Source organism: Plantibacter sp. MMLR14_011 (assembly GCF_001865025.1).
Classification (GTDB): Bacteria; Actinomycetota; Actinomycetes; order Actinomycetales; family Microbacteriaceae; genus Plantibacter; species Plantibacter flavus_A.
Genome location: NZ_MJGW01000028.1, coordinates 57672 through 165481, shown reverse-complemented (window position 1 = coordinate 165481; position 107810 = coordinate 57672). Strand labels below are relative to the sequence as shown.

The 107810-nt window shown below is 69.9% G+C and carries 120 protein-coding genes (2 of these 120 cut by a window edge); 56 read left to right on the top strand and 64 right to left on the bottom strand.

From position 1 onward, the window contains the following. Positions 1–658 carry the 5' portion of a LysR family transcriptional regulator gene (locus tag BIU99_RS12030; RefSeq protein ID WP_071261405.1) on the bottom strand. 266 nt of this gene lie to the left of the window's left edge, so 658 of the gene's 924 nt are visible here — the first part of the coding sequence; its start codon is at positions 656–658; its stop codon lies off the left edge, out of view. A 72-nt stretch (positions 659–730) separates the two neighbouring features. Between BIU99_RS12030 and BIU99_RS12025 the strand changes: the two genes are divergently transcribed. Beyond that, the gene (locus tag BIU99_RS12025) at positions 731–1669 is read left to right on the top strand and encodes a DMT family transporter (RefSeq protein WP_064295804.1); all 939 of its coding nucleotides are present in this window, start codon (positions 731–733) and stop codon (positions 1667–1669) included. Positions 1670–1675: 6 nt separating this feature from the next. Here BIU99_RS12025 and BIU99_RS12020 read toward each other — a convergent pair whose 3' ends face one another. The 4 genes from BIU99_RS12020 to BIU99_RS12005 are packed head-to-tail and all read right to left on the bottom strand — an operon-like array spanning position 1676 to position 3531. After that, positions 1676–2059, bottom strand: a complete 384-nt coding sequence (locus tag BIU99_RS12020) for a hypothetical protein (protein WP_064295805.1) — start codon at positions 2057–2059, stop codon at positions 1676–1678. Further along, entirely contained in the window at positions 2059–2673 is a 615-nt protein-coding gene (locus BIU99_RS12015; protein ID WP_071261525.1) for a hypothetical protein, read from the bottom strand. Before BIU99_RS12015 ends, BIU99_RS12020 begins: the two co-directional genes overlap by 1 nt. Beyond that, positions 2670–3221, bottom strand: coding sequence for an RNA polymerase sigma factor (locus BIU99_RS12010; RefSeq protein ID WP_064295806.1), 552 nt, complete (start codon positions 3219–3221; stop codon positions 2670–2672). Before BIU99_RS12010 ends, BIU99_RS12015 begins: the two co-directional genes overlap by 4 nt. 7 nt (positions 3222–3228) lie before the next feature. After that, entirely contained in the window at positions 3229–3531 is a 303-nt protein-coding gene (locus tag BIU99_RS12005) for a hypothetical protein (RefSeq protein ID WP_071261404.1), read from the bottom strand. Positions 3532–3662: 131 nt separating this feature from the next. On the opposite strand from BIU99_RS12005, the gene BIU99_RS12000 reads away from it, so the two are divergent. Next, positions 3663–4184, top strand: a complete 522-nt coding sequence (locus tag BIU99_RS12000) for a MarR family winged helix-turn-helix transcriptional regulator (RefSeq protein WP_064295985.1) — start codon at positions 3663–3665, stop codon at positions 4182–4184. A 284-nt stretch (positions 4185–4468) separates the two neighbouring features. Here the strand turns inward: BIU99_RS12000 and BIU99_RS11995 are convergent, their stop codons facing one another. Together BIU99_RS11995 and BIU99_RS11990 are read right to left on the bottom strand one after the other, a co-directional pair. After that, the gene (locus BIU99_RS11995) at positions 4469–4786 is read right to left on the bottom strand and encodes a hypothetical protein (protein ID WP_064295808.1); all 318 of its coding nucleotides are present in this window, start codon (positions 4784–4786) and stop codon (positions 4469–4471) included. A gap of 99 nt (positions 4787–4885) precedes the next feature. After that, a complete protein-coding gene (locus BIU99_RS11990; protein WP_064295809.1) occupies positions 4886–5200 on the bottom strand; it encodes a helix-turn-helix transcriptional regulator in 315 nt (104 codons plus the stop codon). Between the two features lie 82 nt (positions 5201–5282). Here BIU99_RS11990 and BIU99_RS11985 point away from each other — a divergent pair, with 82 nt between their 5' ends. Further along, positions 5283–6518 (top strand): MFS transporter, encoded by a 1236-nt coding sequence (locus BIU99_RS11985; protein WP_217634994.1) that lies wholly within the window; start codon positions 5283–5285, stop codon positions 6516–6518. Here BIU99_RS11985 and BIU99_RS11980 read toward each other — a convergent pair. Beyond that, on the bottom strand, positions 6507–6998 hold the full coding sequence (locus tag BIU99_RS11980; RefSeq protein ID WP_071261403.1) for an Lrp/AsnC family transcriptional regulator: 492 nt from the start codon (positions 6996–6998) through the stop codon (positions 6507–6509). The genes BIU99_RS11985 and BIU99_RS11980 overlap by 12 nt on opposite strands. Positions 6999–7089: 91 nt before the next feature. Here BIU99_RS11980 and BIU99_RS11975 point away from each other — a divergent pair, with 91 nt between their 5' ends. Continuing rightward, positions 7090–7758, top strand: a complete 669-nt coding sequence (locus BIU99_RS11975; RefSeq protein WP_071261402.1) for a YitT family protein — start codon at positions 7090–7092, stop codon at positions 7756–7758. A gap of 32 nt (positions 7759–7790) precedes the next feature. On the opposite strand, the gene BIU99_RS11970 is transcribed toward BIU99_RS11975, so the two are convergent. Then, the gene (locus tag BIU99_RS11970) at positions 7791–9017 is read right to left on the bottom strand and encodes a pyridoxal phosphate-dependent aminotransferase (protein WP_064295812.1); all 1227 of its coding nucleotides are present in this window, start codon (positions 9015–9017) and stop codon (positions 7791–7793) included. 252 nt (positions 9018–9269) lie between these two features. Between BIU99_RS11970 and BIU99_RS11965 the strand changes: the two genes are divergently transcribed. From BIU99_RS11965 to BIU99_RS11950, 4 genes are all read left to right on the top strand, one after another. Further along, positions 9270–10256, top strand: coding sequence for a 3-oxoacyl-ACP synthase III (locus BIU99_RS11965; protein WP_064295813.1), 987 nt, complete (start codon positions 9270–9272; stop codon positions 10254–10256). Further along, positions 10250–12928 carry an alpha/beta fold hydrolase gene (locus BIU99_RS11960; RefSeq protein ID WP_371263799.1) on the top strand — a complete coding sequence of 893 codons (2679 nt, stop codon included), beginning with the start codon at positions 10250–10252 and terminating at the stop codon, positions 12926–12928. Before BIU99_RS11965 ends, BIU99_RS11960 begins: the two co-directional genes overlap by 7 nt. After that, complete coding sequence (locus tag BIU99_RS11955) at positions 12925–13893, top strand: NAD(P)-dependent oxidoreductase (RefSeq protein ID WP_071261401.1); 969 nt, start codon at positions 12925–12927, stop codon at positions 13891–13893. Before BIU99_RS11960 ends, BIU99_RS11955 begins: the two co-directional genes overlap by 4 nt. Before the next feature lie 394 nt (positions 13894–14287). Then, the gene (locus BIU99_RS11950) at positions 14288–14824 is read left to right on the top strand and encodes a GNAT family N-acetyltransferase (protein ID WP_071261400.1); all 537 of its coding nucleotides are present in this window, start codon (positions 14288–14290) and stop codon (positions 14822–14824) included. Here the strand turns inward: BIU99_RS11950 and BIU99_RS11945 are convergent. Continuing rightward, complete coding sequence (locus BIU99_RS11945; protein WP_064295815.1) at positions 14821–15240, bottom strand: hypothetical protein; 420 nt, start codon at positions 15238–15240, stop codon at positions 14821–14823. The two genes, BIU99_RS11950 and BIU99_RS11945, sit on opposite strands and share 4 nt — an antisense overlap. Further along, positions 15237–15818, bottom strand: coding sequence for a helix-turn-helix transcriptional regulator (locus tag BIU99_RS11940; RefSeq protein WP_139205423.1), 582 nt, complete (start codon positions 15816–15818; stop codon positions 15237–15239). Before BIU99_RS11940 ends, BIU99_RS11945 begins: the two co-directional genes overlap by 4 nt. 109 nt (positions 15819–15927) lie before the next feature. Here BIU99_RS11940 and BIU99_RS11935 point away from each other — a divergent pair, with 109 nt between their 5' ends. Then, entirely contained in the window at positions 15928–17058 is a 1131-nt protein-coding gene (locus BIU99_RS11935) for an epoxide hydrolase family protein (protein WP_064295817.1), read from the top strand. Between the two features lie 8 nt (positions 17059–17066). Here BIU99_RS11935 and BIU99_RS11930 read toward each other — a convergent pair whose 3' ends face one another. Continuing rightward, on the bottom strand, positions 17067–17513 hold the full coding sequence (locus tag BIU99_RS11930; RefSeq protein WP_071261399.1) for a MarR family winged helix-turn-helix transcriptional regulator: 447 nt from the start codon (positions 17511–17513) through the stop codon (positions 17067–17069). Positions 17514–17577: 64 nt separating this feature from the next. On the opposite strand from BIU99_RS11930, the gene BIU99_RS11925 reads away from it, so the two are divergent. After that, positions 17578–17946 (top strand): VOC family protein, encoded by a 369-nt coding sequence (locus tag BIU99_RS11925; protein ID WP_071261520.1) that lies wholly within the window; start codon positions 17578–17580, stop codon positions 17944–17946. A 161-nt stretch (positions 17947–18107) separates the two neighbouring features. Further along, the gene (locus BIU99_RS11920) at positions 18108–19154 is read left to right on the top strand and encodes an NAD(P)-dependent alcohol dehydrogenase (protein ID WP_071261398.1); all 1047 of its coding nucleotides are present in this window, start codon (positions 18108–18110) and stop codon (positions 19152–19154) included. A gap of 72 nt (positions 19155–19226) precedes the next feature. Here BIU99_RS11920 and BIU99_RS11915 read toward each other — a convergent pair whose 3' ends face one another. Beyond that, positions 19227–20075, bottom strand: coding sequence for a CPBP family intramembrane glutamic endopeptidase (locus tag BIU99_RS11915; RefSeq protein ID WP_071261397.1), 849 nt, complete (start codon positions 20073–20075; stop codon positions 19227–19229). Then, a complete protein-coding gene (locus BIU99_RS11910) occupies positions 20072–20824 on the bottom strand; it encodes a CPBP family intramembrane glutamic endopeptidase (protein ID WP_254773615.1) in 753 nt (250 codons plus the stop codon). The genes BIU99_RS11915 and BIU99_RS11910 overlap by 4 nt, the downstream gene beginning before the upstream one ends. A 361-nt stretch (positions 20825–21185) precedes the next feature. On the opposite strand from BIU99_RS11910, the gene glnT reads away from it, so the two are divergent. The 3 genes from glnT to BIU99_RS11895 are packed head-to-tail and all read left to right on the top strand — an operon-like array spanning position 21186 to position 24347. After that, the gene (glnT, locus tag BIU99_RS11905) at positions 21186–22547 is read left to right on the top strand and encodes a type III glutamate--ammonia ligase (RefSeq protein WP_064295821.1); all 1362 of its coding nucleotides are present in this window, start codon (positions 21186–21188) and stop codon (positions 22545–22547) included. 5 nt (positions 22548–22552) lie between these two features. Further along, positions 22553–23551 (top strand): alpha/beta fold hydrolase, encoded by a 999-nt coding sequence (locus tag BIU99_RS11900; RefSeq protein WP_071261396.1) that lies wholly within the window; start codon positions 22553–22555, stop codon positions 23549–23551. A 58-nt stretch (positions 23552–23609) separates the two neighbouring features. Beyond that, positions 23610–24347, top strand: coding sequence for a TetR/AcrR family transcriptional regulator (locus tag BIU99_RS11895; RefSeq protein ID WP_071261395.1), 738 nt, complete (start codon positions 23610–23612; stop codon positions 24345–24347). Between the two features lie 4 nt (positions 24348–24351). Here the strand turns inward: BIU99_RS11895 and BIU99_RS11890 are convergent, their stop codons facing one another. Then, positions 24352–24702: a hypothetical protein gene (locus BIU99_RS11890; protein WP_064295824.1), complete on the bottom strand. Its 351-nt coding sequence runs from the start codon at positions 24700–24702 to the stop codon at positions 24352–24354. Positions 24703–24704: 2 nt separating this feature from the next. Further along, on the bottom strand, positions 24705–25169 hold the full coding sequence (locus tag BIU99_RS11885; protein WP_064295825.1) for a type II toxin-antitoxin system Phd/YefM family antitoxin: 465 nt from the start codon (positions 25167–25169) through the stop codon (positions 24705–24707). Positions 25170–25332: 163 nt separating this feature from the next. On the opposite strand from BIU99_RS11885, the gene BIU99_RS11880 reads away from it, so the two are divergent. From BIU99_RS11880 to BIU99_RS11855, 6 genes are all read left to right on the top strand, one after another. Further along, positions 25333–26652, top strand: a complete 1320-nt coding sequence (locus tag BIU99_RS11880) for an ammonium transporter (protein WP_071261394.1) — start codon at positions 25333–25335, stop codon at positions 26650–26652. A gap of 113 nt (positions 26653–26765) precedes the next feature. Next, positions 26766–27446, top strand: a complete 681-nt coding sequence (locus tag BIU99_RS11875; protein ID WP_071261393.1) for a DedA family protein — start codon at positions 26766–26768, stop codon at positions 27444–27446. Positions 27447–27451: 5 nt separating this feature from the next. Beyond that, the gene (locus BIU99_RS11870) at positions 27452–28690 is read left to right on the top strand and encodes a sensor histidine kinase (RefSeq protein WP_254773614.1); all 1239 of its coding nucleotides are present in this window, start codon (positions 27452–27454) and stop codon (positions 28688–28690) included. After that, complete coding sequence (locus BIU99_RS11865) at positions 28687–29355, top strand: response regulator transcription factor (protein ID WP_064295829.1); 669 nt, start codon at positions 28687–28689, stop codon at positions 29353–29355. Before BIU99_RS11870 ends, BIU99_RS11865 begins: the two co-directional genes overlap by 4 nt. Before the next feature lie 118 nt (positions 29356–29473). After that, positions 29474–30835: an acyltransferase gene (locus BIU99_RS11860; RefSeq protein WP_083397319.1), complete on the top strand. Its 1362-nt coding sequence runs from the start codon at positions 29474–29476 to the stop codon at positions 30833–30835. Positions 30836–30844: 9 nt separating this feature from the next. After that, positions 30845–31066: a hypothetical protein gene (locus tag BIU99_RS11855; RefSeq protein ID WP_071261391.1), complete on the top strand. Its 222-nt coding sequence runs from the start codon at positions 30845–30847 to the stop codon at positions 31064–31066. A 16-nt stretch (positions 31067–31082) separates the two neighbouring features. On the opposite strand, the gene BIU99_RS11850 is transcribed toward BIU99_RS11855, so the two are convergent. Continuing rightward, complete coding sequence (locus tag BIU99_RS11850; RefSeq protein ID WP_071261390.1) at positions 31083–31655, bottom strand: TetR family transcriptional regulator; 573 nt, start codon at positions 31653–31655, stop codon at positions 31083–31085. A gap of 46 nt (positions 31656–31701) precedes the next feature. On the opposite strand from BIU99_RS11850, the gene BIU99_RS11845 reads away from it, so the two are divergent. Then, positions 31702–32748 (top strand): NAD(P)-dependent alcohol dehydrogenase, encoded by a 1047-nt coding sequence (locus BIU99_RS11845; protein WP_071261389.1) that lies wholly within the window; start codon positions 31702–31704, stop codon positions 32746–32748. Between the two features lie 3 nt (positions 32749–32751). Here the strand turns inward: BIU99_RS11845 and BIU99_RS11840 are convergent, their stop codons facing one another. The 4 genes from BIU99_RS11840 to BIU99_RS11825 form a co-directional block, all read right to left on the bottom strand. After that, positions 32752–34647 (bottom strand): FAD-binding monooxygenase, encoded by a 1896-nt coding sequence (locus BIU99_RS11840; protein ID WP_071261387.1) that lies wholly within the window; start codon positions 34645–34647, stop codon positions 32752–32754. Positions 34648–34780: 133 nt separating this feature from the next. After that, positions 34781–35314: a hypothetical protein gene (locus BIU99_RS11835; RefSeq protein ID WP_071261385.1), complete on the bottom strand. Its 534-nt coding sequence runs from the start codon at positions 35312–35314 to the stop codon at positions 34781–34783. 1 nt (position 35315) lies between these two features. Then, entirely contained in the window at positions 35316–36239 is a 924-nt protein-coding gene (locus BIU99_RS11830) for a pentapeptide repeat-containing protein (RefSeq protein ID WP_071261384.1), read from the bottom strand. A gap of 172 nt (positions 36240–36411) precedes the next feature. Further along, a complete protein-coding gene (locus tag BIU99_RS11825) occupies positions 36412–37296 on the bottom strand; it encodes a hypothetical protein (RefSeq protein WP_071261383.1) in 885 nt (294 codons plus the stop codon). A gap of 108 nt (positions 37297–37404) precedes the next feature. On the opposite strand from BIU99_RS11825, the gene BIU99_RS11820 reads away from it, so the two are divergent. The 4 genes from BIU99_RS11820 to BIU99_RS11805 all read left to right on the top strand — a co-directional run bounded on the left by BIU99_RS11820 (position 37405) and on the right by BIU99_RS11805 (position 39245). After that, positions 37405–38037 (top strand): Type 1 glutamine amidotransferase-like domain-containing protein, encoded by a 633-nt coding sequence (locus BIU99_RS11820; protein WP_217634993.1) that lies wholly within the window; start codon positions 37405–37407, stop codon positions 38035–38037. 73 nt (positions 38038–38110) lie between these two features. Continuing rightward, entirely contained in the window at positions 38111–38368 is a 258-nt protein-coding gene (locus BIU99_RS11815) for a type II toxin-antitoxin system RelE/ParE family toxin (RefSeq protein ID WP_071261382.1), read from the top strand. Positions 38369–38388: 20 nt separating this feature from the next. Then, on the top strand, positions 38389–38706 hold the full coding sequence (locus BIU99_RS11810) for a helix-turn-helix domain-containing protein (RefSeq protein WP_071261515.1): 318 nt from the start codon (positions 38389–38391) through the stop codon (positions 38704–38706). A 32-nt stretch (positions 38707–38738) separates the two neighbouring features. After that, the gene (locus BIU99_RS11805; protein WP_139205422.1) at positions 38739–39245 is read left to right on the top strand and encodes a hypothetical protein; all 507 of its coding nucleotides are present in this window, start codon (positions 38739–38741) and stop codon (positions 39243–39245) included. 13 nt (positions 39246–39258) lie between these two features. Here BIU99_RS11805 and BIU99_RS11800 read toward each other — a convergent pair whose 3' ends face one another. Both BIU99_RS11800 and BIU99_RS11795 read right to left on the bottom strand, forming a co-directional pair. Further along, positions 39259–40071 (bottom strand): isocitrate lyase/phosphoenolpyruvate mutase family protein, encoded by an 813-nt coding sequence (locus BIU99_RS11800; protein WP_071261378.1) that lies wholly within the window; start codon positions 40069–40071, stop codon positions 39259–39261. 62 nt (positions 40072–40133) lie between these two features. After that, on the bottom strand, positions 40134–40703 hold the full coding sequence (locus tag BIU99_RS11795) for a hypothetical protein (RefSeq protein ID WP_071261377.1): 570 nt from the start codon (positions 40701–40703) through the stop codon (positions 40134–40136). A 105-nt stretch (positions 40704–40808) separates the two neighbouring features. Between BIU99_RS11795 and BIU99_RS11790 the strand changes: the two genes are divergently transcribed. Further along, on the top strand, positions 40809–41225 hold the full coding sequence (locus tag BIU99_RS11790) for a hypothetical protein (RefSeq protein WP_071261375.1): 417 nt from the start codon (positions 40809–40811) through the stop codon (positions 41223–41225). 21 nt (positions 41226–41246) lie between these two features. On the opposite strand, the gene BIU99_RS11785 is transcribed toward BIU99_RS11790, so the two are convergent. Continuing rightward, a complete protein-coding gene (locus BIU99_RS11785; RefSeq protein ID WP_071261374.1) occupies positions 41247–42092 on the bottom strand; it encodes a helix-turn-helix transcriptional regulator in 846 nt (281 codons plus the stop codon). A gap of 100 nt (positions 42093–42192) precedes the next feature. Here BIU99_RS11785 and BIU99_RS11780 point away from each other — a divergent pair, with 100 nt between their 5' ends. The 3 genes from BIU99_RS11780 (at position 42193) to BIU99_RS11770 (ending at position 45157) form a co-directional block, all read left to right on the top strand. Continuing rightward, positions 42193–42948 (top strand): SDR family oxidoreductase, encoded by a 756-nt coding sequence (locus tag BIU99_RS11780; protein ID WP_071261373.1) that lies wholly within the window; start codon positions 42193–42195, stop codon positions 42946–42948. Positions 42949–43137: 189 nt separating this feature from the next. Further along, entirely contained in the window at positions 43138–44106 is a 969-nt protein-coding gene (locus BIU99_RS11775; RefSeq protein WP_064295841.1) for an alpha/beta hydrolase, read from the top strand. 64 nt (positions 44107–44170) lie between these two features. Further along, the gene (locus tag BIU99_RS11770) at positions 44171–45157 is read left to right on the top strand and encodes a helix-turn-helix domain-containing protein (protein WP_071261372.1); all 987 of its coding nucleotides are present in this window, start codon (positions 44171–44173) and stop codon (positions 45155–45157) included. A 51-nt stretch (positions 45158–45208) separates the two neighbouring features. Here the strand turns inward: BIU99_RS11770 and BIU99_RS11765 are convergent, their stop codons facing one another. After that, positions 45209–47647, bottom strand: a complete 2439-nt coding sequence (locus BIU99_RS11765; protein WP_071261371.1) for a glycoside hydrolase family 2 TIM barrel-domain containing protein — start codon at positions 47645–47647, stop codon at positions 45209–45211. A 167-nt stretch (positions 47648–47814) separates the two neighbouring features. Here BIU99_RS11765 and BIU99_RS11760 point away from each other — a divergent pair, with 167 nt between their 5' ends. Then, a complete protein-coding gene (locus BIU99_RS11760; RefSeq protein WP_217634992.1) occupies positions 47815–48873 on the top strand; it encodes a LacI family DNA-binding transcriptional regulator in 1059 nt (352 codons plus the stop codon). A 60-nt stretch (positions 48874–48933) separates the two neighbouring features. Here BIU99_RS11760 and BIU99_RS11755 read toward each other — a convergent pair whose 3' ends face one another. Further along, the gene (locus BIU99_RS11755) at positions 48934–49824 is read right to left on the bottom strand and encodes an NAD-dependent epimerase/dehydratase family protein (RefSeq protein WP_071261368.1); all 891 of its coding nucleotides are present in this window, start codon (positions 49822–49824) and stop codon (positions 48934–48936) included. Between the two features lie 65 nt (positions 49825–49889). Here BIU99_RS11755 and BIU99_RS11750 point away from each other — a divergent pair, with 65 nt between their 5' ends. Continuing rightward, positions 49890–50201 (top strand): metalloregulator ArsR/SmtB family transcription factor, encoded by a 312-nt coding sequence (locus tag BIU99_RS11750; protein ID WP_064295846.1) that lies wholly within the window; start codon positions 49890–49892, stop codon positions 50199–50201. 73 nt (positions 50202–50274) lie between these two features. Here BIU99_RS11750 and BIU99_RS11745 read toward each other — a convergent pair whose 3' ends face one another. Next, the gene (locus tag BIU99_RS11745) at positions 50275–51171 is read right to left on the bottom strand and encodes an alpha/beta hydrolase fold domain-containing protein (protein WP_071261367.1); all 897 of its coding nucleotides are present in this window, start codon (positions 51169–51171) and stop codon (positions 50275–50277) included. A 199-nt stretch (positions 51172–51370) separates the two neighbouring features. On the opposite strand from BIU99_RS11745, the gene BIU99_RS11740 reads away from it, so the two are divergent. Next, a complete protein-coding gene (locus BIU99_RS11740; RefSeq protein ID WP_064295848.1) occupies positions 51371–51865 on the top strand; it encodes a GNAT family N-acetyltransferase in 495 nt (164 codons plus the stop codon). Between the two features lie 24 nt (positions 51866–51889). Here the strand turns inward: BIU99_RS11740 and BIU99_RS11735 are convergent, their stop codons facing one another. Continuing rightward, entirely contained in the window at positions 51890–52783 is an 894-nt protein-coding gene (locus BIU99_RS11735) for a DUF808 domain-containing protein (protein ID WP_064295849.1), read from the bottom strand. Positions 52784–53002: 219 nt separating this feature from the next. On the opposite strand from BIU99_RS11735, the gene BIU99_RS11730 reads away from it, so the two are divergent. The 3 genes from BIU99_RS11730 (at position 53003) to BIU99_RS11720 (ending at position 55695) form a co-directional block, all read left to right on the top strand. Then, complete coding sequence (locus tag BIU99_RS11730; protein ID WP_071261365.1) at positions 53003–54190, top strand: hypothetical protein; 1188 nt, start codon at positions 53003–53005, stop codon at positions 54188–54190. Between the two features lie 209 nt (positions 54191–54399). Continuing rightward, on the top strand, positions 54400–55344 hold the full coding sequence (locus BIU99_RS11725) for an alpha/beta fold hydrolase (RefSeq protein ID WP_071261364.1): 945 nt from the start codon (positions 54400–54402) through the stop codon (positions 55342–55344). A gap of 90 nt (positions 55345–55434) precedes the next feature. Next, complete coding sequence (locus BIU99_RS11720; protein WP_064295852.1) at positions 55435–55695, top strand: hypothetical protein; 261 nt, start codon at positions 55435–55437, stop codon at positions 55693–55695. A 40-nt stretch (positions 55696–55735) separates the two neighbouring features. On the opposite strand, the gene BIU99_RS11715 is transcribed toward BIU99_RS11720, so the two are convergent. Further along, a complete protein-coding gene (locus tag BIU99_RS11715) occupies positions 55736–58027 on the bottom strand; it encodes an FdhF/YdeP family oxidoreductase (protein ID WP_071261363.1) in 2292 nt (763 codons plus the stop codon). Further along, positions 58024–58902, bottom strand: coding sequence for a formate dehydrogenase accessory sulfurtransferase FdhD (gene fdhD / locus BIU99_RS11710; RefSeq protein WP_071261361.1), 879 nt, complete (start codon positions 58900–58902; stop codon positions 58024–58026). Before fdhD ends, BIU99_RS11715 begins: the two co-directional genes overlap by 4 nt. A gap of 93 nt (positions 58903–58995) precedes the next feature. On the opposite strand from fdhD, the gene BIU99_RS11705 reads away from it, so the two are divergent. Genes BIU99_RS11705 through BIU99_RS11695 form a run of 3 tightly spaced genes read left to right on the top strand, consistent with a single transcriptional unit; the run spans position 58996 to position 61180 of the window. Further along, complete coding sequence (locus BIU99_RS11705) at positions 58996–59676, top strand: molybdenum cofactor guanylyltransferase (protein WP_071261360.1); 681 nt, start codon at positions 58996–58998, stop codon at positions 59674–59676. Further along, positions 59673–59945 (top strand): DUF6457 domain-containing protein, encoded by a 273-nt coding sequence (locus BIU99_RS11700; protein ID WP_071261359.1) that lies wholly within the window; start codon positions 59673–59675, stop codon positions 59943–59945. Before BIU99_RS11705 ends, BIU99_RS11700 begins: the two co-directional genes overlap by 4 nt. Further along, positions 59942–61180 (top strand): molybdopterin molybdotransferase MoeA, encoded by a 1239-nt coding sequence (locus BIU99_RS11695; protein ID WP_071261357.1) that lies wholly within the window; start codon positions 59942–59944, stop codon positions 61178–61180. The genes BIU99_RS11700 and BIU99_RS11695 overlap by 4 nt, the downstream gene beginning before the upstream one ends. A 12-nt stretch (positions 61181–61192) precedes the next feature. On the opposite strand, the gene BIU99_RS11690 is transcribed toward BIU99_RS11695, so the two are convergent. From BIU99_RS11690 to BIU99_RS11640, 11 genes are all read right to left on the bottom strand, one after another. After that, positions 61193–62005 carry an HAD family hydrolase gene (locus tag BIU99_RS11690; protein ID WP_071261356.1) on the bottom strand — a complete coding sequence of 271 codons (813 nt, stop codon included), beginning with the start codon at positions 62003–62005 and terminating at the stop codon, positions 61193–61195. Beyond that, entirely contained in the window at positions 62002–63156 is a 1155-nt protein-coding gene (locus BIU99_RS19755) for a cysteine protease StiP family protein (protein ID WP_175484386.1), read from the bottom strand. Before BIU99_RS19755 ends, BIU99_RS11690 begins: the two co-directional genes overlap by 4 nt. Next, positions 63153–64523, bottom strand: a complete 1371-nt coding sequence (locus tag BIU99_RS19750) for a phosphoribosyltransferase domain-containing protein (protein ID WP_071261352.1) — start codon at positions 64521–64523, stop codon at positions 63153–63155. The genes BIU99_RS19755 and BIU99_RS19750 overlap by 4 nt, the downstream gene beginning before the upstream one ends. Before the next feature lie 109 nt (positions 64524–64632). After that, on the bottom strand, positions 64633–65826 hold the full coding sequence (locus BIU99_RS11675) for an HpcH/HpaI aldolase/citrate lyase family protein (RefSeq protein WP_071261351.1): 1194 nt from the start codon (positions 65824–65826) through the stop codon (positions 64633–64635). 2 nt (positions 65827–65828) lie between these two features. After that, entirely contained in the window at positions 65829–66665 is an 837-nt protein-coding gene (locus BIU99_RS11670; RefSeq protein WP_071261349.1) for a hypothetical protein, read from the bottom strand. Positions 66666–66668: 3 nt separating this feature from the next. Further along, positions 66669–67220, bottom strand: a complete 552-nt coding sequence (locus BIU99_RS11665; RefSeq protein WP_071261348.1) for a TerD family protein — start codon at positions 67218–67220, stop codon at positions 66669–66671. Further along, positions 67220–67735: a hypothetical protein gene (locus BIU99_RS11660; protein WP_064295864.1), complete on the bottom strand. Its 516-nt coding sequence runs from the start codon at positions 67733–67735 to the stop codon at positions 67220–67222. The genes BIU99_RS11665 and BIU99_RS11660 overlap by 1 nt, the downstream gene beginning before the upstream one ends. 54 nt (positions 67736–67789) lie before the next feature. Next, entirely contained in the window at positions 67790–69001 is a 1212-nt protein-coding gene (locus BIU99_RS11655; protein ID WP_064295865.1) for a toxic anion resistance protein, read from the bottom strand. 52 nt (positions 69002–69053) lie between these two features. Continuing rightward, positions 69054–69632 (bottom strand): TerD family protein, encoded by a 579-nt coding sequence (locus BIU99_RS11650; protein ID WP_064295866.1) that lies wholly within the window; start codon positions 69630–69632, stop codon positions 69054–69056. 58 nt (positions 69633–69690) lie between these two features. Next, the gene (locus BIU99_RS11645) at positions 69691–70284 is read right to left on the bottom strand and encodes a TerD family protein (RefSeq protein ID WP_064295867.1); all 594 of its coding nucleotides are present in this window, start codon (positions 70282–70284) and stop codon (positions 69691–69693) included. 129 nt (positions 70285–70413) lie between these two features. Continuing rightward, complete coding sequence (locus BIU99_RS11640; RefSeq protein ID WP_064295868.1) at positions 70414–71640, bottom strand: TerC family protein; 1227 nt, start codon at positions 71638–71640, stop codon at positions 70414–70416. A gap of 122 nt (positions 71641–71762) precedes the next feature. Here BIU99_RS11640 and BIU99_RS20340 point away from each other — a divergent pair, with 122 nt between their 5' ends. Next, positions 71763–72254, top strand: a complete 492-nt coding sequence (locus BIU99_RS20340; RefSeq protein ID WP_064295869.1) for a MarR family winged helix-turn-helix transcriptional regulator — start codon at positions 71763–71765, stop codon at positions 72252–72254. Between the two features lie 10 nt (positions 72255–72264). Here the strand turns inward: BIU99_RS20340 and BIU99_RS11630 are convergent, their stop codons facing one another. Together BIU99_RS11630 and BIU99_RS11625 are read right to left on the bottom strand one after the other, a co-directional pair. Next, positions 72265–72756 carry a GtrA family protein gene (locus BIU99_RS11630; protein ID WP_064295870.1) on the bottom strand — a complete coding sequence of 164 codons (492 nt, stop codon included), beginning with the start codon at positions 72754–72756 and terminating at the stop codon, positions 72265–72267. Between the two features lie 10 nt (positions 72757–72766). Next, positions 72767–74287 (bottom strand): glycosyltransferase family 39 protein, encoded by a 1521-nt coding sequence (locus BIU99_RS11625; protein WP_071261347.1) that lies wholly within the window; start codon positions 74285–74287, stop codon positions 72767–72769. Between the two features lie 207 nt (positions 74288–74494). On the opposite strand from BIU99_RS11625, the gene BIU99_RS11620 reads away from it, so the two are divergent. Next, a complete protein-coding gene (locus BIU99_RS11620) occupies positions 74495–75148 on the top strand; it encodes a hypothetical protein (protein ID WP_071261345.1) in 654 nt (217 codons plus the stop codon). 115 nt (positions 75149–75263) lie between these two features. On the opposite strand, the gene BIU99_RS11615 is transcribed toward BIU99_RS11620, so the two are convergent. The 3 genes from BIU99_RS11615 to BIU99_RS11605 form a co-directional block, all read right to left on the bottom strand. Then, complete coding sequence (locus tag BIU99_RS11615) at positions 75264–76535, bottom strand: HNH endonuclease signature motif containing protein (protein WP_071261343.1); 1272 nt, start codon at positions 76533–76535, stop codon at positions 75264–75266. A gap of 175 nt (positions 76536–76710) precedes the next feature. After that, the gene (locus BIU99_RS11610) at positions 76711–76884 is read right to left on the bottom strand and encodes a CsbD family protein (protein WP_064295874.1); all 174 of its coding nucleotides are present in this window, start codon (positions 76882–76884) and stop codon (positions 76711–76713) included. 201 nt (positions 76885–77085) lie between these two features. Continuing rightward, the gene (locus BIU99_RS11605; RefSeq protein ID WP_071261342.1) at positions 77086–77814 is read right to left on the bottom strand and encodes a VIT family protein; all 729 of its coding nucleotides are present in this window, start codon (positions 77812–77814) and stop codon (positions 77086–77088) included. 160 nt (positions 77815–77974) lie between these two features. Between BIU99_RS11605 and nhaA the strand changes: the two genes are divergently transcribed. Beyond that, positions 77975–79291 carry a Na+/H+ antiporter NhaA gene (gene nhaA, locus BIU99_RS11600; RefSeq protein ID WP_071261340.1) on the top strand — a complete coding sequence of 439 codons (1317 nt, stop codon included), beginning with the start codon at positions 77975–77977 and terminating at the stop codon, positions 79289–79291. Here nhaA and BIU99_RS11595 read toward each other — a convergent pair. The 6 genes from BIU99_RS11595 to BIU99_RS11570 are packed head-to-tail and all read right to left on the bottom strand — an operon-like array spanning position 79245 to position 83791. Then, positions 79245–79577, bottom strand: a complete 333-nt coding sequence (locus BIU99_RS11595) for a CHY zinc finger protein (protein ID WP_064295877.1) — start codon at positions 79575–79577, stop codon at positions 79245–79247. The two genes, nhaA and BIU99_RS11595, sit on opposite strands and share 47 nt — an antisense overlap. Beyond that, positions 79574–80170 carry an energy-coupling factor transporter transmembrane protein EcfT gene (locus tag BIU99_RS11590; RefSeq protein WP_071261338.1) on the bottom strand — a complete coding sequence of 199 codons (597 nt, stop codon included), beginning with the start codon at positions 80168–80170 and terminating at the stop codon, positions 79574–79576. Before BIU99_RS11590 ends, BIU99_RS11595 begins: the two co-directional genes overlap by 4 nt. Positions 80171–80174: 4 nt before the next feature. Next, entirely contained in the window at positions 80175–80885 is a 711-nt protein-coding gene (locus BIU99_RS11585; RefSeq protein ID WP_071261337.1) for an energy-coupling factor ABC transporter ATP-binding protein, read from the bottom strand. Beyond that, a complete protein-coding gene (locus tag BIU99_RS11580) occupies positions 80882–82039 on the bottom strand; it encodes a thiolase family protein (protein ID WP_071261335.1) in 1158 nt (385 codons plus the stop codon). The genes BIU99_RS11585 and BIU99_RS11580 overlap by 4 nt, the downstream gene beginning before the upstream one ends. Next, positions 82032–83189, bottom strand: a complete 1158-nt coding sequence (locus BIU99_RS11575; RefSeq protein ID WP_071261333.1) for a class I adenylate-forming enzyme family protein — start codon at positions 83187–83189, stop codon at positions 82032–82034. The genes BIU99_RS11580 and BIU99_RS11575 overlap by 8 nt, the downstream gene beginning before the upstream one ends. Next, positions 83186–83791 carry a biotin transporter BioY gene (locus BIU99_RS11570; RefSeq protein WP_071261332.1) on the bottom strand — a complete coding sequence of 202 codons (606 nt, stop codon included), beginning with the start codon at positions 83789–83791 and terminating at the stop codon, positions 83186–83188. Before BIU99_RS11570 ends, BIU99_RS11575 begins: the two co-directional genes overlap by 4 nt. A 94-nt stretch (positions 83792–83885) precedes the next feature. On the opposite strand from BIU99_RS11570, the gene BIU99_RS11565 reads away from it, so the two are divergent. After that, entirely contained in the window at positions 83886–84497 is a 612-nt protein-coding gene (locus tag BIU99_RS11565) for a TetR/AcrR family transcriptional regulator C-terminal domain-containing protein (protein WP_071261331.1), read from the top strand. Positions 84498–84604: 107 nt separating this feature from the next. Next, on the top strand, positions 84605–85105 hold the full coding sequence (locus BIU99_RS11560; RefSeq protein WP_071261330.1) for a MarR family winged helix-turn-helix transcriptional regulator: 501 nt from the start codon (positions 84605–84607) through the stop codon (positions 85103–85105). A 45-nt stretch (positions 85106–85150) separates the two neighbouring features. Here the strand turns inward: BIU99_RS11560 and BIU99_RS11555 are convergent, their stop codons facing one another. Further along, positions 85151–85999: a DNA/RNA non-specific endonuclease gene (locus BIU99_RS11555; RefSeq protein ID WP_071261514.1), complete on the bottom strand. Its 849-nt coding sequence runs from the start codon at positions 85997–85999 to the stop codon at positions 85151–85153. Between the two features lie 123 nt (positions 86000–86122). Here BIU99_RS11555 and BIU99_RS11550 point away from each other — a divergent pair, with 123 nt between their 5' ends. Beyond that, a complete protein-coding gene (locus BIU99_RS11550) occupies positions 86123–86365 on the top strand; it encodes a hypothetical protein (RefSeq protein ID WP_064295884.1) in 243 nt (80 codons plus the stop codon). A 6-nt stretch (positions 86366–86371) separates the two neighbouring features. Here BIU99_RS11550 and BIU99_RS11545 read toward each other — a convergent pair whose 3' ends face one another. The 3 genes from BIU99_RS11545 to BIU99_RS11535 form a co-directional block, all read right to left on the bottom strand. Beyond that, positions 86372–87376 (bottom strand): zinc-binding dehydrogenase, encoded by a 1005-nt coding sequence (locus tag BIU99_RS11545; protein WP_071261329.1) that lies wholly within the window; start codon positions 87374–87376, stop codon positions 86372–86374. Between the two features lie 61 nt (positions 87377–87437). Beyond that, positions 87438–88910, bottom strand: a complete 1473-nt coding sequence (locus BIU99_RS11540) for a serine hydrolase (RefSeq protein WP_071261328.1) — start codon at positions 88908–88910, stop codon at positions 87438–87440. A gap of 43 nt (positions 88911–88953) precedes the next feature. After that, a complete protein-coding gene (locus BIU99_RS11535; protein ID WP_064295887.1) occupies positions 88954–89238 on the bottom strand; it encodes a MerR family transcriptional regulator in 285 nt (94 codons plus the stop codon). Between the two features lie 160 nt (positions 89239–89398). Between BIU99_RS11535 and BIU99_RS11530 the strand changes: the two genes are divergently transcribed. After that, entirely contained in the window at positions 89399–89824 is a 426-nt protein-coding gene (locus BIU99_RS11530) for an Hsp20/alpha crystallin family protein (protein WP_071261327.1), read from the top strand. A gap of 97 nt (positions 89825–89921) precedes the next feature. Next, positions 89922–90248: a hypothetical protein gene (locus BIU99_RS11525; protein WP_071261326.1), complete on the top strand. Its 327-nt coding sequence runs from the start codon at positions 89922–89924 to the stop codon at positions 90246–90248. 12 nt (positions 90249–90260) lie between these two features. Here the strand turns inward: BIU99_RS11525 and BIU99_RS11520 are convergent, their stop codons facing one another. After that, complete coding sequence (locus tag BIU99_RS11520; protein ID WP_071261324.1) at positions 90261–91136, bottom strand: hypothetical protein; 876 nt, start codon at positions 91134–91136, stop codon at positions 90261–90263. A gap of 107 nt (positions 91137–91243) precedes the next feature. Further along, complete coding sequence (locus BIU99_RS11515; RefSeq protein WP_071261322.1) at positions 91244–91999, bottom strand: enhanced serine sensitivity protein SseB C-terminal domain-containing protein; 756 nt, start codon at positions 91997–91999, stop codon at positions 91244–91246. Between the two features lie 241 nt (positions 92000–92240). On the opposite strand from BIU99_RS11515, the gene BIU99_RS11510 reads away from it, so the two are divergent. Continuing rightward, a complete protein-coding gene (locus BIU99_RS11510; protein ID WP_071261320.1) occupies positions 92241–92804 on the top strand; it encodes a manganese efflux pump MntP family protein in 564 nt (187 codons plus the stop codon). Positions 92805–92811: 7 nt separating this feature from the next. On the opposite strand, the gene BIU99_RS11505 is transcribed toward BIU99_RS11510, so the two are convergent. The 3 genes from BIU99_RS11505 to BIU99_RS11495 form a co-directional block, all read right to left on the bottom strand. Further along, entirely contained in the window at positions 92812–94254 is a 1443-nt protein-coding gene (locus BIU99_RS11505; RefSeq protein WP_071261318.1) for a sugar porter family MFS transporter, read from the bottom strand. 64 nt (positions 94255–94318) lie between these two features. After that, positions 94319–94996, bottom strand: a complete 678-nt coding sequence (locus BIU99_RS11500; protein WP_071261317.1) for a response regulator transcription factor — start codon at positions 94994–94996, stop codon at positions 94319–94321. Beyond that, complete coding sequence (locus tag BIU99_RS11495; RefSeq protein ID WP_064295895.1) at positions 94993–96228, bottom strand: sensor histidine kinase; 1236 nt, start codon at positions 96226–96228, stop codon at positions 94993–94995. Before BIU99_RS11495 ends, BIU99_RS11500 begins: the two co-directional genes overlap by 4 nt. Before the next feature lie 166 nt (positions 96229–96394). Here BIU99_RS11495 and BIU99_RS11490 point away from each other — a divergent pair, with 166 nt between their 5' ends. Next, positions 96395–97102: an ABC transporter ATP-binding protein gene (locus BIU99_RS11490; protein ID WP_056779793.1), complete on the top strand. Its 708-nt coding sequence runs from the start codon at positions 96395–96397 to the stop codon at positions 97100–97102. Then, positions 97099–98406, top strand: coding sequence for an ABC transporter permease (locus BIU99_RS11485; protein WP_071261316.1), 1308 nt, complete (start codon positions 97099–97101; stop codon positions 98404–98406). Before BIU99_RS11490 ends, BIU99_RS11485 begins: the two co-directional genes overlap by 4 nt. Positions 98407–98585: 179 nt before the next feature. Here BIU99_RS11485 and BIU99_RS11480 read toward each other — a convergent pair whose 3' ends face one another. Beyond that, on the bottom strand, positions 98586–99905 hold the full coding sequence (locus BIU99_RS11480; protein WP_071261315.1) for an FAD-dependent oxidoreductase: 1320 nt from the start codon (positions 99903–99905) through the stop codon (positions 98586–98588). Positions 99906–99963: 58 nt separating this feature from the next. Here BIU99_RS11480 and BIU99_RS11475 point away from each other — a divergent pair, with 58 nt between their 5' ends. The 3 genes from BIU99_RS11475 to BIU99_RS11465 all read left to right on the top strand — a co-directional run bounded on the left by BIU99_RS11475 (position 99964) and on the right by BIU99_RS11465 (position 102580). Then, positions 99964–100560 (top strand): hypothetical protein, encoded by a 597-nt coding sequence (locus BIU99_RS11475; protein ID WP_139205419.1) that lies wholly within the window; start codon positions 99964–99966, stop codon positions 100558–100560. 196 nt (positions 100561–100756) lie between these two features. Then, positions 100757–102028 carry an HNH endonuclease signature motif containing protein gene (locus BIU99_RS11470; RefSeq protein WP_071261314.1) on the top strand — a complete coding sequence of 424 codons (1272 nt, stop codon included), beginning with the start codon at positions 100757–100759 and terminating at the stop codon, positions 102026–102028. Positions 102029–102136: 108 nt separating this feature from the next. Next, on the top strand, positions 102137–102580 hold the full coding sequence (locus BIU99_RS11465; RefSeq protein ID WP_254773613.1) for a BLUF domain-containing protein: 444 nt from the start codon (positions 102137–102139) through the stop codon (positions 102578–102580). A 31-nt stretch (positions 102581–102611) separates the two neighbouring features. On the opposite strand, the gene BIU99_RS11460 is transcribed toward BIU99_RS11465, so the two are convergent. Next, positions 102612–103325 (bottom strand): HAD family hydrolase, encoded by a 714-nt coding sequence (locus BIU99_RS11460; RefSeq protein ID WP_071261311.1) that lies wholly within the window; start codon positions 103323–103325, stop codon positions 102612–102614. 81 nt (positions 103326–103406) lie between these two features. Further along, positions 103407–103958 carry a hypothetical protein gene (locus BIU99_RS11455; protein WP_139205418.1) on the bottom strand — a complete coding sequence of 184 codons (552 nt, stop codon included), beginning with the start codon at positions 103956–103958 and terminating at the stop codon, positions 103407–103409. Positions 103959–104057: 99 nt separating this feature from the next. On the opposite strand from BIU99_RS11455, the gene BIU99_RS11450 reads away from it, so the two are divergent. The 4 genes from BIU99_RS11450 to BIU99_RS11435 form a co-directional block, all read left to right on the top strand. Next, complete coding sequence (locus BIU99_RS11450) at positions 104058–104804, top strand: ABC transporter ATP-binding protein (protein ID WP_071261307.1); 747 nt, start codon at positions 104058–104060, stop codon at positions 104802–104804. After that, on the top strand, positions 104804–105628 hold the full coding sequence (locus BIU99_RS11445; RefSeq protein ID WP_071261305.1) for a hypothetical protein: 825 nt from the start codon (positions 104804–104806) through the stop codon (positions 105626–105628). The genes BIU99_RS11450 and BIU99_RS11445 overlap by 1 nt, the downstream gene beginning before the upstream one ends. A 14-nt stretch (positions 105629–105642) precedes the next feature. After that, positions 105643–106875: a serine hydrolase gene (locus BIU99_RS11440; RefSeq protein ID WP_083397315.1), complete on the top strand. Its 1233-nt coding sequence runs from the start codon at positions 105643–105645 to the stop codon at positions 106873–106875. Positions 106876–106943: 68 nt separating this feature from the next. Further along, positions 106944–107810, top strand: partial view of a sensor histidine kinase gene (locus tag BIU99_RS11435; protein ID WP_071261304.1) — the 5' portion only. It continues 405 nt past the right edge of the window; only the first 867 of its 1272 coding nucleotides appear in the window; it begins with the start codon at positions 106944–106946; its stop codon lies beyond the right edge, outside the window.

The following is a 107810-nucleotide window of genomic DNA, read 5'->3' as shown; positions in this document are numbered from 1 at the left end:
GAGCGCCCAAATGGTGGAGGACGCCGGCGAGCGGGAACCCTTCGTGCGTCGAGATCCAGCGTTCGTCCCGCAGATCTTCCGGCCGTACCTCCGATTGTGCGGCCAGCGGATGCGTCTCGTGCATCGCGATGTCCAGGGGCTCGACGAGCAGCGGCGTCACGACGAGGCGGTCGAGCGGCCACGCCGGCTCGTGCGGGAGGCGGTGGGCGATGACGAGGTCGTAGTCGGCGGTGAGACCGGCGAAGCGGTCCTGCGCGACGTCGGCGTCGGCGAGGAGGAGCCGCGGAACCGGACCGGTCGCATCGACTCCGGGGACGGGACCGCCCGCGAGCAGCGGTCCCAAGAACGCCAGCCCAGCGCTGTGGAACGCGGAGACGCTCACGGGGCGCTGCTCGTGCTGGAGGAAGGAGTCCACGGCGTCCCTGGCCTCGGCGAGTGCCTCCTCCACGCGCGCGGCGGCGATGGCGAGGGCTTCGCCGGCCTCGGTGAGGACGAGTCGACGCCCGTGCTTCTCGGTGAGGGGCACCGGCATGGTGGCCTGCAGCGCGGCGAGCTGTTGCGACACGGCCGAGGCGCTGACGTGCATGGCCGCGGCGACCGCAGCGACGCTCCCGCGGTCGCCGAGTTCGCGGAGGAGCCGGAGGCGGGCAGGATCCATAAGTGATTCCTTCATCGTCGATCCAGACACTGGCCGTTGTTCTGTCGTGTCCGTCTCCTGGAGAGTAGCGGCATGGCTCGCCGCGCACCCTCCGAACTCATCGTCGACGTGTTGCTCGTCGGGGTCGCAGCGGTCTGGGGCGCCAGCTTCCTCGCGGCGAAGGACCTCGCGGCCGTCACCGGTGTGCCGGCCGCGGTCGCCCTGCGCTTCCTGGCGGCGGTGATCGCCATCGGGCTCATCTGCCTCGTGCGGCGGGAGCGCCTGCCGCGCGGACGGGGCCTGCTGATCGCGGCGGCACTCGGCTGCTCGCAGGCCGCGATCATCGGCCTCGAGACGTGGGGCGTACACCTGACCTCGGCGACGAACGCCGGGCTGCTCATCAGCCTCGCGCTCGTCATGACGCCGGTGCTCGACGGTGTCGCCTCGCGGTCCTGGCTCCCGAGGTCCTACTTCGTCGCCGCGGTCGCAGCCGTGGTCGGTGTCGCGCTGCTCGTGTCGGACGGCGGCCTCCGCGCACCCACCGCGGGTGACGCGCTCGTGATCGCCGCCGCCGTCGTCCGCGCGGTGCACGTGACGTCGAGCGCGCACCTGACCCGAGGCCGCACCGACAGCACGCTCGGCGTGGTCTTCGTCCAGATGCTCGTGTGCGCCGGCGCGTTCAGCCTCATCGCCGGTGACGGGCTCGCCGCGGCCGTCACCCGGCTCGACGTGCGCGGATGGCTGGACGTGCTGTTCCTCGGCCTCCTGTGCTCCGTGTTCGCCTTCGTCGTCCAGCTGTGGGCGGTGCGGCGGACCTCGGCCTCGCGCGCGAGCATCCTCATGGGGACGGAACCCGTCTGGGCGCTCCTCGTCGGCGTGCTCATCGCGGGGGAGGTGATCGGCCCGCTCGGTGTGCTCGGTGCGGCGCTGATCATCGTGGCGAGCTATGTCGGCCAGGCGATCGAACGTCGCCACCGTGCGCGGACGACCGGCACGGCACCCACGGCGCAGCAGGAGCCGGCGCCCGTCTGACGGGGTCTACAGCGTGGTCGCCGAGCCGGTGAACGGCGTTCCCAGCGGTGCTGTGTCCTCGATCCGGCAGGCGCGGACGTCGATCTCATGGATCGGTGTCCCCTCCCTCGACGTCGCGAGCACCCCGCGGATCGCATCGCCGACGAGGCGGAGGGTCGCCGGCACCGGAGCGCCGTCGGTCACGCCGATGGTCACGCCGATCGTCAGCGCACCGTCTGCTTCGCGACCGACGGCCACCTTCGCGGGTTCCTCGTCGTCAGGACCGACCGCATCGGCGACGGTCCGCAGGACCACACGGATCGGCGACCCGGTCGCGTAGACCGTGGTGACCCCCGGTGTCGCTGCGACGACGGCGGTGAGCTGCTGCGAGAGTGCGGCATCGGTGTCCATCAGGAGTCCTCCGGCCGGGCGACGCGCTGCGTGTGGATGTCGATGATCGTGACGTCGACGGCGACCACGTTGAGTTCGGTGTGCGTGGAGAGTTCCGCGACGACGCAATCCCGGATGAGCTGCGACAGTCGTTCGAGGTTGTTGCCGAACGCGGCCGAGGCGGTGATCGCCACCGTGATGGGCGCGTCCAGGGTCGTCACATCGCCGTCGAGGCGGACGCGACCGACGATGACCCCGCCGACGCTGTCACCCACCCCGCGGATCAGGGTGCGGACCGAACCTTCCGTGATGCGCAGGTGCACCTCGGGGTCCGGATGCCTGAGCGGGATGTCCCGACCGGCGTGCGCCTCGAGCGAGATGTTCTGGAGCACCGCGTGCATCCAGGAGCGGTCCTGCTCGGAGTGCGTCGCGGCCTCCGACTTGAGCAGCGCCCAGGTCTGGGTGCGCAGCCGGAGGAGGGCGTCGAGGGCGAGTTGGCAGCCGGGGGAGGCTTCGATGTCGGGGTCGAGGGGCTCGCGGCCGCTGTCGAGGTAGTCGGAGAGCTCGTCGATGGTGTGCCCGTCGAGGTCGGCGCCGGCCAGGCCGTCGAGCATGGACTCGTCGTCGTCGTTCATCGCCACACCTCCATCTCCCGCAGGACGGTCTGTCTGGCCCGCGCGAGCTGACCGCGCACCGTCGACGCCGGGACCCCGAGCGACTCGGCGATCTCGACGTACGACAGCCCGCCCGTCTCCTTGAGCATCCAGCACTCACGCTGCATGGCGGGGAGTCGGTCCAGGACCGAAGCGAGGGCGCTCATCTGCATGCGCACCTCGACGACCCGTTCCGGGGATTGATGGGACGGGGCGGGTGCATTCCAATCCTCGATCTCGCTGTGCTCGCGGCGGCGCCTGATGCGGTCGATCGCCCGGTTCGAGACCATGCGCATCAGCCAGGACTTCACCGCGTTCGGGTCGTTCAGCCGGTCCAGCTGACCCCAAGCCTGGATGAGGACGTCCTGTACGACGTCCTCCGCCTCCGACTGGTTGCCCAGCACGCGGACGGCGTAGGCGCGCATGAGGGAACCGTGCCGGAAGACGAGGACTTCGAAGGCGGTGACGTCTCCGTCGGCCGCGCGCTCGGCGAGGATGCCGTCCGAGAGGACCTCGAGCGAGCGCTTCACGGTGTGGCTAGAGGACGGCGAACGCGGTGAAGGCGACGGCGGTCGCGGACACGATCGCGGACGCGGCGACCGTGGCGACGTACGGAAACTGGAGCGTCTTCGCCGGGCCGTTCTCCACCGCCTCCTTGGCACGGAGCAGGGAGACGAAGACCCCGAGGTCCTTACCGGTGCTCGAGGCGGCGACGAAGCGGCCGTCCCGGAACTCGACCATGCCGGCGTACTCGCCGTCGATCGAGGCGACCCAGAGGGTCGCGTCCGGCTCAGCCCAGGCGACCGTGGTCGTCGTGCCTCGCTCCAACACCGTGCTCATGACTTCTCCTTGCTCAACTGTCGTGTTGTTAGAGAATCTAGCGATTCATGCGTCTGCATGTACCCCACTTGACATTGCGATTCGGACTCCGCTAGACAAACTCGTTACGAGAACCACTACTGTTGAACTTCATGACCGCCCAAGCCGTTGAAGCGCAGCATTACTGGTACGAGCAGGACGAGCACGAGCGCGGCCGCCACATCCTCGAAGCCATGCGGCTGTACCGCGCGGCGGAGGCCGCCATGCGTCGTCGCACGCGCGACGAGATGCACATGGGCGAGAACGATCTGCTGGCCCTGCGCTTCATGTTGCGGGCCAAGCAGGAGCACCGGTTGGTCAGTCCGACCGATCTGGGTGCCTACCTCGGCATCAAGACCTCGTCGGTCACGGTCATGCTCGACCGCCTGGAAGCGGCGGGTCACGTCGTCCGGCAGCCGAGTGAGACCGACCGCCGTCGCGTCACGGTCTCGACCACCGACTTCGCCGACGCCGAGGTCCGCAAGACGCTCAGTCACATGCACCACCGCATGATGGAGGCCACCACCGGGATCGACCCCGAGATGGCGGCCGGCATCGTCGACTTCCTCGACCGCATGCGCGAGGCCGTCGACTCGATCGATCGCACCGAGCCCGAGGGGCAGCCGCAGCACTGAACGGTGGCGCCGAGCCGTCGATGAGCCGGCAGGCCACTCGGCCGGCTCCACCTGGCCTCATGTGAAACAGCGAGGCGGGCCGCACGGTCTGATCCGTGTGACCCGCCTCCGAATGTCTTCGACGATTTCGACCGCGCGCTGCGGGCCCTCCAGGCACCGCTCGAGCCGACTCTCAGAAGTCCCCGACCTTCGATGATCCGATGGTAATCGAGCACGTGTCGGACGGCCGATGCTTGAACGGTCGGATCGCTTGTGCTACTCGCGGTCGTTCCGGTTGCCGCGCCTCAGTTGTCGGCGGCCAGCTCCGGGTAGTCGGTCTCCGGCATGAGTTCGAGCCCCGCCGGCGTGTAGGTGCGGTCGAGCATGGCCTGCAACCAGGCGCGGTTGAGCGAGACCGGGCGGGAACCGGTGAACCGGAAGACGATGGGGACGCCGGTCTCGATCCAGATCGCGTAGCGGCCCGAGCCGTGTGCGGGGTCGATGGTCCACGAGAGGAGGAACGCCTCACCCTTGCGGAGCTTGGAGACGACGACCATCTGCACGTGGGCGAGGGTCCGGTCCTCGAGTTCGAGTGCTTCGTTCCCGTATCGCAGCGTTCCCATGTTCCCCAGCCCCCTGTCCCTGTGTGCGGTGGATCACCGCGCCGACAATTCTGGCAGTTCCCGTCCACGGGCTGCGAACCCGAGGGGTGGGAGTGCCGGTCAGTCGGCGTCGAGGACGGCGTCGAGGAGGCCCGGGAACCGGGTGTCGAGGTCGTCGCGCCGCAGGGTGAGTGTGCGGTGGCGACCGTTCGGCTCGTTCCTGATGACGCCGGCCTCGCGGAGCACCTTCATGAGGTGGGACTTCGTCGACTTCGGGATCGTGGGGTCGAGGGCGGTGCAGTTCGCAGCGTCCATCGGGCCGTCCCGCAGCTGCCGCACCATCTCGAGCCGGTCGGGATCGCTGAGCGCGAAGAGCACGGCCGGCAGCTCGATCGCCTCGCGGTCGGGGTGCGTGAGATCGGCGGGTGCAGGCATGGTTCGATAATAGTTGAACAATCCGCGGAAAGCGCGTATCGTCCAATCGTTCGACATTTTTGGAACCAAAGGATGCCCACCCGTGCAGACGACGACCCCGTCACCCCCGACCCGACCCGTGCCCTCCGCGGCCGCCGGCGCGGCGGTGCTGCCTCGCCGTCGCTTCGGCTTCGTCCTCGCGGGGCTCGGCAGCACGCTCATGCTCGCCGGCGCCAGCGCTCCGTCACCGTTCTACCCGGAGCTCCAGGAGCGGCTCGGCATCGGCCCGATCGGCGTCACCATCGCCTTCTCGGCCTACGCGCTCGCCCTGCTGGTCGCACTCCTCACGATCGGTTCGGTCTCGGACCATCTCGGACGCCGCCCGGTGATCACCGCAGGGTTCGTCGTGCTCGCCGCGAGCATGCTGCTGCTGTGGCACGTCGACTCCGGCGCGCTGCTGTACCTCGCGCGCGTGCTCCAAGGTCTTGCCAGCGGGGCGCTGCTCTCGACTCTGTCGGCGACCATCATCGATCTGGCCCCGCCCGAGCGACCACGGGCGGCGACCCTCCTGAACGCCATCGCGCCGATGATCGGTCTCGCCTCCGGCACGATCCTCGCGGGCGTCCTCCTGCAGACGGTCGCCGATCCGTCGAGCTGGACGTTCCTGCCGCTGGCGGTCGCCTACCTGCTCATCGCGGTGTCCATCTGGATCGTGCCGGAGACCTCCGCCCGCGCTCCCGGATGGGCCCGTGCCATCCGACCACGCGCAGCCGTCCCCGTCGACGCCCGACGGTTGTTCGTCGTGAGCATCCCGATCGTCCTCGGCGGGTGGGCGACCGGCGGCCTGTTCCTCTCCCTCGGGCCGAGCATCATGCACACGGAGCTCGGCGTGGACGGCCAGCTCGGCGGGGCACTGCTCATCGGGCTGCTGCCGGCCGCGGGGGCCGTCGCCGCCGCGGTGCTGCACCGTCGCCGACCCGTCGTCGCGGCCGTCTACGGCGCCTCCGCACTGTCCGCCGGGACCGTGCTCCTGCTCGTCGCCCTGATCCTCGGGTCGCTCCCGATCGCGGTGGTCGCCGTCGTGATCGCCGGAACCGGGTTCGGCACGGCGTTCATGGGCACGATCGCCTCACTCGTCCCGCTCGCGCCCGCCGACGAACGCGCGGAGCTGTTCGCCGCGCTGTACATCGTCGCCTACCTGTCCTTCGGGGTCCCGGCCGTCATCGCGGGTCTCCTCGCCTCGGCCATCGGGCTCCACGCCACGGTCCTCGGCTACGGCACGGTCGTCGCGATCGCCGCGGGCACGGCCGCCGTGGTGCGTGCTCGTTCAGCCCGCTGACGGCCCCTCGGCGAGGCGATCGAGGAGGGTCGACGCTCGGTAGGGGATGACCTCGATGAGCGAGACCTTCGTGTTCGTCCGGACCACGCCCGGAGCCGCGAGTAGCACGCCGGCGATGCGGTGCAGGTCCTCCGTGTCGTGCGCGACGACCTTCGCGAAGAGGTCGGCGTCTCCGGTGGTCGCGTGCACCTCGACGATCTCCGGGATCGACTCGAGGGCCGCGTAGGCCTCGTTCGCGAGGTCCTGCCGGATGGAGATCTCGATGAACGCGGTGAGCGGGTAGCCCAGCGCCGACAGTCGCACCCGGCGACTCGGAGCGCCAAGTGCGCCGCTCGTCTCGAGTCGGCGCAGGCGAGCGTGGACGGTGTTCCTCGCGATGCCGAGGGAGCGTGCAAGGGCGAGCGCTGTCATGGACGGGTCGTCGTCGAGCGCGGTCAGGATGCGCGCGTCGAGGTGGTCGATGGTCGCGGGATGAGGCATATTGCTCACTCTCAGGCTGGGAATCGAGCACGATGACCACTGCACTCTACTCGTGTTGCGCAACACGATGAGCTGACGCATCGTTGGCGGAATGAGCACCCAGCAGCCGAGCACCGCGACGTCGAGCGCGCAGCCGGCTCCTTCCACACCTGCCCCGGCGCCGTCTCCGCTCCGACACGGGGTGGTCGAGGACATCCTCGGGCTGCTCGTCGGCGTCACCGTGGTGTCGTTCGGGCTGTTCATCCTGAAGGCGGGATCGGCCGTGACCGGCGGGACGGCCGGCCTGTCGCTCCTCGTCAGCTACCTCGCACCCGTGCCGTTCCCGGTGCTGTTCATCGCGATCAACCTGCCGTTCTTCCTGCTCGCGATCCGCGGCAAGGGCTGGGTGTTCACGCTGCGGAGCGGCGGCGCGATCGTGCTCGTGTCCGTCCTGTCCGGGGTGCACCCGCTGTTCCTGCCGGTCGGGCACATCGACCCGTTCTACGCGGCCGTGGTCGGCAACGTGCTCTGCGGCGTCGGCATCCTCATCCTGTTCCGACACCGAGCCAGTCTCGGTGGGTTTAACATCGTCGCGCTGATCCTCCAGGACCGGTTCGGTGTCCGCGCGGGCTACGTGCTCATGGCCGTCGACACCGTGGTGGTGCTCGTGTCACTCGTGGCCGTGCCGCCGCTCAACGTGCTCGTCTCGGCGCTCGGCGCGGTCCTGCTGAACCTCATCCTCGCGCTGAACCACCGGCCGGGCCGGTACCTCGGGGTGTAGCAGGCCGGACGCCGAGTGCGTGCCCGCTGCGCCTACTGCTTGTAGGACGACAGGAAGTTGCCGAGCCGCTCGATCGCGTCGGTGAGGACGCGCTCCTCCGGCAGTGTGACGACCCGCAGGTGGTCGGGATCCGGCCAGTTGAAGCCCGTGCCCTGGACGAGCAGGATGTGCTCCGCCACGAGCAGATCGTGGACGAGCAGCTCGTCGTCGTGGATCTCGTGGACCTCCGGGTCGAGGCGCGGGAAGGCGTAGAGCGCACCCATCGGCTTGGTGCAGGAGACGCCCGGGATCGAGTTGAGACCGGCCCAGGTGGCGTCGCGCTGCTCGAGCAGGCGACCGCTCGGCGCGATGAGGGCGTCGATCGACTGCACGCCGGAGAGCGCCGCCTGCACGGCGTGCTGTGCCGGCACGTTGGGGCACAGACGCGTGGACGCCAGGAGGGTGATGCCCTCGAGGAAGCCGCGCGCGTGGTCACGCGGCCCCGTGATGACGAGCCAGCCGGACCGGTAGCCAGCGACCCGGTAGGTCTTCGACAGGCCGTTGAACGTGAGGCAGAGGAGGTCGGGGGCGACGGTCGCCATCGGGATGTGGACGGCGTCGTCGTACAGGATGCGGTCGTAGATCTCGTCGGCGAGCAGCAGCAGCCCGTGCTCGCGTGCGACCCCGGCGATCTGCTCCAGCACCTCGCGGGAGTACACCGCACCCGTGGGGTTGTTCGGGTTGATGACGACGATCGCCTTGGTGTTCGGCGTGATCTTGGAGCGGATGTCCTCGATGTCGGGCGCCCAGTCCGCCTCCTCGTCGCAGCGGTAGTGCACCGGCGTGCCACCCGCGAGGCTCGTCATCGCGGTCCACAGCGGGTAGTCGGGCGCGGGGATGAGGACCTCGTCGCCGTCGTCGAGGAGGGCCTGCATCGTCATCGTGATGAGCTCGGAGACGCCGTTGCCGAGGAACACCCACTCCGGGTCGACGCGGGGGAACCCCTCCATCTCCTCGTAGCGGTAGGAGACGGCCTGGCGCGCGGAGAGGATGCCGCGGCTGTCGCTGTACCCGTGCGAGTGGGGGAGCGCGGCGATCATGTCGCGCACGATCTGGTGCGGTGCCTCGAAGTCGAAGATGGCGGGGTTGCCGGTGTTGAGCTTCAGGATGCGGTGCCCGTCGGCCTCGAGACGCACGGCCTCGACGAGGGCCTTCCCCCGGATCTCATAGAGGACGCTTTTCAGCTTGGAGGACTGGTCGAGGGTGCGGCGGGTGGTCATCCCCACAGGCTACTGCGGCGACCTGCGCGCGTGGCAGTGCCGATTGCAGGATCGCGGCTCCTGGCTGCGCCGGCGCTTCGGCGAGCCCGAGTCACGCTGTCGGGCTGGGTACCCGCTGTCAACAACGGGGACACGATTCGTCCACGTTCAGGGTAAAGGAGTACCGTCAGACGCTGGCGGTCAAGACTGCCTGGTCAGAGGCACGGAGGAATCGTGACCGGAAACGCAACTACCCGATTCGACAATGTGGCCATGTTGTCGGTGGCGAGCACGCTGCCGTCCGCAGTGGTGACCTCGGTCGAGATCGAAGAAGGTCTCGCGGGTGCGATGAAACGCGCCCGCCTCCCGAAGGGCATCCTGCGACGCGTCGCCGGTGTCGTCGAGCGACGCCACTGGGGACCCGGCGAGAACTCGGACGACGCCACGGTGTCGGCCGGTCGCCGCGCGCTCGCCGAGGCCGGCATCTCGCCCTCGCAGATCGGGCTCATGATCAACACCTCGGTGACGCGGCAGCACCTCGAGCCCTCCGTCGCCGTCCGCATCCACGACGGCCTCGGCCTGCCGAGCTCGGCCATCAACTTCGACATCGCCAACGCCTGTCTCGGCTTCGTCACCGGCATGACCATGGCGGCCGCGATGATCGAGTCCGGCCAGATCGAGTACGCGCTCATCGTCAACGGCGAGGACGCGAGCGAGGTGCACGCCAACACGATCGAGCGGCTCAGTGGCAGCACCATCGACCGCGACGACTTCATGAGCGAGTTCGCCTCCCTCACCCTCGGCTCCGGGGCCGCCGCCGCCGTCATCGGGCCGGCCGACCGCCACCCCGAGGGGCACCGCATCCTCGGCGGCGTCACCCGCGCGGCGACGGAGTTCAACCACCTCTGCGTCGGCAGCGTCGACGGCATGTTCACCGATGCCCGAGCACTCCTCAAGGGCGGGCTCGACCTCGTCGTCTCCGCGTGGAAGGAAGCCGCCGGCGACTCGTGGCGGTGGTCGAAGATGGACCGCTACATCACCCACCAGGTGTCGTCCATCCACACGGACTCCATGGTGAAGGCCGCCTCGCTCGACCGCAGTCGCGTACCGGTCACCTATCCCTACCTCGGCAACGTCGGACCGGCCTCCATCCCGATCACCCTCGCCGACCAGCAGTCGACACTGAACAAGGGCGACCGCGTCCTCCTCATGGGCGTCGGCTCGGGGTTGAACACCGGTCTCATGGAACTCGCGTGGTAGCGGGTACGGTCGCCGCGAACGTCGGCCTGCGGACCATGGGTGTGCGCGCCGCCGGTCTGCCCGGCCTCCCCGCGCGGTACTCGCGCCGCATCGACGTCCCCGGTCGGCTGGCGGACGACGGCGTGACGAGGAACTGGCACTACCTCGACACCGCCGAGGCGCTCAGCGAAGCCGGTGTCGAGCCGGCCGGCACCGTCCTCGCCGTCCACGGCAACCCGACCTGGTCGTACCTCTGGCGCTCGCTCATCACCCGGTCCGTCGAGCAGGCCGACGCCGGCGGTACCGCCTGGCGCGTCGTCGCCGTCGACCAGCTCGAGATGGGCTGGTCCGAGCGGACCGAGATCACCCGCACCCTCGAACAGCGGATCGCCGACCTCGCAGCCTTCTCCGACGCGCTCGGCCTCACCGGTCCCGTCGTCACCCTCGGCCACGACTGGGGCGGCGTCATCTCCCTCGGCTGGGCCACCGAGCATCCTGAGCTCCTCGTCGGGTCGATGCTGCTCAACACGGCCGTGCACCACCCGGAGGGCACCCCGATCCCCGCGCCACTGCGGCTCGCCGGCGCTCGCGGCATGCTCGGCGCAGGTTCGGTGCAGACGACCGCCTTCCTCGACACGACGCTGTCGCTCGCGTCCCCGCCGCTCGATCGCGACGTCCGCGACGCGTACCGCAGCCCCTACTCCGCTCCTGCGCGACGCCGCGGCATCGGTGCGTTCGTCGCCGACATCCCGGCGACCCCGGAGCATGTCAGCTTCCCGCGCCTCGAGCGCCTCGCCGACGACGTCGCCCAGCTCCGCGTCCCTGCGCTCATGCTGTGGGGTCCGCGAGACCCGATCTTCAGCGACCGCTACCTCGACGACCTCGCCGACCGCCTCCCGCACGCCGAGGTCCACCGTTTCGCCGGCGCGGGTCACCTCGTCATCGAGGACGCCCCGGTCGCCGAGTCGTTGCTCGCCTGGCTCGACGACCGGCTGCCGCAGGGCGCGCCGGTCGAAGCGACGCCTGTGGAGTCCGCTGCCGCTGCGACCGAGCAGCCCGACTTCGAACCGCTCTGGCGGCGGTTGGACGAGCGACGCACCGACGACAGCGATGCGATCGTCGAACAGCGCGGTTCGGGTGCGGCCCGTCGCGTCAGCTGGAAGCAGCTCGACGACCGCGTGACGCGATTGGCCGCCGGCTTGCACCGCATCGGCGTCCGGCGCGGCGACCGCGTGTCCCTGCTCGTCACGCCCGGCGCAACGCTCACCGCCGTGATCTACGCCTGCCTGCGCATCGGCGCGGTCGTGGTCGTCGCCGACGCCGGTCTCGGCGTCAAGGGCCTCCACCGTGCGGTCCGAGGCGCGTGGCCCGCCTACGTCATCGGCGAGACCAAGGGCCTCGCCGCCGCTCGTGCGCTCGGCTGGCCGGGTGTGAAGATCTCCGCGGCCCGCCTTCCTGGCGCGACCGCGACGGCCCTCGGCGTCTCGCACAGTCTCAAGGACCTGCTCGACGCCCGTGCAACGCCTGAGCTGCCCGGCGAACCCGGCCCGACCGACCTCGCGGCGATCCTCTACACCTCGGGATCGACCGGCCCGGCGAAGGGCGTGAAGTACACCCATGCTCAGCTGTCGTCGTTGCGCGACGTCCTCTCGGAGCACTTCTCGATCACCGCCGACTCGGGGCTCGTCACCGGGTTCGCGCCGTTCGCGCTGCTCGGCCCGGCGCTCGGAGCCCGTTCCTCGACGCCGGAGATGGACATCTCGGCGCCCCGGACACTCACCGCTCGAGCGGTCGCTGCCGCCGTGGCCGAGACGGACGCCGACATCGTCTTCCTCTCGCCGGCCGCCATCCTGAACGTGGTCGCGACCGCCGATGCGCTCGACGCAGGGGACCGACAGGCGCTCCAGGGTGTCAGGACCGTGCTCTCGACGGGCGCACCCGTCAGCCGCCAGCTCCTCACGGCACTCGTGGGTGTCCTGCCCAACGCGTCCGCACACGCGGTGTACGGCATGACCGAGTGTCTGCTCGTCTCTGACATCACCCTCGACACGCTGCCCGACGAGGACACCGAGCACACGGGGGTGTGCGTCGGGACGCCCATCGGCGGGGTCGACGTGCGCATCAGCCCGCTCGACGAGGCCGGACGCGCCACCGGTGCGCCGACGCAGGACGCGGACCGCCTCGGCGAGGTCATCATCTCGGCCGAGCACCTCAAGTCGCAGTACGACCGGCTCTGGCTGACCGACCGGGCCGCCGTCCGCGACGTCGCCGACGGCGGGCGCTGGCACCGCACCGGCGACGTCGGGCATCTCGACGCCGATGGCCGCCTCTGGATCGAGGGCCGTCTGCCGCACGTGATCGCGACCCAGGACGGACCGATCGCCCCGGTCGGACCTGAGCAGGCGATCGAGACGGTGACGCTCGTCCGCCGCGCCGCCGTCGTGGGCGTCGGTCCCGAGGGTCTCCGCCAGTGCGTCGCGATCGTCGAGACCACCACGGGTACGAAGCGGGTCCAGCTCGCCGAGGCCCAGCTCGCAGGGCAGGTGCGCGACGCCTCACCGCAGCCGCTCGTCGCCGTCTTCGTGGTCCCCGAGCTGCCGACCGACATCCGACACAACTCCAAGATCGACCGCACCCGCCTGTCGGTGTGGGCGGAAGGCATCCTGGCCGGTGAACGGCTGAGCACCCCGTGACCGTCCTCGTCACCGGTGCGAGCGGCATGCTCGGCCGCGAGGTCGCCCTCGAGCTGCTCCGTGGCGGACATCGCGTCCGGGTGTTGCAGCGTGGACCGTCGGCACTCACCGACGTCGAGGAGGTGCGCGGATCCATCACCGACGCAGCCGTCGTCGAGTCGGCGATGGACGGTGTCGACGCGGTCGTGCATCTGGCCGCGAAGGTCTCGTTGGCGGGTGACCCGGCGGAGTTCGAACGCGTCAACGTCGCCGGGGCCGAGGTCGTCCTCGACGCGGCCGAGACCGCAGGCGTCTCGCGGTTCGTCCACATCTCCTCGCCGTCCGTCGCGCACGGTGGCTCGGCGCTCGTTGGTGTCGGTGCGGAACCGGCCGATCCGGGCGCGGCTCGCGGTGAGTACGCGCGCACGAAGGCGCAGGGCGAGCTGCTCGCCCTCGCGCGGGACCGCCGCGGCTTCGCGGTCGTCGTCGTGCGGCCGCACCTCGTCTGGGGTCCGGGTGACCCGCAGCTCGTCGAGCGCATCGTGGATCGCGCGCGCCGCGGCCGCCTGCCCCTGCTCGACGACGGCACCGCGCTCATCGACAGCACGTACGTCGCGAACGCGGCCTCGGCCATCGCGGCGGCGCTCGAACACGCGGAGACGGCACACGGTCGTGCGTTCGTGGTGACGAACGGTGAGCCGCGTCCGGTCGGCGAGCTGCTCGCGGGTATCTGCCGTGCTGCCGGCGTGAAGCCGCCCGCCTTCAGTGTCCCCGCCGGCGTCGCCCGAGCTGCCGGTGGGCTCGTCGAGCGCCTGTGGAGCATCCGCCCCGGCGCCGATGAGCCGCCGATGACGCGCTTCCTCGCGGAGCAGCTGTCGACCGCGCACTGGTTCGACCAGCGACAGACCCGCGCGGCCTTGCACTGGAAGCCGACGGTCTCGATCGACGAGGGCCTCGAACGCCTGGCCACGCACTACCGCGCCTGACTCCGGCCGGCCGGTGCGGCCTGGGGGCGGTCACCGATGCGCAGTCCCAGCCCCGCCGCCGCGGTCCAGGCACCCGAGTGCCGGCTCAAGCGGCGGCGGGGTCTGGGCCACACCCGGGCGAGGGAGCCCGGTACGCATCATGGTACGTGCTGGGCCTGGTCTGTGTCGTCGGAAGGGCCCATCCGTTCGCAAGATGGCCATCCCGCTCCCGGTGCGTCGACCCAGCCCCGCCGCGGCGATCCAGACATTCGGGTGCCGGCTCGAGCGGCGGCGGGGTCTGGGCCACGACCGGGAAGGGAATCCCGGTGTGGACGATGGTACGCGCCAGGCCGGGCGGTGTCATCAGTGGATCCGCGTCGACTCCCGGCGGTGTGGCTGCTGCCAGACTGGACGCATGGTCGACACGTTCTTGCGCCCGTGGGACGCCGACGACGCGCAGTCCCTCCAAGCCGCCTACGTCGAGAACGCCGACCTGGCTCCGCAATTCGGCGACACGGACTTGTCGACCGTCGAAGACGCCGTCCACTTCATCGAGCGTGCGCTGATCCCCTCCGAGTCCCGGCTCAACTGGGCGATCGTCCGCGACGGTTCGGTGGTCGGCAACGTCGGTGTCTCCGCGATCGACCGGCGACACGGCACCGCGTGGCTGTCCTACTGGCTGATCACGGGTGCGCGGGGCGGCGGTCTCGCGACGCGAGCGGTCAGGACGGTCGCCGATCACGCATTCCGCGAGGGGCTGTTCCGCTTGGAACTGGGCCATCGGGTCAACAACCCTGCGTCCTGCGGGGTCGCGACACGGGCCGGCTTCCTCCCTGAGGGCATCGAACGGCAGAAGCTCGCGTACGGCGCCGATCGTTTCGATGTCGAGCTGCACGCCCGCTTGGCGACGGACCCGGCGCCTGACGGCGATCTGCTTCTTCCGATTCGTTAGGAGGTCCGGTCTGGCGGCGTCGATCTGCCTGCCGCACGCGTTGCCGCGGTCATGAGCTTCATCGCGACGAGCACCTTCGGATCTGCAAGAGCGACGACGAAGCCTTCAGCGTGTGCTCTGACGTCTCCTCGGCCGTCGGGGATGAACGGCCTCGCATTCGAGTTCAACCATGTCGGCGAAAGCGAATGACGCTCCGCCAGCCTCGCTGCTTCTTCCCGTACTTCAGTGTCCGGCCAGAAGACCGCGTCGACATCGGTCGTCACACGTATGTCGTGATCGTCCGGGTACTGCAAAGCCAGTGCCGCCCCTCCGACCACGTACATACGTCCGTTCACCTCCCGCTCGGTCAAAGCGCCCTCGAGCTCCCCCATCAGCTGGCGGATGAAACCTGGATCCAACTGCTGTTCATGGCTCACGCGCGGCTCAGGCTCTGTTCGTCGATGAAGATGTTGAGGCGCCGCAAGTGCTCCGGCGAGCGGGTGCGCGCACGCTCCCGCAGGCTGTCGAACTGGGAGACGAACCATGGCTCGGGCAGCGGCGTCGGCTCGGGCCATCGTGATGTGAGCGCATCAGGCAGTGCTCGACCGTAATGGGCTCTGAACAGGGTGTCCCACCCGGTGTCCGGGAGTTCCTGTGGAGGCCTGCCGAACAGCGGGTCAGCCGCAAGGCCGGGCTCGACCGTGACCTTCTGCACCGCTTGCGTCAGCAGACGGAGGGCGAACGTGCGATCTCCCTCGATGAGTGCGTCGCTCATGGCCTTCGAGACGCCGGCGGGCGAGAACCGAGCGGCGGGTGATGACGAGTCGACCGCATCGATGACGATGTCCTTGCCCAGTGCGCGCAGTGCCCGCTCGAGCGATGCGAGCTTGATCGTCGCGTCCTCCTCGGACTTCAGGAGCTGTGAGATCGCCCCAGGGGTGACGTGCAGGCGCCGAGCCAGTTCGGCCCCGCTCGTCCCCGCAGCGCTCATCGTGTCCCGAATCAGCGTACTCACCGACTCCCCCTATCGTTAGCTACAGCTAAATTCTATCAAGGCATGCTGATCAATCGCCTGCGCTGCGCATGGTCCCTTCCTGTCGGACGTCTGCTCTAGCGTCGAGCGCATGCGTTCGTTCCGGATCCAGGTGCCCGATGCCGACCTCGAAGACCTGCGGCGGCGACTCGACGCGGTTCGCCTCCCCGCCGCGATCGGTGACGCCGGCGAGGAGAGCGCCCTCTCGCTCGACCGGTTGCGGGCACTCGTCGCCCGCTGGCAGGACGGCTTCGACTGGCGGCGCATCGAGCGCGAGCTTCAGGATGTGCCGCAGTTCGAGGTGGAGGTCGACGGGCAGCGGCTGCATGTCGCGCGGCTACCGGCACCGGGCGGTGTCACGGTGACGGTCCCGGTGATCGCGTTCCACGGTTGGCCGTACTCCTTCGTCGAGATGCTGCCGCTGGCGAGGGAACTCGCAGGACGCACGGTCGACCTCGGAGGCGGCCGGACACTCGGCTTCGAGGTCGTCGTCCCCTCCCTGCCCGGGTACGGGTTCTCGGAGCCGCTCTCGGACCGGCCGTTCACCGGTCCGGTGGTCGCCGAACTGATGCACGCGCTCATGACCGAGGTGTTGGGGCACGTGAGCTACCTCACCTACGGCGAGGACGTCGGTTCGACGACGAGCGACTGGCTCGCGGCGCTGTATCCCGAATCGGTCATCGGCCAGTTCGCGACGCACGCCGCCTTCCCGTCTGCGTCCCGAGCCCGCGACCTCACCGCCGAGGAGCAGGACTGGCTCGATCGACACGACCAGGAGTGGGCTCGTGGTCTCGCCTACGCCCGGGTGCAGGCCACCAGGCCCGAGATCCTCGCGACGGCCCTGAACGACTCACCGGTGGGCCTCGCCGCATGGATCGCGGAGAAGCTCCTCGCGTGGGCGGGTGACGGCACCTGGTGGACCGACGACGAGCTGCTGACCACGGTCTCGCTGTACTGGTTCACGCAGAGCATCGGATCATCGTTCCGGCCGTATCGCGACCACCCGAAGCAGCCCGAACTCCCGCTGATCGAGGTGCCCGTGACCGTCGCCGTGCAGACGGGCGAACGCGGACTCCCGCGCTCCTACGCGGCGCGGGCGTACAGCGACATCCGGAGCTGGACGGAACTGGATCGCGGGGCGCACTTCACGGCCTGGCAGGTGCCGGTCGCTGTGGCGGACCGGATCCAGGCCTTCGTCGAGACGCTTCCCGTCACCGACTGATCGGCTCCTCAGTCCTCGTCGTCGCGAAGTGATCGGATCATGCTGCGCAGGACGACGAGCGCCTCCCGCTGCTGATCGGGGGTCATGCCACTCAGCATCCGGACTTCGACCGATCGCACGGCGGCGGACGCCTGCGCGAGCTGCTCGCGGCCGAGCGGGGTGAGTCGCGTCGGTAGCGCCTTGCCGACGGGGGCCTGTTCGGGGCGGCTGACGAAGCCGTCGCGCTCGAGGGCCTGCAAGAGGACGTTCATCGACTGGCGGGTCACGAAGGCCCCGCGGGCGAGCTCGGAGTTCGACAGCCCAGGTCGCTGGGCGAGGAGTTCGAGGCAGGAGTAGTGCGTGATCGTCATGCCGAGTGGCCGCAAGACCGCCTCCATCGCTGAGCGGAGCGCGCTCGCCGCCTCCTTCAGGAGGTAGCCGAGCGACGTGTCCAGTTCGATCCGATCTTGACCCATGTCAGTATTCTGACATAGAGTGATGCGTGTCAGATAACTGACACAATACGATTGGATGCACATCATGCCCGTCACCGGACCGGACTTCATCTCCCTTCAGGTCACCGACCTCGACGCCTCGCAGGCCTTCTACGAGCAGTACCTCGGGCTCGTCCGCTCGCAGGCCGGCCCACCGCACGCGGTCGTCTTCGAGACGACGCCGACCGCCTTCGCGCTGCGCGACATCGTCCCCGGAACCGACCTCGCTTCGGTGTCCCAGCCCGGGATCGGCGCGGCGATCTGGCTGCACGCCACCGACGTCCAGGAGATCCACGACGCCCTCGTCGCCGACGGGCACACGATCGTCTCGGCGCCGATCGACGGCCCGTTCGGTCGCACCTTCACCTTCGCCGACCCGGACGGCTACCAGCTGACCCTCCACGACCGCGCCTGAGCTCGCTCGGGGGCCTGCCGTCGGCTCGTCATTCGGCGCTGTCAACGGGGTGCCGGCCGACGGATCGAGGCGCATACTGGAACGGTCAGACTTATCTGACACACGTCGCTTAGTGAGCGACTGCGGCGTGCGGTTCCGACGCTCGAGGAGGATGTCTCACCATGAAGGCACTGCGGTACACGAAGATCGGCTCGGCCCCCGAGGTCGTCGAGATCGAGAAGCCGACACCGGGGCCGGGTGAGATCCTGCTGAAGGTCACCGCCGCCGGTGTCTGCCACTCCGACGACTACGTCATGAGCCTCCCCGAGGAGGATTACCTCGCGCAGCAGTACCCGCTGCCGCTCACGCTCGGACACGAGGGTGCCGGTGTCATCGAGTCGTTCGGTGAGGGTGTCGAGACGGGCCTGCAGATCGGTGACGCGGTCGCCGTCTACGGGCCGTGGGGCTGCGGCCACTGCCTGAACTGTTCGCAGGGCAAGGAGAACTACTGCACGAACGCCGTCGCCGAGGGGATCCGTCCTCCCGGGCTCGGCAGCCAGGGCTCGATGGCCGAGTACATGATCGTCGACGACGTGCGTCACCTGGTGCCGATCGGCGACCTCGACCCCGTGAGGAACGTGTCGCTCACCGACGCGGGCCTCACGCCGTATCACGCGATCAAGCGCAGCCTGCCGAAGCTCGGTGCAGGCACCTTCGCCGTCGTCATCGGATCCGGTGGCCTCGGTCACGTCGGCATCCAGATGCTCAAGGCGCTCTCCGGCGCGACGGTCATCGTCCTCGACGTGAGCGACGAGAAGCTCGAGCTGGCCAAGCACGTCGGTGCCGACGTCACGCTCATCAGTGACGAATCGGCCGCGGACAAGATCCGCGAGCTGACCGGTGGCATCGGGGTCGACGCGGTGTTCGACTTCGTCGGCGCAGGCCCGACCATCGCCACGGCCACCGCGGTCGCCGCCATGGAGGCCGACGTAACGATCGTGGGCATCGGCGGCGGTTCGGCGACCGTCGGCTTCGGGTCGATCGCCTACGACGCCGCCGTGCGCGTGCCGTACTGGGGTTCGCGGAGCGAGCTCATCGAGGTCTTCGAGCTCGCGAAGGCGGGCAAGGTCGACGTCGAGGTGCAGCCGTACTCGCTCGACGACGCCCCGAAGGCCTACGAGGACCTGCACGCGGGCACGATCCGCGGGCGTGCGGTCATCGTTCCGTAACCACGATTCCCAGAACCGGCGTCCGTCGCACTCGCGGTGGGCGCCGGTTGCTCGTTCCCGGAGGCCGATCCCTCAGCGAGCCACCGTGGGAGGTGTCGATCGTCCCTCGCGACGGGCGTGCAGGTCGTGGCGGATGCAGCTGATCAGCAGCACCAGGGTGAGCACCCACAGCACGACTTGGATCACGCCTGTGATTGCGGGAGGGTCGAGATCGCTGGCTGACGCCGAAGTGAGGTCGCCGCTGGAGATGCGGAGCGCGAAGTCGTTCATGGCGTGGAAGGCGATCACGATCCACAACCGGCCCGTCGCCAGGAACACCCCGTAGAAGGCCGCGCCCATGAGTACGGTTCCGCCGACCTGGATGGCGATGAAGGCGACCGGCAGGCCCGCCAACACGCTGCCGAGTGCGTGTCCGGCACCGAAGAGGAGCGAGGTCGCCACGAGGGTCACCGTCTCACCGTGGTGTGCGCGAAGACTGGCTCTCAGGATGCCCCGGAAGTACAGCTCCTCGCCGACGCCGACGAGGATGTTCACGCCCAAGACGAGGAACACCAGCTCCGGCTTCCTGTCTCCCCAGGGCGTGATCGACAGGAGGGCGACGACCTGGACGAGCATCAGCACCGGAAACGCGAGCATCCACCACCGACGAGGTCTGGTCTCGAAGGCGGCCGGTGTTCGCCAGACATCCCTCGTCCATCCGGCCTTCCTGACGAACAGCACCCCGAGGATGATCAGTGGGATCAGGACGGGGAGGTGGCCGAGAACGAAGTCCTCCACCTCGTTCTGCGGAGGGAACCATTCGGTGAGGAGCCTGGCGAGCCCCGCCGCGACCAGCACGTACAGCACCGCCGCGGCGAGCCCGATCCAGAATCGTTGCGTCACCCGCGTCGCAGTGCCGGGATCACCTGGCGCGCTGGTCATCGGACACGCTCGTTCCGGGGGTGCGCGTCGGCCGCGTGCGTCCGTTCGTCGGTTCTTTTGATGACCCAGTGGACGACGGCAAGGGAGAGGAGTCCGATGAGCGGGGCGAGGATGGCCCCGAAGGCGGTGGAGATGGGGGCGTGCCCGACGGAGAACACCGACACGTCCCAGAGGCCGTGCAGCAGCATCGCCCAGATCAGCGAGCCGGTGACGCGACGCACGATGTAGAACGCCGTTCCCGACGCGAACGCCAGTGCCGCCTGCAGCAGCGAGTTCGCCAGCGGTGCGCCGAGGGCCGCGTTGACGAGGTGCATCACCCCGAATAGCGCGCTGGAGAGGAACCAGACCCAGCCCTCGCCGAGCCGTGATCGGAGCGCGGTCAACAGCAGGCCGCGCGCCATCAGTTCCTCGTTGAACCCGACGAGGACGCCGAGTGCCACCAGTGCGAGCACGAACGACAGGTCGAATTGCGACCAATCCGTGTTGATCAGGTTGAGCACGGAGGCGACCAGCATGATGATCGGCACGAACATCGGCCATTTGTGCCGTGACCGGCGGCGCTCGAACAGGGCAGGGCGCCACCACCCGAGCAGCGTCGTGACGACGACGAGTCCGACGGCGCCGACGGCGAGATCGAGTACGGCCCCTCGCCAGGTCGATTCGGCGGACGTGCCGATCTCGGGGAAGGGCACCCCGCTCAGGATCGACACGATGAAGATGACCAGCACGTAGCCGGCCCAGATTGCCAAGCCGATCCGAATACGAGGAATGACACGCATGGTGGGCCTTCCGTTCACGAGGACATCATCGGGGCGGAGAGCAGTTCCCGGCTCGCGCTCGTTCTTGTCGGGCACCGACCGGTCATTCAGGTGTGGCTCGCTCGGAGCCGCAGCCATCGTCCCCCAACGAAAGTCAACACGATCGCGGGCCGGAGGACCGGACCATTTTGGCGAGTCGTGGTGCGTCGGGTGGTGAGCGAAAGTCCATCGAACAGGGTTCACATCCCGGAAACACTTTCGACACTCTATTGAAATTGCGAGCACGCATACTTTCAATACAGTATCGAAATGAGTCGCTGCGAGGGTGGCGACGCAACCGGAGGAGCATCCCATGACCGTCGTCGAGACCGTTACCACCGTGGAGTCCGTCCGCGCCCGCCTGCAGGAGGCCGGCGTCAAGTACGCGATGGCGAGCTTCGTGGACATGCACGGCAGCATCAAGACCAAGTTCGTCCCGCTGTCGCACCTCGAGCGCATGGCCGGGGGATCGGAGCTCTTCACGGGGGCCGCGCTCGACGGCCTCCCGCAGGCGATCAGTGACGAGGAGCTCTCCGCCCGTCCCGACCTCGACAGCGCCGTGCAGTTGCCGTGGCGGAAGGACGTCGCCTTCTTCGCGAGCGACCTCTACACGAAGGGCGAGCCGTTCGAGGCGGCGTCGCGCAACATCCTCAAGCGCCAGCTCGATGCGGCTGCCGAGATGGGCTTCACCTTCAACCTCGGGATCGAGACCGAGTTCTTCGTCCTCAAGGACACCCCGGAGGGTGTGACCGAGGTCAGCGACCGCGACGACCTCGCGAAGCCCTGCTACACGGCGACCGCGGCGCTCGACAACCTCGATTGGCTCACCGAGCTGGTCGAGGCGATGACCGAGATGGGCTGGGGCGTGTACTCGTTCGACCACGAGGACGCCCCGGGGCAGTTCGAGATCGACTTCAACTACTCCGACGCCCTCACCATGGCCGACCGCGCCGTCTTCTTCCGGCTCATGGCCAACGAGATCGTCCGCAAGCACGGTTACTTCGCGACCTTCATGCCGAAGCCGTTCGCCGACCGCAGCGGGTCGGGTGCGCACTTCAACATGTCGCTCGCCGACATCGAGACCGGAGAGAACCTGTTCGAGACCGACGACGACCCACGTGGTTGCGGCATCTCGGAGCTCGGCTACAAGTTCATCGCCGGTGTCCTCAAGCACGCGCCCGCGCTCTCGGCGGTCATCGCGCCGACGGTCAACAGCTACAAGCGGCTCGTGCGTCAGGGGAGCATGTCGGGCTCCACCTGGGCTCCGGTCTTCGTGAGCTACGGCAACAACAACCGGACGAACATGCTCCGCGTGCCGCTCCAGGGCGGGCGCGTGGAGTGCCGGGCGGCGGACATCAGCTGCAACCCGTACCTCGGGGCGGCGCTCATCCTCGCCGCGGGCCTCGAGGGCATCCGCGAGGACCTCGACCCGGGAGCTCCGCACACCGAGAACATGTACGACTACACCGAGGCGCAGGTCGCGCAGCTCGGCATCGGCATGCTGCCGCGCAGCCTCGGTGAGGCGGTCGACGAGTTCGCCACCGACTCGTTGTCGCGTGCCGTGTTCGGCGAGGCGATGTACGACGCGTTCATCGACTACAAGCGTCAGGAGTGGAACGAGTACCAGGCGCACGTGTCGGACTGGGAGACCGCCCGCTACCTGAAGTTCTTCTGATCCCGATGCACCAGGTCCTCGACCTCGGGAGGTTCGCGCTGGAGTCCGGCGCGGACCTCCCGGAGGCGCGGCTCGCGTACACGACGCAGGGCGCGCTGAACGCCGACGGTGACAACGCCGTCCTGCTCCCGAGCTACTACACCGGGACGCACGCGAGCTACGAGCCGTGGATCGGGCCGGGCCTGGCGCTCGACCCCGACCGCTGGTTCATCGTCTCGGTGAACCTGTTCGGCAACGGCGTCTCGACGTCGCCGTCGAACGCGGCTGAGGAGGTGCGCGGTCCGGCGTTCCCCGAGGTCTCGATCGGCGATGACGTCCGTGCGCAACGGCAGCTCGCCGAACACCTCGGTGTCCGCCGCTGGCGGCTGATCGCCGGCTGGTCGATGGGTGCGCTGCAGGCGTACGAGTGGGCGGTGCGGTACCCGGAGCTCGTCGAGGCATTCCTCCCCGTCGCCGGTGCCGCGCGGTGTTCGCCCCACAACGCCGTCTTCCTGGCGGGTGTCGAGGCGGCGCTCCGGGCGGATCCGGTCTTCGACGGCGGCCGCTACACGACGCCGCCGCGGGCCGGACTCCGCGCATTCGGAACGGTGTACGCGGGGTGGGCCTACTCGCAGGCGTTCTTCCGCGACGGCAGCTACCGGGAGCTCGGGTACACCGACGTCGCAGACCTCCTCGAGGACTGGGCGGCCGACCACGAGCGGTGGGACGCGAACGACCTGCTTGCGATGCTGCGCACCTGGCAGCGGGCGGATCCCGGGCGAGGGGTCGAGGGCGGGTTGGCCGCGGCTCTCGGGGGAGTGCGTGCGCGGAGCATCGTCATGCCGTCGTCGACCGACCTCTACTTCACCGTCGAGGACAACGCCCTGGAGTCGGCGATGATGCGTCGGAGCGAGGTGCGAATCATCGAGTCCGATCTCGGCCATGTCGCGGGGCGGCCTGGCGTGCGTGCCGCCGAGACGGCCGTGATCGAGGCGGCCATGCGGGAGCTGCTGGCCGAGGGCTGAGGCGCTGTGCCCGCCCGTAGGATTGGCGGAGGTGTCCGCGAGCAGGGAGTGGTGATCGATGGCCGGCCGCACAGGAGCATCGCCCGGTCGTCCCCGCGCCAGCGGGGTCGCCGCCGAGGATCCTCGTGAGGAGATCATCCAGGTCGCGACCAGACTGTTCGCGGAGCGCGGGTACGAGCGCACGAGCATGACGATGCTGGCCGAGGCGTGCGGGATGAAGCAGTCCTCGCTCTACTACTGGTTCGCGAACAAGCGCGAGGTGCTGCGGGCGACCGCCGCCTCGAACCGCCAGTCGGTCGGCGCCGCGGAGGCCCTCGGTCCGATCGAGGCCGACGTCCCCGCGAAGCTCTACCGCGTCCTCTACGAGGACGGTGTCGCGATCTGCGAGGCGCCCTTCGACTACAACGAGATCGAGCGGCTCGCGGCGGAGCATCCCGACGACCTCGCGTCGTTCTGGGACGACTACCGCACGCTGTTCACGTTCATCGCCGGACTCATCCGAGACGGCGTCGAGCAGGGTACCCTCGTGCTCGGAGGAAGCGAGACGCCGGAGTGGGCTGCGGCCGCCGCGCTCCACGCCAACGAGGGCATGCAGAAGGCCTTCCGCTACGGCTCCGGCGACATCGCCGCCCAGTACCCGCCGGTCGAGGCCGCCGAGGGTGCGAGCGAGGCGGACCGCATCAGGGCCTTCGCGCGGCGCACCGCCTCCGCCACCCTCCACAGCCTGTTGGTCGACCGCGCAGCGCTCGCCGACGTCGAGCGGGCTGCGCTCCACCTCGACCTCGCCGGGGAGTGAGCCGCTACTTCGTCTCGTTCGGGTGGCTCGTGTGCACCTGCTCCAGATAGACGGTGCGTCCGTCGACGTAGTACCAGATACGCGCCGTCCCCTTCGCGGTCGGCTTGTGTTGCCAGCGTTCGTGCGTCTGCCCAGCTCGGGTGATGACGCCGAGATCGCCCATGAGTCGGTAATTCGTGAGCGTGGTGTCCAACGGTGTCGAGGTGAGGAAGTCCCAGGTGTCGGCCATGGAGTTCCGAATGGTGGCGACGAGGTCTTGCCACCCGCGGCTGGCCTCGGCGGTCGCGAAGCGTATCTCGTACTGGATCTTCTTCGGCGGGCGCGGAACCAGCGCTCCTCTCTTGGATGCCGCCACGGTCAGGGGCGCTCCACCGGCCCGACCTCGTCGGTCTCGAGCCACACGAGATCGACCGCGCCGAGGCCCGCAGCCAAGGCCGTGGCCGTCTCCTTCCAGGAGGTCAGCCGGGTGATCGCCAGGTGCGGCTGATCGGTCGCGATCGACGCGCGGGCTGCGTCGACCAGGTCTTGCGCGCACGTAGCCCGGTCCGCGTTCGAGAGCGCGAGCATCCAGGGGAACGCCCGGGACATCCGCTCAGCGAGTGTGCCGGTGTCGTCGAGGGTCACGGTGATGAGCTGTGCAGCGAAGTCCAGGAGGTGCGCGCGGGCTTCGGCCTCACGCTGTGACATGAGGACCAGTGGCTCGCCGTCACGTCGGGTCACCGTGACTGGGTGATCGTCGGCCTCGGCGAAGACCTCGGCCGAGTGCTTGCTCAGATCGGAAGAACGGCGGCTGAGTGTCGGGAGGTAGGTCGAAGCGCTCATCCACTCATGGTATTCGGAATGTGTTCGGAAGTCTATGGGGAAGCGACGTAACGAACACGAAACGGATTCGATACTGCATTGAAACCGACCGTCACGACAATTAGATGACCTATTGAAAATGCGGTCGTCCGTTTCGGATCCCGCGCGAACCCTGGAGGTCCGGATGGACACGGCTGCAATCGCGGGCAACACGGCATGGCTCCTGACGGCGGTGGTGGCCGTGGCGCTCATGCTGCCCGGCCTGGCGATGTTCTATGGCGGCATGGTCAGTCGTCGCATCACCATGAACATGATGATGATGATCTTCGCGTCGTTCTGTCTCGTCGGGATCCTCTGGGTCGCGTTCGGCTACTCGATGGTCTTCGGCGACAGCCTCGGCGGCCTCGGGCTCGTCGGCGACCCCACCGAGTACCCGGGCCTCGGTCAGTTGCTCGCCGCCCCTGAGGGGAGCGCGCTGCCGCCGCTGGCGCTCGCCGCGCTCCACCTGATGTTCGCCGGTCTCACGATCGGGATCGTCGCCGGAGCGGCCGCCGGTCGGATGAAGTTCAGCGCGTGGATGGTCTTCGCCGGTGTCTGGTCGACGCTCGTCTACTTCCCGGTCGCGCACTGGGTCTTCGCCTTCGACTCCGCCGACGGCAGCGTGCAGGGCGGGTGGCTCGCCAACACGATCGGCTCGATCGACTACGCCGGCAGCACCGCGATCCACGTCAACTCCGGGGTCGCCGCCCTCGCCCTCGCCATCGTCCTGGGCAAGCGGAACGGCTTCCCGTCGCAGCCCAAAGCGCACAGCCTCCCGCTCACGCTCCTCGGCGCCGGCCTGCTCTTCGTCGGCTGGATCGGCTTCGACGGCAGCGCCCTCGGTGCCGCCGACAACAACGCCGCCGTCGCCGTGTTCAACACCGTCGCCGCGACCTGCGCGGGCGTCATCGTCTGGCTCGTCGTCGAGAAGCTGCGCGACGGTCACCCCACCACCCTCGGTGCCTGCTCGGGCGCGATCGCCGCACTCGTCGCCATCACGCCCTCCTGCGGTGCGGTCACCCCGCTCGGCTCCCTCGCGATCGGTGCCGCCGCGGCGGTCGTCTGCTACTTCGCGGTGAGCCTCAAGGTCCGTCTCGGCTTCGACGACGCCCTCGACGTCACCGCACTGCACTTCGTCGGCGGTGTCGTCGGTGGCCTCCTCATCGGTGTCCTCGCCGTCCCGCTCGCGCCGAGCGGTGGAGAGGGGCTCCTCGCTGGTGGCGGCTTCCTGCTCCTGGGCAAGCAGGCGCTCGCGATCGTAGCCGTCTTCGTCTACACGTTCTCCATCACCTGGGTGCTCGCGAAGGTGCTCGACAAGACGATGGGCATCCGTGTCCCGGCCGAGACGGAGGCGCAGGGCCTCGACGTCGTCCTCCACGCCGAGAACGCCTACGAGATCAGCACGCACGAAGCGCTCGCCCCGCGTGGGCACGCCGAACCGACGGTCCCGGCCGTCGTCGACTAGGACCGGCACCGAGGGGGAACGGCGCTGACGGCGCCGCAGAACACCACCGGGGTAGGGGGTCCGCGATACCCCAGGGTGATGCTGCGGCGCCGTCCGCTTCGTAGCGTCGGAGCATGGACGTCATCAACGAGCTCATCCTCAACGCAGTGACCTCACCGTGGCTGTACGTGGTGATGTTCGCGACCGCCGTCATCGACGGGTTCTTCCCGCCGATCCCGAGCGAGACGGTGCTCGTCGCCGCGGCGGCCGTCGCGGTCTCGACCGGCGGATCGAACCTCCTGCTCCTCTGCGCCGTCGCGGCCGTGGGCGCGGCGATCGGCGACAACATCGCCTACTTCATCGGCCGCGGGGTCGGCACGACGCGCTTCGCGTGGATGCGGCGTCCCCGGATCGCGGCGGCTTTCGATCGGGTAGGGCGGACGCTCGGGCGTCGAGGCGCCCCGCTGATCCTCGGGGCGCGGTACATCCCGGTCGGCCGCGTCGTCGTCAACATGTCCGCCGGTGCCCTCCGATACCCGTGGCGACGGTTCCTGCCGCTCAGTGTCATCGGGGGAGTGACCTGGGCCGCCTACAGCGCGATCATCGGCGTCGTCGCCGGCAAGCTCTTCGAGGACCAGCCGTTCCTCAGCTCCGTGCTCGGTGTGGGCGTCGCGCTCGTCCTCGGTCTGGTCGTCGACCGGGTCGCAGCCGTCCGTCGTCGTCGCCGTGAGCGGTCCGATGCGGCCAGCGACGGGACGCCGGCCGGGTCAGACACCGAGGAACACCCGCCGGCCCTGGCGCTGATGGGACAATGACCCTCATGGATCGGACGGCGCGCGGCACCTCCCGCCGCACCGTCGGACGCTTCGTCCTCGCGGGCGTCGGCGTCGTCCTGCTGAGCGTCCTCGTTCCGATCCAGAGCCTCCTCTACGGCACCGTGCTCCCGGCGTCGTTCCTCCTCGGAGCCGCGGTCTGCGGCGCGCCGCTCCTGGCCGTCGTGCTCCCGCGCGTCGCGATCGTGCTGTTCTCCGCTGCTGCCTTCGTGCTCCCGCTGGTCGCCTCGCCCGACCACGGCCCGGTCTGGCCCTGGCCGTGGTCGGTGCCCGCGCTCATCGCCTTCGCCGTGTTCGTCGGCGTCGTCACCTTCCTCCACGGCTGGCTGCTGGGACTCATCCCGCTGCTCGTCGGCATCGCGGGCTCGCTCGTCGCGGCACTCATCCTCCCGTCCGCCGCCGACGCGACCGCCATGGCCGCGGACCTCATCGTCGCGTCCTCCGTTGCGGGGGTGGCGTACCTCGTGGCTCTGCTCATCTCCGGGCGGGTGCGGTTGGGAGAGGAGCTGACTCGTGAGCGCGAGACCTCGGCCGCTGAGCAGTCCCGGCGCGTGCTCGTCGAGGAGCGCACCCGGATCGCCCGCGAGCTCCACGACGTGGTCGCGCACAGCATGTCCGTGATCCAGGTGCAGGCCTCGACGGCGAAGTACCGCGTGCCCGGCCTCGCCGAGGATGCCGCAGCGGAGTTCGACGACATCGCCGCCACCGCTCGGGGCTCGCTCGTCGAGATGCGGCGTCTGCTCGGGGTGCTGCGCACCGAGGACCAGATCGCGGAACTCGCGCCGCAACAGGGCCTGGACGACCTTCCGGCACTCGCCGACGGCCTGCGCCGCGTGGGTGCCGACATCACCCTCTCGATGGACCGCGGCGACGAGGGCGCGCTGCCCGTCCCTCCGACCGTGCAGATCGCCGCGTTCCGCATCGTGCAGGAGGCGATGAGCAACGCCGTCCGACACGCGCCGGGCGCGCCCATCGTCGTCGATGTCCGAGTCGATACGACCGCGGTACAGCTGCGCGTCCACAACGGTCCTGCGCAGAGTACGGGGGAGCACGGCGCCGGACACGGCCTCCGCGGCATGCTCGAACGCGCCGCCCTCCTCGACGGCACCCTCGACGCCGGCCCCGACGGCGCAGGCGGTTGGCTCGTGACGGCCGTGCTGCCCACCGGGGAACCGACCTCGACGCCATCCCGCCCCCGATCCAGCTCGACGAAGGACCGCCAGTGACCATCGACGTCCTCATCGCCGACGACCAGGCCATGGTCCGAGCCGGGTTCGCCGCGCTCCTCGACGCCCACGACGGGATCCGGGTGACAGGGCAGGCCGCGAACGGTGCCGAAGCGGTCACGCTGTCGGCGCGACTCGACCCTGACGTCATCCTCATGGACGTCCGCATGCCCGAGCTCGACGGCATCGAGGCGGCGAAGCGCATCCTCGGCCCGGGCTACCCGGCGGCGAAGGTGCCTCGCATCATCATGCTCACCACCTTCGACATCGACGACTACGTCTACGACGCCCTACAGGCCGGGGCGAGCGGCTTCCTCCTCAAGGACGCGCTGCCCGAGGACCTCGTGCACGCCGTCCGGGTGGTGGCGGCCGGTGATGCACTGCTGGCACCCAGCGTCACCCGGCGGATGATCGCCCAGTTCGCCGCGCAGAAGCCCCGTGCCTCGCATGGTGCCGCGCGGCTGGCGGAGCTCACCGAGCGCGAGCGCGAGGTGCTCGTCCTCATCGGCCAGGGGCGGTCGAACAGCGAGATCGCCGCGACCCTGTTCATCGCGGAGCAGACCGTGAAGACCCACGTCGGCAAAGTGCTCGCCAAGGTCGGCGCGCGCGACCGCGTGCAGGCCGTGATCTTCGCCTACGACACCGGACTCGTCGCCCCGTCCTGACCCGGACTCCGCGCGTCGACACCTCACCCCTGGGTACGGGGCGCGACGACACCGCCGGGTGATGTGCCCTCGGGTACCGCGTTCGTAACCTCCTCGGACACCACCGAGGAGGACCGACATGGCCATCACCCACGCAGTACGGATCGACGCCGGAACGGATCGCAACACGACCGATCGCACCCGGGGCGAACGCGACCGCGGCATCGACCTCGTGCGTGCCTGCTGCATCGTCGGGGTCGTCGTCCTGCACGCGATGATGGTCGGCGTGACGGTGACCGCCACCGGTCCCGTGTTCGAGAACGCGAGTGACGGCACCGCCTGGATCGCCCCGCTCAGTTGGGCTCTGCAGGTCATGCCGCTCTTCTTCGTCATCGGCGGGTTCGCCGGCCTGCTTGCGTACCGACGCCACCGGTCACACGGTGCACCGGCCTCGGCGTTCGTCGCCGCGCGACTCCATCGCCTGTTGCTCCCCGCGGTCGTCACCATCGGCTGTGTGGGAGTAGCCCTCGCGATGCTGACCCTGGCCGGTGTCCCCGCCGACCTCGTCGCCATGGCCGGCTTCCGGTTCGGCCAGCCACTCTGGTTCCTCGGCGTCTTCCTGCTTTGCCAGGCACTGCTGCCTGCGCTCGCCGCCGCCCGCGAGCGCGCACCGCTCCGGTCGATCGCGTCGCTCGCCTCTGCGGCCGTGCTGGTCGACGTCCTGCGTGCGGCCACTGGTGTCGACGCCCTCGGATGCATCAACCTCGTCCTCGTCTGGACCGCGCTCCAGCAACTCGGGTTCTTCCTGGCCGACGGCTCGATCAGCGCGCTCAGTCGACGTGTCCGGTCGCTCGCCGGTGTCGGGGCGGTCGTCGTCCTCGTCGTCACCTGGTGGACCGGCGTCTACTCGAGTGACCTCATCGCGAACATCAACCCGCCCACCGCGGCGCTGCTCCTCGTCGGCGTCGCCCACACGGCACTGCTGTCGCTCGTCCGCGAGCGACTCGCTCGGCTGAGCGCGCATCGCCGGGTCGCGTTCGTCACCGACTTCGTCACCCGTCGCGCCATGACGATCTACCTCTGGCACATGCCGGTGCTCCTCGCCATGGCCGGTGCGTCCGCCGTGTTCGCGCTGACGACCGGCGTCGCCCTCCCCGCGCCGGACAGCCTCGGGTGGTGGCTCGGGAGACCTCTCTGGCTGGGGGTGGCACTGACACTGACCGCGCTGGTCGCGACGGTGTTCGCCCGCGTCGAGGCGGTTCCGACGCCGATGGCGACGCACTCGCGCGGCCGGATCACGGTCGCCGTCCTCCTCGGGCTGGCTGCTGTGGTGCTCCTCCTCGTGGCCGGCGCCTCGGTGACCAGCGCGACGCTCGCCGTACTGTCGATCCTCGCCGCGCTGCGCGTATCGCGGTCGTCCTCGCGATCGGAGCGACCGACGATCCGTCTGCTGCGCTCCGATGCGACAGGTGCGGAGGTCGTCGGAGCGTCCGGCGCATAGGGTGGGCCCATGGAGTTCTGGACCGTGGCGCTCGTCGTCGGTGTCGCATTCGTGGTGCTGTCCGTGCTCGCGCTCGTGCTGAACCATCTTCGGCAGCAACGTGACGCCCGTCGCCGACAGGAACAGCACGGTGACGCGGCAGCGCGGCACGCCGGCGGACGTCGGTCGCAGCGCGATCGCGTCTCCAAGCCGGGCTCGACGAACCACCAGCAGACGCCCGACAGCTGGTGACGGCGGCGGCGTCGCTTCACTGACCGCAGAGGCCGGCGCGGATCGTCGCGGCCAGCGCCGAGCGCCGACGGTCGTGGACATCGGGTGCGTCTGTGGACGTGGCGACGACCGTCATGGACGCCTGCGCCCATGTCGCCGCGGTCGAGATGAGCAGCGCCCAGACGTCGGCGGCGTCGAGGTCGGCGCGGATCGATCCCGCTCGCTGCTCGGCCTCGATGTCCCGGAGGTGGCGGAGGTCGTGGTCCTCGAGGCCGCTGTAGAGGTACCCGGTGGTCTCGCGCTCGAGCCGCTTCCACATGACGAGGCGGGCGAGCGCGGGATCGGCGAGGTAGTCGTCGTACAGTCGCGCCGCGTACTCGGGGAGCTCGGCCGCCGTGAACGGCACGCGATCGCCGTTGGCGATGACATGCGCGTCGAAGACGGCGTCGAACAGTCGGTCCTTGGCGCCGTAATAGGCGTAGATCATCGGCTTGCTCATGCCTGAGCGCTGGGCGATTCGATCCACCCGTGCACCGGCGATGCCGTGGGTGGCGAACTCCTCGGTCGCGGCGTCGAGGATGCGTTGACGAGTCTGTTCTGCGGTGTTCATCGCTCGAGTGTATCGATGCTACCAACTAGTAGGTAGTATCGACGGCATGCGCACAATCGCCCTCATGTCCACCGCCGCCCCCCGGTCGCTCCAGCAGACCGTCATCGAACGTCGCGAGCTCCGACCGGACGACGTCGATGTCCGCGTCACGCACTGCGGTGTCTGTCACAGCGACCTGCACGCGCTCGCGTCCGCGGGTCCGGAGGCGGGACTCGTGCCCGGTCATGAGTTCGTCGGCGAAGTCGTCGCCGTCGGTTCGGACGTGACGTCCTTCGCGCCCGGCGACGCCGTCGCTGTCGGCAACATCGTGGACTCGTGCGGAACCTGCACGATGTGTCTGCGCGACCAGGAGAACTTCTGCGTGGAGTTCCCGACGCTCACGTACGCCGGCCGTGACCGCGTCGACGGCAGTACGACGCTCGGCGGGTACTCCGGGCGCTACGTCGTGCGCGACAGCTTCGTCTACCACCGCCCGACCTCCCTCGACCCGGCCGGCGTCGCACCCCTGATGTGTGCCGGCATCACCGTCTGGGAGCCACTCCGCACCAACGACGTCGGGGAGGGGACGCGACTCGGCGTCGTCGGCCTCGGCGGCCTCGGACACCTCGCCGTCCGGCTCGGTCATGCGCTCGGTGCCGAAGTCACCGTCTTCACCACGTCAGAGGGCAAGGCGACCGACGCGCTGCGGCTCGGGGCGTCCCGAGTGGTGGTCTCGACCGATGCCGACGCCATGGCTGCGGCGGCCGGCAGCCTCGACCTCGTCATCGACACGGCCTCGGTTAGGCACGACCTCGCGCCGTACCTCCATGTCCTCGACCTCGACGGGACGCTCTGCTCGCTCGGCTACCTCGGCCCGATCGACATCCAGACCATGGACCTGCTCCTCGGCCGGAAGCGTCTGACGTCGGCCGGGAGCGGTGGTCGCCGGTGGACGCAGGACCTCCTCGACTTCTGCGGCACCCACGGCGTGACGGCGGACGTCGAGGTGGTCCCGGCAGCCGACGTGGACGTCGCGCTCGATCGCCTGGCCCGCAACGACGTCCGGTACCGTTTCGTGCTGGACCTCGCCGACATCGATGCCGAGCTCGCCTGACGATCAGGAGTGCGTCGTCTGTCGTCCCATCACGCCGTCGAAGAACGCCGCGAGCTCCGCGGTGGCCGTGAGCGGGAGCACATGGGCGACGTACTGGTCCGGCCGCACGACGACGACGGCACCCGCTCGGTCGACGCCGCGCTCGGCGAAGATGTCGACGTCGGGATGGCAGGCGTAGACCTTCTCGTAGTCGACGAGGTCGAAGGGGCCGACGCGCGGCAGGAACACCGGCGGAACGGTGCCGAGGTCGATGTCGGTGTGGCGCTGCTGGTAGACGATCTTCACGTCGAACCAGTCGTCGGCCCGCACGCCGTCGGGCACCGCGCGGAGCGGTGACTCCGGTGCGTCCTGCAGCCAGGCGGCGAGCTCCGCCGATCGGCCAGACGCTGGCGAAGGGGCATCCGCGAAGACGTAGATCCGCCAGCGTCCGTCGGCCGTCGCGTGGTGTCCGAGATGGACGTGGTTCGCGTCCGCGACACGGGAGGTGAGGGCGGACTTGAACCGCTTGCCGATCGGGAAGCCGCTCGCGAGGTGCTGGTGGGTCGCCTCGCCGACGATCGCCGACGGGCCGTACTCGGTCATGAAGCCGGCCGGGAACTCCGCCGTCCGCACATAGAAGTCGGCGAGCTCGGAGGGGTCGTCGAACTCCTCCGGCCGCTTGGCCATGAGGCTCGACCACTCGCGGTCGAAGTCGATGAGCTCCCGGGCGACGACCTGACGCTCGGCCGAGTACGTCGCCAGCAGGCTCTCCGGGCTCCGGTCCTCGAGCACGTGACCGAGCTTCCATGCCAGGTTGAAGCCGTCCTGCATCGACACGTTCATCCCCTGCCCGGCCTTCGCGCTGTGGGTGTGGCAGGCGTCGCCGGTGATGAAGACACGCGGCGTGCGCGAGCCGAGTTCGTCGATCGGGACGTCGTCGAAGCGGTCCGTCAGGCGATGGCCGACCTCGTAGACGCTGTGCCAGGCGACATGCTTCACGTCGAGCCGGTAGGGACTCAGGATCGTGTTCGCGTGGTCGATGATCTGCTCGATCGAGGTCGACCGCACGGCTTCGCTGCCGCCGGACGGCACCTCGCCGAGATCGACGTACATGCGGAAGAGGTGTCCACCCTCCCGGGGGATGAGCAGGATGCTGCCGCCGGAACCCGACTGGATGGCGCACTTCGTGCGGATGTCGGGGAAGTCGGTGACGGCGAGGGCGTCCATGACCCCCCACGCGTGGTTCGCCTGGTCACCGGCCAAGGTGCACCCGATCGCCTGGCGGACGGCACTCCGGGCGCCGTCGGCTCCGATGACGTACTTCGCGCGGACGGTCCTGGTCGCGCCGGAGGACTCGTCGCTCGTGTCCAGCAGCGTGACCGCGACGGGGTACTCCGCATCGTCGTCGATCTCGAGTCCCTGGAACGCCCACCCGTAGTCGGGGCGCATCCGGGTGGGGGCGTTCGTCATGTACTCGGCGAAGTAGTCGAGCACGCGGGCCTGGTTCACGATGAGGTGCGGGTACTCGCTGACGCCGGTGGTGTCGTCGAGTGGTCGGGCGCCGCGGACGATCCGACCCGGGTCGTCGGCGTCGGGCTGCCAGAACGCCATCTCGGTGATGCGATAGGCCTCGGCGGTGATGCGCTCGGCGAAGCCGAAGGCGTCGAAGGTCTCGACACTGCGGGCCTGGATGCCGTCCGCCTGGCCGATGGCGAGGCGTCCCGGTCGGCGCTCGACGATACGGGTGGTGATGGAGGGGAATTGGGACAGCTGGGCGGCCGCGATCATGCCCGCCGGCCCGCTGCCGACGATGAGGACGTCCATCTCGTCCGGGAGCTCGTCGGGTCGATCGACCCCGACGCCCGCTGCAGGCAGCACCCGCGGATCCCCGGAGACATAGCCGTGGTGGTGGAACTGCATCGATTCCTCACTTCATCGTCAAGAATTCGATAATGGAACAGGCTGTTCGCTTATCGCACGGCAGACACTACCCTGCACCGGCGCACGGTGGAAGACCGTTCGCCGGTGCAGGTGCAGCTCGAGTCGCGGGAGCTCAGTCCTTCGTCGCCCAGGTGCCGAGGTCCTTGACCTCGATGACCGTGGGCAGGGCGTCCTTGTCGCCGAGGAAGGCTTGGCAGGCGACGAGCGGGGCGTCGGGGGACACCCCCGCCGTGGCATTACCGTCCGGGGTGCAGTCGAACTGGCCCAGGACCTTGATGGGCTGGTAGCTGCCCGTGCCGCTGAGCTTCCACTCGTCCGTCGTCGGCACCGGGAGGGCGGATCGGTCGGCGTCCTTGATGTCGCCGTCCGTCAGCGTGACCGAATAGGTGACGAAGTACGGAGTCTTCCCCTCATCCGACGGGCTCGACTGGACACCCATGTCGGCGAGGTCGCTGAGCTTCCCCTCCCGGACGTCGTCGATGGCGAACGACATCTCGACGCCGGTCCCGACCTCGACCGCCACGCCCGTGCCGAGAGCCAGGGCGTCGTCGGGTGCCTGCTGCAGACTCGAGCAGCCCGTCAGGGCGATCCCGACGGTTGCGGAGACGAGTGCGGCGAGTGCGAGGGTGCGGTTCTTCCGGATCATGTCATCGACGGTATCGGGGATGGGTGCTCGAGGCCCACGGGGACAACTCCCCATCCGTCGGGAAGGCGGGCAAGGGGCCAGTCCAGTGACCCGGTCGGTCGAGGGTGGTGGGGAGCAGAGCCACTTCGTCACCTCGGGCCGCGTTGAGCTGCATCTGGGTGAGGAACAGGGCGTCCGAGAGGTCGGCCCCGTCGAGTCGTGCACCGCGGAGATCGGCACCGAGCAGGTCCACGCCCGCCAGGTCCGCTCCGCGGAGGTCTGCGCCGATCAGGACCGCACCGCGCAGGTCGGCTCCGCACAGCCGCCGAGCGCGCAGGTCGCGGCCGGCGAGGTCCGCCGAGGAGCGGAGGTCGTCGTCCGGCGCGGTGTCGGCCAGGTACCCGCCCCGCGCCTCCTCGCTGACGTCGATCAGCAGGTGCCGGACCTCGGCGCGGAGGGAATCGACGTCGCAGGCGAGCACCTCGGAGGTGCCACCGTCGAGCGTCCGCTGGATCCCGGTACGGAGCCGGCTGATGTGCGCCATCAGGTCTGACGCGGTCGTCCGCTCGGCGGCTCCGACGAGGTACCAGCGCATCTCCTGCAGCTGGCGCACCACGGAGAACGTGGCGAACATCTCGGCGCTCGTGTCGGGGCGTTCCCGCCAGCTCGTGCCGCCGAAGAGCTCCTGCGAGACGAGTTGGCCCGCGCCGAAGCAGTCGAAGACGGTGCACCCGCGGAATCCTCTCGGACGCAGGGATTCGTGGATGGTGCAGGAGAAGTCGTCCGCCAGATTGTGGCAGGGCGTGCCTGCCGGTTTGTCGATCGGGAAGTCGGTCGATCGTTGGAACCCGAAGGCGGTGCAGCAGAGCGCGAAGCAGTCAGCGCAGTTCGCGCGAAGCGCCGAGCGGCCGTCGGAGGGGGTGGAAGAAGCGTCGATGGAGGTCATGCGTGGGTGTTCTTTCCGGAGTGGTTTCGAGTGGAGGCCGGGGTGCAGGGGAACTCCGCAGGGAGCTCCCGTTCCGGGCGCACGAAATCACCGCCCCTCGTGGGAGGAGCGAACGGGTGTCGCTGAAAGGCCTCTGGGTCACAGAGCGGAAGAACGGTTCACTGCTCTCAGGCTACCCCGCCCGGTTGTGCACGTGCCAGGCTGCGACGCAGTCCTGCATCGGCAGGCCGACGGCGAGGTAGACGGTGCGATCGTGCGCGGACCGGGCGATCCGCTCACCCCGGAGCACCAGGCTGATCGGTGTGGTCGGTCGCTGCAGGATCGGCTCGACGAGGGCTGGGTCGTCGGCGTAGCGGGTCGCACCCGCCAGGGTCTCCTCGGGAAGCTCGCGTTTGCCGGGTTCGTCCATGCCGAGCACCGTGATGTGCTCGCAGGCCGCGAGCGCCGCGGCTTCGGCGACCGGCCGGCGTCCCCAGGTCGCGGTCATCGCCGAGGTCGCCGTCGTCAACGCCTGCTCGACCGTCGCCGCGACCGTCGAGCCCTCGCCCAGCTCGGCCCGCAGTGACTCGGCTCGGGCGGCATCCGGGTCGTGGATCCGGAATCCGACCGAGGGGCGTCGACGCTGCAGGGCTCGCGCGAAGGTCGCCCCTTGGACGCCGGCTCCGATGATCGCCACCGGTCCCGGTGTCGCGGCTGCGGTCAGGTGGTCGTGGACGTACGCGGCACTGAGCGCGGTTCGTTGTGCCGTGAGCCAGCCGCTGTCCATGATCGACAACAGGGCGCCGTCGGGCAGGCGGTGGAGCAGGATGGTCCCGTGCACGGCCTCGCGTGCGGTCGGGTTCTTCGCATGGACCTTCACCGTGTAGGCCGGGATGCCCTCGTGGCGACCGGGCACGAGGACCATGGCCGTGAGGTTGTCGTTGATCGGGACGCGGATGCGTTGCGGCGCACCCTCGCCCGTGTACGAGCGGAGTGCTGCACCGAGTTCCTCGGTGAGCTGCTCGACGTCCACAGCGGCGCGGACCTGTTCCCGGTCCAGGACCTGCGGTGATGTCATACGTCCACTCCAGCACAGCCACGGGAGCCGGTCCAATCCCGCGCATTCGCGGTGATGGTGGTACAGGCCCGGAGCGGCCGTGTCGGCGGTACCTTCTAGCGTGTCTCCGTGAAGATCCTCCTGCTGTCCCGCCAACCGGGCGCCATGGCGCCGTTCCTCGCCGAGTCGACCGATGCGGCGGGTCGTCGGCTGCGACTCGGGTACGTCGACGACGCGCAGGTGGCGTTCGCCGAGGCTCCCTTCGTCCGCGCCGAGCGCGAGTCGGTGGAGGCCCTCGGCCACGAGGTCGTCCGGGTCACCGTCCGCGAGACCGCGCCTGCCGACCTCGACCGCACGCTGGCGGACCTGGACGCGGTCTACGTCGCGAGTGGAAGCACCTTCGCCCTGCTCGAGGCGTTGCGGAGCTCCGGGAACGACACGGTGATCACCAGGCACGTGCGGGCGGGCCTGCCGTACATCGGTGCCAGCGCCGGATCGATCATCGCCGGACCGGACGCCACCCCAGCCTCGCTCCTGGACGACCCTGCCGACGGCCCGACACTCACCGGCTTCGCCGGGCTCGCGCTGGTCGACCGAACGGTGATCCCGCACGCCGACGGCCAGTTGCCGCCGTACCCGCCGGAGCTCATCAGCCGGACGCTGGAGCAGTATGCCGACGACTACCCGCTGGTCCCGCTCCGCGACGATCAGGCCCTGCTGATCGACGGCGCGACGGCGACGGTGATCCCGTCGAGTCCGTGAGGGTATCGCGCGGCGTCGGATCGGGATGCTCGATCGGGTTGTCTTGAGAACTCAAGCATTCTAAAATGACGTGGTGGAGTACACCTGGGACATTCGACTCTGGCCCGATGTCGAGAAGCAGATCCTTGCTTTAGCCGAGCTCGATCCTGATCTCTGCGACCAGATCACCGCCCGTATCGACATGCTGTCCGAATATGGCCCGTCGCTGGGACGTCCCATCGTGGATCGGATCACAGGCAGCACGATCCACAAGATGGAGGAGCTTCAAGCGCGGCGACTGGAGAGGCTGGTATCCGCCGGCGATCAAGACCGCAGAACAGCGATTTCGTGAATGGCAGAAGGGTGATGACGATGAGTGAGAAGCCAGTGAGTTGGGGGAGCGCGCGCGCGAAGTTGGGCCGAGATCCGGAGCGCGTCGCAGCCGCTTGCCACGCCGCCGAGGCAGAAGTGCTCGCTTATCAACTGGTCACGCTGCGGAAGGAAGCTGATCTGACGCAGACGGAGCTCAGTAAGACGATGGGCGTATCGCAGCGTCGCGTGTCGGCCATCGAACACGGGCAGCTTGAGTCGTTCGAACTCGACACCATCAGGAAGTACGTCGCCGCGTTGGGCGGTCAGGTCCGGGTTGTCGCCGACTTCGGGGATCGCAGCGTCACCCTTGCGAGTTGACCTTCTCGCAGGCCTGTGATCGCATCGAGCAGATGAGTAAGCGTCCATTGGTGCTCTCGGGCGGTCCTGCGGTCGGGAAGTCGACCTGCGGCAGGCGCCTGGCCGACGAGCGTGAACGAGCGGCGTTCATCGATGCCGACGACGTTCGACAGCTGATCGTCGCCGGTGACGCGACGCTCTGGAGCGGTCCTGAGGGGCGAGCACAGCACCTGCTCGCGGTCCGGAACGCCGCGGCGCTCGCTCGCAATCTCGGTGACGCCGGCTTCGACGTGGTCATCGCGGATGTCGTGCCGGCCGACGCGCTCGCGGCCTATCGTTCCGAACTCCCCGACTGCCTCGTGGTCCAGCTCGCACTCCCGGTGGAGGAGGCGCGAGCACGTGCCGCGACGCGCCCCGCGTATCTGACGGACGCCGAGTTCGATCTGCTGCACGACCTGCTCGCGTCGCCGCCGGAGGTCGACGTCGTCCTGGACGTCTCCGGCTTCACGATCGACCGACAGCTCGAGGCGATCCGCGGCGTGTGGTCGGTGTCCCGCTGATCCCGCCGGGGGTTCAGTCCCGGATGAGCTGGTTCAGTGCGGCCCAGCCGAGCGTGGGCGGTGATGCGGGAGCCGCATCGGGCGCCTCGAGCATCGCCGTCGCCCACTGCTGCGCGAGGCTGTAGGCGGCTTCCGCGATCGACGAACCCGCGCTGATACGACTCGCTCCGGCTCTCGCGAGCTCGCTGATCGACAGTGTGCCCGGGCCGAAGGCGACGTTGAGCGGCAGGGTCGTCGCATCGGCGAGCCGCTCGATCGTGTCGGCTCGGAGGGCGCCGAGCACGAAGATCCCGCTCGCGCCGGCCCGTGCATACGCGGCGGCTCGCGTGACCGTCTCGTCGAACCAGCGGTCGCTTCCGATGTCGCCGAGTCGATGCGTGTCGATGCGGGCGTTGATGAAGAGCGGGACCCCCGCGTCGGCAGCGGCGGACCGCGCTGCCGCGATCCGTCGTTCCTGTTCCTCGATCGGGCGCAACGAGTCCTCGAGGTTCACCCCGGAGACGCCCGCGTCGATGCAGGAGGCGATCGTGGTGGCGACCTCGTCCGGTGTCTCCCCGTAGCCGCCCTCGATGTCCGCGGTGACCGGGACGGACACCGACGATGCGATCCGTCGCACGGTATCGAGTGCGACGTCGCGGGTCAGCTCGTTCCCGTCGCGGTGCCCGAGTGACCAGGCGACCCCGGCACTCGTCGTCGCGATGGCGCGGGCGCCGGACGCCAGGACGGCGCGGGCGGAGGCGACGTCCCAGGCGTTCGGCAGGATCAGCGGGTCTCCGGGGACGTGCATCGCCTGCAGGGCGAGCGCGCGTTCGAGCGGTGTGGTCATCAGGCAAGTCCAGCACATCTCGCCTGGCCGTTCGACCGCGTGGGTGGCTGAGACCCAAGGGGTCAGCGGACGGAAGGCGTGAGGGCTGAGCTCAAGCGGGACATCGGGATCGCGCCGGGGAACGGCTCGCGCTTCGGCTCCCAGCCCGGTTCGGCGAGACGACGCTCGGTGACGTTCGTCGTCTGCCCGTCCCAGATCCTTGTGAGGACATTGCCGGTGCGCCGGCTCAACATCGTGATGATCAGGTTGAGCGGCGAGATCGGGACGGGCATCTCGACGTCGAGCAGGATGCAGAGCCGACCCGAGTACAAGAACTTTGGATCGTGGTTCACGAACCACCCGCCCCCGGCGATCCGCAGGTAGGTCTCGCCGATGTATCGCGTGGCACCGTCGTTGAAATCGGTGTCCTGCTCCTGCGCGAAGGCGTGGCGGTCCGGCCAACGGTGGAGGATGAGCCGCTCGAGGGAGACGAGCGAGTCCCGCGAGTAATCGGTGACGACCTCGCGCGGTGTGAGGAAGTCCTCGAATCGTGCGAGGCGCGGGTGCATGATCTCCAGCCACTCGATCAGCAGCTTGTCCTGCTCCGGTGCGTGTGGTTGCTCGCCGGTCTCGGTGCGTCCGTCGTCGTTCATCCCTCGAACGTACGCGGTGGGCGACGGCCGGGGAATGGGGACATCTCCCCTCGGTGTGGTTGGCTGGGCCACACCTGATTGAATGCGTCACCCTAGGAGGTAGCCGTGCGTGTCTTCGGAGTCTTTGCCCTCGTGCTCGCCGCCGTCGGCCTCGTGGTCGCCTCGCTGGTCGTGATCGGCAACCCGGATCTGGCCGCACCCGGTCCTCAGCTCCTGCCGTACCAGGCGTACGACTCCTGGCGCTTCACCCTCGGCCTCCTGCTGTGGGGTGCGGGTGTCTGGCTTGCGGTCGGCATCCTCGCGGTGTCGCGTCAGCCGGGGCTCGCCTGGCTCGTCCTGCTGGCGTTCGTCCCGCTGCTCGTGGTCGACCTGATCGGCGGCGGCCTGATGCCGAGCTTCGTCCTGGCGCTCCTCGCGGTCGTCGTCCTCGGGCTCGTCGTCCCGGTGATCGTCGGGGTCGTCGGCGTCGCGATCGGCGGGGCGGTCCGCCGTCGGAAGCTGCGGACAGCGCCGACGGCCTGAACCGCTCGGCCGGCGCCTCCGCTACCGCGCACCCTCGAAGGTCTGGGTGCCGAGGACGGCGAGGAGCTTGAGCTTGCCTGCGGCCTCGGTGTGCGGTGCGGCCGTGAGGACGAGGAGTGCCTGCGACTGGTCCTCAGTGAACAGGGCCTGACAGTCCAGCTCGATGGGGCCGATCTCTGGGTGGATGAGCACCTTGTGGTCCTCGAAGCGCCGCCCGACCTCGTGCGTCGCCCACAGCCGCCGGAACTCCTCACTGTGCCCGGTGAGTGCCTCGACGATCTCGCCCGCCGGTGACTGCGCCCCCAGCGAGCCGTAGGCCGCACGCAGCGACGCGACCTGCGCTCGGCTCTGCCTGTCCCGGTCATCGGCGGGGTATCGCTCGCGTTCCTCCTGGCACACGAACCAGCGGTAGATCGCGCTGCGCTCCAGGCCCCGGTACCGGCTCGCATCCCCGAATAGCGCCCGGGCAGGATCGTTCTGGACGAGCGTCTCGCCGAGCGCCGACAGGATGAGCGCTGGTGCGTCGGTGAGTCGGTCGAGGACGCGCAGGAGTGCCGGCGCGACGTAGTCGGTCGCTGCGAGACGGGTCGGTGCGTTGTGTCCGGCGATCCGGTACAGGTAGTCGCGTTCCTCGGCACTCAGCCGGAGGGCGCGGGCGAGTGAACCCAGCATCTGGGTGCTCGGCTGTGGACCCCGCTGCTGCTCGAGCCGCGCGTAGTAGTCGGTCGACATCGCTGCGAGCTGCGCGACCTCCTCGCGTCGGAGCCCCGCCGTCCGTCGCCGAGATCCGCTGCTCAGACCGACGTCCGCGGGCTGCAACGTCGACCGGTGTCGGAGGAGGAAGTCGGCGAGCGCTTGGCGATCCATCCCGCCAGTATCCGCCTCCGCGGCCAGGCGATCCAGGGATCGCGGATCCATGGATGGCCGGACCCTGGTGCGGCCGTCGTCGCCGACGGAGACTCGATGCATGCAGATCACCGGAAACACCGTCTTCATCCCCGGCGCGACGAGCGGCATCGGCCTCGTTCTCGCACGACGCCTCCACGCAGCCGGCAACACCGTCATCATCGGCGGGCGACGCACCGAACTCCTCGAGTCGATCGCAGCCGACGAGCCCGGCCTCCACACCGTGCGGATCGACACGGCCGACCCCGCGAGCATCGAAGCCGCGGCGACGCAGGTCATCGCGGAGCACCCGGAGCTGAACGTGCTCATCACGATGGCCGGCGTCATGCGCGGGGAGGACTGGACCGGTTCCGACTTCGTCGCGACCGCTGAGGAGATCATCACGACGAACGTCCTCGGGCCCATCCGGCTCATCGGTGCGTTCATCGAGCAGCTCTGCAGTCGACCGGACGCGACGATCATGACCGTCTCGTCCGGGCTCGCCTTCACCCCGCTGCGGGTGACGCCGACCTACAACGCGAGCAAGGCTGCTATCCACATGCTGAGCGAGTCCATCCGCCTCCAGCTGGCGGACATGGGCGTCCGCGTCGTCGAGCTCGTCCCGCCGGCCGTCCGCACCTCGCTCATGCCCGGCCAGGAGGAGAGTGACTTCGCGATGCCCCTCGACGCGTTCGTCGACGAGGTCATGGGCCTCATCGAGTCGCAGCCCGACGCCACCGAGATCCAGGTCGAGAACGTCAAGTTCCTCCGCTACGCCGAGGTGCGCGGCGAGTACGACCAGACGGTCGCGATGCTCAACCGCCTCGACCCGCACTAGGCGGACTCAGTCGCCCGGATCTGCACGATCTCCGCCTGATTCCGTGCAGATCCGGGCGACTCCGCGCGCCCGGAGCCCGCCAGATGGCGGTGTGATGTGCGGAATTCGGGCACGTTCGGCGGGTGAGGTGGGTCGCCGCGAGCAGCAGACTGGGGACACCGTCATCCGCTGTGGACAGAGGAGTTCATCATGACCGCGACCGTCAACCACCCACCCTTCGATCCCGAGCTCGCCGCGGTCCTCGCCGCCGTCGGTGATCTGATGCCCTCGACCCTCACCGCCGACATGATCCCGATGCTGCGCCAGGCGTCGCCGGTCTCACTCCCCGTAGACGAGATGCTCGCCGACGCCGGGGTCGTGCGCCGCGATGTGACCATCGCCGGGTACGAGGGTGCCGAGATCTCCGTGTCCGTGCTCGCGCGAGCGGGCAAGACCGGCACCGGGCCAGGCGTGTTCCACACCCACGGTGGCGGGATGGTCATGGGCGACCGTTTCGTGGGACTCGGCCAGTTCCTGCCGTGGATCGTCGAACTCGACGCCACCGTCGTGACCGTCGAGTACCGACTCGCGCCCGAGTTCCCCGATCCGTATCCCGTCGAGGACTGCTACGCCGCACTCGTCTGGACGGCGGAGCATGCGCAGGAACTCGGCATCGATCCAGCTCGGTTCATCATCGCCGGAGCGAGTGCCGGTGGAGGGCTCGCCGCTGGTGTCGCGCTTCTGGCCCGCGACCGGAGCGGCCCGGAGCTCGCCGGCCAGGTCCTCATCTACCCGATGCTCGACGACCGCGACGCCACCGTCTCGACCGCCCAGATCGACGGCGTCGGCGTCTGGGACCGGGGCAGCAACATCACCGGCTGGACCGCACTGCTCGGCGACCGTGTCGGTGGCGAGGACGTCTCCATCTATGCCGCCCCGGCACGCGCAACCGATCTGACCGGCCTGCCACCCGCCTTCATCGACTGCGGCAGTGCAGAGGTCTTCCGTGACGAGGACGTCACCTATGCGACGTCGCTCTGGCAGGCCGGTGTCCAAGCCGAGCTCCACGTGTGGCCGGGTGGGTTCCACGGGTTCGACATGCTCGCGCCGCACGCCGAACTCGCTCGGGCCATGACCGCGGCTCGGAACGCCTGGGTCGCTCGCCTGCTCGCGCCCTGAGGTCATCGCCTGTGACGGCCCGGTTCCCTATGCTGGGTCGTCACAGGCACATCGGAGTGACGCCATGCAGGAACTCGTCGGCCGCCTCACCGCTTTGGATCCCGAGGCGAGTGAAGGCCTGAAGGTCATCGCCTATTTCGACGCGCTCGTCGCGGGCGGGGTGAACACCGAAGCGCTTGCCCGCGGCGCAGCCGTTCTGACCGGGGTACCCGCAGGAGTGCGTAGCCCGGAGGCCGCCGTCCGCGTCGATCCTGCCGGCCACCGCCTGCCCGTCGGCCCCTCGGACTGGCCGACGCGCACGGTCGCCGGTGACGGGTCCGTCTGGTTGGAACGCGTCGGAGCCGCCCACGCCAACGACGCGATCGTGCTCGAGCGGTTCGCGCTCGCCGTGGCCCTGCTGCGGTCGCGGCGTCACCCGCAGGCGGACTCGTCGGTGCAGATCCTGCTCGATGCCGACCGTTCCGAATCGGAACGATCGCAGGCCGCCGAACGACTGTCCCTCTCCGGCTCCGCCCTGCGGGCGGTCGCGACGGCGCCGTCGGTGCACCCACCGGGTGGTCCGTCGGCCCTCGTGGTCGGCGCTGGTGGGATGCTGCGGGCGACGATCGTCAGTGGGCCGGACGGGGCGGCAGGTCTGTCGGATGTCGACGGCGTCGCCGGGATCGGACGCGCGGGCGTCGCGACCCAGCTGGTGCGATCATGGGCGGAGGCGCAGCAGGCGATCACCCTGACGGACGCCGCCCACCGGGTCGTCGACATCGCCGACCTCGGCGTTCTCGCCGACGCCGTCCGGGAGTTGGCCGCCACCGCCGCTCGGTCTCCGGACGTCTCGGCGCTCGCCGCACTCGACAACCGTGCCGCACGGGTACTCGACGCGCTGGTGCGAGGCGACAGCGTGCGGTCCGCTGCGCAGGAACTCGGCATCCACCACTCGACGTTGCAGGGTAAGCACGAGCACTTCGCCCGGATCCTGGGATACGACCCTCGCGAGCCAGTCGGACGGGCGCGCTACGAACTCGCCTCGCTGTTGCTCAGATCCATGGGGCGTTGAGTCGCCCGGTTCTGCACGGAATCCGGCGACATCCGTGCAGAATCGGGCGACTCAGTAAGCCGCCGCCTCCAGATCCAGGACGACGTCCGCCAGGCCGGCACCGCTCACCGTCACGGTGATGGCGCCGGCCCGGCTCGGCCGGACGATCGCCAGCGCCCGGCCGTCGAACGTGGTGCGCGTGGTCGCGTCGAAGCGCTCGGTCGTCTTCGGGGCACCGGTTCCGAAGCCCGCGAGCCGACCCGCGCCCGTGACGCTGACCGAGATCTCGCGGTCGGCGCCGGTCACCAGGACGCCGGCCGCGTCACACAGCTCGATCGCGATGAAGGCGAGATCGGTGTCGTCGGCGCGGAGTGTCGTCCGGTCTGCGGTCGCCACGAGTCTGGTGGGGCCGGTGGCGGAGACGAGCGCAGTGCGGCCGACCTCCGCGCCCGAGCGGAACGCGACTGCCTCGAGCATGCCCGGCCGGTAGACGGTCTCGAGCTCGGCGAGCTTCGGCCGGCGTCCACCCACCGGGCCCCGCGCCACCTCGACACCGTCGAGCAGCAGGGCCACCTCGTCGGCGTCGGCGGCGACCTCGACCGTCACCGGCGCGCCCTCGAAACCGGGCCACGTCCACGAGTCGACCGAGTCGCTCCACGCCCACGGGGACTGCATCGTGATCGTCTGCCCGTGCCGTTCCGGTCGGAGCACCGCGATGGCCGGCTCGGCCCGCAGACCGAAGACGATCTCCCGGTAGTGCGACACCGGCCGCCGCCAGCCGGTGATGTCGAAGTCGCCGCACCACGCGGTGAGGTAGGGGAACTCGCGCTCGAGTGCACCGTTCGACTCGGGGTCCTCGGCATAGGAGGTTGCACCGATGCCGACCTCGCCGAGGTAGTCCCAGCCGGTCCAGGTGAAGTCGCCGATGACGTTCGGGTTCGCCTCGACGAGCGGCCAGAGGTCGCCGATCTGGGTCGGGAAGGTCTCCGAGCCGACGATCACGCGATGCGGGAACCGCTCGGCATCGCTCGCGTAGCGGCCGTCCGCGTAGTTGAGGCCGAGGATGTCGAGGGCTGCACTGGACTCTTCGGTGCGCGTCGTGACGGCGTCGGAGGAACCGATGAGGCTCATCATGTTCGCGCCCGCTTCGCCCATCAGCTCGTTCAACCCCTGGTCCGACGCCATGATGCCGTCCAGATCGTCGAGCACGGCCAGGGTCGCGTTCACGCCGTTCGTCACGAGTCGTGTCGGATCCAACGAGCGCACGTGCTCGGCGAGTTCCCGCGCCTGGATCGCGCCGTGCGGGGTGCCGACCTCGACGATCTCGTTGCCGATCGAGTACATGATCACGCTCGGATGGTTCATGTCCTTCGCCACCATCGACTCCAGATCGGCCCGCCACCACTGCGCGAAGTCGAGGGAGTAGTCGTTGTCCGTCTTGCCCCGACCCCACATGTCGAAGGCCTCGTCCATGACGAGCATGCCGATGCGGTCGCAGGCGTCGAGCATGGCGGGCGACGCCGGATTGTGGGCCGCCCGGATCGCGTTGAAGCCGGCGTCCTTGAGGAGCTGGACACGCCGTTCCTCGGCGCGCGCGATCGACGCTGCACCGAGCGGACCGTTGTCGCTGTGGATGCAGGCGCCGCGGAGGAGCACCGGCTCGCCGTTGATGCGGAGACCTTTCCGCGGGTCGACCGTGACCGTGCGGATGCCGTGGACCGTGTGGACGACGGTCGCGTCGTCGGCGGGTCGGTCGTCGACCGCGAGTGAGGTCTGCGCCGAGTACAGCGCCGGCGAGTCGACGCTCCACAGGGCCGGCTCCGGCACGTAGAGCCGCTGGCGGATGAGCGCGCTACCGCCTGGCGCCACGGTGACCGGCGTGCGCTCGCCGTCGACCACGCTCCCGTCGGGGCCGGCGAGTTCCGTCGCGAGGACGCGCGCACTCCTGGTGAGACCCCGGTTGACGACGGTCGTCGCCACCTCGAGCACCGCCTGGTCGTCCTCGATCCGGACCGTCGTGATGCGGACGCCGTCGGGCTCGACGTGCGTGGGTTCGTCGACATGGAGGAGGACCGGGCGGTGGAGGCCAGCGCCCGCGTACCAGCGGGAGTCCTGTCCTGCGCGGGTCTCGATGCGCAGCGTGTTCGTCTCGCCGAAGCGGAGAAATGGGGTGAGCTCGACGAAGAAGCGCGCGAAGCCGTCGGCACGATTGCCGGCGAACTCGTCGTTGAGATACACCATCGCGTGTCGGAACGCGCCCTGGACCTCGAGCCGGACGATGCGACCGGACCACTCGGCGGGGACCTCGAAGGTCTTGACCTGGCTGAAGGCGCCGGCGGGGAAGTAGGCGGCCCCTCCCTTGGCGGGTACGTCCGGCGAGCGCTCGGCGTCGCGCAGGGCGTCGTGCGGGAGGGTCACGGCTCGCGAGTCGTCCGCACCGCCCTGGACGGCGGCGAACGGGCCTCGGGGTGCGCGGACGATCCAGTCGGCGGTGAACGGGATGGTGGTCATGACGTGCTCCAGTGCAGATCGGGGTGACGAAAGTCTTTCGGCGTCGCGCGCCCTGATTTCGACGGTAAGTGAGGCCGAGTGACATCGTCAACGCGTCGACTCGAAACAGTTTCGCTAGGCTGGGCGCGACCGACGGCTGCCCGCTGCGGGACGAGGGAGGGGACTCCATGGCACGAACGCCGATGACGGGTCCGACGCTGGCATCGATCGCAGAGCGTTCCGGGGTCTCGATCGCGACCGTCTCGAAGGTGATCAACGGTCGGTCGGGCATGTCCGAGGCGACCCGTGCCCGGGTCGAGGCGGCGGTGCGCGAGCTCGGATACCGCCCGACACCCCGGTCGATCCTCGGTGCTCCACGAAGCATCCACGTCGTGTTCGACACCCTGCACAGCGTCTACTCCCTCCGTGTCCTCGACGGCATGGTCGCCGCGGCACAGCGGTCGGACATCGACCTCGTGACGCGGGTGCTGTCGCCCGGTTCCGGATTCGGTTCCACGGATGCGACCGGAGACGAGGTGGCGCTCGACCGCGGCTTCATCGACGGCGTCGCGGCGCGAGGTGCGATCGGCATGATCGTCGTCACGACCCCCATCGCCGCCGACGTCGTCGACGCGTGCCTCGACGCGGGCATCGCGCTCGTCGCGGTCGACTCGCCTGATCCGCTCGACCGCTCGGTCGCGAGTATCGGCTCGAGCCACGCCGCCGGCGGGCAGCAGGCGGTCGAGCACCTGCTCGACCTCGGCCACCGGCGGATCGCCTTCGCCGGAGGGAACCCGGCGAATCCAGGCCTGCGGGCGCGCGCCGTCGGGTACCGCGAAGCACTTCGCGGGGCCGGCATCCCGCTCGATCCCGACCTCGTCTCCGAGGAGGGCATGGGGACCGCCGGGGACGCCGTCGCGCGCATGCTGGCCAGCTCGGATCCGCCGACCGCCGTGTTCGCGACCAACGACGCCGACGCCTTCGCGGTCGTGCGCGCCGTCTTGCGGGCCGGACTTCGGGTGCCCGAGGACGTGAGTGTGGTCGGTTACGACGACACCTACTCGGCCATGCTGACCGTCCCGCTCCTCACCACGGTCCACACGTCCATGCACGACATCGGACGTGCAGCGGTCGACACCCTGCTCCGCCTGCATGCCGGGGAGAAGCCGTTCTCCCACCACCTCGAGCTCGCGACCACGCTCATCGAACGCGAGTCGACGGCTCCGGCCCCGTCGTCGATGCCCTGAACTGCCCGAATCTGCGCGATCCTGCGCGGATTCGGAGCAGTTCCGGGCGACTCAGTGGGCTCAGCGCGACAGGCGGAGGTCGCGGACGGTGAACCGGCCGACCGGGAGCGCGGCGCGGATCCGGGACTCGTCGAAGCGGCGTGAGGGACGGAGGTCCGCAGGGAGTTCCGGTGCCGGTGGAGCCGCCTCGCTCACCCCTTCGGCCAGCATCTGCGCCTGCGCCTTCGCCACGAGCGGCGTCTTCATGAGGCGTTCCGTCGCGCGTGCGAGCAAGCGGATCGTCCAGACGGGGACCGGGACGTAGAGCGGGCGGCGTCCGGCCACGTGCGCGATCCGGCGCACGGCCGCACCCAGCTCGAGTTCCTCGGCGCCCATGACCGCGACGGTCGGCTCCGGCACCCGGCCCTCGAGCGCTGCGACGAGGACGTCGACGGCGTCCGCGACCGGCACCGGACGCACGCGGCGCTCGCGGTAGCCGACGGTCGCGAACACCGGGAAGGTGCGGACGGCCTTGGTGACGTGATCGACCATGTGGTCGCCTGCGCCGTAGATCATGCCGAACTTGAGGACGGTGTGCGCGATACCCGAGCCCCGCACGATCTCCTCGGCAGCCCACTTCGTCTCGTGGTACCCGGAGCCGCAGTCGGGGCGCGCGCGGAGGAAGCTGACCAGCACGATGCGACCGACGCCGACGCGACGGGCCGCATCCACGACCGCCCGGGTGCCGTCGACGTGCACGCGCTGGAAGGTCTGATCACCGAGCTCGCGGTTGATCCCGGCGCAGTGCGCGACCGCGTCGCAGTCGGCGAACGCGGCGGTCAACGCCTCGACGTCGTCGATCTCCACGCCGGTGCGTCGGGAGACGACGACGATCTCGTGCCCGTCGTGCCGCAGCCGCTCGACGAGGTGCCGTCCGACGAACCCGGTCCCGCCGGTGATGGCCACTCGCATGCTGTCTCCTTCGCTTGTTAGCAATATAGCGAAACTCTATATCGCAATTGTGCTAGATTGCAAACATGGCAGATACAGCGTCGGACATCTTCGCCGCGCTCGCTCACCCGACGCGACGGCAGATCCTGCAGGACCTCAAGGACGGCGAGCTCGCCGCGGGGGAGATCGCCGCACGCTTCGACGCCACCGGTCCGACCATCTCCCGGCACCTGAGCGTCCTGCGCCAGGCGGGCCTCGTCTCCGAGCGCCGCGACGCGAACCGCATCCTCTACTCACTCGTCGGTGAGCGCCTCGCGCTGTCGGTTGGCGACTTCCTGTCCACCGTGTGCCCGGAGCAGATGGTCCTGCGTGAGGTCCGAAAACGGCGCACCGCGTAGCCTGGTCTCGATCCGGCCCTGAGTCGCCCGAAGGTGTTCGATTCCGCCGCGATCTCGAGCCGTTTCGGGCGACTCAGCGCAGCCCGCGCGTGACGCTGTGGACGATCGTCTGCGTGGCGGCCTGTCCGGCACGGGTCGGCAGCAGTGCCCAGACGTGGAACTGTCCGGCGCCCTCGTGGTAGTCGATCGTGACGCCGGCCGCTTCGGCTCGTTCGACGAGCACCTCGGCATCGGGGTTGAGGACGTCGCGGGTCCCGCTCAAGACCGTGAGTGGCCCGAGCCCGGCGAGGTCGCCGAAGAGCGGACTCACGGTCGGATCGGTGATGTCCAGATCGCCGCGCCAGTGCTCCGCGAACACGCGTCCGCCGGGCGTCGCCAGCCAGGGGTCACTCGGCTGCACGAGGGGGATCCGCGGGTTGCTCCAGGTGAGGTCGAGCGCCGGTGACAACAGGGTGGTCATCGGCAGGACGACGCCCTCGTCCCGGAGTCGGAGCGCAGCCGACAAGGCGATCTGACCGCCGGCCGAGTCGCCCGCGAGGACGGTCGGCCCGTGCCGCTCGATGCTGCGCCGGACGAGCTCGACGACGCCGGTCTGTGCCTCGGCCGCGGTGCCGTAGGGCACGAGCGGGTAGATCGGGAGTGTGACCACGGCGCCGGTCTCCGCGGCGATGGTGGCGGCCAGCGTCCAGTGCTGCGGTGCGATCTCGCCGACCCAGCCGCCGCCGTGCGCGTACACGACCCCGCCGATCGTCGGTCGCCGCGTGGGGGACACGGTGTACACCGGCCAGTCACCGACACGTTCGACGTCGACCCGGACATCGCTTCGGAGGGTGCCGGGCGGACCGTATGACGCCGGCCTGAGGGTGCGCTCCCGGATCCGGCGGCGCGCTCCGGCCTCGCTGACGAAGGCCCGGTTCGCCCGGATGAGTCGGAGGGCGGGGCCGACGACGACGCCTGGGATGGTGAGCACGGTGCCTCCGCGGTTGACGGGTTCTCTGGGGATCGCCACGCTAGCAGCGCAGGTTGGGCAGGAGTCCCCATCGCCGCTCTGCTCGGTCGCTGCGGGGCCGGATCGCCCTTGGTGGGGCCGGTGCGGATTTCGCGTGGGACACTGGCAGACGGCGTCGACGTGCCGATCGCGCCGCAGCAGCCCGTCCCGAAGGAACCGCATGCCCGAGCTGAACCCCGTCGTCATCGAGCGAGTCGCCTGGGACGACGAGCGGGCCGTGCGGCTCCGCGCCGCGATGGACGAGGAGATGGGTGCGCGGTACGCATCGGCCTGGGAGGACTGGGACCCCGAGGCCGCAGAGCGCGCCCAGACCGCGTTCACCGTCGATCCTGCCGACATCAGCGCCACCTTCCTGGCCCTCATCGACGGCGAGCCGGTCGGCCACGCCGCCCTGCGCCGTCTGCACGGCGAATGGGAGCTCAAGCGCGTCGTCACCCTCCCGAACCACCGCGGCCGGGGCGTCTCGAAGCGCCTGATCGCAGCCGTCGAGGACACCGCTCGTGCCGAGGGGGCTTCCCGCCTCATCCTGCAGACCGGCGACCGCCAGCCCGAAGCCGTGCGGCTCTATGAGTGGCTCGGGTACGAACCCATCCCGATCTACTCGCCGTACGAGGTCATCCCGATGTCGCTCTGCTACGCCCGCCCGCTCCGCTGACGGTCGGCAGCGCGGCTGTCGTCGCTAGTGAGCAGCTTTCGCGGGCTGGTTCCGTGAGCGCAGGCGTGAGATCCCGGTCACGATCGCGACGACGATCAGGCCGAGGACGAGTCCGAACACGGCGGACATCGCGGTGTCGGCGATCCAGACGACGACCGGTCCTGCGGCCTCGATCGCGTGGGTGACGACGTGCAGGAGGTCGTACGGGCCGTGCCAGAGGGTCTCGGCGAGGTTCGCGATCACGAGGTGGCCGCCGACCCAGAGCATCGCGACCGTGCCGACGATGCTGATGACGCGGAAGACCGCGGGCATCGACGCGACGATCCGTGCACCGGTGCGGCGGACGCCGCGTGACGGGTTCTTCATGAGCCGGAGTCCGATGTCGTCGATCTTCACGAGCAGGGCGACCGCGCCGTAGACGACCGCCGTCATGACGAGGCCGATGACGAGGAGGGCCCCCAGCGTCATCCAGATGCCGAGCCCCGAGTCGAGGCTGGCGAGGGAGATGAGCATGATCTCCGTGCTGAGGATGAGATCGGTGCGGACGGCGCCGGAGACGAGCTTCTTCTCGTCGCGGACGTCCTCCTCCGCTTCCGCGTGGTGCATGCCGAACCACTCCATGACCTTCTCCGCACCCTCGAAGCAGAGGTACGTGCCTCCGATGATGAGGAGGAACGGCAGGACCCACGGGGCGAACGCCGTGAGCAGCAGGGCGATCGGGATGATGATGACGAACTTGTTGATGAGGCTGCCGCGGGCGATCCGCCACACGACCGGCAGTTCCCGCGCGGGGGTGAGCCCCTGCACGTACTGCGGGGTGACGGCCGCATCGTCGATGACGACGCCGGCGGTCTTCGCACTCGCCTTGAGGGCTGCGCTGAGGATGTCATCGACAACGGCGAGCAGGCCGACCGACATGTGCTTCTCCTTGGCTCGGGGGTCACGCCGCCGCGGGCTCGGCAGGGACGGAGTCCACAGTAGTGCGGATCGAGGGGGTGGGGGTGGGGTGGCAACCTCTGCTGGAGCGTGCATCACAGGCGTTCCCAGACCGGCGCACTCCACAGGGTAGGGACCGCTCCCTTCCGCTCGGATCGTGCCCCGGTACTGTTGGCACTCACGACAGATTGGGGATTTCGAATGGTCGAGACCACACCGCGCCGCTCACGGTCGGCCGTGCTCGCGCTGACCTTGACGATCGGAACGCTCGTCGCGGCGGCGATCATCGGCGGATACTTCATCATCGTCGGCGATCAGGCCGACATCGCCGGGCGGGTCTGGCTCACACTGCTGCTGCTCGCGGCCTTCGTCGGTGCCGTGTCGCTCGACGCCGCAGCCGGACACGGGCCCAACAAGTGGTACCTCGCGGTGTCGACGTTGGTGAACATCTTCCTCGTCACCGTCGGCCTCCTGAAGCTGTGGAACGGGTGGCTCCAGCCGCCGAACACCTCCGACGGGTTCGTCTGGTCCACGCAGATCATGCTGTTCCTCGGCATCCTCATCATCGTGCGTCTGGCGCTCATCATCATCCAGGTGTACTTCCTCCACTTCGTCACCCGCGCCACGTCCACCGTGGTCAGGGCCACCGGCATCGTGACGATCGCGCTGATCATCGCCACGGTCCTCGTGCTCGTGCTGCCCATGGCGTTCCCCGAGGGCACCTGGGCGGACTGGTGGTGGCGCATCGCCGCGGCCACGACGCTCGCTGCGGCGATCTCCGCCGTGATCCCCGTGATCGTGCGGGCGTTCTCTCCGAAGCCGGAGGGTGAGCGGGTGACCTACGGGCAGCAGCCGTACCGTCCGGAGGTGTACCAGCAGGCCGCACCCGGCTACCCGGTTCAGAGCTATCCGGGGCAGCAGGGATACCAGGGCCAGCAGTTCTACCCGGGACAGCAGCCGCAGCAGTCGTATCAGGCCCAGCCGTACCCGCAGCCGCCGCGCCAGGGGCAGCAGCAGCCGTACGGCGGCCAGCCGAACCCCGCCCAGCCGAACCCCGGCCAGTACGGGCAGGGGCACCCCGGGCAGGGCTACCAGGGGCAGCCGTACCAGGGGCAGCCCGCACCGCAGCAGCCCACCCCGCCGCAGCCGGGCCAGCAGTGGCCCACGCCGTCCTGGCAGGGCTCCGCGCCCGGCCAGCCTGCTCCGGCACAGCCCGCGCCGCAACAGTGGGGCCCTCCGCAGCCGCAGGTTCCGTCGTCGCCGGTTCCGCCCGCGCCTCCGCAGCAGGACCAGGAGCGTCCGCAGGAGTCCCGCCCTCCGCAGGAGCCGAAGCAGCCGGCGGAGTCACAGCAGCCGGCGCAGCCGCAGAGCCCGCCGCCCGCCGAGTAGGCGAACCGACCCGGAGCCGGCTGGCAGCCGACCGCTTCCAGCCGGCTCCGTCGTCGGTCGCATTCGGAGTCGGGTTCTGCTTGCGTACAACTGCGTAGCCACACCTGGCACGTCTTCGCCCAGCGGCGGATGTGGTGATGCGCTCGCCCCATGAGTATGGAATCGGCGCGGTGCGACCGCCCGCCGCTGGCTCCACACGATGGGTGACGATGCGCAAGCTCCTGAAGGTTCCACTGATCTCGATCGCCACGATCGCCGGCCTCGTCGCGGCGGGCCTCGCGACGACGAGCATCGTGAACGCCGTCGCGAGTTCGTCGGAAGCGGGCGAACTGCAGCCCTACGGGCAGACGGTCGATGTCGACGGCAAGGACATGAACGTCGTCATCAGTGGATCCGGCGCCGAGACGATCGTCCTGCTACCCGGTCAGGGCACCGCGGCACCCGGCCTCGACTTCGAGCCGCTCGTCGACGAGCTTCGCGACCAGTACCGGGTGGTGGTCGTCGAGCCGTTCGGCTACGGCCTCAGTGATCAGACGGACGTGCCCCGGACCTCGGCCAACATCGCCGGCGAGGTGCACGCCGCCCTGCAGCACCTCGGCATCGACCGCTACGTCCTCGCCGGACACTCGATCGCCGGTGTCTACGCCCTCGAGTATCTGGAGCGGTTCCGCGCCGAGGTGACGGCGTTCATCGGGATCGACACGAGCGTCCCGACCCAGCCCGGAAGCGACGAGTCGACGCCGACGGACGGGGTCGAGGCGCTGCAGGCGCTCGGCATCCTCCGCCTGCTCACCGCCATCGCGCCCGACCCGTACGAGGGCCTTCCGTACGACGCCGCCACGAAGCGCCAACTCGCGATCCTGACGAACCGCAATGCGATGTCGCCGACGCTGCTCGACGAGATCGCCCACACGCCCGGCAACTTCCAGGCGGCCCGATCCCAAGCGTTCCCGGCCGACCTGCCGATCCTCATGTTCGTCGTCGGCGACGACCCGGAACTCTCCGACTGGGTGCCCCTTCACGAGGAGCAGCTCGCCGGAGTCGAGCGGGGTGAGCTCGTCCGACTCGACGGCGGCCACTACCTGCACCACACCGAGGCGACGGTGATGGGCGAGGACATCGAGCGGTTCTTCGCCGACACGCCGGGAGACTGAATCCCCGGCCGATACGGGCTGGCGTGTCGTCGGATGTCGGGTTAGGCTCACTCTCTATCGAACGTATGTTCGAACGACGGGAGGCCACGCATGTTGATCACGAGCACCGAGATCGCGGTCTGGACGACGCCGGCAGGCGTGCCGGAGCGACTGTTCTGGGATGGAGCCCGGTACCTCGTCACCGACACCCCGACCCCGCTCGAGCCGAACGTCTCGTTCGTCACCCATCCGCCCGCGGCGACCCCCGCCTGGCGGTTCCAGGCGACCGCTGCAGACGGCCGGTCCTTCGTCTTCGACATCCGACTCGATGCCGCGCGCGGACGCTGGCAGCTTCTCCGAGCGTACGAATGAACGGCTCAGACCGTCGCCCGGGCCGACGTCGCTCCGGTTGTCAGGCGGCCGGCTGCAACCGCACCACGATCGCCTTCGAGACCGGGGTGTTGCTGCGGTCGGCCGTCGAGTCGAGCGGGACGAGGACGTTCGCCTCGGGGAAGTACGCCGCGGCGCATCCGCGAGCGGTCGGGTAGGAGACGACGCGGAAGCCGCGGAGCTCCCGATCCGGCTGCCCGGCCCACTCGCTGAAGACGTCCACCGTCTGCCCGTCCTCCAGGCCGAGGTCGCGGAGGTCGTCCGGGTTGACGAAGACGACGTTCCGGCCCTTCTTGATGCCGCGGTACCGATCGTTCAGGCTGTAGATCGTCGTGTTGAACTGGTCGTGTGAACGCAGGGTCTGCAGGAGCAGCCGACCGGGCGGGCAGTGGATCGGTTCGAGCTTGTTGACCGTCAGCAGGGCGCGACCCTCGGGGTTCGTGAACGTGCGGGAGTCCCGCGGCCCGTTCGGTAGGACGAAGCCGTCCTCGCGGCGGATCTGCTCGTTGTAGCCCTCGCAGCCCGGCACGACCCGTCCGATGTGATCGCGGATCGTGTCGTAGTCGTCCTCGAACGCTTGCCAGGCGATGCCCGAGTCCTCGCCGAGCGTCGCTCGCGCGAGCCGCGTGATGATCGCGACCTCGGAGAGCAGACCGGGCGCTGCCGGCGGGATGCGGCCGTGCGAGGCGTGGACAGCGCACACCGAGTCCTCCACGCTGACCATCTGCGGCCCGCTCGCCTGCAGGTCGATCTCGGTGCGCCCGAGGGTCGGCAGGATGATCGCCGCCTCGCCCGTGACCGCGTGCGAGCGGTTGAGCTTCGTGGAGATCTGCACGGACAGCTGCGTTCCACGGATCGCGGCCTCGGCGGCGGCGGTGTCGGAGATCGCCGCGACGAAGTTGCCGCCGAGCGAGATCCAGGTGCGGACCTCGCCCCGCTGCATCGCTCGGATCGCGTTCACCGCGTCGACCCCGTGCTCCCGCGGCATCGGGACCGCGAACTCACGCTCCATGGCGGCGAGGAAGGACTCGGGCATCTGCTCCCAGATACCCATCGTCCGGTCGCCCTGCACGTTGCTGTGCCCGCGGATCGGCGACGCACCGGCGCCGGGCTTGCCGATGTTCCCGCGGAGGAGGAGCAGGTTGATGATCTCCTTGATCCCGTTGACCGCCGCCTTGTGCTGGGTCAGACCCATGGCCCAGGTGACGATCGTCGCGTTCGACGCGATGTAGCGCTCGGCGAGTTCGTCGATCTGCTCGCTCGTGAGGCCGGTCGCCTCGAGCACCGCAGCCTCGTCGAGGTCGGCCAGGTGGGCCGTCAGCTCCTCGAGTCCGAGGCAGTGCTCGGCGAGGAACGCGTGGTCGAGGATCGTCCCCGGAGCCGCCGCCTCGGCCTCCAGGACCCGCTTCGAGACCGCCTGCAGCAGCGCCATGTCGCCGCCGAGCCGGATCTGCAGGAACTGGTCGGAGATGACCGTGCCGCGCCCGACCATGCCGCGGACCGTCTGCGGGTTCTTGTACCGCTCGAGCGCCGCCTCTGGCAGCGGGTTCACCGAGACGATCGTCGCGCCCGCCTGCTTCGCGTCCTCGAGCGCCGTGAGCATGCGGGGATGGTTCGTGCCCGGGTTCTGGCCCATCACGATGATGAGGTCGGCCTGCTCGAAGTCCTCGTACCGGATGGTCGACTTCCCGACGCCGATGACCTCGCCGAGCGCCGTGCCGGTGGACTCGTGGCACATGTTCGAACAGTCGGGGAGGTTGTTGGTCCCGAAGGCGCGAACGAAGAGCTGATAGACGAACGCCGCCTCGTTCGACGCCCGGCCGCTCGTGTAGAACACGGCTTCGTCGGGGGACTCCTGACCGCGCAGCTGCTCGCCGACGATGGCGAACGCCTCGTCCCAACTCACCGGCCGGTAGTGGTCCGAACCGGCCGGCTTGTAGACGGGCTCCGACAGTCGCCCCTGCATGCCGAGCCAGTACTCCGATTTGTCGGCGAGATCGGTGAGCGAGTGTTCGGCCCAGAAGGCGCTCGGGATGACGACCGGTGTCGCCTCCCAGATGACGGCCTTCGCGCCGTTCTCGCAGAACTCGAGCTTCTTGCGGTCGTCCGGGTCGGGCCAGGCGCAGCTCATGCAGTCGAAGCCGCCGCGCTGGTTGATCGAGGTGAACAGCTCCGCGGTCCGCTTCGGCCCGAGTTGCCGGAGGGCGGGCTCCATCGAGTGCAGGATGCCGGGCAGGCCGACGGCGACGTGCTTCGGTTGGCTGACCTCGATGTCGGCGTCCGTGACGTCCTCGACGGGCGGTTCGGCGCTCATGCGTTCGCTCCGGTCTGGAGTGCTGCTGGTGCCGAGCCTTCGGCCGGGTCGGCGAGGCGACGTGCTCCGCTGTAGACGACCATCGAGTCGCCACGGAGGAAGCCGACGAGCGTCATCCCGAGTTCTGTGGCCAGTTCGGCGGCGAGCGACGACGGAGCGGAGACTGCTGCGAGCATCGGGATGCCGGCCATCGAGGCCTTCTGCGTGAGCTCGAAACTCGCGCGCCCCGACACCATCAGGACCATGGAGCGGAGCGGGAGCAACCCCTCCTTCGCCGCCCATCCGACGACCTTGTCGACGGCGTTGTGTCGGCCGACGTCCTCGCGGAGGACGAGCATCTCGCCGGTCCGGGCGTCGAACAGGCCTGCGGCGTGCAGACCGCCGGTGCGCTCGAAGACCGCCTGCTGTGCCCGGAGGCGGTCGGGGAAGGTCACCAGGAGCGCCGGATCGAGGCGAAAGTCGTCGTCCGCGACGGAGTACCGCGAACTCGTCCGGACGGCGTCGATGCTCGCCTTGCCGCAGAGGCCGCACGAGCTGGTGGTGAAGAAGTTCCGTTCCAGGCTCGGATCCGGAGCGGGAACGCCGGGCGAGAGGGCGACGTCGAGCACGTTGTACGTGTTGACACCTTCGTCCGTCGCGCCGGCGCAGTACCGCGCGGTCCGGACGTCGTCACCCCGACCGATGACGCCCTCAGAGACGAGGAAGCCGATCGCGAGGTCGACGTCGTGGCCGGGCGTCCGCATCGTGATGGCGAGCGAACGACCACCGACGCGGATCTCGAGCGGCTCCTCGACGGCGAGGACGTCCTCGCGGGTGCGTGCGGGCTGTCCCACCGTGATGCGGGTGACGCGTCTGCGCGCCGTGATGCGAGTCATGGCTCATGGCTATCACCACCATCGGACGAGGGCAAGGTGCCTCACCGGATCCGCAGCCGCCTCGGGGGCTGGATCGCGGCTTAGGCTGGTGCCATGTCCGTCGATGCGATCATCCTCGCGGGAGGGCGGTCCTCCCGCCTCGGCGGCGTCGCGAAGGCGTCGTTGCTCCGCGACGGGCGGACGCTCCTCCAGCTCGCGATCGATGCTGCGCGGGCGGCCGGCGGCCGTGTCGTCGTGGTCGGCCCCGAGCTCGAGACGACCGCTCCGGTCCGCTTCGTCCGCGAGCGCCCCGCCTTCGGCGGCCCCGCTGCGGCCATCGCCGCGGGCCTGGACGCCCTGCGTGATGGCGTCGCGACCGAGGGCCCCGCACAGGTCGCCGTCCTCGCCTGCGACATGCCGGATGCCGCGCCGGCGCTCACCGTGGTGCTCGAAGCAGCCACAGCCGCCGCGGCCGGGACCGATGCCGACGGCTGGGTCGCGGTCGACGACTCCGGTCGTGAGCAGTCGCTGCTCGCCGTCTACCACCGGGAGGCCCTGGAACGCCGGGTCGCCGCACTGCGGACGTCACAACCCGGCGGTGACCTCGCGGGTGTCTCCGTCCGCCAGCTGCTCGCCGGACTCGTCCTCCGCCAGGTGTCCGTTCCCGACGGCGGCTCGGCCGACGTCGACACCTGGGCCGACGCCGCCGACCTCGGGGTCGACACCGCCGGCGAGTCGCCGGTGCCGGACATGTCCACCACGCCGACCGCCGACCCTGAGGAGCGTCTCCCATGACCGATGACCTGCACGCCGTCCTCGCGGACTGGACCGAACGAGTGTCCGCCGAGCTGGAGCTCGGCGACGTCGGGGTCGACATCGACGCGGTCCTCGGACTCGCGGGCACGGCCGCGCACGCCGTGCGGCGTCCCGCCGCCCCGCTCACCACCTACCTCGTCGGTATCGCGGTCGGGAAGGCGCTCGCGAGCGGTGCGGATCCGGTCGCCGCCGCCGAGGCTGCGACCGCGGCCGTCGAACGGCTGGTCGCCTCGGACACGACCGCATGACGAGGGCCTCCTGGTGGGACGCTCGCAGCATCGCGCATGCGACGGGTGCGGCGCATCGGTCCGACGTCGTCGACACCCTGACGCTCGCCGAGGCCCTCGGACACGTGCTCGCGGCGCCGCTCGTCTCGCCCATCGCGATCCCGCACTATGCTTCCTCGGCGATGGACGGCTGGGTGGTGGCCGGGAGCGGCCCGTGGACCCTGCTGACCGGTGAGGACGCCGAGCGCGCGCGGTCGGTCGGACTCAGCGACGGTGTCGCGGTCGACGTCCTGACCGGTGGGCTGATCCCGTCGGGCGCCGATGCGGTCCTCCAACTGGAGCACGGCGTGATCGGGCATGGCTCGGGATCAGCGCGCCTCCACCCCGCACCGTCCGCCCCGAGCGGGGAACCGCGGCCGGGGCGGCACATCCGACCCGCCGGAACCGAGTCACCCGCGGGGTCGACCGTCCTCGACGCCGGCACGCGTCTCAGTCCCGTCCACCTCGCTGTCGCCGCCGGCGCCGGCTTCGACCGCGTGCCCGTCGTGCCGACACCGCGGGTCCGCCTGGTCCTCACGGGTGACGAGGTCGTCACGAGCGGTGTTCCCGGCCCGGGGTTCGTCCGCGACAGTTTCGGCCCATCGCTCCCGGGAGTGATCGCCTCGCTCGGAGGCGTCGTCACATCCAGCGTCCGTGTCGGCGATGACGCGCCCACCACGGCCGACGCCCTCGGGCTGACGAGTGCGGTCACCGCTTCCGCCCGCCACCAGCGGGACCTCGTCGTGACCACGGGTGGTACCGGCGACTCCCGAGCCGATCACGTCCGAGCGTTGCTCCGCGACGCGGGTGCCGAGTTCCTCGTGGACGGCGTCGACGTCCGCCCGGGTGGCCCTGCGCTGCTCGCGCGGCTGCCGGACGGTCGCCTGTTCGTCGGCCTGCCCGGCAACCCGCTCGCCGCCCTGCTCAGCGTCCTCACGCTCGTGCACCCGGTGCTCGCCGGCCTCCAGGGACTCGAGCTCCCGGCCCTGCGACCGGCAGTGCTCGCCTCGCCCGTCGACGGGGCCCGCTCAGGGACGGTGCTGCGCCCCTACCGCTCGGTGCACGATCCCGATTCGGCGACGCCGCATGCGGAGCCGACGCCATGGCAGGGAGCAGCCATGCTCCGCGGGCTCGCCGACGCCGATGGCGTGCTCGTGTGCCCGGGCTCCGGCGCGGCCGCGGGCGGCCTGGTACCGAGTCTCGACCTGCCCTGGTGATCGGGCCTCGGGTCAGCGGCCCCGGACGGCCGCAGCCGTCATCAGCTGCAGCAGTTCCTCGCCGGCGAGGATGCCGCGCCGCTCGGTGACCGTCAGCGTGTCGATCGTGAAGCCCTCGTCGTCGAGCTCGCCGTGCGCCGGCCGGAACGCGAGGTCGGCGGTCTCCAGCATCGACTGGTCGAGGAGCGAGTCACCGGCCGCGAGGACGAGTGGTCCGTCGAGGCGGCGGGCGACCTCACTGACCGCATCGTGCTTCGTGAGCGTCCGCGGCACGCAGTAGAGCTTCCGTCCCTGCAGGGACACGGTCCACCCGAGCCGTTCGCACTCCTGCTCGACCTGCTCGAGCCAGCCCGCCGGGATCGCGTCGCGCTCGACGATCGAGTAGAAGAACAGCGCGTCGGCGACGTTCGTCTTGAGGATCCAGGTCGGCGAAGCCAGCTCCTCGAAGCGCGCGAGCGCCTCGTCGAGCGGAGCGGTGTGGTCGGTGAGGTGCGCTCGCACCCGGTCGCGCCAATCGGCGTCCGGGACGCCGTCGACGAGGATCTCGCCGCCGTTGCTCGTGATCGCGTAGGCGGGCGCGCCGCCCGGCAGCTGCACCCGCTGATACTGCGCCACCGTCCGCGTCGTGACCGGCATGAACACGGCCTGCGAGCGCAGCTCGATCAGCAGGCGCTCCGAGTCGCGCGTCATGAACGAGATCGGCACGCCGTTCCAGAGCTCCGAGACGATGATCGACGGCGCCTCGGGGTCCGGCGTCTCGAGCCAGAACGCCTTCGGCGAGTAGATGAGGGTGCGATCCAGGTCGCAGGCGACGAGGGCGCTCACTGGGCGTCTCCCGCCGCGGCGTCGCTCAACGGGTTGATGAGGCCGACACAGCTGTAGGGCAACCCGGGCACGACCTCGACCGGCACCCCGCGCTGCTCGGCGAGCAGGAGCACGTGCGCGACGTCGTCGAGGGCGTCCGGCGACACGAGCACCTTCCACGGAACTCGGCGGAGCAGGACGCGGGTGGTCTCGCCGACACCCGGCTTCACGAGGTTCACGGTCGGGATGTCGTACTGTTCCCGGATCCGTTCGACGGCCTCCCAGCCGATCCAGCTCGGTTCGCGGTCGGACGTCGAGGCCTCCTCCACACCCGCGGCGACGTCGTCGACCACCTCGGCGAAGCGGCCCGAGACCGCGTCGAGGAAGGCGCCGGAGACATCGTGACTGCTCAGCTCGCGGTAGAACTTGGCACCGTGGAACTGGTCGTCGGAGAGCAGCTCGCGGTTGTACACCGTGCGGGACACGAGGCCGGAGACGGTGGAGTTGAGGCACGCCGATGGGATGAGGTAGTCGTCGCGGGTGCCGTACACGGGCACGCAGTGGCCGGGGTCGGCGAGGACAGCCAGCTCGTCGGAGAAGCGGATGCCGTCGGTCTCGGCGAAGAGTTCCAGCGCCGCCGTCAGCTCGCGCGCGATGGCGCCCTTGCCGGTCCAGCCGTCGACGAACGCGATCTGCTCCGGGTCGTGATGCGCCGCGAGGTAGCGCAGCGCGGTCCCGTCGACGCCGACCCCGCGCACGATGCTCATCGTGTAGTGCGGCACATCGATCCCACGGACCTCCATCGCCCAGCGACGCATGAGGATCCCGATGGGCGTTCCGGCGCGGGCGAGGGAGACCAACACGGGGCGGTCCGCACGGGAGGCCAGGACGAGGTCGGTGACGACGCCGACGGCCACCGCGAGGCGCCGGCTCGACCGCGCGAGGGCGTCGCGATAGAGCTCCTCGTACTCGGGGGAGGGCAGGTACTCGATGGGCAGCGACTCGGCGTAATGCGCGCGCCCGCTCTGGATCGCGGCCTCGCGTTCGGAGGCGTCGGCCTCGAGGCGGGTGTCGCCGAGGTCGGTCAGCAGCCAGCGCACCTCCGAGGCGTCGTAGGACCCGAAGTCCGGTCCGGTGAGCGGCTCGGGGAGGGCGGCGGCGTCGATGGTCACGGTGCGGGGTTCCATTCGGCTGGGGTCGGGACGGATTCGGAGAGGAGGACGACGATGACGTGGTCGGTGACGGTCCGCAATGCCTCGACGACGCCGTCGGGCCGGAGCAGGAGCTCGCGGTCGGCGCCCGGCTCCGGGAACAGGACCACCGCCGCGAACCGTGAACCACCGCGGGAGAGGTTGTAGGCGAAGCGGGGTCCGAAGCCGTCGATCGTGCGGTCGTGGCTGGTGAAGGACACCGCGCTCGCGATGGCGTAGTCGTCACGGCCGATGACGGCGATGGGGGACCGCGTGGTGGTGGAGAAGCGCGTCGCTCCGCGCGTGCGGTCGAGGTGGGCGGCGACGGCCAGCGGTACCGCGATGAACTCCTCGGAGCCGAGCACCACGACCTCGCCGTCCGGCAGCTCCGGAAGGACCCGGTCGGTGATCGCGGCGGTCACCGCGTCGTCCAGGCGTCCAGGCGCACCGAAGCGCGCGCTCCGCACGGGCGGCAGGTCGGAGGCGTCCACGACGACGACGTCGCCGGCTGCGGCCGATCCGGCGGCCGACGTGGCGGGTGCGGCGTCGATGACCGCTCGCGCGCGGGCGAGGACGTCCTCCGGAAGGTCGACGGCACCCACGCCGAGCGCCACGACGGTGATCCGGGTGCCGAGCCGGTCGGCGAGGTCGTCGAAGCGCTGTCGGTCCGCATCCGAACGGAGATCGATGAGTCCCGCGACCACCCAGTGCGCCTGCGGCGTGGTGGCGTGCAGCGCGGTGATCGTGTTGCGGACGGTGCGGCCGGTGCTCAACTCGTCGTCGACGAGCACCGTGGTCCCGCCGGCCGTGGCCCACGCGGGGTCGCTCGGATACAGGCGATGGTCGCTCGCGTGCGAGTGCTCTTCCTCGAACGGTGTGAAGGGCACGTCCGCCTCGTGCCTCGTGGAGTGGAGGTAGGGCGAGCCGAGCGCGTCGGCGACGATGTGGCCGAGCCCGGTCGCCGTCTCGGCATAACCGACGGTGACGAGCTCCGGGCCGGCCGCTGGGGCTGCATCGCGGAGCTCGGCGAGGTGCTCACGGACGGCGGTGAGGGCGGCGAGACCGTCAGCATCCGGCCGTTCCCGTCGGGCCAGGAGGTGCGCCACGGTGTCGAACGGAGCCGTCTCCGGATCGCTGCCGTCGAGCGCGCTCCGCACCAGCAGTCCGAGCAGTTCTCCGGCGGCGAGTGCCAGGCCGGGCACGGTCGGCACGTGTTTGGCGAGGACCGTCGACACGAGCAGCTGCGCGCGTTTGGGGTTGTCGCGGAGTGCCAGACCGACGAGGTCCTCCACCGGGATCAGGCTCCGGGACGCGTCCGAGCGCAGGCCGATGCCGACGGCGTCGCGCACGAAACCGCCTGTCCATGCGCCCATCGATACCGTCACCGCATGCTCGTCTCGAGGAGGTCGACGAAGGTCGTGTTCTCTGCCACGGCCCAGTAGCCGCCCATCGATACCGTCACCGCATGCTCGTCTCGAGGAGGTCGACGAAGGTCGTCTCCTCCGCGGCCACCCCGAAGGCCTCCGCGCGGAGCAGGGTCTTGCGTGCCCACGCCTGGTGCGGCTTCATCTCGTTCATCTTGTTCCGGTACGGGGAGGCGTTGGCGCCGCCGCCCACGTCGCCGACGACCGAGAGGGCGTCGACGTACTCCTCGTGACTCACGACCGACATCGCGTGGACGACCGGCACGTGGCTCGGGTGGATGACCGTCTTGCCGAGCAGCCCGTTCGCCTGGTCGAGGGCGATCTCACGGATGAGGCCGTCGAGTCCCTTGAGGAGGAGCTTCTGCCGCAGCTGCGCCTCGTTCGCATCCTGGAACGGCGTCATGCGCAACTGCGGGCGCATGAGCCGCTCCGCGTTGTGGAAGTGCTCCCAGACCGTGCCGGTGATGACGAAGTCGTCGCCCGGTCGACCGAAGACGTTGACGACGTCGGCGATGACCGAGGAGACGAGCTTGACGTCGTAGACGGTGAGGTCACGCGAGCGCCGGAGCGAGAAGGCGCTCGAGAGGTCGGTGGCGCCGATGCGGACGGCGAGGACGTCCTCGCGGTGGGCCTTGGTGACGTCGACGATCCCGGAGAGGGTGTCGTCGCGGGTCTCGCGGTGGATCATCCGCGGCGACTCGAGGATCGGCATGACCCGGAGCCGACGCGCGCCGTTCGACCCGTCCTGCCCGTAGTCGCGCTGCACGCGACCGAGTGCTTCGAAGAAGCGGTCCGCCACCCCGTCGCTGTTCTCGTACTTGGGGATGACGAAGCCGCTCAGGAGGTCGAGTCCCGGACCGAGGAGCCCGGCGACCCGTTCGAGCTGCTCGGGCGTGCGGACGCGGATGAAGAGCAGCGGCAGCACCGGGCGCTTGGACCCTGAGCTCTTGGCGGCGAGCTGCTGCATGGCCTCCGCGACGTTCGTCTCGGCGAACTCGACCGCGTCGTCGGGGACCGAGTCCTCGAGGCACAGCACCATGCTCAGGCAGCCGTGCTTCGCCTGCTTCACGACGTCCTTCGCGAGCGTCGGGCGCGTGCCGGGACTGTAGAGCGTCGCGCCGAGTGCCGCCGCCACGTGTTCCGGTGGGGAGTCGATGCTGATGGGGCTCGGGAGCTTGTGGAACAACCGCGACGCGCGCTTGTCGTCGACGTAACTGAAGTGGCGCATGGTCATCGTCTCCGGGGTTCGCGGGCGACGACGTACGGCGTCGGCTCGAAGCCGAACTGCTGCAGGAGCGTCTGGAGGGGGATCTCGGCGGGAAGCGGTTCGAGGCGGAGTTCGAGTCTCGACCCGATGCGCAGCAGCGAGACGACCGGGGCGGCACCGGTCTCATCGGCGGCTGCGAAGCTCTCGCCGTCGAAGAGCTGCACCGTCAGCGGACGACCGGCTGTGCCGACGAACAGCGCTCGACGGATGAGGTGCACGTGTCGGAGGGCGAGGATCGCGTCGCCGCCGTCGAAGCCGAGCAGCGGCCGGTTGCCGGGCGTCGTCACGGGCGTGCCGTCGACACCGTCGGCCGTCGCGACACCCGTGACGAGCTCGACGGTCTCCCACACGATCGCCGTCGCTCCGCCGACGATGAGGCTGCCGATCGCGGACTGACGCGGGTCGAGCCGGACCAGCGGGGTCTCGTCGTCGAGGACGCGGACCTCCTCGGCCGTCGGGGCGGGGAAGGGCTGTGGGGTCGTCGGAGCTGCGGCGGGCGTGGTGGCCGGGCGTGCCGACGGCGCAGCGGGAGCGGTCGACGAGGATCCGCCGAGCGAGAGTCCCGTCGACGGTGCAGACGCTGCCGATGCCACCGGGGCAGGGGGTGCGGCGGCGGACGTGGACGGCCCACCGAGCGTGAGTCCGGTCGACGGTGCTGCCGATGCGGCCGGCGCTGCAGGAGGAGGTGCCGCCGGGGCGCTCGCCACGGGCTCCGCCTGCGTGACCGGCGCGGGTCTCGGCTTCACCCGACGACGGAGGTAGTCGATGTCCCGTCGCACCGGGGAGGTGTTGAGCGGCACGGCTCAGAGGTCGATTCTGAAGTCGCGCGCCACGCCGGCGAGACCACCGGCGTACCCCTGCCCGAGAGCACGGAACTTCCAGTCCGAGCGGTGCCGGTACAGCTCGGCGAGCAGCAGCGCCTGGCTGCTGCGGACCTCGGCGATCGGCACGTCGAAGCGCACGAGCTCCCGACCGTCGGGTGCGGCGACGCGGACGAACGCCGAGCGCACGGGGGAGAAGTCGCCGGGGCCGCGGACGTCGGGGTCGATGTAGAGCAGGAAGGCGATCTTCGACACGGCGTCCGGCACGCGCGACAGCTCGACGTCGATCTCCTCATCGTCGGCCTCGGACGAGAAGGTGACCGCGCCGTCCTGGCTCTCGACCTGGTTGAAGAACACGAGGTGGTCGTCGGACAGCGCCTTGCCGTCGTCGCCGCACATGATCGCCAGCGGCACGGGTTCGCTCTGCGGCCCACGGCTCGCGATGACGTCCCAGCCGAACCCGATGAGCACCGCGTCGAGACCGGGGTTCTCTGCGGTGAGCGCGGCGTTCGCGCCCGCGATCAGTGACGCCATCAGTGCGCACCCAGCACGAGACCGGCGTCGGGCTCCTGGAACTTGTCGGAGAGGAACCGGCCGTGCGTCGAGAGTTCGGCGATCGCGCCGATGCGGATCTGGTTGAGGAGGTCGCGGATGGTCTCCTCGATGAGCTCCAGCTGACGGGCGAAGACGATCGTGCTGCGGGAGTCGTCGGTGCGGTCCGCGGCCGGCAGCGCGAGGAAGGAACGCAGCGGGCTCGGGAGGTAGTCCGTCACCATCGCGGCGAGGAGCACGCGCTGCTCGGTCGACGCACCCTGGTCGGCGATCGTCGCGACGACGAGGCGCAACTGGTCGTCGATCTGTCGGAGCTGCGAGGTGATCAGCGTGGGGAGGTCGCGCCCCACGGAGCGCACCGAGTCGCGGAGTTCGTCGAGGTGGCGAGCGGTCTGCTCGTCCTCCGTCTCACCGACGGGCGCCGGCGTGGCGTCGACGACGCCGAGCGGCTCGGCCCCGCCGGTCCGCAGTGCGTTCAGCAGTCGTCCGAATGCCATCCCTCGTCCCCTTCGTCCTCAGCGACCCGTGCGCCCGGTCACCCGAGCGTGAGGCTACCGCAGTTCGCGCTGCTCGGCCTGACGGCTGCGCTCGAGGTACGGCTTCGCCTTCTCGAGGCCCGTCTCGAGCGCGTTGACGGTGCCCTCCATGTTCTTGGCGGCTTCGGCACGGAAGGTGTCGATCGCGTCCATGGTCTGGAAGACGTTGTCGAACGCGCGCTGCAGGGTCTCGACGCTGACGCCCGAGGTGGACGCCTGCTGGTGGATGCGCGTCGTCTGGTCCTTCAGCATCTCGCTGGTCTGCAGGATCATGTTGTTCGTCGTGGTGTTGATCGCGTCGATCTGGTCGAGCACCATCTTCTGGTTCGCGAGGGCCTGCGCGACGACGACGGCGGTCCGAAGAGCGGCGATCGTCGTGGTGCGAGCGCGGTCGACGCCCTTGATGAGCTCGAGGTTGTTCTTGCGGATGAGGTCCATCGCCAGGTAGCCCTGCACCGAGACGGCGAGCTGCGTGAGGATGTCCTGGTGGCGCTGACGTACGGGGAAGAGGACGTCGGCCTCGAGCTTCTGCGCCTCTTCGATGCGTCCGGCGGACCGGGCTTCGTCGATCTTGGCGACGCACGCGGCGTCGAGCGCCTTGGCGAAGACGGCGTACTCACTGAGCGCCTGCATGGTCTCCCAGAGCTGGACCTTCTCTCCCGCGAGCGAGGCGTTGTCCTTCAGGAGTTCGTCCTGTCCGGCCATGAGCGACTTGATGATCTTGTCGAGCTGGGTCTGCGCGGACTCGTACTTCTGGAAGTACTTGGCGAGCTTGTTGCCGCCTGGGATGAACCCGAGGATCTTGCGGCCGACGCCGAGGTCCGCCTGGTTGGGCGTGAGGTCCTCGACGGTGCTGCGGAGGTCGCCGAGTGTGGTCGCGACCTTGATCTGCGCGCTGTCACCCGAACGCTTCGCCCCGGCGACCGAGGTCGACGAGCGGTCGAGCATGCGCGAGGAGTACCCGCTCGACTGCACCATCTCCTTGCCGCCGATCTGGGAGATGCCCTCGATCTTCTGCGTGAACTCGGGGGAGCGCGGGTCGAGCGTCGCGACCTCGGACACGAACGAGCGTGCCTGCTGCTGGATCTCCGTCTGGCGCTCCGCCGGGACCGGGACCATGCCCGGCGCCTCTTCGGCCTGCACGACGTCCGGTGCGTCCGGAGCGTGCAGCACGAGGGAGGCTGCGGCCTGTTCGTTGGCGTCTGGCGGAGTGAGTGGCGTGCTCATGCGGTCGACCTTGCTCTCGTGTGTGGCTTGCTCGTGGTGGAGGCGTCGGTGCTCAGCCGAGCGGGACGCCGAAGTCGCCGGCGATGCCGGCGAGACCGGTGGTGTAGCCCTGGCCGACGGCCTTGAACTTCCACTCGGATCCGTTGCGGTAGAGCTCCGAGAACAGCATGGCGGTCTCGGGAGCGGCGTCCTCGCTGAGGTCGAAGCGGACGATCTCGGTGCCGTCCTGGTCGACGATGCGGCAGTACGCGCCGCGGACCTGGCCGAAGTTCTGGCGACGCTCGTCGGCCTTGTCGATCGACACGGCGATGACCACGCGCTCGACGTCGGCGCCGACCGCGTTCAGGTCGACCGAGATCTGCTCGTCGTCGCCCTCGCCGTCGCCGGTGCGGTTGTCACCGAGGTGCTTGACCGAACCGTCCGCCGAGGCGGGCTGGTTGTAGAAGATGAAGTCGGCGGAGGAGCGCACCTTGCCGTTCGCGCCGATCAGCAGCGCCGAGGCGTCGAGGTCGAAGGCCTCACCGCTCGTGGTGCGCGGGTCCCACCCGAGGCCGACCGTCGCGACCGTCAGGCCGGGGCTGGTCTTGGTGAGCGAGAGGTTGTTGCCCTTTTCGAGGGTGAGTCCTGCCATGGTGATCGCTTCTCCTTCGGAACTGCGCTGACGCGCGGGGGACTACTGCGGGTGGTGCTCAGAGGGCCTGGGCGGCCGGACCGAGCAGATCCATGACGGAGCGCCCGTTGGCGCGCTCGCCGATCGCCTTGAAGGTCCAACCGTTGCCCTCGCGCGAGACCTTCGACATGATCATCGCCGTGTGCGGGCCGGAGTCGGTGAGCTGGTAGCGGGCGACCTCGGGCGAGCCGGGGGTCGAGTCGTCGATGATGCGACTGAAGGCGTTCTGCACCGTGTCGAAGGTCTGCCGGCTGTAGCTGCTGATCACGAACACGATCTGCTGGACCGACGGCGCCACCTTCGAGAGGTCGACCAGGATGGTCTCGTCGTCACCGTCGCCGGCGCCGGTGAGGTTGTCGCCGGTGTGGGTGGCCGAGCCGTCCTTGCTCGCGAGCTGCTGGAACCAGATGGTGTCGAGGACCTTGCCGGTGGCGTCGAAGAAGATCGCCGAGGCGTCCAGGTCGATGTCGGGCGCGGAGGCTGCACGACCGAAGAAGCCGCGCTTCACCGGTGCGACGCCGTCCCAGCCGAGGCCGAGACGGATCCGCGTGAGCGAGCCACCGTCCTGCTTCGTCAGTGAGAGCGACTGGCCCTTTTCCAGACTCAGACCCATGGTTCCGTCTCCTTGATGCTTCATCGTGTAGCTGGTGGTGAGGTGTGGGACGTGCGCCCCGGCCGAAGCCGGGAGCGCACGTCCCACGTTATCGGTTCAGCCGGGCGAGCGCCCGGATTCCCGGTCCGTTCAGAGCAGGCCGCGTGAGTCGGAGCCCTTGGCCTGCAGCTCGTGGGCTCGGGCGAGCAGCCGCTGGAGCTCCTCGTCGTCGGCCGCCTTCGCCTGGTGCTTGGGCTTCAGGTTGGCGAAGGACTTCTGGCGCTCGACCATGCGGGTGTAGCTCGTCTCGAGCTCGACCTCGTCCACGTGGTGGCCGACCGGGATGTCCTCGGGGGAGTCCGCGTGGAGCACGATCTTCTTGGCCTGGCTGCGGGCGTCGCTGATGATCGTGTGGGCACGGCCCGCCGGGCTGAGGAGCGACAGCAGGACCGTCACGAGGAGGATGCCGACGATGACCGCGAGCGAGAGGCCCGTCTCGATCTCGAAGACCGGGACGTGCTCACCGCCGTTGATGAACGGCAGGGTGTTCTCGTGCAGCGCGTGCAGGACGAGCTTCACACCGATGAAACCGAGGATCGCCGCCAGGCCGTAGCTGAGGAAGATGAGGCGGTCGAGCAGGCCGTCGATGAGGAAGTAGAGCTGACGGAGGCCGAGGAGCGAGAACGCGGTCGCCGTGAAGACGATGTACGCGTTCTGCGTGAGGCCGAAGATCGCGGGGATCGAGTCGAGCGCGAAGAGCAGGTCGGTGCCGCCGATGGCGACCATGACGAGCAGCATCGGGGTGAGGACCTTCTTGCCGTTCTCGATGGTGACGAGCTTGTCGCCGTCGTAGCGGTCGGTCGTCTTGAAGAGGCGCTTGGCGAGTCGGATGACGAAGTTGTTCGCCTCGTCCTCGTTCTCCTCCTCCGGACGGAGCAGCTTGACGGCGGTGAAGATGAGGAACGCGCCGAAGATGTAGAACAGCCAGGACCACGCGTTGACCGCGGCGGCGCCGAGGAAGATGAACCCGGTGCGGGCGATGAGCGCGAAGACGATGCCGAAGAGCAGCACCTTCTGCTGGTCGGCACGCGGCACGCGGAAGCTCGACATGATGATGAGGAAGACGAAGAGGTTGTCGACTGACAGGGCCTTCTCCGTGATGTAGCCGGCGAAGTACTCGGACCCGAGCGTCCCGCCGCCGAAGATGAGGACGCCGACACCGAAGATGAGGGCGAAACCGACGTAGAGGGCCGACCACTTCGCGGCTTCCGGCAGCGTCGGCTCGTGGGCCTTGCGTACGTGGAAGATGAAGTCGAAGGCGAGGAGGGCCAGGATGCCGACGATCGTCAGCAGCCAGACGTATCCGGGGATTTCCATGGGCTGTATTCTCCGCAGCGCTCGAGGTGGGGGACGGGTGACGTTTAGTTGGTGCCGTCCCACTATATAGTTGGTATGGTCGAACCAACACCCGAACGCCGGTATTCAGGAAGAATTCAGCTATGAGCGATGAGGTCGACCCAGCCGACGCCGGCGCCGTCATCCAGGCGTCGCTCGCGTCCGTGCTCCGATGGTCCACCCGGGCCGACAACCGCCGTTCCCTGCACGACGCCGAAGGCGCAGCCCTGACCGGCACGGACGCGTGGCTCCTCGAGTACGTGATCACCGCCGGCCCGATCCGCATGTCGACGGTCGCGGGCTGGATGGACGTGGACAAGTCGACCGCGACGGCCGAGGTCCGTCGCCTCGAGGAGGGTGGTCTCGTCGTCCGGGAGACGGATCCGAGCGACCGTCGAGCGGTGCTCGTCAGCGCCACGGAGGAGGGACGCACGGCCCTCGAGCGGCACCGGCAGGCGGCCCAGCAGGTCTACAACACGCTCGTCGGCAAGTGGAGCGAACACGATCGCGTGGAGCTCGCCCGACTCCTCTCGCGGTTCGTCGACGAGTTCTCCTGGGTCAGCGACGCGGTCTCCCGGCACAACGCGAGTCGCTGACCGGACGACCTCACGGGTCCACGCGCACCGGGATCGACCCGGTCCGCTCCGCCCGTGGCCCGTACACCCAGAAGCGATACAGCACGAAGCGGAACGCGGAGCCGAGGGCCAGGCCGACGATGTTCGCCGACACGTTGTCCGCCAACGGTGTCGTCAGGTGCAGTGCGTCGTGGGAGACCCAGAGGCAGCCCAGGGCGATCGCGCCTCCCGCGAGGCTCACGATGCCGAACTCGAGCGCTTCGCGGGCGACGTCCGAGCGCCGATGGGCGCGGAAGGTGAGGAGCCGGTTGCCCACCCAGTTGGCCACGATGGCGAGCGTCGTGGAGACACCCTTCGCCACGAGCAGCCCGGAGGTGCCGGTGTGGAGGAACACGGTGTACGCGAGGAGGTTGAAGACCCCGACGTCGACGAGGAAGCCGACGCCGCCGACGAGGCCGAAGGCGGCGACCTCGCGGACGATCGGGCGCCGGAGCAGCGCGCGCGGGTTCGGGAGGGGCCGCATCACCACTGCATCACGACCTGACCAGCTCGAAGACGATGCTGCGGTTGACGGGGATGCGCTGCTCGACGCGGTAGCCGAGGGCCTCCAGATCCGCTACGTCCGGGGAGGTGCTCGACCCTTCGACGACCCAGACGGTGTCGTGGCCGATGAGCCGGTCGTGGATGTCTGCCAGCGGCGCGGCAAGGTCCCAGAGCTCGGGGCGGTCGCGGTAGCTCGTCTCGAGCGCCACATCGTCGAGGCCGGCGAAGGCCTGCGGGTAGAGGTCGATCGCGAGCCGCGACTTGCGCGAGGGCTTCACGGACTGGTCGAAGACGACCGCGTCGCCCGGCGAGGCGTGGGCCTGGACGACCTCCGCGGTCTGCCGGAGGTCGCTGCCGTCGTCCTTCGCGAACGGGCCACGCTGTTCCACGAGGACCGGGGTCGCGAGCGCCAGCACGAGCGCAACACCGGCCGCGGTCGCCACCGTGCGGTCGACCCGCTTCGGCAGGACGTCGACGATCGTCCGGAGTCCGAGCGCCATCATGATCGCGACGGCCGGGACGCAGAAGGTGACGTAGCGCAGGTTGTACATCGGCGTCACGAGGGTGTTGCCGATGATGAGCAGCGCCGTCGGTGCGAGGGCCCAGACGGCGATCATCGCCAGTGCGCGACGCTGTCGGGAGGATCGGCGGACCACGAGGACTCCGATAGGAGCGAGCACGATCAGCAGCCACGCGAGCACGGCGAAGGCCGGCGTCTGGAACCACTGGCCGACGAGCACCGATTCCGGCGTCGCGTAGTCCCGTCTGCCCAGGAACGCGATCTGCTCGCGCTGCGCGATGCCCGCGATCACGATCGGAGCGCCGAGGACCAGTGCACCGACGAGGGACCAGCCCCAGGCTCGCATCACCCGCCGCCCGGGGCGCTGGAGCACCATCCAGGTGGCGTGCACGAGGAGGAGCATCGCGAGGTACAGGAACAGGTACATCGAGGCGGCGCTCGCGACGGCGAAGAGGGCCCAGCTGCGGCGTGATGTGGACCGGCGACGCACGAGCGACACGAACCACACCGTCAGCCACACGACCGCAGCCATGCCCAGCGCGTAGGAACGTGTTTCGGCGCCCATCCTCGTGACCTGGGGGATCACGGCGAACACGAGGCCAGCCGTGATGCCGATCGCAGGGGTGAAGAGCGTCCTCGCGAGCACGACCGTGCCGGCCGCGGCCAGACCGACCCCGACAGCACTCGGGAACCGCGTGACGGCCTCGGCGGTACCGAAGGCTCCGGTCCAGACGTGCAGGAACGCGTAGTACAGGCCGTGGACGGCGTCGATGTGGCCGATCATCCCGAACATGACGGGGAGCGGACGTTCGGCGGCGAGGACGCTCGCCGCCTCGTCACCCCAGTACGACGGCGTCCCGATGCCGATGAGCGAGACGAGGGTGGCGAACAGGCCGACGACCCAGGGCATGGCGCGGCCGCCGAGGAGGGTGTGGAGGGCGTCCCACCGACGGCGCGAGGGCGCGGTCGGGACGGTGATCGTCGCAGTCATGGGTTCCCCTCGGACGCGACAACCTGGCGCGTCGTCTCATCGTCCGCCGCTCGGATGAACGCGAGCAGAGAGGTTCCTGAGAGGGCGCGGGGGATCCTGCCGGAAATTGACGGCCGGGGGCGGGCCGTCCCGGTGGAGAGTTGTCCCCATCGCGCGGCGTCGGCGCGCGGGACAGACTGCAGGGGTCCGCCGCCGAAAGGAACCCCGATGCAGCTCTCCCGAGTCACCGCCCTGATCACGCTCCCTGTCGCAGCCATGCTCGTGCTGGCGGGATGCTCCACGCCGTCGGCCCCCGACGCGAAGCCGACGGAGAAGGCTTCGTCGTCCGCGACGTCGAAGCCGACCTCGACCGGATCGGCCGATGGTGAGGTCACCGAGCCTGGAGCGCAGGTCGGGATCGATGAGCCGATCGTCTACGAGTCGCAGGGCACCGACGGCGTCACCACGCTCATCAGCGCGAAGCTGACCGAGGTCACCCCCGCGACCGCCGACCAGGTCGCGTTCCTCAAGACGCAGTTCGACGGCGGAGAACTCGACGGCTACGACATCACACTTATCCGCCTTGAGATGACCAAGGTGTCGGGCGACCCGGTGGCGTTCAACAGCGACGCGACCTCCTTCGCACCCGTCGACGCCGATGGTGAGAAGGTCCAGGAGGCCACGCTCATCGGGTGGGACGAGTGCGGATCCGAGTCGTTCACCGAGGAGTTCGATGGCGGCGAGCCGATCACGCAGTGCTACGTCGCGGCGGCTCCCGCCGGTGGCAAGGCTCCGGCCGGCCTCATGTACGACGGCGGTTTCACCGACCCGAACCCCTACGACTCCTTCGACGGCGACCCGATCCTGCTCATCAAGGACTAGCTGTCCTGCGGGCCTGAGTGCCTGCGACAGGCTCAGGGACCGCGTCGTTCTGGGGTCACGTCTCCCGGTCATTGAGCCTGTCGAAGTGCCCACGAGAACCCCTTCGTCGGCGGGGTCAGAACGGCGCGGGGTCCGGTTCCGTTCGGTGGTGTTTCCCGTCGGGTGTCGTCCAGTCGAGCACACCACCTGGCCCGTGGTCGAGGTTCCACCCGGGCAGGTGCTTCATGCGGTGGTGATGTCGACACAGGCAGGCGAGATTCCCGACGTCTGTGGTGCCGCCGTCTTCCCACGCGACCGAATGATCGAGGTCGCACGCTCTGGCGCGCCTCCCACAGCCCGGTGCCCGACAGGTGCCGTCCCGAAGCCGCACCGCGCGTTGCAGGTCGGCCGGAACGCGGTACTGATTCCGCCCGACCGACAAGACCGCGCCGGTCTCGGGCTGGACGAGGATCCGGGTGAAGCTCGGCGCGTTCACCGCGATACGCGCCGCGGTCTCGGGGTCGATGGGACCGTAGCCGTCGAGGGTAGCCGGGGCATCGGAAACGCCGGCCATGCTGAGCGCCGGGACCGTGATCTGCACCGTGGGCGTGATGTGCTCCTGCACTTCGATCGGGTGCGGGAGCACCGGGCTCGACAAGACATCTTCCGGCGTGACACCGGTGAGCGCGAGCGCCGCGAGGGCGTCCGCTTGCAGTTGTGCGCAGGTGCGGGTGTCGCCCGCAGCGCGCGACGCCGCCGCGGCCGCCTCGACGCGCTCGACGATGCCCTGCGCGATCGGCGCCGTCGTGAAGAGGTGCACCCACGCCATCCCGTCGGCGGCGGGCTCGAACTCCACGCGGCGGTCGGCCTCGGACCGCCGGGCTCGGGCGGTGATGGACTCTGGGTGGAGGCGCTCGCGGAGCACGCGGGCGCGCCTGCGGAGGTTCGCGTTGGTGGACTCCTCCGCGACCGGCAGGACCTCGGCGAGGAACACTGCCCGCCCCGCTGTCGGCACATCGCTGAGTTGGTCGATGATCGTCTGCGCGTGCCGGACCGAGATGCGACCGGCCTCGAGGGAGGCAAGCACGGACGGCGCATCGTTGACGAGGCGCTCCGCGTCGTTCGTCGCCCGCTGCACCGTCTGCTCCGGCCGGCGCGTCGCCATGGCGAGGGCCGCGCAGGTCGATCGGCGCGAGAGCGCCTGACGCTCGGCCGCCGGGAAGACGGCCGGAACGACCGAGTCGGCGAAGGCGTCGGCGTAGGCGGCGGAGCGGGCTAGGAGGCGGGCCTCGCGTGCATCGAGAGCCGCCCGCAGTCGCTGGATCTCTGCGTATTCGTCCGAGAACTCCGCGAGCTGCGCGGCGTAATCGTCGCCGACGCGGATCGCGGTGAGGGGGGTCTCGGTCATGGAACAAGTCCACCGCGGACCACTGACATTCCAGATGGTGAGCCGTCCCAGTTGTGGAAGTTGCTCGTGGGCCCTTCGACAGGCTCAGGGACCGGGGAGGGGAGTCAGGGACCGGGGGAGGACAGACGAACGCCGGTGACCCGAGCGGGTCACCGGCGTCCGTGTGATCGGGAGGTCAGTTCTTGAACGCGTCCTTCACGTTCTCACCGGCCTGCTTCACGTCGGACTTGGCCTGGTCGGCCTTGCCCTCCGCGATGAGCTTGTCGTTGTCTGTCGCCTTGCCGACGGCCTCTTTGGCCTTGCCCGCGAGGTCTTCGGCGGCGTTCTTGATCTTGTCTCCTGCGCTCATATGGTGCTCCTCACATGTTCTTCGGGCTGTCGATCCGCACTGATCGAATCCGACAGGGCGACCGGGTGGACGCCCTTCACTTCTACACCCGGGAGCCCCAGGCTCGGGCGGGGCTCCAGCAGACTCCCAGAGAACTCCCCGGACCGCGCTGTGCCAGTGCGCCCGTCGTCGGATCGTCGTCGACGACCGGGACCCTGGCCATCAGACCACGCCGCTCGTGCCGAGCAGGGTGCCGATCGCGAAGGTGACGGCGAGGGCGAGCGCTCCACCGACCACGACCCGGATGGTCGGGCGGAGCGCGGGGTTGCCGCCGATCCTCGCGCTCGTGAACCCGGTGAGCGCCAGCGCGATGAGCACGACGATGAAGGTGATCGGGACGCGCACTTCGGGCGGCGGCAGCAGGATCGCGAGCAGGGGGAGCAGTGCCCCGATCGTGAAGGCGAGCGCCGATGCGCCGGCGGCCGCCCACGGGCTCACGACGGCGTCCTCGGTGATGCCGAGTTCGGCCTCGAGGTGCGCCGTGAGCGGGTCGTGTGCGGTCAGCTCCTCGGCGACCCGCCTCGCGGTCGTCGGCTGGAGCCCCTTCGCCTCGTAGATCCCGGCGAGTTCCGCGAGCTCCGCCTCGGGGTCGTCGGAGAGCTCCCGCCGCTCCTTCGCGATGAGGGCGCGCTGACTGTCCCGCTGGCTGCTCACCGACACGTACTCGCCGAGCGCCATGGAGATCGCACCACCGACGAGCCCGGCGACACCCGCGGCGAGGAGCGGGGCGCTGTCGGTCGTGGCACCGGCGACACCGACGACGAGGGACGCGACGGAGACGATGCCGTCGTTCGCGCCGAGCACACCCGCACGGAGCCAGTTCAAGCGGCCCGCGAGGTCACCGCGGTGCGGTTCGTCCGGGTGGCCGCCGGTCGGTGGTGAGGAGCTCATGGATGCATCCAAGCACTCCGCGGGCCGCCCGCGCACGGTTCCCGCCCGATCGCGTGCCCGGTCGCCTAGACTGGAGGCTGGTGCGCCGGGAAGTCTGGTCGGCGGGCGGTCGATCGGGATCGCTCTGCTGCTCGACCGAACCCTCCCCCGAAGGATCCGTATGCCCGACGCTCACCGCTCACACGACCTGCCGGCCGACCAGGCCCCGCACTCGATCTGGCGTGGCATCCACCAGACGCTCCAACAGGACACCGTCGGTGGTGCCCTCCTCGTCGTCGCAACCGCACTCGCGCTCGTGCTCGCCAACACCGGTGCCTCCGACTTCTACCTGAGCGTCCGCGACTTCACCTTCGGTCCGGAGGCGCTCCATCTGAACCTCTCCATCGGTGCCTGGGCGGCCGACGGGCTCCTCGCGATCTTCTTCTTCGTCGTCGGCCTGGAACTCAAGGAGGAGTTCGTCGCCGGAAAGCTCCGGAACCCCAAGACCGCGGCGCTCCCCATCGCCGCAGCCGTCGGCGGCGTGGTCGTGCCCGCCGTCATCTACGTCCTCGTGAACCTGAGCGCTGGGCCCGACGCGCTGCAGGGCTGGGCGATCCCGGCCGCCACGGACATCGCGTTCGCCGTCGCCGTGATCGCGGTGGTCGGCAAGTTCCTGCCGCCGGCACTGCGGACCTTCCTGCTCACGCTCGCCGTGGTGGACGACCTCATCGCCATCAGCATCATCGCGATCTTCTACACCGACCACATCGAGTTCCTGCCGCTGGCGCTCGCCGCGGTGCCGCTCGCGATCTTCGCCGTGCTCGTCCAGCGCGGCGTCCGGGCCTGGTGGGTGCTCATCCCGCTCGGTCTGTGCACCTGGGCGCTCATCCACGCCTCCGGTATCCACGCGACCGTCGCCGGCGTGCTGCTCGGCTTCATGGTGCCCGTCTTCGCGACGAAGCGCGCCCGCGTCCAGGTGGGGACCACCGCCGAGGGGCGCCCGGTCTACGACGGGCTCGCCGCGCACTTCGCCGATCGTTGGAGCGTCGTGTCCACGGCGGTCGCCGTCCCGATCTTCGCCTTCTTCTCCGCGGGCGTGGTCATCGGCGGGATCTCCGGGCTCGTCGAGTCCTTCCAGGACACCATCGCACTCGGGATCATCGCCGGACTCGTCCTCGGCAAGCCGATCGGCATCCTGGTGACGACGTTCTTCGTCACCCGACTGCCCGGCCTCGGCCTCGACCCGTCGATCCGTTGGGTCGACCTCGTCGGCATGGCGTTCGTCGCGGGCATCGGATTCACGGTGTCGCTGCTCGTCGGTGAACTGTCCTTCGGTGTCGGCAGCGAGTCCGACGACCACGTCAAGGTCGGTGTGCTCGCCGGCTCGCTCATCGCCGCCGCCATCGGTGCCGCGGTCCTCGCCGCCCGCAACCGGGTCTACCGGCGTGCGGTCACGGCTGGAAGTAGTACGCCGAGTGCAGGCGGCAGCCCGGATTGAACCGGGCGTCGCAGTTCGGGCAGGCGTCGACCTCCAGGTATCGCTCGATCGTCAACTCCGCCGAGCACACGCCGCACAGGATCGCCTCGCGGTCGCGCTGCTCGCGCGGCCACTGCTCGGCCGGGTGGTCGGCGCACTCCGCGTGGCACAGGTGGCACGGGTAGTACTCGCCGCAGCAGGCGAAGCGGATCGCGATGACGTCGAGCGTGGTCGCGTAGTGGACGCAGCGCGTCTCGTCGTCGACCGTCTTCCCGAGGACGTGCACGGTGTCGCCGCCGCCGCTCATCGGACGCCCCGGGCGGTGAGGGCCTCACCGAGTTCGTCGGCGTGCTTCAGCGACACCACGAGGAACGGCACGACGAAGGTCACCAGGTTCGACCCCGCCCCGCGCGCACGCTGCGCCTCCCGGACGCTCGTGGCCAGGCGGGCGAGGACCGGCACCGTGTTGATCGCGACGGCGAGCATCAGGGCGATGCGCGAGGGGTCGACACCGAAGCGACCCAGGGGCTGGAGGACGCGCTCGAAGGCGTCGAGCAGGTCGGCGACGCGCGTGCTCAGCACGAGGAGTGCCGCGAGCAGGATGGCGGCGACGATGCGGGACGTGTTCGACACGGCGGACTCGACGTCGAGGAACAGCAGTTGGCCGGCCACCGTGATCGTGATGATCCAGCGGATGAGCAGGAGCTGCCGTCCGAGCTCGCCGAGGCCGAGACCCGAGACGAGGTAGGCGATGACGGTCACCGTGGTGGCGATGCCCGCGGTCCACCAGCTCGTCGGTAGGAGCGAGATCGCGAGCACCACGACGAGGATGCCGAGCGCCTTCGGGCCGGCCGGCGCGCGATGGAGCCAGCCGGAGCCGGGGCGGTAGAGGGTGATCACGCCGTCACGACCGCAGACTCGCGCGGTAGGCCGCGATCACGTCGTCCGATGCGCCGTGCGCGACGACCCGCCCGCCGTCGAAGAGCAGCGCGGTGTCGCAGCGGGCGGCGAGTTCCAGGTCGTGGGTGACGAGGAGGAGCTGATGGCCCGCCTCGGGACGCAGGAGGTGGTCGGCGACGGCGGCGCTGTTGCGGGCGTCGAGGTAGGCGGTGGGTTCGTCGGCGATGAGCAGCGCCGGCCGGCGGATCACGGCCCCGCAGAGCGCCAACAGCTGCTTCTGGCCACCGGAGAGTTCGTAGGCGGACCGGTCGGCGAGCGCCGTCAGGCCGAACTCGTCGAGCGCATCGGCGACCTGCGCGGCGATGTCGGCCTTCGACGCCTTCGTGCCGCGGAGGGAGAACGCGACGTCCTCCGCCACCGTCGGCATGACGATCTGCGCGTCCGGGTTGCTGAACACGATGCTGACGAGTCGTCGAAGGGTCGCCGTGTCCTTGGCTGCATCGACCCCGTGGACCTGGACGCTGCCGGCGGTCGCGCGGGTGAGGCCGCCGACGAGCCGGGCGAAGGTGGACTTGCCCGAGCCGTTCGCGCCGATGACCGCGATGCGCGCGTCGTCGAGGTGGAGCGTCACGTCGTCGAGTGCGACGGTGTCGCCGAGACACGCGGTGACGCGGTCGAGACGGATGGCGGATGACTGGTCGATGTCCCCGATCATCGCACGACCTCGAACACCGCGGCGACGCCGAGACCGCCGCCGACCGACGCTGCCGCCACCCCGATCGTGCCCGCTGGAGCCCCGCCGCGGACGAGCCGCGAGAACAGGCGGACCACGGCGACCGCACCGCTCGCGCCCCACGGGTGACCGAGCGCGAGGGCTCCACCGTCGGCGCAGAGTCGCTCATCGTCCTCGGCGACACCGAGCCGGTCGAGCACGGCGAGCGTCTGGGCCGCGAACGCCTCCACGATCTCGAACGCGGCGACCTGCGCGAGGTCCACGCCGGCCCGTTCGAGGGCGTCGAGGATCGCCGGCGCAGCCCCGATCGCCGGGAGTGCCGGGTCACAGCCGACGACGGCGTGCGCCCGGACGGCGAGACCGGGCGTAGCGCTCCCGTGGGCGGGCCCGCCGGGTCCGCCGGGTACGACGAGCACCGCGGCGGCACCGTCGCTCACCCGGCAGGTGTTGCCTGCGGTGAGGGAGCCGTCGCTGAAGAGTGGGGTGAACCGGGGGAGGAGCCGCTCGATCCCGCTGCGCGGCGCCTCATCGTGCTCCGCCGCCCCGACCAGCGGGACGAGCTCGTCCGTGAACCGCCCGGCGGCCACGGCGCTCGCCGCACGGTGCGTGCTGCGCGCCGCGTAGGCGTCCTGGCGTTCGCGGGAGATCCCGTCGTGCTCCGCGAGATCCTCGGCGGCCCTGGTCATGTCGGGGTCGTGCCAACCCGACGGCGCGAACGGTGCACGCGTGTATGCGACGCCGTCGACGGAACGGGTCGGCGCGGTCGACGCGCTCTCGACACCGCCGGCGATCCGAGGCCGACCGTCGCCGGCGCTGATCGCCGTGGACGCCTCGATGATCGCCGCGAGGCCACTGCCGCACTGCCGGTCGACGGTGAGCCCTGGCACGGCGAAGCCGAGGCCCGCTCCGAGTGCGGCGACGCGGGCAGGGTTGCCGCCAGGCCCCATGCAGTTGCCGAGGACGACGTCCGCCACCACCGGCGGCAGGCCCAGCATGTGCGTCGCGTCGTCGTGCACGGCCCGGACGGCGGGGACCGCCAGCTGCTCGACCGTTAGCGTGGCGAGAGCGCGCCCGCGCGTCGCGATCGGCGTCCGTCGGGCGGCGACGATGCGCGGGAGGGTGTGCGACTCAGTCAAGGGACGCCACCGTCCCGGCCGCGAGTCGGTCGGCGAGCTCCGCGCGGGCGGCCTTGCCGGTGACGGTGCGTGGCAGCTCGTCGACGACGAACCAGCGTCGTGGCCGGTGGGTCGGCGGCAACAACGGTTCGAGGGCGTCGCGGAGCGTCGCGCGGCTCGGCTGCGAGCCCGGGTGCAGTTCCAACACGGCCGTCACGAGCGATCCGACCCCGGCGTTCGGTAAGCCGAGCACGACGGCGTCGTCCACCTCGTCGAGTCGGCGCAGGGCCTCCTCGACGTCGGCGGGGATGACGGTCGCCGCGGCCGTGAGGATCGCGTCGTCGGCTCGGCCGAGGAGCGTGACGATTCCGTCGTCGATCCGCGCCCGGTCGCCGACGGTGGACCAGTCGCCGTCGCGTCGGAGCGGGCCGTCGCCCTCGAGGTACCCGGTCGCGACGAACGGCGATCGGACCCACAGGACGTCGTCGTCCCGGACCTCGAGCTCGACACGGGGGAACGCGCGGAGCCCGGGTCGATCCGGATCGACACCGTCGTCGACGGCCACGAAGGAGAGCTCGGCGGCACCGTAGTAGGAGACGACGCGGATGCCGAGGCCCTCCGCGGTGGCGCGGAGTCCGGGGTCGAGTGAGGCGCCTCCGATCAACGCCACCCGCAGGCGGGGCGGCACCTCACCGTCGAGCAGCGCCCGCAGGCCGTTCGGGGTCCCGTGGAACCGGGTCGCGTCACGGGCGTCGTCGGGGGTGAGCGCGTGGGTCGTCGGGAGGATGAGCGAGCAACCGACGGCGGCCGCATGGGCGACCGAGAACAGCGAGAGCGACGACGCGGGCGGCGACGACAGTGCCAGGACGTCGTCCGAACCGAGATCCAGCAGTGTTCCCACGGCCGGGAAGGAGTCCGCCCACGACGCGGCGGTCCGGAGCACGATCCGCGGCTCGCCCGTCGTGCCGGAGGTCAGCGTCGCCCAGCCCTGGTCCGGCTGTGGACCGGCCGCGGTGCTGCGGTCGCGGACGGAACGCCAGTACGACTCGCTCCATCGATCGTCGCCGAGCAACGGCACGCCGCCGGACGCCCGCACCTCGAGCGCCCGACGGACGAGGTCGGTCGGCGCCCCGCCGCGCAGCGGGACGAGGTGCCCTGGACGCACGGTCATCCGATCCGGGCGGGCTCGCCGGGACGCGTGGAGCCGGCGCCGGCCGCGTTGCGGAACGCGCGTGGGTAGGCGCGGGCGAGCGTCATCGTGATCACCGTCGCGAGCACCACCTTGACGAGGTCGCCGGGCACGAAGACGAGGCTCTGCAGGGCGGTCTCGCCGAGTGGCAGGCGGGTGACGAGCGACTGCACCGGGATGCCGAACGCGTAGATGACGCCGATGCCGCCGACGAACACGCCGAGCGCGGTGCGCCACCAGCGCAGCCGACGCCCACCGGCGTGCACGATGAGCCCGATCACGAAGACGCCGGCGATCCAGCCGAGGAGGTATCCGGCACTCGGTCCGACGAAGACGCCGACCCCGCCGCGACCGCCGGACAGGAGCGGCAGGCCGATGGCGACGAGCGCCAGCAGCACCAGCATGGAGAGCATGCCTCGCCACGGGCCGAGGATCGCGCCGGCGAGCATGACGCCGAGGGTCTGCGCCGTTATGGGCACCGCGCCGAGCACCGAGAACGCGCCGGGCAGGCCGAGGGCGGCCACGATGGCGGCGAACACGGCGATGCGTGCGATGTCGGTCGCGTCGATCCGGAGTCTGCTCATGCTGGGTCCTTCGTCGGGATGGTCGGTTCGCTCGGGGCGGGTGGATCGCACCTGAACGGTGTTCACCTGAACAGCGTTCACTATAGTGGTGCTTATGTCCGGACCCGAAACAGTGCGTCGCCATCGGCGCGACGACGTGGCTCAGGTGGCGCTGCGGATCCTCGACGATCACGGCCTGGCCGACCTCACGATGCGCCGCCTCGCCGCGTCGCTCGACGTCCAGCCGAGCGCGCTGTACTGGCACTTCGAGAACAAGCAGACCCTCATCGCCGAGCTCGCCGACCGGATCGTCGACGCCCACCCGGCACCGGTCGACGCCGTGTCCGAGGCCGGCTCCGACTGGCGCGAGCGGACGCGCGTGGAGGCGGAGGCGCTGCGTGACGCCCTCCTCGCCTATCGCGACGGCGCCGAGGTGGTGTCGAGCACCTACGCGCTCGGGCTCGGTTCCGGACGGGCGCTCACCCGGCTGACGGATGCGGTGTCGGTGGCCGGGTTCGACGAGTCGACGAGTCGACGTGCGGGCACGGTGCTGCTCCACTTCATCCTCGGGCACGTGTCGCACGAGCAGCAACGGATGCAGTACGACAGCGTCGGTGTGCTGGCCGACGGTGCGACGGATCCGCTCGGCCAGGAGGACCAGGCCCAGGCGTTCGCCTTCGGGGTCGGTCTGCTCGTCGACGGCCTGGCGGCGCTCTCCGTCCGCTGACGGCTCTCGGTATGCCGATAGCACAGCGTGGATGGAACCGCCCACCGTCTGGATCGGCGGCGGCCCACGGTAGCGTTGGAGCAGGCAGGACGTGAGGGAGGCCGGTGATGGCGAAGGGTGATGACGACGACGTCGACATCGTCATCGACGCCTGGGCGAACGCGCTGCCCGATGTGGACTTCGCACCGCTCGACGTGGTGTCCCGCCTCCGCCGGCTCGTGCCGCACCTGCAGGAGGTCCGACGCCTGTCGTTCGCCGCGAGCAACCTGCGGCCGTGGGAGTTCGAGTTCCTCTCCATCCTCCGCCAGCACGGAGCGGACGGGCTGACGCCGTCCATGCTCGCAACGCGGTTGGGCATCACGAGCGGCAACCTCGCGAGTCAGCTCGACCGCCTGGCAGCACGCTCACTCGTCGCCCGTCAGAAGAACGAGGCCGACGGCCGGAGCAAGATCGTCGTGCTGACGACCCTCGGTCAGCAGCGGGTCGACGAGGCGATGCGTCGGCTGGTGGACGACGAGAACGCGATGCTCGCCGACCTCAGCCATGAGCAGGTGGCCGTGCTCATCGAGAGCCTGCGGGTCATCGGCGCGGCGCTCGAGCGTCGGTAGGGGTCTGCTCGACGCCCTTCGACAAGCTCAGGGACCGGACCCGCCTCAGAACCGCAGGTCGGACGGGTCGCTCAGCTCGATCCAGGTGTCGGTGTCGGGACGCACCGTCGCCGGAGCCGGCTCGAGGACATCGGCGGAGGCGAGGGCCCCGAAATCGAGACCGGTGAGGCTCGCGAGGTCCAGGATCGGCAGCTGGAAGGTCCGGAACGGGCCGAGTGGGGGGACGGCGGTGGCGTCTTGCGTGTCGTCGATCGCACTGGACCGGCCGACGTCGATGTCGTCGAGCTGCGCCGACTGGTCGAGGAGGTAGCCGCTCGCCGCGAGCGCTCCGCCGTTCGACCACGCCGCCACCTTCCAGAATCGGCGCGGGATCTGTACGCCTCGGTAGAGCGGGTCCGTGTCGGCGAACACCGGCCCGGTGAAGACCGACAGCCGCCGGCGCCCGGCCGAGGCGTACTCGAGGACGAGGTCCTCCAGGCCGTTCCAGAGCTCGAGTGACTGGTTGAAGTCCGCAGCCTGCGGTGCGGCGTTCGTGTAGCAGAAGGTGTCGACGTTGGCCTGCCGGGCGATCTCGACGGGCCCCCAGACCGGGTCCCTCCGGCGCACGAGGTGGCCGCGGTCCAGGTCGTTGCGGGCATAGAGCTCCGGGCCGGCCTGCTCCTCGACCGGCACGCGGTCGTCGAGGTGCCAGTCGTCCCCGCGCCCGAGGTCGAGGAGGGCGGCGCCGTCGATGTCGACGGCGGTTGCGGCCGCCAGCCGACGATCGGGGTCGAGCAGCACGGAGAAGTGCGTGTAGTCGAGGGTCCGGAGTCGCGCCTTGGCCGTGGGGTCGGCTGGAGCGGGGATGGTGAGTGGTTCGGAGAGGTCGAGGAAGCCTGAATCGAAGCCAGTCATGAACATGAGTCGATCATGATTTCGGGTGGAAAGGAAGCGCGGAGCGGTGGCGCTGTTGTCACCGGCGCAAGCGCTGCAATGCTCATATTTTTGTTTCAGTATGAAGTTTGATATATTTTACTTATGACCACGATCTATCAGAACCCGCACCGAGCCAGCGACGCCCGCATCCTCGCGGCGCTCGTGTCGGCGACCTTCCTCGTCGACGCCCTGATCGTGTTCGGCATTGGATTCCTCCCCGGCGTCTCAGGGATGGACGGTGGCGTCACCGTGGCGACGGCGACGATCCTGACTGCGGTCCTCTTCGCGGTGCAGTTCGTGGTCGTCGTCGTCCTCGCTCGCCTCGCCCGAGCGTCGATCGCCTGAGCCGACTCAGAAGCGGATCTGCGTCTTCGGTCCGGAGCCGACCGCGCGGGGGAGGCCGTCGGTCAACACCCGTGGCACGTCGTCCAGGCTGATGACCGTGCCGATCAATCGCCGGACCGTGTCACCCATGGAGGCGAACCGTCGCGCCGCTTCATCGATGCAGTCGGATCCGCCGAGCACGGCGTGCAGTGTGGCGTCGAGGGCGATGAGTCTGCCTGAGGGCAGCCCCACGTCGCCGCCGGGCACGCCGAGGAGTGCGATGCGGACGCCGGTGGTCGCGTTGTCGAGGAGACGGCGGGTGACCTCGGCCGAACCCGTCGCCTCGATGATGACGTCGAAGCGCTCGTCGCCGAGGTCGGCCGGATCGCGCGTGGCCAGGCCGAAGTCCGCGGCGAACCGCCGATCGGACTCGCGGCGCGCCACGACGGTGACGGATGCCCCGGAATCCGCGGCGAAGAGCGCGGCGAACATGCCGAGGGTGCCGGCGCCCCAGACGAGCACGCGGTCGCCCGGCCCCACCGCCGTGAGTCGGACGCCACGGAGTGAGCAGGAGGCGGGCTCGACCATCGCACCGAGGTCCGCGTCGACGCCGGCCGGGAGGCGATGGACCGCGCGTTCGGGGACGACGAGGAGTTCCGCGAGGGCTCCCTCCAGTTGTCCGAGGACCCCGAGTTCGAGGTGGTCGGGGCAGAGGTGGTGTCGCCCCGTGGCGCAGAGCGTGCAGGCACCGCACCCGATGAAGGTGTCACCGGTGACGAGGTCGCCCGGTGCGATCGCGGTGACACCCTCGCCCACCGAGACCACCCGGCCGGCCCACTCGTGGCCTGGTTGAAGGGGCAGGGTGGTGCGGCCGTCGGCGAGGTACGGCATGGTGCCGCGCAGCAGCGCGACATCGGTGCCGCAGAGCCCGGCGCGTTCGATGCGGATGAGGACCTCACCCGGTCCGGCCTGTGGATCCGGTCGGTCGAGGACGGTGGCCTCGTTCTGTGCGGTGATCCGTACGGCTCTCATGCGGTCTCCTCGTCGTGACGGCGCTGGTCAGAGCGTCGTGGGGGTATGCCGCCGTCTCAGCTCACCAGGACGACTTGCCCCCGCCTGCGACGACCGCGCTCGGCCGCTGCGTTTCGGTGAGGCGGGAGGTGCGGAGCGGCGTCGTCTCCCACCAGGCGTCGAAGGTGCCGGCAGCCGGGTCGATCTCGACGTGCATGCGGTGGGGGGTCTCGATGAAGATCGCGTCGACGCGGAGGACCCGCGCTCCGATCTCGCCACTGGTGCCCCAGGCGGCGCTGGCGACGATCGGACCGTGTGTCCGCCATGCGCCGACGCCGGGGACGAGCTCCACCCGGTCGTCGCCCTCGTGCACGACCAGCACGATGTCGTCGCCCTCGCCCGCCGTCACCTCGAGCGCCGTCAGCTGCGCCAGGCCGGTATCGGCGGCCGCCGCGAACGTCCGTCCGGCGAGTTCGCGCAGTGACGCAGCCGAGCCGGTCTCGTCCGAGGCGTCGAGCGGCGGCAGGGCGAGCCCTGCCAGGCGCTCGAGCAACGCCTGGTCGGTGGTTGCGCTCGCACCGCGCTCCGCGTCGGAGGCCTGGCCCGTCCCCAAGGCTGGAAGCAGGTGCTCCCACGCGGCGTTCAGCACGGCCTGCATGTCGAGACTCTGCCCGGTGATCGCCAGGACGACGTCGTGCTCCGGCAGGACGACGCAGTACTGACCGTAGGCGCCGTCGCCACGGAACCCGTGCCGGGCCATCCAGAACTGGAACCCGTACCCCTGCGCCCAGTCCGACTCCGGGTCGTCGCCGTTCGCGATGTGCGATCGCGTCGCCTCGGCGACCCAGGCGGCCGGCAGGAGCTGCCGCCCCTCCCACTCGCCACCCTGCAGGTAGAGCTGACCGAGCGCGGCGATCGCCTCCGTCGTCGCGTGCAGACCGCTGTACCCGAGCTCGAAGCCCTCGTCGTCCCGCTGCCAGTCGAAGTCGCCGATACCCAACGGCTCGAGCAGCCGCGGTCGCAGGTAGTCGGTGAGCGTCCCGCCCGTGACGCGCTGGACGATCGCCGCGGCCGTGTACGTGCAGGGTTGGTTGTACGCGAAGACGGTTCCCGGGTCCTCATCGGGAGGGAGGAGCAGGAAGCCGCGGACGAGGTTCGTCGGGTCGATCGCAGCGGCCCGCATGATCGTCTCCTCGCGGTGACCGCTCGCCATCGCGAGCACGTGGCGCACGCGCATGGCGCGGCTGCGGGGGTCGGTGATCTCGGCGTCGAGCTCCGGGAAGTGACTGATGATCGTGTCGTCGAGTCCGAGCAGACCCTCCTCGACGGCGAGGCCGACGGCGGTCGAGGTGAAGCTCTTGCTCAGCGAGTACAGCAGGTGCACCCGATCAGCCGAGTACGGCGCCCACCAGCCCTCGGCGACGACGTTCCCGCCGCGCAGGAGCATCAGGCTGTGTGGTTCGACGTTCGGCGTGTGCTCGAGGGCGGTGATGAACGCCTCGACCCCGGCGGCGTCGACGTGCTGGGCGGACGGAGTGCTTCGCTGCAGGCTCATCCCTCCATGCTGCCATCTGCCGGCGGTGGGATCGACCCGACGCTCAGTCCTGGTCGGCGTCGAGCTGGTCGCGGAGGCCCTGGTTGATGTCCTCGAGGTCGAGCACGCGAGCGATGCCGGCGAGGTTGACGCCGTCGTCACGGAGATCCGTGACGCGCTTGAGTCGCTCGATGTCGTCCTCGCTGTAGCGCCGGGTGCCGCCCTCGGTCCGGGACGGGGTGAGGAGGCCTTTGCTCTCGAAGAGTCGCAGCGACGCCTCCGGGACACCGGCGAGCTGGGCCGCGACGGCGATGCCGTACACGGGTGTCGTGCCGTCACGATCGGCCATGCTTGAGATTTCCTTTGAACGGGTTGCAACGGATCGGGTCTCGGATGTATAAAAAATCTACACCAAGAAGTGCAGATCCGAACCCCCGGATCTGAGACTTCCGGGCACTGACAATCGATGAGCCCGATCCGTCATCGGGCGACAGGGAAGGAGAACACCCATGGCAATGACCCTCGATCCCATCAGCCAGCTCGACCGCTTCGCGGCCTCCGTCCTGGACTCCGTGCGCGCACCCCGGCCCATGCCGGTGGACCTCTTCCGCGACGGCGACCGGTACATGATGGTCGCCGACCTCCCCGGCATCGACCCCGGATCCATCGACGTCGACGTCGACGGTGGTCAGCTCACCATCCGTGCCCAGCGCACGGCCGACAGCCGCGAGGGTGTCCGCTGGCTCGCACGCGAGCGCGGTGGCGGCCACTTCCTGCGGCAGTTCACCCTCGGCGAGGGCGTCGACCTCGACGGCATCACCGCGTCCTACGACAGCGGTGTGCTCTCCGTGATCATCCCGGTGAGCGAGCGCGCGAAGCCGCGGAAGATCACCGTCGACTCCACGACCGACCACCCGCAGTCGATCAACGCCTGACCGGAGCTCGACGCCTGACCGGAGCACGAACGCCCCGCCCACGATCCGTGGGTGGGGCGTTCGCCCGTGTGCGACCGGCGGTCGGCATACTGGTGCCATGTCCCGCGTCCAACGCATCCTCGGAGCGTCAGCCCTGCTCGTGATCGCCGCGCTCAGCCTGGTGGTCGTCGCGACGCAGACCACGATGACCTGGTACCAGGCGCCGGGCGCCGACGGCCTGGCGACGAAACAGACCGCCGTGTTCGAACCGGCGGTGGTCGGCACCGTCATCGCCGCCGTGGCGGTGCTGGCACTCCTGGCCCACCTGATCCTCGTGATCCGTCGTGCCGTGCCTCGTGTGCAGTGGGTCGTCGCCATCGCGCTCACCGTCGTCGCGGTGATCGCCGCGGTCCTCGTGTCCATCGCGGACCGGCCGGTGTTCTAGCGCACGTCGACCTCAGCTGAGCAGTTCGGCCAGGAGGGCCCGCGTGGTCTCTTCGCTCGCCCCGGGGGACTGCAGACGCACCCAGTCGTCGCCACGTCGAGCCTGCGTCGAGTGCTCGCTCCCGGCCGAGTCCACGGCGCTGACCGGACTGTCCTCGCGGAGCACCCAGGCGCCTCCGGGGAGCACCGTGAACCGGACCAGCTCGTGGGAGTCCGCGGACAGCAGTCGGCAGTCGAGTCCGCCGACCCGCTGGAGCGAGTCCTGCGCGAGGTGGTAGCTCGGTGTCGCGGTGCTCACGTAGCTCGCGCCGGTGGCGGCTGCGCCGAGGTGTGCCGCCGCGGTGTCCACCGGCAGCGCCGTGGCGCAGGAGCGCGAGGTGGGTGCCGACGACGACGGGGATTCGGCGGGAGCCGGGACCGGGGCTGCCGCGAGCACCGCCCGGGCGAGCTCCTCCGTGCGGGTTCCGGCCGGGTCGTCGAGCCCTGCCGAATCGACCTCGATGAACCGCTCGCCGTCGAGCGCGTGGACGGAGCAGGCGCCGTCCGAGCACATCGTCCCGTTGATCTCGCCGACGCTGTCGCTCCAGTCGGTGTGCTCGTACCAGTGGTTGAAGGTGGCCCAGTGGTCGACGCCGTCTCCGACGATTCGGACGGTCAGTGAGGTGCCGGCCGCTTCGTCGACCCAGGCGCAAATGCTGCCGCCCTCCTGCAAGACCGGGGCGTCGTCGATGGCGAGCGGTCGCGGCGCGGCTGCGGCGCCCAGGAAGGATGCGACCTCCGCGTCGGGGACCAGCGCGTCGCAGGCGAGCCCCGGGAAGGCGGACGTCGGCGGGGGTGGGAGCGCGGCCGACGACGTCGGGGTGGATCCGGACGGGGTCTCGGTGGGCACCCCCGACCGTGGCGCGCTACACGCTGTGAGGACGCCCAGTAGCGCGGCGATCGTGAGGACGCGTGCGCCACGTGCGATCGCGGGTGCCGTTCGACTCAGCCCACTGCTCATCGTCGCCGGAACAGCCCTCGCTTGCGGCGGTGGAACGGCGGGACACCACTCAGGAGATGCTTCGCACCCGGCGCCACGTACATGACGTCGATCGGCACGCTGGCCGAGTACGTCGCGAGGGCCCGTGCGAGGGGACCGCTGATCGTCTCACGGGCGGTCGGGGCGCCGACGATGACGAGGAGGTAGCACTCGTCGAACGTCCCGCCCTCCTGCGGGGTGACCTTCCAGCCCAGCACAGCTTCGTCGACCTCGCTGTGCTCGGCGAGGACCGCGGTCAGCGTCTCGGTCATCCCCGGTGGGATGCGAGCCGGCTGTCCCACCATGACCTCGGTCTCGCGCTCGACGACGCGCGGTGTGAGGACCGCCTCGCCGTCGAGCAGCTGGGCGATCTCGCCGGGGAGGAACTCCTTGCCGTGCGTGGAATGCGGGTTCAGGACCAGCCTCGCGCCTCGGGTCATCTGCCACAGGACGCGGCAGGGGAGGGCGAGGAGGTGCTGTTCGAACGACGGGACGACCTGGAGTGTCTCCTGGAAGCGCGCCTTCGAGGTGTAGAACGGCTGCACCGAGCTGCCGTCCGAGTCGAGGAGATCCGCCAGGGTCGCCATGCCGTCGTCGGTCACGGTCCCCGCCACGATCACGGTGCTCTCGAGGAGCGCCGTCAGGAACGCGGGGGCGTTCGAGCGGTCGTTCGCGGCTGCGGCGAGGAGGGCTTCGATCTCGGGAGCGTCTGGTGCGTCGTCGGCGGCAGGCATGCCAGCAGCGTATCCCGGCCGCGTGGGAGGGTGCGTCTCCGCGCAGCTGCCTCCACAGTTCGCCGGGCCGATCCTCGAGCGGAGGCGACCCGAACGATCCGGTTAGGCGAGGCGAAACGCTGGCAATCGGGCGTCTCGGCTTGCCGCCGCCACGCCGCGCTGGCAACGTTGACGGGTCCTCGCGGCACGGCGCCCGAACGCGTCTCCGCGTCCAGGACGCATCACAGGAAGACCCCGCGACATGACGTTCTGGCCGCTGCTCCTCATCGCGCTCGGCGTCTCCGCCGACGCCTTCGCCGTCGCCCTCACCAAGGGCCTGCACATGCGGCGGTTCAACGTGCGTCACGCCCTCGTGATCGCCGGCACCTTCGGGCTGTTCCAAGCGGTCATGCCGCTCATCGGCTGGGTCCTCGGCACGCAGTTCGCGCGGTACATCACCGAGGTCGACCACTGGGTCGCCTTCGGCCTGCTCGCCCTCGTCGGCGGCAAGATGCTCTGGGAGGCGTTCTCAAGCCACGAGGACACCGAGGTCGACTCCGACCGCATCGACGTCCGCCGGCTCCTCGTCCTCGCGCTCGCCACGAGTATCGACGCGCTCGCCATCGGCATCACGCTCGCGTTCCTGCCCGGGTCGATCCTCGAAGCCGTCGTCCTCATCGGACTGACGACGTTCGTGCTCGCCTTCCTGGGCGTCTTCATCGGCCGTCGCGTCGGTCAGCGCTTCGGCAAGCCGGCGGAGATCGCCGGTGGCGTCATCCTGATCCTCATCGGCACCAAGATCCTCATCGACCACCTCACCGCGTAGTCGGAGGTCACCGCTTCCGGGTGAAGATCGCGCCGGTCGACACGTCCTCACCGAGCGCCTCGAGGCTCCGCCCACGCGTCTCGGGCACCTGGGTGGCGACGAACAGGAGCGCGAGCGCGCCGACACCCGCAAAGAGGAAGAAGGTCCCGGTGATGCCGAGGCCGTCGACGAGCGACGGGAAGTACAGCGCCAGGAACCCGTTGGCGACCCAGAGCATGAAGATCGAGACGCCCATGCCGAGGCCGCGCATCCGGAGCGGGAAGACCTCGGCGAGGTAGACCCAGACCGCCACGTTGAGGAACGTCTGCATGGAGCCGACGAACACGACCACGAGGAACAGGATGACCCATGGACGCATCGGGTCGCCCGGCTCGAGCACCATCGACGAGAAGCCGATGAGCAGATGGCACGCGGTCGTGAGTGAGAAGCCGATGACGAACGTCTTCCGTCGATCGAGACGGTCCATGTAGGTGAGGGCGATGAAGCCGCCGACGACGGCGATGATGCCGGGCGCGATGTTGGCGATGAGCGCGGCGCTCTCGTCGAAACCCGACTCCACGAGCACGGTCTGCCCGTAGTACATGATCGAGTTGATCCCGGTGAGCTGCTGGGCGATCCCGACGCCGACACCGACGAGCAGGATGCGCACGAGCCACGGGTTGCGGAGGACGGCCCCGAGCCCGATCCGGTGTTCGTCGCGCTGCGCGGTGATGGACGCCTCCACCTCCGCGAGTTCGGCGACGGCGCGGTCGTCGGATCGGACGGTCCGCAGGACGTCCAGCGCGTCCTCGCGGCGACCGTGGTCGACGAGCCAGCGCGGCGACTCGGGCATCCGCAGCATGCCGACGAACAGGGCGACCGCGGGCAGGGCGCAGACGGCGAACATGATGCGCCACACGCTCGGGTGCTCGCTGAACACGGTGCCGATGACGGCGTTGATCACGAACGCCGACAACTGTCCGAGGACGATCGCGACCTCGTTCCGGCCGGTGATCGACCCTCGGATCTCGTACGGAGCGAGCTCCGCCAGGTAGACCGGGACGACGGCGGAGGCACCGCCGACGGCCAGTCCGAGGAGCACGCGACCGGCGACGAGCAACTCGACGTTCGGCGAGCAGACGACCACGAGCGTTCCGACGAAGAAGAGCACCGCCAGCACGATGATGCTCCGCCGCCGACCCCACGCGTCCGACACCCGGCCGCCGAGCAGCGCTCCGACGGCGGCCGCGAAGACGAGCGAGCTCGTGACGACGCCCTCCGTGAACGGGGTGAGCCCGAGCTCGGCGGTCATCGGACGCAGCGCCCCGTTGATCACGCCGGTGTCGTAGCCGAAGAGCAACCCGCCGAAACAGGCGACGATCGAGATCAGGCCGAGGTGGCGGCGGTGCGGCCCGGGCGTGAGGGCAGGCAGCGCGCTGGCCGTCTGTCGGGCTGTGGGGGATCCGGCCATCGCACTTCCTCGTCTGCTGGGCCCGCGAGCCGGACGGCGTCGTGGACAGGACGACAGTACCGGTTCAGTCGTCGGCACCCGGCCGCAGCAGGCCGCTCTCGTACGCGAGGATGACGAGCTGGGCGCGGTCATGAGCGGCGACCTTGGTCATGATGCGGTTCACGTGGGTCTTCGAGGTGTGCGGTGAGATGACGAGGTCGTCGGCGATCTGCTGGTTCGACCGTCCGCGGGCCACGAGGAGCAGCACCTCGAGTTCCCGCTCGGTGAGCAGCGCCAGCTCGGTGGGGACCGCGCGTGGGCTCGTCGGTTCCCCCGCAGCGACGACGTACTTCGTGATGAGACTCCGGGTCGCCGCGGGGGACAGGAGTGCTTCGCCGGCGTGCACCGCGCGCACGGCGCGGACGATCTCCTCGGGCTCCGAGCCCTTACCGATGAAGCCGCTCGCGCCTGCTCGCAGGGTGGCGACGAGGTTCTCGTCCTCCTCGAACGTGGTGAGGATGAGGACTCGGGTGTCCACGAGGTCGGGGTCGGCGCAGATCGCCGAGGTCGCACCGATGCCGTCCAGCACGGGCATGCGGATGTCCATGAGCACGACGTCCGGTCGCAACCGGCGGGCGAGCGACACCGCCTGCGCGCCGTCGACGGCTTCGCCCACGACCTCGAGGTCGGCCTCGGACGAGAGGATGTCGGCGACGGCCTGGCGGATGAGCGACTGGTCGTCGACGACGAGCACGGTGGTCATGTGGGGGACTCCTCGGGGTGCGTCGGGTGTGCGTGAGTCGGCTCGCCGGTCGGGAGGCTCGCGGACAGCCGCCAGCCGCCCGGAGTCGCGCCGACGTCGACGGACCCGCGGACGGCGGCGACGCGCTCACGGATGCCGAGGAGTCCGTGTCCGGTGGTCGGCGCTGCGTCGGCCTGCTCACGCGTGGTGCCGGGGGCTGTCGGGTTGCTCACACTGACGACGATCCTCCCGTTCTCGCTCTCCACGAGCACGTGCGCACGACGCTCAGGACCGTGCTTCAGTGCGTTCGTCAGCCCCTCCTGGATGACGCGGTACGCGACCATGTCGGTGGCGGTCGACAGCTTCGGTGCGTCGGGGTCGATCCGTGTCGTGATGTCGAGGCCTGCGGCGGCGAACTCGGCGATCAATGCGTCGAGTCGGTCGAGTCCCGGCTGCGGCAGCGTTCCCCGGGAGCCCACGACGGCCTCGTCGCTGTCGCTGCGCAGCACCTCGAGCAGATCACCGATCTCGCCGAGCACCGTCCGCGACGCCCGGCGGATCGAGACGAGCGCCTCCTTCGCCTTCTCCGGCCGCGACTCCAGGGAGCTCGACGCCACCCCGGCGTTCAGGCTGATCACCGAGATCTGATGGGCGACGGTGTCGTGGAGGTCCCGCGCGATCCGGAGCCGCTCCTCGGTCACCCGACGCCTCGCCTCGGCCTCGCGGGTCTGTTCGGCCCGCTCCGCACGTTCGGTGATCGCGAGGATGTACGCGCGGCGGGACCGCGTCCCGTCTCCGGCCGCGGCGGCGAACGCGATCAGCACCGCGAACTGCACCGTCCGCGGATCGAAGCTCCCGATCGATGCGAGCAGGCTGAGGAGGGCGACGGCGACCATCGTCGCGACGGCGGTGATGAGGGTCGTCCGCCGCGCGGAGCGCACCGCCACCCCGAACATCGCGATGGCGGCCGCGATCACGACACCGGGAGCGAGGGTCCCCGTGATCGCCGCCGCACCGTAACAGGCGACGACGGCCGCGAGCACCGGGATGGGCCAGCGTCGACGGAGCGGGAGCAGGAGCGCCGGCGCGACGACCAGGGCGACGACGAGCGGGCTGCCCGGACGGAACTCCGCGTTGGGGAAAGGGATGAACGCCGAGGCGATGATGAGGACCGCGGCCACCACATCGCCCACCCACGCCGGGGGTCTCGGATGCGGATCGCGCACCCGGTGATCCTGCGTCACGGAGGTCATGGGCCCAGTCTGCCGGGAACCGGCGCCCGGCGACTCCTCCGCACGTGGCATTCCGCGGTACCACGGACGCGGTACACGGGTGTCCGCCGGTGGGGGACGCGTCGGACGGGCGTCGCCGCGAGTCTGGAGTGGTGCCGGAGCACCCGGCCCCAGACGAGGAGACACCATGCAGAACACCACAGCGCCGCCGATCATCTCGGTCCGGGACGTCCGGCGTTCCTACGGTCGCGGTCAGAACCGGTTCGACGCGCTGAAGGGGGTGAGCTTCGACATCCACGCCGGCGAGAGCGTGGCGATCGTCGGGAAGAGCGGCTCCGGCAAGTCCACGCTCATGCACGTGCTCGCGCTCCTCGACGCACCGAGTTCCGGCACCGTCGAGCTCGAAGGGGTCGACACGAGCACCCTCCGCGGTCGCCGCCTCAACACGACCAGGAACAAGACCTTCGGGTTCGTGTTCCAGCAGTTCTTCCTCACCGCCAACGCGACGGTGCTCGAGAACGTCCTGCTCCCCATGAAGATCGCCGGCGTCCGCCGCGGTGACCGACGTCGCCGGGCGCTCGCCGCACTCGCGCAGCTCCAGCTCGAGGACAAGGCGCGCAACCGCGCGGTGAACCTCTCGGGCGGGCAGAAGCAGCGGACGGTGATCGCCCGCGCGCTCGTCAACAACCCGCGGATCATCTTCGCCGACGAGCCGACCGGCAACCTGGACACGGCGACCGGCGCCGTCGTGGAGGACATCCTGTTCTCCCTCAACCGGGAGAGCGGCATCACCCTCATCGTCGTCACGCACGACGAGGAGCTGGCGGCACGATGTGATCGGCGGATCCTCATCCGAGACGGACTGCTCGTCGAGGACGAGGCGGTGGCCGCATGAGAACCGTCGACCTCATCGGGACCGCCGTCGCGAACACGTTCCGGTCCAAGACCCGGACCGTCCTGACCATCCTGGCGATCTTCGTCGGAGCGTTCACCCTCACCCTCACGAACGGGCTCGGCACCGGCATCAACGCCTACATCGACGACACGGTGTCGAGCGTCGGCGCGTCCGACACGATGACCGTCACCAAGACGGCCGACACCGGCGGGCTGGGTGGGGCCACGAGCGGGCCGAAGGAGTACGACCCGGACGCGGTCGCCTCCGCCGGTGCCGGTGCGCCGGGATCGACCGTCGTCGCCCTCACGCCGACCGATCTCGACGAGCTCGGCGGGATCGACGGCGTCCTCGACGTGCAGGCCGTGAAGTCGATCTCGACCGACTACATCGAGTCGGGCGGCGGCACGAAGTACGTCGTCGGTGTCGGCGGCCTCATCTCCGGGCAGAGCGTCACACTGCTGGACGGTGCACAGCCCGACGACGACACCGACACGCTCCAGCTCGTGCTCCCCACCTCCTATGTGGAACCGCTCGGCTTCGGAAGCGACGCCGACGCGGTCGGGCAGACGGTCACGGTCGCCATCACGGATGCGCAGCGCACGCAGCACACCGTGGACGCGACGGTCGTCGGAGTCGCCGAGGAGAGTCTCGCCTCGCCCACGGGCGCCTCGATCGTGCCGAACGCCGCGCTCACCGACCTCCTCTACGAGACGCAGAACATCGGCGTCCCGTCCGACCAGGTCGAGCGGTACGCGCAGGCGTCCATCCGGTTCAGCGCGGACGCCACCGACGAGCAGATCACGGCGTTGAAGGGCCGACTGGCCGACGCGGGCTACACCGGCACGACCGTCGCGGACCAGCTCGGCACCATCAAGACGGTGATCGACGGGATCGTCCTCGTCCTCAACGCCTTCGCGATCATCGCCCTCCTCGCGGCCAGTTTCGGGATCGTGAACACCCTGCTCATGTCCGTGCAGGAGCGCACCCGCGAGATCGGGCTGATGAAGGCCATGGGGATGGGTAGCGGGAAGGTCTTCGGGTTGTTCAGCCTCGAGGCCGCGTTCATCGGTTTCCTCGGCAGTGCGATCGGCGTCGGTATCGCGGTGCTGGCCGGCACCGGCATCAGTGCCGCGCTGTCCGGATCGCTCCTCGCCGACCTGCCGGGCCTCGACCTCATCGCGTTCGACCCGGTGTCGCTCGGGATCATCGTCCTGGTCGTCATGGTGATCGCGTTCCTCGCCGGGACCCTGCCCGCCGCCCGTGCCGCCAAGGCCGATCCGGTGGAGTCGCTCCGCTACGAGTGAGATGCGGCGGAAGGTCCGTGGTGACGGCTGTGGGGCGTGGCGGAAGCGGCGCCCCACAGCCGCGCCGGCGCCAGGTTGAGGAGCAGCACCGGCGCAGACGCTCAGGTCACGTCTGCAGCGTCCACGTTACGACCAGTGACCGCCCTGTCGTCGGAGGTTGAGGCTCGGCGCCTGCTCTCTTACGCTTCGCGCTCGCGCTTCTCCGCTTCGCGCCATGGGGTGGTGACGTGCTCGGCTCTGAGTCCGATGCCGATGAACCTCGCCGCGAGCGGCCGGACGACCGGGCCGGCGAGTCGCATGAGGCGGATCACCCACCGCGGTGCGATGCGGTCGCCCGTGGTCGTGCGGGAGATCACCCGGTGCCCTGCCCGCTGGATGCGCTGCATGATCCTGACCGGCTGCTCGCGTCGACGTTGGACGGCAGCGAGGACCTCGGACGGTGCGTCCCCAGCGGCGAGGTGGCCGGCGATCGCATTGGACAGGGCGACCGCATCCTGGATCGCGTAGTTGACCCCGACACCGAACATCGGTGACATCGCGTGCGCTGCGTCGCCGATGGCGATGAAGCCCGGGCGGTACCAGCGGTCGAGGCGGTTGAGCTGGACCGAGAGGAGCTTGACCTGGTCCCAGCCGGTCAGGGTGTCGACCACCGGACGCAGGACGGGTGCTGCATCGACGATCCGGCCGCGGAGTGCCGACAGACCCTCGGCTCTGAGCTGCCCCGCGCCGCCCTTCCGGATGACCATGCCGGACTGGTACCGGTCGCCCCGGTCGATCGTGAGCACCATGCCGCGCGGCGAGAGATAGGCGAGGGTCGGCGGCGGTGGGTCGGCGGGCTTCGGCAGGCTGAACCACAGGACGTCGATCGGGACGCCGCTCTCGTCGGGGATGAGTCCGGCCGCGTCGCGGAGTGCAGAGGTGCGTCCGTCAGCCGCGACCGTGAGGGTGGCTCGGATCTCGACGTCGGTGGAGGTGCCGGCCGCCGGGTCGGTGTCGGTCGCCGGGTCGTCGGCGGTCCTCGTGGTCGCGTGCAGGCCGCGGACCCGGCCCTGCTCCACGATGAGGCCGGTCGCCTCGGTGCGGAGACGGAGCTCGAAGTTCGGCAGTGCGGCGGCCTCCTCGGCGAGGAAGTTCAGGAAGTCCCACTGCGGCGCGAGGACGAGGAAGCGGTCGGGCGCCGGCAGGGTGCGGAAGTCGACCATCGTCATCCGCAGGCCGTCGATCACGGCGTCCATCGTCTGCAACCGGTTGAGGGGTAGCCGCAGGAACCGCTCGCGCAGGCCGAGCTCGCCGAGCAACGTGACGGTCGACGGATGGATCGTGTCGCCGCGGAAGTCGCGGAAGAAGTCGGCGTGTTTCTCGAGCACGGTCACGCGGAGACCGGCCCGGGCGAGGAGGTAGCCGAGCACCATGCCGGCCGGGCCGCCACCCGCGATGACGCAGTCGCGGTCGGGGGTGTGGTCGCCGTGATCGCTGTCGGTGCGGGTCGTCGGTTTCATCGCGCTGCTCCCGTCGGTCTCTTCCGGACACTACTCCGGAACCAATATCGTCGACATCATGCGTCTGTTGCAGCGGGTGGGAGTGCCGCTTCTCGTGTCCGGAACGATCGTGCTCGCGCTGTCGGCGTGCTCTGGTGGGAGTGGGCCCGGTGGCGGCTCCGCCGGCAGTGCATCGCCAGCTGCGACGGTGCCGGCGGAGACGTCGAGCGGGGGCTCGGGAGACGGATCGCCCCTGCAGGTCGACTGCGCGGCGGTGGAGGCGGCCGTCGCGCCCTACATCGAGGGACTCGTGGCGCGGGAGGACAACGGGGCGGACGAGTACGGGACCCTCTGCGGCTGGGAGGCGCCGGAGGGGACGATCGACGCGGCGGACATCCGATCGGTGGAGGTCGTCGTCTCGCCCGAGCCGAGCGAGGCGCTGTCGGTCGATGAGCTCGCCGCCGCCGGGCTCACGCCGATCCCGGATGCGACCATCGAGGCTGCCGGCGGGATCGCGTACAGCGCGACGGTCGAGACCGGAGTCGCCGCGGTGATCGTCACCACGGTGGTGCTGCCGGACACCGAGGTGTCCGTCACCGGCGGGCAGTGGGCGGGTCATCCGTCGCTCGACGGGCCTGCCGCGGTCGCGGTCGTGAAGGCGCTCATGGGCCGGTGAGCGGCGCCCGGGCGCCACGGAGCCCCCGCGGTGTCCCAGAGCAACCCTTTCCGCGAAGTCCCGAGCAACCCTTCCCGCGGTGTCCCAGAGCAACCCTTGCCCGGTCCCTGAGCTTGTCGAAGGGCGCACGAGGACACTTCCACAACCGAAACGACTCGGCATCTGGAATGTCAGTGGTCCATGGTGGACTTGTCCCATGACCGAGACCACCCTCACCGCGACCCGCGTCGGCGACGACTACGCCGCGCAACTCGCGGAGTTCTCGGACCACTACGCGGACATCCAGCGCCGGCGTGCTGCTCTGGACGCCGAGGAGGCCCGGCTCCTCGCCCGCTCTGCCGCCTACGCGGACGCCTTCGCCGACGCCACGGTTCCGGCGATCTTCCCGCCGGCGGAACGGCAGGCGCTCTCCCGCCGGTCGACCTGTGCGGCGCTCGCGATGGCGACCCGCACGCCGGAGCAGACCGTGCAGCGGGCGACCAATGACGCCGAGCGCCTGGTGAACGAAGCACCCGCCGTGCTCGCCTCCCTTGAAGCGGGTCGCATCTCGGCGCGGCATGCGCAGACGATCATCGACCAACTCAATGACGTCCCGACCGCGGGGCGAGCTGTGTTCCTCGCGGAGGTCCTGCCGGTCGCGGAGGAGTCCACCAACGCGTACCTCCGCAGGCGCGCCCGCGTGCTGCGCGAGCGCCTCCACCCCGAGTCCATCACCGCCCGAGCGGTCCGCTCCGAGGCAGACCGCCGGGTTGAGTTCGAGCCCGCAGCCGACGGCATGGCGTGGGTGCACTTGTTCACCACGGCGCCGATCGCGCAGGGCATCATCGAGCGAGTCGAGGCGGCCGCCGCCGAATCGCGCAATGTCGGCGACACCCGCACGTGCGCCCAGCTGCAGGCGGACGCCTTGGCGGCGCTCGCGCTCACCGGCGTGACCCCGGAAGACGTTATGACGAGCCCGGCGCTCCCGCACCCCATCGAGGTGCAGGAGCACATCACACCGACCGTGCAGATCACGGTCCCGGCGCTCAGTATGGCCGGCGTGAGCGATGCCCCGGCCACGCTCGACGGGTATGGTCCCGTCGACCCGGAGACCGCGGCACGCATCGCGGTGAACGCACCCAGCTTCACCCGGATCCTCGTCCAGCCGGAAACCGGCGCGGTCCTCTCTGTCGGACGGAATCAGTACCGGGTTCCGGCCGATCTCCAACGGGCAGTGCGCCTCCGGGACGGCACTTGTCGGGCACCGGGCTGCGGGCGACGCGCCAGAGCATGTGATCTCGATCATTCGGTCGCGTGGGAGGACGGCGGGACGACAGATGTCGGGAACCTCGCCTGCCTGTGTCGACATCACCACCGGATGAAGCACCTGCCGGGGTGGAATCTCGACCACGGACCCGGCGGGGTCCTCGAGTGGACGACACCTGACGGCAAGCAGTACCGGACGGCACCAGACCCTGCACCGTTCTGACCCCCGTCGGTCCCTGAGCCTGTCGAAGGGCAGCCGGGTTGCGCACGCTCCGTGGACGGGGAGCTGCTTCCGGGACCACCTCCGCACCCCGCCGGGTAGGCTCCAAAGGTGGGCACCGACGAAGACCAGATGCTGTCACTCGTATACGCGAGCACGGCGACACAGCCGTTCAGCGACGACGACCTCACCGCCCTGCTCGCCACCTGCCGCGAGAACAACGCCCGCGCACAGCTCACCGGCATGCTCGTCCACCGCGACGGCCGGTTCCTGCAGGTCCTCGAAGGACCGGAGCCCGCTGTCCGCGAGCTCATGGACACCCTCGCCGCCGATCCCCGCCACACCGGCATCCGCGTGATGTTCGAGGAGCCCATCCGCGAACGCCAGTTCGCCGCCTGGACGATGGGCTTCGAACGCGCCGACACCGGCTCCGCCGCAGACCTCGACGGCTACCGCGACACCTTCGATGACCTCGACCGCGACGACCCGACCGCCACCATGCGCGCGCTGCAGGAACTCGCCCGCTGGTTCCGCAGCCGCGCCATGCGGAGCTGAGTCGCGCTCAAGCCCGCGCTCACACCCGCAGTCAGCCTGCGAGGTTGCCGATCGGGCTGTCGTCGAGGTTCGCGAGCAGCTCCGCGACGTCGCCGTAGACCGCGACCGCACCAGCGTCACGGAGCTCCTGCTCACCGAACCCACCGCTGCGCACCCCGATGCACTCCACGCCGGCCCGCGCAGCCGCCTCGATGTCCCAGACGGCATCGCCGACCATGACCGCCCGCGACGCCGGCACGCCCGCACGATCGAGCGCGACCTCGACGATGTCGGGCTCCGGCTTGGCGGTCTCCACGTCACCGGACGAGGTCGCGGCGAAGATCGTATCGTCGACGTCGAGCAGCTCCCGCAGGATCTCGAGCTCGTTCTCCGGTGCCGAGGTCGCCAGCACGACAGCGATCCCGCGCCCCGCCAACTCACCGAGCAGCTCGCGCGCGCCGCCGATCACCCGCAACCGTGAGGTGTTCTGGAGGTAGTACTCGCTGTGCAGCTCTTTCGCCCGCTCGCCGTACTGCTCGACCTCGTCGGAACCGTCCAGCAGTGATTCGAGCAGCTCGCCGCCGTCCTTGCCGATCGAGCGGTGGATGCGCCACGCGTCGACCGGTCTGCCGGCATCGGCGAACGCACGATCCCACGCGTCGACGTGCAGGTAGTTCGAGTCGACGAGCGTCCCGTCGATGTCGAAGAGCACCGCGATGCGGTCGTCGGAGTTCTCGGGGACGGTGGTGTCAGCTGGTTCGGACATGCGACCAGTCAAACCCGCGAGCCCGCGATTGTGAAGCGGTGGTCATTCGCCACAGAACGTGCGAGCCCGCCGTGCCGCCCGCTACTGGAACCGACTCGTGAAGACCACCGAGCTGGTCGCATCGTCGAGGAACACCTGTGTCACACGGCCGTCCTGCGAGAAGGCGTCGTCGAGCGCAGACGAGCGCACGAACGGTCCCGGCGGCAGTGCGTCGTCGAGTCCGGGGTCGAGGTCCGGAAGCTCCGCGCCCACGTCCGAGCCCGCCTCATCGGGTGCGAGCGCCCGCAGTTCCGCGTATCCGGCCTCGTCCAGGACGACGACCGCATCGATCCAGTACGTGCTCGGGCCCGGAACCCGCTCGTCGCCCATGGTCCCCGACATCCAGGTCGCTGAGAGCGCGCTGGCGAGTTGTGGGAAGCGGTCGGTGAGGGGGCCGAGCTCGTGCCGGATCTCACCGGTGCCCGATCGGGTGGCGGATTCCGATGCCGATGCGGATGCCGCCGTCGTCCGGTCCGGCGAGGGCGACGACGCGCAGCCTGCGAGCAGACCGGCGACGACGACCGCCGTGGCCACGAGGGTCGCGCGCGGCGCGAGACGGCGACGTCGATCATGCATCCGAGCAGTCGTGTCCATGCCAGCAGCCTAGAGGTCGTCGATCACTGTCCGTTCGGCCAGCCCGGGACTGTGCGGCAGGCGGGGGTGCCCGGAGCGGCTTGCGCCGAGGCTGGAGCCATGAACCTCTCCACGCATCCCATCGAGGCCCGCGGGCTCCGGAAGACCTTCCACGGTCGCCCGCGCGTCGACGACGTGTCCTTCACCGTCGACCCCGGCCGGGTCGTCGGACTCCTCGGCCCCAACGGTGCCGGGAAGACCACCACCATCCGTCTGCTCCTCGGTCTGGTCCGGCCGGACGCGGGCGACGGTCTCATCCTCGGCCGCCCGTACCGCCAGCTCGAGCACCCCGCTCGTTCCATCGGCGCCGTCCTCGACGCCGGCGGACTCCACCCGGCCCGCACCGGGCGGCAGCACCTCCGCATCGCCGCCGCACGGATCGGGGTCGACGCGGCCCGGATCGATGCGGTCCTCACCGAGGTGGGGATGACTCGCGACGCCGACCGTCCTGCGGCCGGGTATTCGCTCGGCATGCGTCAGCGGATCGCGATCGCCGCAGCCCTCCTCGGCGAGCCTGCCGTGCTCATCCTCGACGAGCCGTCGAACGGTCTGGACCCGGCCGGCATGCAGTGGCTGCGACGCCGGCTGCGTGCGTTCGCCGACGCGGGTGGGACGGTGCTGCTGTCGTCCCACCTTCTGTCCGATGTCCAGGACATCGCGGACGACGTGGTCGTCATCACCGACGGTCGCGTGCTGGCCCAGTCGTCGATGGTCGACATCCTCGCCGCATCGGGCGGTGGCCTCGAGGCGTACTACCTCCAGGTCACCGGAACCGCCCAGCTCACCGAGAACAGGGAGGTGCGCTGATGTTCCGCGCTGAACTCATCGGGCTCGTCACCACGACCGCGACGAAGGTCACCGCGGCGGTCGCCGTCGTGGGACTCATCGTCACGCAACTCGCCTTCGTCACCCTCATGCCCGCCCTCGCCGACGGCGACATCGGTCCTGGCCTCGATGCCCTCGGGAGCGACTTCCCCGTCCTGGACCTCGCCTCCCGCGCCGTCCAACTCGACGCGCTCAACCCCCTCGGAGCGTCGATGGGCAGCGGCTCCATCGGCGTCGCACTCCTGGCGATCACGTTGCTCGGTGTGCTCGCAGGCACGAGTGACGACCGCTACGGCGGCATCGTCGGTGCTGTCCTCGCTTCACCCAAGCGGTTCCGCATCGTCGCAGCCAAGGCGGGCGCGGTCGTGCTCGCCGGCGTCGCCCTCGGTGTCGTACTCGCCTTCGTCAGTCTGGTCACGCTCGTGATCACCCTGGCGGCGACTGGAACGCCCTTCGTCCTCGGTCTCCCGGACCTCGCAGCACGGTTCGGGCTCGGTGTCCTCGCCGTCACCGCACTGTCGGTCATCGGCCTCGCGGTCGGGCTCATCGTCCGCACTCAGCTCGCCGGCGTGCTGACGATGATCGCGATCCTCATCCTCGAACCGATCGTCGTCTCGTCGATCCAGTTGGTCGGCGGCGGTACTCCGCCGGTCTGGACCCAGTTCCTGCCTGTCGCACTCGCACAGGGCGTCATCCACGGCGGAACGGACGGGCTCGGGCCGTTCGTCGTCATCCTCGCCCTCGTGGCCCTCACCGCCGCCCTCACGGTGGCCGCATCCGCTGCGCTCTCGCGCCGCGACATCTGAAAGGAATCACCCACATGAACGACCAGAACCAGACGCACACCAAGACCCAGACCACGGCACAACACCAGACCCGTCACCGCACGCTCATCGCCGTCTCGGCCGCCGCCGCGCTGCTCGCAGGAACCGTCTCCCTCAGCGCCTGCTCCAGCGCCACAGAGCAGACCGCCGGCACCGGCTCCGAATCGGGCCCACTGCAGGACCGGATGCAGTCGCTCGTCGACGCCGGCTACCCCGCTGCGCTCGCCTCGGTGATCGGACCGGACGGTGAGGCGATCGACGTCGCGGCCGGTATCGGCGACCTCGCGACCGACGAGTCGGCCCCGATCGACGGCGAGGTGCGGATCGCGAGCAACACGAAGATGTTCGTCTCGACCGTCGTCCTGCAGCTCGTCCAGGAGGGGAAGGTCGCGCTCGACGCCCCGATCGACACCTACCTCCCCGGACTCATCACCGGCGACGGCATCGACGGCACCCGCATCACGGTCCGTCAGCTGCTGCAGCACACGGCGGGGCTCCCCGAGTACGCCGACCAGATCGCCGCCGACGCGTTCGCGGCACAGGAGCGCTACACCTCGCCCCGCGACATGCTCGACATCGCCCTCGCCAAGCCGGCCGTGTTCGCGCCGGGGGAGCGCTGGGCGTACAGCAACACGAACTACCTCGTGCTCGGACTGCTCGTCGAGGCCGTCACCGACCGTGCACTGCCCCAGCAGATCGACGAGCGCATCGTCAAACCGCTCGACCTCGAGCACACCTACTTCCCGGCGCCGGGCGAACGCGAGCTGCGCGGTGAGCACCCGCACGGGTACCACGCGAAGACCGTCGGCGACCTCCTCGACATCACGGCCCTCGACTCCTCCTTCGCCTGGTCCGCCGGGGCCATGGTGTCCACACCGCACGAGCTCAACGTCTTCATGCAGGCCCTGCTCGACGGTGAACTCCTGAACGAGGAGAGCCTGGCCGAGATGCAGACCACCGTTCCGGCGGGCGACGAGCTGTGGCCGGAGGCGACGTACGGGCTCGGCCTGCAGAGCTACCCGCTGAGCTGCGGTGGTGTGGCCTGGGGCCATGGCGGCGACATCCCGGGAACCCAGACGCGCAATGCGGTCGGTCCTGACGGCACGGCCGTCACCATCGCCGTCACCGCGCTGCCGTGGGCGGTCGTCTCGCCCGACGACAACGAGCGGTTGATGGAGCAGTACCGGATCGTCGTCGACGCCCTCGACGCCACCCTCTGCGAGCGATGACCGCTGCTCACCGGACGCCGAGCGCCGGCCCCCACCGGGGTCGGCGCTCGGCGTGGTTGACTCGACCCATGACCTCTCCCGCACGGCCCGCCCCGCTCGCGGCCCGTCTGCGCTCGGCGCTCCCGCCGGTCCTGGTCCTCGCCGGTGCGGTCGGGTATCTCGGGGTCGTCCCGTGGGTCGACGAGCTGCACGCCGTGCCGGGTCGGATCCCGCCGTGGGTGCATGTGGCCCTGGTCGTGCTCCAAGCCGTTGCGCTGCTGCTGCGGAGCCGGTACCCGGTCGTCGTGTTCGGGGTCGTGGTCGCGCTCGACCTCGTGATCCTCGGCAGCACCGGCGGTGAGCTCGGTCTCGGCTCGTTCGGGGTGATCCTCGCCACCTACGCGCTCGCCCGTCGCGAGGACCGTCGAACGGTGGTGGCCGCACTGGTGACGGGCGCGGCGGCCACGACGGTCATCGGCGGCATCGCGATGGCCTTCGGGTCGTCCGAGGAGCCGCTCATCCTCGTGTTCGCGGCTGTCGCGCGCATCGTGCTGCAGTACGTGCTCCCGGCCGGTGTCGCCGAGTACACACGGGGGCGCGAGCGCCTGCTGTCGGCGATCGAGGACCAGGCGCGCATGGCCGAGAACGAGCGGCGGATCAGTGTGCAGAACGACCTCCGCGCCGAGCGCACCGCCCTCGCCCGGGAACTGCATGACATCGCTGGGCACCACCTGTCGGGGATCATCGTCAGTGCCCAGGCGGCCAGCGCGCTGGTCGAGCGTGACCCGGAACGCGCTCGGGCGATGCTCCAGACGGTGCAGTCGGACGCACGGACGACGCTCGTGGATCTGCGGCGGACGGTCGGCCTGCTGCGCAGCGACGATGCGGACGTCCAGCGCGGCGGAGACGGATCGACCCTCGGGCCGGCGACCACACCGACGATCGCGGCGATCCCG

What these genes read in the sequence shown, in the direction of transcription:
- nhaA (WP_071261340.1), top strand. Translation starts at nt 77,975, where the DNA reads ATGCCCGACGCTCACCGCTCACACGACCTGCCGGCCGACCAGGCCCCG.
- BIU99_RS11810 (WP_071261515.1), top strand. Translation starts at nt 38,389, where the DNA reads ATGAGTGAGAAGCCAGTGAGTTGGGGGAGCGCGCGCGCGAAGTTGGGC.
- BIU99_RS11900 (WP_071261396.1), top strand. Translation starts at nt 22,553, where the DNA reads ATGCACCAGGTCCTCGACCTCGGGAGGTTCGCGCTGGAGTCCGGCGCG.
- BIU99_RS11915 (WP_071261397.1), bottom strand. Translation starts at nt 20,075, where the DNA reads ATGACCAGCGCGCCAGGTGATCCCGGCACTGCGACGCGGGTGACGCAA.
- BIU99_RS11930 (WP_071261399.1), bottom strand. Translation starts at nt 17,513, where the DNA reads ATGGGTCAAGATCGGATCGAACTGGACACGTCGCTCGGCTACCTCCTG.
- BIU99_RS11760 (WP_217634992.1), top strand. Translation starts at nt 47,815, where the DNA reads ATGGCACGAACGCCGATGACGGGTCCGACGCTGGCATCGATCGCAGAG.
- BIU99_RS11720 (WP_064295852.1), top strand. Translation starts at nt 55,435, where the DNA reads ATGTTGATCACGAGCACCGAGATCGCGGTCTGGACGACGCCGGCAGGC.
- BIU99_RS11550 (WP_064295884.1), top strand. Translation starts at nt 86,123, where the DNA reads ATGACCACGATCTATCAGAACCCGCACCGAGCCAGCGACGCCCGCATC.
- BIU99_RS11840 (WP_071261387.1), bottom strand. Translation starts at nt 34,647, where the DNA reads ATGCAGTTCCACCACCACGGCTATGTCTCCGGGGATCCGCGGGTGCTG.
- BIU99_RS11515 (WP_071261322.1), bottom strand. Translation starts at nt 91,999, where the DNA reads ATGCCTGCCGCCGACGACGCACCAGACGCTCCCGAGATCGAAGCCCTC.
- BIU99_RS11540 (WP_071261328.1), bottom strand. Translation starts at nt 88,910, where the DNA reads ATGAGCCTGCAGCGAAGCACTCCGTCCGCCCAGCACGTCGACGCCGCC.
- BIU99_RS11570 (WP_071261332.1), bottom strand. Translation starts at nt 83,791, where the DNA reads ATGAGCAGACTCCGGATCGACGCGACCGACATCGCACGCATCGCCGTG.
- BIU99_RS11725 (WP_071261364.1), top strand. Translation starts at nt 54,400, where the DNA reads ATGCGCAAGCTCCTGAAGGTTCCACTGATCTCGATCGCCACGATCGCC.
- BIU99_RS11700 (WP_071261359.1), top strand. Translation starts at nt 59,673, where the DNA reads ATGACCGATGACCTGCACGCCGTCCTCGCGGACTGGACCGAACGAGTG.
- BIU99_RS11695 (WP_071261357.1), top strand. Translation starts at nt 59,942, where the DNA reads ATGACGAGGGCCTCCTGGTGGGACGCTCGCAGCATCGCGCATGCGACG.
- BIU99_RS11510 (WP_071261320.1), top strand. Translation starts at nt 92,241, where the DNA reads ATGACGTTCTGGCCGCTGCTCCTCATCGCGCTCGGCGTCTCCGCCGAC.
- BIU99_RS11825 (WP_071261383.1), bottom strand. Translation starts at nt 37,296, where the DNA reads ATGACATCACCGCAGGTCCTGGACCGGGAACAGGTCCGCGCCGCTGTG.
- BIU99_RS11610 (WP_064295874.1), bottom strand. Translation starts at nt 76,884, where the DNA reads ATGAGCGCAGGAGACAAGATCAAGAACGCCGCCGAAGACCTCGCGGGC.
- BIU99_RS11645 (WP_064295867.1), bottom strand. Translation starts at nt 70,284, where the DNA reads ATGGGTCTGAGTCTGGAAAAGGGCCAGTCGCTCTCACTGACGAAGCAG.
- BIU99_RS11920 (WP_071261398.1), top strand. Translation starts at nt 18,108, where the DNA reads ATGAAGGCACTGCGGTACACGAAGATCGGCTCGGCCCCCGAGGTCGTC.
- BIU99_RS11605 (WP_071261342.1), bottom strand. Translation starts at nt 77,814, where the DNA reads ATGAGCTCCTCACCACCGACCGGCGGCCACCCGGACGAACCGCACCGC.
- BIU99_RS11650 (WP_064295866.1), bottom strand. Translation starts at nt 69,632, where the DNA reads ATGGCAGGACTCACCCTCGAAAAGGGCAACAACCTCTCGCTCACCAAG.
- BIU99_RS11455 (WP_139205418.1), bottom strand. Translation starts at nt 103,958, where the DNA reads ATGGACACGACTGCTCGGATGCATGATCGACGTCGCCGTCTCGCGCCG.
- BIU99_RS11595 (WP_064295877.1), bottom strand. Translation starts at nt 79,577, where the DNA reads ATGAGCGGCGGCGGCGACACCGTGCACGTCCTCGGGAAGACGGTCGAC.
- BIU99_RS11640 (WP_064295868.1), bottom strand. Translation starts at nt 71,640, where the DNA reads ATGGAAATCCCCGGATACGTCTGGCTGCTGACGATCGTCGGCATCCTG.
- BIU99_RS11665 (WP_071261348.1), bottom strand. Translation starts at nt 67,220, where the DNA reads ATGGCGTCACTGATCGCGGGCGCGAACGCCGCGCTCACCGCAGAGAAC.
- BIU99_RS11860 (WP_083397319.1), top strand. Translation starts at nt 29,474, where the DNA reads ATGGCCATCACCCACGCAGTACGGATCGACGCCGGAACGGATCGCAAC.
- BIU99_RS11870 (WP_254773614.1), top strand. Translation starts at nt 27,452, where the DNA reads ATGGATCGGACGGCGCGCGGCACCTCCCGCCGCACCGTCGGACGCTTC.
- BIU99_RS11490 (WP_056779793.1), top strand. Translation starts at nt 96,395, where the DNA reads ATGCAGAACACCACAGCGCCGCCGATCATCTCGGTCCGGGACGTCCGG.
- BIU99_RS11530 (WP_071261327.1), top strand. Translation starts at nt 89,399, where the DNA reads ATGGCAATGACCCTCGATCCCATCAGCCAGCTCGACCGCTTCGCGGCC.
- BIU99_RS11505 (WP_071261318.1), bottom strand. Translation starts at nt 94,254, where the DNA reads ATGGCCGGATCCCCCACAGCCCGACAGACGGCCAGCGCGCTGCCTGCC.
- BIU99_RS11785 (WP_071261374.1), bottom strand. Translation starts at nt 42,092, where the DNA reads ATGGATCGCCAAGCGCTCGCCGACTTCCTCCTCCGACACCGGTCGACG.
- BIU99_RS11800 (WP_071261378.1), bottom strand. Translation starts at nt 40,071, where the DNA reads ATGACCACACCGCTCGAACGCGCGCTCGCCCTGCAGGCGATGCACGTC.
- BIU99_RS11845 (WP_071261389.1), top strand. Translation starts at nt 31,702, where the DNA reads ATGCGCACAATCGCCCTCATGTCCACCGCCGCCCCCCGGTCGCTCCAG.
- BIU99_RS11805 (WP_139205422.1), top strand. Translation starts at nt 38,739, where the DNA reads ATGAGTAAGCGTCCATTGGTGCTCTCGGGCGGTCCTGCGGTCGGGAAG.
- BIU99_RS11565 (WP_071261331.1), top strand. Translation starts at nt 83,886, where the DNA reads ATGTCCGGACCCGAAACAGTGCGTCGCCATCGGCGCGACGACGTGGCT.
- BIU99_RS11925 (WP_071261520.1), top strand. Translation starts at nt 17,578, where the DNA reads ATGCCCGTCACCGGACCGGACTTCATCTCCCTTCAGGTCACCGACCTC.
- BIU99_RS11750 (WP_064295846.1), top strand. Translation starts at nt 49,890, where the DNA reads ATGGCAGATACAGCGTCGGACATCTTCGCCGCGCTCGCTCACCCGACG.
- BIU99_RS11655 (WP_064295865.1), bottom strand. Translation starts at nt 69,001, where the DNA reads ATGAGCACGCCACTCACTCCGCCAGACGCCAACGAACAGGCCGCAGCC.
- BIU99_RS11450 (WP_071261307.1), top strand. Translation starts at nt 104,058, where the DNA reads ATGAACCTCTCCACGCATCCCATCGAGGCCCGCGGGCTCCGGAAGACC.
- BIU99_RS11705 (WP_071261360.1), top strand. Translation starts at nt 58,996, where the DNA reads ATGTCCGTCGATGCGATCATCCTCGCGGGAGGGCGGTCCTCCCGCCTC.
- BIU99_RS11780 (WP_071261373.1), top strand. Translation starts at nt 42,193, where the DNA reads ATGCAGATCACCGGAAACACCGTCTTCATCCCCGGCGCGACGAGCGGC.
- BIU99_RS11475 (WP_139205419.1), top strand. Translation starts at nt 99,964, where the DNA reads ATGCGTCTGTTGCAGCGGGTGGGAGTGCCGCTTCTCGTGTCCGGAACG.
- BIU99_RS11950 (WP_071261400.1), top strand. Translation starts at nt 14,288, where the DNA reads ATGGTCGACACGTTCTTGCGCCCGTGGGACGCCGACGACGCGCAGTCC.
- BIU99_RS11755 (WP_071261368.1), bottom strand. Translation starts at nt 49,824, where the DNA reads ATGCGAGTGGCCATCACCGGCGGGACCGGGTTCGTCGGACGGCACCTC.
- BIU99_RS11715 (WP_071261363.1), bottom strand. Translation starts at nt 58,027, where the DNA reads ATGAGCGCCGAACCGCCCGTCGAGGACGTCACGGACGCCGACATCGAG.
- BIU99_RS11485 (WP_071261316.1), top strand. Translation starts at nt 97,099, where the DNA reads ATGAGAACCGTCGACCTCATCGGGACCGCCGTCGCGAACACGTTCCGG.
- BIU99_RS11440 (WP_083397315.1), top strand. Translation starts at nt 105,643, where the DNA reads ATGAACGACCAGAACCAGACGCACACCAAGACCCAGACCACGGCACAA.
- fdhD (WP_071261361.1), bottom strand. Translation starts at nt 58,902, where the DNA reads ATGACTCGCATCACGGCGCGCAGACGCGTCACCCGCATCACGGTGGGA.
- BIU99_RS11480 (WP_071261315.1), bottom strand. Translation starts at nt 99,905, where the DNA reads ATGAAACCGACGACCCGCACCGACAGCGATCACGGCGACCACACCCCC.
- BIU99_RS11525 (WP_071261326.1), top strand. Translation starts at nt 89,922, where the DNA reads ATGTCCCGCGTCCAACGCATCCTCGGAGCGTCAGCCCTGCTCGTGATC.
- BIU99_RS11850 (WP_071261390.1), bottom strand. Translation starts at nt 31,655, where the DNA reads ATGAACACCGCAGAACAGACTCGTCAACGCATCCTCGACGCCGCGACC.
- BIU99_RS11830 (WP_071261384.1), bottom strand. Translation starts at nt 36,239, where the DNA reads ATGACCTCCATCGACGCTTCTTCCACCCCCTCCGACGGCCGCTCGGCG.
- BIU99_RS12015 (WP_071261525.1), bottom strand. Translation starts at nt 2,673, where the DNA reads ATGAACGACGACGACGAGTCCATGCTCGACGGCCTGGCCGGCGCCGAC.
- BIU99_RS12025 (WP_064295804.1), top strand. Translation starts at nt 731, where the DNA reads ATGGCTCGCCGCGCACCCTCCGAACTCATCGTCGACGTGTTGCTCGTC.
- BIU99_RS11545 (WP_071261329.1), bottom strand. Translation starts at nt 87,376, where the DNA reads ATGAGAGCCGTACGGATCACCGCACAGAACGAGGCCACCGTCCTCGAC.
- BIU99_RS12020 (WP_064295805.1), bottom strand. Translation starts at nt 2,059, where the DNA reads ATGGACACCGATGCCGCACTCTCGCAGCAGCTCACCGCCGTCGTCGCA.
- BIU99_RS11675 (WP_071261351.1), bottom strand. Translation starts at nt 65,826, where the DNA reads ATGCGCCACTTCAGTTACGTCGACGACAAGCGCGCGTCGCGGTTGTTC.
- BIU99_RS11855 (WP_071261391.1), top strand. Translation starts at nt 30,845, where the DNA reads ATGGAGTTCTGGACCGTGGCGCTCGTCGTCGGTGTCGCATTCGTGGTG.
- BIU99_RS11555 (WP_071261514.1), bottom strand. Translation starts at nt 85,999, where the DNA reads ATGACTGGCTTCGATTCAGGCTTCCTCGACCTCTCCGAACCACTCACC.
- BIU99_RS11495 (WP_064295895.1), bottom strand. Translation starts at nt 96,228, where the DNA reads ATGACCTCCGTGACGCAGGATCACCGGGTGCGCGATCCGCATCCGAGA.
- BIU99_RS11885 (WP_064295825.1), bottom strand. Translation starts at nt 25,169, where the DNA reads ATGAGCGCTTCGACCTACCTCCCGACACTCAGCCGCCGTTCTTCCGAT.
- BIU99_RS11620 (WP_071261345.1), top strand. Translation starts at nt 74,495, where the DNA reads ATGCAGCTCTCCCGAGTCACCGCCCTGATCACGCTCCCTGTCGCAGCC.
- BIU99_RS11585 (WP_071261337.1), bottom strand. Translation starts at nt 80,885, where the DNA reads ATGATCGGGGACATCGACCAGTCATCCGCCATCCGTCTCGACCGCGTC.
- BIU99_RS11470 (WP_071261314.1), top strand. Translation starts at nt 100,757, where the DNA reads ATGACCGAGACCACCCTCACCGCGACCCGCGTCGGCGACGACTACGCC.
- BIU99_RS11625 (WP_071261347.1), bottom strand. Translation starts at nt 74,287, where the DNA reads ATGACTGCGACGATCACCGTCCCGACCGCGCCCTCGCGCCGTCGGTGG.
- BIU99_RS11965 (WP_064295813.1), top strand. Translation starts at nt 9,270, where the DNA reads ATGTTGTCGGTGGCGAGCACGCTGCCGTCCGCAGTGGTGACCTCGGTC.
- BIU99_RS11735 (WP_064295849.1), bottom strand. Translation starts at nt 52,783, where the DNA reads ATGTCGGTCGGCCTGCTCGCCGTTGTCGATGACATCCTCAGCGCAGCC.
- BIU99_RS11995 (WP_064295808.1), bottom strand. Translation starts at nt 4,786, where the DNA reads ATGGGAACGCTGCGATACGGGAACGAAGCACTCGAACTCGAGGACCGG.
- BIU99_RS11835 (WP_071261385.1), bottom strand. Translation starts at nt 35,314, where the DNA reads ATGATCCGGAAGAACCGCACCCTCGCACTCGCCGCACTCGTCTCCGCA.
- glnT (WP_064295821.1), top strand. Translation starts at nt 21,186, where the DNA reads ATGACCGTCGTCGAGACCGTTACCACCGTGGAGTCCGTCCGCGCCCGC.
- BIU99_RS11575 (WP_071261333.1), bottom strand. Translation starts at nt 83,189, where the DNA reads ATGACCGTGCGTCCAGGGCACCTCGTCCCGCTGCGCGGCGGGGCGCCG.
- BIU99_RS11560 (WP_071261330.1), top strand. Translation starts at nt 84,605, where the DNA reads ATGGCGAAGGGTGATGACGACGACGTCGACATCGTCATCGACGCCTGG.
- BIU99_RS11730 (WP_071261365.1), top strand. Translation starts at nt 53,003, where the DNA reads ATGGTCGAGACCACACCGCGCCGCTCACGGTCGGCCGTGCTCGCGCTG.
- BIU99_RS12005 (WP_071261404.1), bottom strand. Translation starts at nt 3,531, where the DNA reads ATGAGCACGGTGTTGGAGCGAGGCACGACGACCACGGTCGCCTGGGCT.
- BIU99_RS11765 (WP_071261371.1), bottom strand. Translation starts at nt 47,647, where the DNA reads ATGACCACCATCCCGTTCACCGCCGACTGGATCGTCCGCGCACCCCGA.
- BIU99_RS11615 (WP_071261343.1), bottom strand. Translation starts at nt 76,535, where the DNA reads ATGACCGAGACCCCCCTCACCGCGATCCGCGTCGGCGACGATTACGCC.
- BIU99_RS11970 (WP_064295812.1), bottom strand. Translation starts at nt 9,017, where the DNA reads ATGACCACCCGCCGCACCCTCGACCAGTCCTCCAAGCTGAAAAGCGTC.
- BIU99_RS12000 (WP_064295985.1), top strand. Translation starts at nt 3,663, where the DNA reads ATGACCGCCCAAGCCGTTGAAGCGCAGCATTACTGGTACGAGCAGGAC.
- BIU99_RS11990 (WP_064295809.1), bottom strand. Translation starts at nt 5,200, where the DNA reads ATGCCTGCACCCGCCGATCTCACGCACCCCGACCGCGAGGCGATCGAG.
- BIU99_RS11895 (WP_071261395.1), top strand. Translation starts at nt 23,610, where the DNA reads ATGGCCGGCCGCACAGGAGCATCGCCCGGTCGTCCCCGCGCCAGCGGG.
- BIU99_RS11980 (WP_071261403.1), bottom strand. Translation starts at nt 6,998, where the DNA reads ATGCCTCATCCCGCGACCATCGACCACCTCGACGCGCGCATCCTGACC.
- BIU99_RS11630 (WP_064295870.1), bottom strand. Translation starts at nt 72,756, where the DNA reads ATGCGGCCCCTCCCGAACCCGCGCGCGCTGCTCCGGCGCCCGATCGTC.
- BIU99_RS20340 (WP_064295869.1), top strand. Translation starts at nt 71,763, where the DNA reads ATGAGCGATGAGGTCGACCCAGCCGACGCCGGCGCCGTCATCCAGGCG.
- BIU99_RS11460 (WP_071261311.1), bottom strand. Translation starts at nt 103,325, where the DNA reads ATGTCCGAACCAGCTGACACCACCGTCCCCGAGAACTCCGACGACCGC.
- BIU99_RS11975 (WP_071261402.1), top strand. Translation starts at nt 7,090, where the DNA reads ATGAGCACCCAGCAGCCGAGCACCGCGACGTCGAGCGCGCAGCCGGCT.
- BIU99_RS11775 (WP_064295841.1), top strand. Translation starts at nt 43,138, where the DNA reads ATGACCGCGACCGTCAACCACCCACCCTTCGATCCCGAGCTCGCCGCG.
- BIU99_RS11660 (WP_064295864.1), bottom strand. Translation starts at nt 67,735, where the DNA reads ATGGCATTCGGACGACTGCTGAACGCACTGCGGACCGGCGGGGCCGAG.
- BIU99_RS11935 (WP_064295817.1), top strand. Translation starts at nt 15,928, where the DNA reads ATGCGTTCGTTCCGGATCCAGGTGCCCGATGCCGACCTCGAAGACCTG.
- BIU99_RS11770 (WP_071261372.1), top strand. Translation starts at nt 44,171, where the DNA reads ATGCAGGAACTCGTCGGCCGCCTCACCGCTTTGGATCCCGAGGCGAGT.
- BIU99_RS11740 (WP_064295848.1), top strand. Translation starts at nt 51,371, where the DNA reads ATGCCCGAGCTGAACCCCGTCGTCATCGAGCGAGTCGCCTGGGACGAC.
- BIU99_RS11795 (WP_071261377.1), bottom strand. Translation starts at nt 40,703, where the DNA reads ATGAACGACGACGGACGCACCGAGACCGGCGAGCAACCACACGCACCG.
- BIU99_RS11445 (WP_071261305.1), top strand. Translation starts at nt 104,804, where the DNA reads ATGTTCCGCGCTGAACTCATCGGGCTCGTCACCACGACCGCGACGAAG.
- BIU99_RS11880 (WP_071261394.1), top strand. Translation starts at nt 25,333, where the DNA reads ATGGACACGGCTGCAATCGCGGGCAACACGGCATGGCTCCTGACGGCG.
- BIU99_RS11535 (WP_064295887.1), bottom strand. Translation starts at nt 89,238, where the DNA reads ATGGCCGATCGTGACGGCACGACACCCGTGTACGGCATCGCCGTCGCG.
- BIU99_RS11875 (WP_071261393.1), top strand. Translation starts at nt 26,766, where the DNA reads ATGGACGTCATCAACGAGCTCATCCTCAACGCAGTGACCTCACCGTGG.
- BIU99_RS11500 (WP_071261317.1), bottom strand. Translation starts at nt 94,996, where the DNA reads ATGACCACCGTGCTCGTCGTCGACGACCAGTCGCTCATCCGCCAGGCC.